Genomic DNA, 84,402 nt, shown 5'->3' on the forward strand with positions numbered 1-84,402 from the left:
CGCCGCCCAGCTGCTGTGCAGCCGCTTCCGCATCCGCCTTGATTTTTGCTTTACGCTCAGCGTAATCAGCCATTACCTTACCGCGCGCCAGCAGCTGCTGCGGATAGTGATCGGCGTGCTCCAGCGTAAACTCCGGCTCGCCCATAAAGCGGTGGCCGCGAATGGTGCGCGCTGACTGTACGCCCAGGATAGTGGCCGGGATCAGCTCCTCTCCCAGCAGCAGCGTCACGGTATGCACCGGGCGCACGAACTGGACATCGCTGGCGCCCCAGCGCATCAGTTTTGGAATCGGCAGCTTGCTCAGTGCGGTAGTGACCATTGCCGGCAGCAGCGCGCTGGCCTGCTCGCCCTTCACCGCGGCGCGATGCACCAGCCATTCGCCTTTATCGGTGCTCAGGCGCGCAGCCTGATCGACCGTGATGCCGTTGCCGCGTGCCCAGCCTTCAGCTGCTTTCGTCGGATTACCCGCTGCGTCAAACGCAGCCGCGACGGCGGGGCCGCGCTTCTCAATCTCGCGATCGGGCTGCGCCGCCGCCAGCGCTGCGACTTTCAGCGCCAGACGGCGCGGAGCAGCAAACCAGCTGACTTCGCCGTGCGTCAGGCCAGCGCTGTCCAGCTCGGCAGTAAAGTGTGCAGCAAAAGCTTCCGCCAGGCTGCGCAGGGCTTTCGGAGGCAACTCTTCGGTGCCAATTTCCACCAGGAAAGTTTTATCGGTCATGGCTGCCTCTTACTTATTACGGTTGCACATCGGGAAACCCAGCGCCTCGCGTGACGCATAGTAGGCTTCCGCCACGGCTTTCGTCAGGGTGCGAATACGCAGAATATAGCGCTGGCGTTCGGTAACGGAGATCGCCTTGCGCGCGTCGAGCAGGTTAAAGCTGTGGGCCGCTTTCAGAATGCGTTCATAGGCTGGCAGCGGCAGCGGCTTCTCCAGCGCCAGCAGCTGCTGCGCCTCTTTCTCATACTGCTCAAAACAGCTGAACAGGAAACCGACGTCGGCATATTCGAAGTTATAGGTCGACTGCTCTACTTCGTTCTGATGAAACACATCGCCGTAGGTGGTTTTGCCAAATGCACCGTCGCTCCAGGTCAGATCGTAGACGCTGTCCACGCCCTGGATATACATCGCCAGACGCTCCAGGCCATAGGTGATCTCACCCGTGACCGGCTTGCACTCAAGGCCGCCAACCTGCTGGAAGTAGGTGAACTGCGTCACTTCCATACCGTTGAGCCACACTTCCCAGCCAAGGCCCCAGGCGCCCAGCGTCGGGTTTTCCCAGTTATCTTCTACGAAACGAATATCGTGGATAGTGGGATCGATACCCAGCTCTTTCAGCGAGCCGAGGTAGAGCTCCTGAAGATTGTCCGGGTTAGGCTTGATCACCACCTGGAACTGATAGTAGTGCTGCAGACGATTGGGGTTTTCACCATAGCGTCCGTCGGTCGGACGACGTGAAGGCTGCACGTAGGCGCTGGCCATCGGCTCCGGGCCAATAGCGCGCAGGCAGGTCATCGGGTGTGAGGTGCCGGCGCCCACTTCCATGTCCAGCGGCTGGACAATGGTGCAGCCCTGGCGCGCCCAGTAATCCTGCAAGGTCAGGATCAGGCCCTGAAAGGTCTTGGTATCAAACTTTTGCATGTTGAATTCGCACGGGATACGGGTGAATTAAAAAGAGTTCGACAGTATACCCTTTGACCGGGCAATGTGCAGCCGGAAATCCTGAGGCTGTGCGGGTCGCGCGCGCTTTTGCCGCACAGAGGGCTCTGAATTACGGCGGCAGATGTTGTTGAGTGGCGGCACAGCGGCTACCCTTCCTCGCACCATCTGTACGCGAGGATCACATGCCGCAAAAAATTAGCTGGATCGACAACTTACGTGCGGTCGCCTGCCTGATGGTGATCGTGATCCATACCACGACCTGGTATATCACCGGACCGATGGCGGTCACCGGCATAACCTGGGATGTGGCCAACCTGATGAACGCCGCCTCCCGCGTCTGCGTGCCGCTGTTCTTTATGATCTCAGGCTACCTGTTTTTTGGCGAGCGCAGCGCGCAGGCGCGACATCTGATACGCATTGTGCTTTGCCTGCTGTTCTACAGCGCGGTCGCGCTGGCGTATATCACCTGGCTGACACCGATCAGCGAAGGTCGATCCATCATGAAGCTGCTGCAGAAGCCGGTGTTTTATCATCTGTGGTTCTTCTTTGCGATTATCGGTATCTACCTGCTTTCGCCGCTGATACAGGTCAAAACGGTACAAAAACGCTATGTGGTGCTGCTGGTGGTGGTGCTGGCGGTGGTGGCAAACCCGAATACGGTCAGCCAGTCAGTGGGATCCTTTCGCTGGCTGCCGGTCAATCTCTATGTCAGTGGCGACAGCATCTACTACCTGTTGTACGCCCTGCTCGGACGCGCTATCGGCTGTATGGAGACGGGCGGCCGCCGGATCGGCTGGCTGGCGGGAGGCGTTTTTATCGCCTGCGTGCTGGGTATTGCACTCGGTACAAAGCAGCTGCTGCAAATCAACGGCGCCTTCAACGACACCTGGTATCTCTACTGCGGACCGCTGGTCTTTATCGCGGCCATCAGCCTGCTGGTTCTGTTTAAAAACAGCCTGAACCAGCGGCCGCTGCCGCTGCTGGCGACCATTTCTCGCTATTCGCTGCCGGTATATGGTTTTCACGCGCTGTTTATTCACTATCTGCGTACTCACCACTATGACGATATGTCACGCCCCTGGCTCGATTTGCCGTGGGTGTTTGGCGTCACGCTGCTGGGCAGCCTGCTGCTGGCAAAGGTGCTGAAGCGCATCGATACGCGACAGCTGGTCAGCTGAAAGCGCTGACCGGCTCGCCAGAGTTCATCGCGCATTCTGGCTTTTACCGGTCAGTCAGCGTGCTCTGCCAGTCATGAAACAGCGTCAGCCAGTTTCTTACCGGCAGCTTTAGTTTTTGTCCGGTCCCGAAACCGTGCCCGCCCTGCTGGAACAGGTGCATTTCTGTTTTCACTTTATGCTCGCGCAGCGCGGCAAACATCAGCAGCGTATTCTGCGCTGAAGCCGTACCGTCATTCAGCGCGTGAACGAGAAACGTCGGCGGCGTACGATCGCTGACGCGCGCTTCCTGCGACTGCTGCAGAAGGGTCTGCGGGCTGATGTTTTTGCCGTACATGGCGGCGCGCGTGCCCGGATGTGTTACGCCATCCTTAAGCGACAGTACCGGATAGATAAGGGCAGTGAAGTCGGGACGGGCTGAGACGCTGTCCTGCGCATCCTGTGCCGGATAGTTATCAGCCTCCGGATCGTTACTGAGATTCGCGGCCAGATAAGCCCCTGCAGAAAAACCCATCACGCCAATACGATCGGCAGCAATATGGTATTGCGGGGCATTAGCCCGGATAAGCCGAAGTGCCCGCTGCGCATCCGCAAAGGCCGCCTGGCGATTCTGTGTGGTGCCGTCATGCGGCATACGATAAAGAAGAACGAAGGACGTATAACCCTGACGACTTAACAGCGTGGCGATATTAAGCCCCTCAAGATCTTTCATAATATAAGAAAATCCCCCACCCGGAATGATAAGCACGGCTGTGTGATTATTTTTTCCCGCAGGCGCTACATAAATCATTTCCGGCGAATTAACCTGCGTAACGGCACGATTATTATCAGCAGGATTTTTACTGAAATTAATAAATTTATTCTGTGTTATGTTTTCGCCCGGCCAGATAGGAATTTCCTTAGAGGCAAAGGCCAGCGGAAGATAAAACAGTAAAAACGCGCTTATCAGGCGAAAAAGGATCATTCTTCTGGCTCCATATTATTAATAAAAACAGTTACAAACGCACTTTAGCCTCGGCCTTTTCTTTACCTCTGTGGATCGGCAACTCTCTGAAAAGGAAAAATATCAGCAGCAGAATTTGAAAATAGCAGAAAGCGGATGAATAATAATCCCGGCAGTAATCTGATAAAATACCGGGCCAGGAAAAATTAGACTTTTCTCATGTTTACCAAAACATAGCCCTATGTTATAAGTGCATTTTAAACTATAAGAATCTGTGACCATGGGAATTTACTGGATCATAAGTCTTAGCATGACTTTTGTCGCAATTGTCGAAACCATGTTAAGTAAAAATGAAAACACAGCACATATCAGGACGTGGCTTTATTTTATTGCTGTTGTAGTACTTTTTACTTTTGGCGGCATCCGTGGCCTGGGAACCGGCCTTGATGACTTCCAGTATCGCGACTTCTATGCACAGTTTCTCGATAAAATTATTATCGAGGGCTTCTGGCGCGCCGTGGTCGAGTTTCGCTATGAGCCTGCTATTTATGCGATTGCCGGTGCAACGCGCATTTTTACGGCCAATGCTGACATCTTTATCTTTGTTATCGCCTTCATCGCGGTATGCGTTAACGCGCACTACTTCCGCAAGCTGACGCCGCTGCCGCTGGTCGCGCTGGCCGTCTACTCGGCGCACCTGTTTATCAACAAAGATATGAACCAGATCCGCTTTGGTCTCTGCTCGGCGTTTCTGCTCGGCTTTGTCTGGCATATGTCGCGTCGCAGTAAATCGGGTATGGTGACCACATTTCTGCTGTCGTTTTTCTGCCACGCAACGGCCGTTGTCGCGCTGCTTATTCCGATGGCGATGATTATCCGCAAAAACAAATATGTGCCGATTGCGATTGTCGTTATCAGCCTGCCGCTGGCTTTTATGGGAAGCTCGGCACTGATCTCCGCGCTCTCCAGCCATCTGGGTTCACTGGGCGACAGGGCCATGGGCTATGCCGATGCAGAGTCGCGCCAGGAGCAGGGTATTCTTACGCTCTCTAACCTGAAGAACATTGGCTTTGTCTTTATCTTCAGCTACATGCTGCTGAGTGATAAAATCAGAAACGCCGACCCGGCAAAATTTAACACTTACTATATTCTGGCGATTACGTTTGCCATCGGCAGTGGCCTGCGTATGGCGCTGCAGGACTACGCCTCTGGCGGCCGCCTGGCAAACTACCTGCTGCAGGTTGAACCAGTGCTGATTTCACTCTGTATCTGGGAAACCAAAAAGCTGAGAAAAGTCATCGCCGTAGCGATAACCGTGCTGATGGTGCTCTACTATCTCTACTATAACACCATGGCCAGTAAGCAATCGATCGTCGGCTACGAGGTGTCGCGCAGCTTCCAGCTGTTCCGTTAATCGTTAAAAACGCTAACCAACTGGTTAGCGTTTTTTATTTATAACCTCTTTTTTCCACCATACCAGGGAAATTCTGAATATTACGCCGCGCTTATACATCGCTTGATTTTTCTATCGTTTAAAACTCTAATAGTTTACATCTGCCGCGGCAGAGTTTAACGCTTTTAATCAGAACACCATCCGATACAGGCGCTTTAATTATTATTACAGCGCGTTGTTATCCCATTAAAAAGAATGCTGATATGAACGAAAAAAATAATTTTGATATTGTCAGGCTTTCGCTCGCCTTTATCGTTTTGCTGGTACACTCAGCTGAAGTCACCAGAAATGCCGATATTCGTTTCCTTGCACATTATCTGAATAGCGATTTTGCTGTGAAAGGATTTTTTGCAATAAGCGGATTTCTTATTGCAAAAAGTTACTTAAGAAGCCGCTCGCTGAACTCTTATTTTATTAAGCGCGCCCAGCGCATCCTGCCCGCTTATATATTTGTGATTTTGATGTGTTTTACCATTGGCCTGTGTCTGACGACATTGCCGCTAATGGATTTTCTGAAACATCGTGAAACTATTAAGTATCTGGTGGCAAACTTTACCTTTCTGAATTTTATTCAGGCTTCACTGCCGGGTGTGTTTACCGATAATCCAAACCAGCCGATGGATGGCTCACTCTGGACGATCAAAGCGGAACTGACGCTCTATGTGCTGTTACCGTTTATCGTTCCGCTGATGAAGCGTAATCCGCTGAAAGTCTGGGGCGCCATTTTCATCATCTCCTGCGCCTGGTTCTTCTATTTCACCTCTGTCTATAGCGGCCCCAAAGCCGATACGCTGGCGAAGCAGTTTGTCGCCCTCTCCTCGTACTTTTTCTTTGGCAGCCTGCTGGCGATACACAAGCCCGCTTTTGATCGGCTGAAGCTGATTACGCTGGTGTCGATGGCGGCATGGCTGCTGTGCAAACGCAGCGAGTATGCGTTTCTTATTGAGCCGGTCGCGTTCTCTTCAGTGGTGATTTTCTGCTGTACCAGCCTGTGTCGTGAGATAAAAATCAGCCAGTTTGGCGATCTTTCTTATGGCATGTACCTTTATCACTGGCCGATTATTCAGGTACTGCAGCACTTCGGCGTGTTCAGCGCCAACGCCTTTGCTGGCCTGCTGCTGACTATCGTCATCACTCTGGCGCTGGCGTGGACCTCATGGACCCTGCTGGAGAGCCGCTTCCTGAAACGGGCGCATCATACACCGCCTTCCATCGTACCACCGGCTGCTGCCCGCGACTGAATCAGCCAGCAGGCCACCTGCGGGTGGCCTGACCTGCGATGAGGTAAAAAGAAGGGTGCACGGCGTTAATAATCTGCCTGCTCATACTGCGCAATAACCGCCAGAGCCAGACCCTGGGCCGGCTCAAGGCGCTGCGCCAGAAAATGCAGCGTCGTATGCGCGTGGGTGAACGCCAGCGTACTGGCCTGCATCGTCTGCTGTACCGCCTCCCTGAAAACAGCTGAGCTGTTCCACGGCGCGTCAATAATGATACAGGCCGGGTTAACCAGCTGCATGACCTGACTCAGCGCAAAACCAAGATGCTCGCCCGCTTCGCTCATCAGCGGATTAAACAGTGAAGGTTCACTCTCACCCTGCTGCCAGCGCAGGCCCGGCTTGCGTTTGCTCAGCTGCTGCTGAATGGCGGGCTGACCGATCAGCGTCTCCAGGCACCCCCGGCGGCCGCAGCTGCAAAGCTGCCCCTCGCGCTGCATCCGCAGATGGCCGATTTCACCGGCGGTCCAGCTGCTGCCGGTAAACAGCGCGCCGCGATCGATCAGCGCGCCGCCCACGCCCTCCGCAATACGCAGATAAAAATGGCTCTGCGCCTTACTGAGCTGCAGCTGCTGTACAGAGAGCAGCGCGGCTGCCTTGACGTTGTTGAGCACCAGCAGCGGCAGGCTGACGCAGCGTTGCAGCGGTGCCAGCACCGCCACGTTCTCCCAGCCAAGCGGCGCAGAGAAGTGCACAAAGCCGCGCTGTGAATCGATAATGCCCGGCAGACCAATCGCAATCCCTGTCAGCTCCGGATGCGCGGCGCATAATGTCTGACACACTTCAGCCAGCTCCTTCAGCAGCCGCTCCGGGGCGGCCGTTTCGGTGCGCCACGTCTGTTCCGCAATAACCTGTGAGAAGTAGTCGCGTACCTGCCAGTGGATCGTCTGTCGCGCTACCATGATGCCAGCGCTTTTCAGTTTTTCCGGCCGCAGGGCGATCTCAATTTTGGGCCGTCCTGCCGCCGTCACGCTGACCGGCCCCAGCTCGCGCACCAGCCCCTGCGCCAGCAGGTCGTCGATAATCAGTGAAACCGTGTTTTTGCTCAGATCCAGCGCCCGGGCGATGTCCTGACGGGAGGTGATGCGGGCGGAGCGCAGCTGCGCCATGACCCGCTTCAGATTATTCAGTCGAAGTACCGCTGGTCCTTTACCGGCTGCTTTCATGGCGCCTTCACCTGAGGATGAGATACGGTTCAGTTTAGCAGCCCGGCATCACCCGGGCGCGCAGGCGGCCGCGCAGTTTACCCGTTTCAGCTATCAATATTCATCACCGCGCACGCGGCTGCGGTAGCTCTCCCAGTCGAAGCGTACCCACAGGCTGTTTCCCAGCCGCATCCGGTCCATTACGCGCTCGCCCAGCAGGCTGTTCATTCCTGCCGGGTCAAGATTAGAGAGCATGCCGGTAGGGCGTTTTGAAGAGGAGCGCCGATCGACAATCTGATTAATAATCACTTTTTCGTAGCGCGATTCACTCTGCATGCCGATCTCATCGATCACCAGCAGATCAACCTGCGTAAGATCCTGCAGCAGCCGCTCTTCCGTGATATCGCTGCCGCCGCTGAACGTACCCTTCATGCTGGACATCAAATCGGCCACCGTCACAATCAGGACGCTCCTGCCGCGAATGATCAGATCATTCCCGATCGCCGCCGCCAGATGATTCTTTCCGGTGCCGGGACGGCCGGTAAACACAAAGCTGGCAATACTGTTCTCAAATCCGGCCGCGTACTCGCGCGCCAGCGCCAGCGCTTTGCGCTGCCCGTCATTCTCTACGCGATAGTTGTCAAAAGAGCAGTTCATATGCAGTTCGCGAATACCGGAGCGGCCCATGATGCGCTGCATCTTCATGGCGCGGTTCTCACGCACTATCGCTTCTGAGCGCAGACGGCCCTGCTCCTGATTCCACGCCAGCAGCTCAGCGCCATTTTTGAATTTTGGCTGCACCTCTTTCGGCATGATTTTTTTCAGGCGATTGAAAAGATCGGTTGGCGTTTTCATTACTCACCTCGGAAACCATCGGGAATATCGTAATCAGTATTGTCGATACGCGTAATATCGCGCTTTGGCTGGCCCCCATTGCCGGCACGATGCATCTGCACGCTGCGCGCCAGCTTCTGCTGCCACTGCACATGATGAAACGGCCGCCCTTCTGCCTGCCAGTAAGCTACAAAGGTAGCCAGCTCAGCGGGCGTCACCGGCTCGCTGAGCGCCACGCCCCATATGGCGGCCTGACGCTGAAAGTCGCTGTCGGGCTGCCAGCCCTGATACATGGCAAACTTACCCGCCGGGATAGCCAGCGCGGCGCTATCCGGCTGAAAAAGAGTGTCATCCAGCGCGACATCGCTGGGCTGCCGGGCTGCCGCCTCCAGCGCCAGCAGCGCTGCCAGGCGCTGCGGCGTCAGCGCATAAAAAGCGGGCACGTTATCCTGCAGCACGGCCAGCGTACCGTTATCGGCCTGGTGCAGTGCGGCAAGCGGATCGCGGCAGAAGCTGTCCAGCCCGGCCAGCGTTGAAGATAAGATTTTTACGGACATGAAGAGACCTGACGTTGAGCATTTCGGGGCGCCAGATAACCCGGCGCCAGAGAGACAGTGTACCTGTTTTAGCACCGGGGATCGTCATAAAAGGCAGGAATCAGCGTGCAGCGTGGCTCAGCACAGGCGAGACGCTATCGCGGGGCAGAGACGCCTGCGCCGTATGCGTCTGCCACAGATAACGCAGCGATGCGATAAGGCAGAGAGTGTAACCAAAGAGTTCGCAGCCCTCTTCGGCCATATTCTTCACGACCCGGTTATACCCCTCCATCATCAGCTGCTGCCAGAGCTGATGCATACCGAATAGCCGGGAAAACACCAGTATGGCCAGTAAGCCTGCGGCCATCATCTGCCAGCTGCGGTGCTGCAGCAGCGCAGCGAGACCAGGCAGGATCTGCGCCGGGGTACGCAGCGCCAGCGCCAGTGACGCGGCGGTGGTCGCGAGCGCAAACCAGAGCCAGGCACCGTGCCGGATAAGATCAAACAGATAATCGAGTTCGCGTATCAGCATGCAACTGTAGAATCCACCCACCAGAATCAGCGCGCTGCGCTGCTCAGGTCGCTGCGACGCGGCGCGGAAGAACAGCGCAGCAAGCAGAGTCAGCATCACGGCCTGCGTGATTTCAGTAAACGACGTTTCGTGTAATGCGTTGTGCATCCAGGCGACGTCGATATATACCATCGCCATACAGAAAACCAGAAGCAATCCACTGATGAGAAAGGCCGCCATCTCGCGGCTAATAAGAGTAATATGTTCACGCATTATAATGTAACCAAATGATAAAATAATTAGCGTGCTTAGTATATTTCACCCGACTTATCGCGCTTCTCATTTGGTGCCGGTTTTCAGCCTTGCCGCTGAACGTTCGTAGCAGAAACAGGGAGCAGAGCATGCAGCGATGTGGCTGGGTAACCGCAGATCCTCTTTACGTGCGTTATCACGACCGTGAATGGGGGGTTGCGCAAAGAGAAAGGCGCGCCCTGTTTGAGATGCTCTGCCTTGAAGGGCAGCAGGCGGGTCTCTCCTGGATCACCGTGCTGAAAAAGCGCGAAAATTACCGCCGGGCGTTTCATGATTTCGATCCGGCCACCGTCGCGCGAATGGACGAAGCGGATATCAGCCGTCTGATGCAGGATAGCGGAGTGATCCGCCATCGCGGCAAGCTGGAAGCGATTGTGCAGAACGCACGCGCCCTGCTGGCGCTGGAAGCAGCAGGCGACGATTTTTCCCGCTTTATCTGGTCATTTGTGAACGATCGTCCCGTTTTGCACCATTATGCCGATTACCGGCAGGCACCGGTCACTTCTGAACCGGCTATGGCGCTCTCTAAGGCCCTGAAGCAGCGCGGCTTCAAATTTATCGGCCCGACAATATGCCACGCATTTATGCAGGCCTGCGGGCTGATTAACGATCATCAAACCACCTGTTTCCGCCATCCCGATAATCTTTAACGCAAAAATTTACATTTTCAGATTCGGCCTCACGAATTTCCCCATCTTTGAACGGCATAATAGTGGCCTTCCGGGAGTGTTACCCATAAGTATATTGAGGGACTGATGATGAAAAAGCGTGCTCTGACGCTGGCCTTGTTTGTAAGCGGCAGCCTTGCGCTGTCGGGTTGTACTACCAATCCTTATACCGGCGAATCGCAGGCGGGTAAGTCCGGAATTGGTGCAGGTCTGGGTGCCGTGGTCGGTGCCGGAGTAGGCGTGCTCTCCTCCTCTAAAAAAGATCGTAAAAAGGGCGCGCTGATTGGCGCGGCATCCGGTGCGGCGCTGGGCGGCGGCGTGGGGTATTACATGGATGTTCAGGAAGCGAAACTGCGCGACAAAATGCGCGGTACGGGCGTCAGCGTAACCCGTCAGGGCGACAACATTGTTCTGAATATGCCAAACAATGTCACCTTTGACTCCAGCAGCGCAACGCTGAAAACGGCCGGCGCCAACACCCTGAGCGGCGTGGCTATGGTGCTGAAAGAGTATCCAAAAACCGCCGTTAACGTTGTCGGCTTTACCGACAGCACCGGTTCACGCGCGCTGAATATGCGTCTGTCGCAGCAGCGTGCCGAAAGCGTGGCCAGCGCACTGGTGCTTCAGGGCGTAGCGCAGAATCGCCTGCGCACGCAGGGCATGGGACCGGACAACCCGGTTGCCAGCAACAGCACTGAAGAGGGCAAAGCGCAGAACCGTCGCGTTGAGATCACCCTCAGTCCGCTGAACTAAACAGCCTGCCGGCCTGCACCCGCAGGCCGGTTTTCTGACCCTTTCCGGAAATAACTGGAAACCATTCCAGAAAACAGTATATACTGCCCCCGCTCTCTGAAGACTACACTGGCTTATACCAGCGTGACAAAAACTCAACCGGTCGGATACGCCCATGTCACTCAAAGCGATCGCTGCCGCCCTTGGCCTCTCTGTTACCACCGTCAGTCGCGCGCTGAACGGCTACGACGACGTGGCGGAATCAACCCGGCAACGCATTCAGGATGAAGCACGCCGTCGCGGTTATCGGCCAAACATTGCGGCACGCCGTCTGAAAACCGGCCGGGCAAACGCCGTCGGGCTGGTATTACCCGTCAGTACCGCCTCGCTTAACGACAGCTACTACAGTGAAATGCTGCTGACGCTGGATCGGTGCCTGGCGCGTCAGGATATCGACCTGCTGTTGCTGCCGGATAAACCGCGCGATCAGCAGCGCAATTTATTGCGCATGCTGCGCAGCGGCGCACTCGATGCGCTGATCGTTACCCATACCACTCCGCACGACGCCCGCCTGGAGCGCCTGCAGCAGAAAGGCTTTCGCTTCCTTACCCTCGGCCGCAGCAAGCTGCCGCAGCCCTACGCCTGGTTTGACTACGATAACTACGCGGGGGCGCAGCTGGCGGCGCGGCACGCCCTGCAGCAGGGGTTGACGCGGCTTGCCTGGCTCGGTACCGATGAGCCGGGCACCTATATCCTCGATCGCCGCCGCGGCTTTCTCGATACGCTGCGGGATGCCGCACAGCCTGCAGAATTTGTTGCGGCACTGCCGCCTACCCGCCGTGCCGGACTGCAGCAGACGCTCGCCTGGCTGCGTCACCCTGCGCCGCCGCAGGCCATTATTACCGACTGCAGCACGCTCGGCGAGGGTGCAGCCATTGCGCTCCAGCAGCAGCAGCGGCTCTCCGGTGCGCGTGCGATCGCGCTCTACGTCTATGACGGTCTGCCCCATGACTCGATTATCGACCATCCGGTTAATGTGATCCTGCAGATCTCTCAGCAGCGCATCGGCGAATGTGTGGCGGAGATGGTGCTGCAGCTGCTGGCAGACAGGCCGGTCACCGAGCTGCAGACACTCTGGCAGCCGGTTTTGCGCCTGGCCGCTGACGCCTGATGATGGCGCGCCGCGCGTGCTGTGATAGTCTTCGCCTGATTTAACTTTTCAGGAATATGCAATGAAAACCAGGCCGCCACGCGCCACAATCAGCGATGTTGCCCGCACGGCAAATACCGGTAAAACCAGTGTTTCCCGCTATCTGAACGGGGAAGAACATCTCCTTTCGCCCGATCTGAAAACCCGTATTGAGCAGGCGATTGACGCGCTGAATTATCGTCCCAGCCAGATGGCCCGCGGCCTGAAGCGTGGCCGTACGCGATTAATTGGCCTGATCATTGCAGATATCACCAATCCCTATTCCGTGGATGTGCTGAGCGGCATTGAAGCAGCCTGCCGCGCCCGCGGATTTACGCTGCTGATGTGTAACACCAACAATGAGGTCGATCTGGAGCAGCACTATCTGCAGCTGCTGAGCAGCTATCAGGTTGAGGGCATCGTGGTTAACGCGGTCGGTATGCATGAAGTGGTACTCAACCGGCTGCAGCAGTCAATGCTGCCAATGGTATTGATCGACCGTAAAATTCCTGAGTTCGCCTGCGATGTTGTCGGGCTGAATAACCAGGAAGCAGCCTGCAACGCCACGCGTCATCTGCTGGATAATGGCTATAACGCCCTGCTGTTTCTCAGCGAGCCGCTGGGCAGCGTCAATACCCGCCGCGAACGCCTGCGCGCCTTTTTTGCCACCGCAGGTGCCGCGCCGGACGCCATCGCAGAGAATGCGGAAGTGCCGCTGCACCAGCCAGAACCTCTGGATCGGGCGCTGCTGGACTTTTATCAGCGGCATGCCGGCAGACGCGTTGCCGTGGTAGCTGCCAACGGTGCCCTGACGCTGCAGGTGGCACGGGCGCTCCAGCGCCTGGAGCTGGTCTGGGGTAAAGATATTGGCCTGCTGGGGTTTGATGAACTGGAATGGGCGGCGCTGGCCGGCGTCGGCATTACCACGCTGCGTCAGCCCACCTGGCAGATTGGCTATGCGGCGCTGGAGCAGGTGATCACCCGTATTGACGGCAGCGATGCACCGATACGGGATCAGGTGTTTTCCGGCGAGCTGATCGTGCGCGGGTCGAGCCAGCCGCTGCGCTGATACCGGAACCTGATGCTGACTTCGTGAGCAGGATCATAAATCCGCAGTCTGCGTCTTTCCTTTGGAACCGGTTCCATCTAACGTTTTCTCAACGATTGGGAGGCAGTTTGGTGCCCGGAGAGACGTGATGAGACCAGAAATTATTGTAGTGACCGCCGCCTACGGCGCGCATAAAATTGCCGAGCTTGGCGGGCAGAGCCGCCTGCTGCCGCTGATCAAAGCGGCCGGCGCTGACGGCGTTGAGATTCGCCGCGAGCTGTTCAGCGACATTGAGCTGCAGCAGTTGCCGGAGCTGGGCCAGACGGCGCGTGAGCAGTCGCTGCAGGTCAGCTACTCCGTTCCGGAATCGCTGTGGCTGGCAGATGGCGCACTCAATCCACGGCTGGCACAGTTTTTCCATGAAGCGGAGCAGCTCGGCGCGCAGCGGCTGAAACTCGCTATTGGCCACTTTGTTCAGCTGGCTGACCGGCAGCTGGTAGAGATTCTGGCGTCAACATCCGTGACGCTGGTGATTGAGAACGATCAGACCGCTGACAGTACGCTGGCGCCCATGCTGCGCTTTTTTCACCACGCCTGCGACGCCGCCCTGCCGCTGGATATGACGTTCGATATGGGGAACTGGCTCTGGACCGGCGAGGATGCGCTGCAGGCTGCTCATCAGCTCAGCCGCTACGTCAGCTATGTGCACGTTAAAGCGGCCGTTGCGCATCGCGACACGTTCCGGGCGATCGCCCTTGATGATGCGGATGAGAGCTGGCGCACGCTGCTGCACGCCCTGCCCGCAGATGCACCGCGCGGTATTGAGTTCCCGCTGGAAGGCGGCGATCTGCTGGCGGTAACCCGCCACTATGTTGACCTGCTGCGTGCCGCCTAAGGAGCCTGCCATGACACAACCTTCTCAACTTGATGTCGTCACCATTGGCGAAGCGATGGCGATGTTTATCGCGCAGCAAACCGGCGACCTTGCGGCGGCAGAGCGCTTTATCAAGCGTATTGCCGGCGCCGAACTGAACGTTGCCATCGGTCTGGCGCGTCTTGGCCTGCAGGTTGGCTGGGTCAGCCGCGTCGGGGATGACAGCTTCGGGCGCTTCACGCTGCAGCAGCTGGCAAAAGAGAGCGTTGATCACCGCTGTGTGACCACGGATGCCCGCTACCGTACCGGCTTTCAGCTGAAAGCGCGCGTCGACGACGGCTCCGATCCGGAAGTGGAATATTTCCGCAAAGGATCGGCGGCAAGCCACCTCTCGCCGGACGATTTTAATCCGGACTATTTTGGCAGCGCGCGCCATCTTCATCTGAGCGGCGTGGCCGCTGCGCTTTCTGATTCATCGCTGGCGCTGCTGCACTATGCGGCACAGACAATGCGGGCGCAGGGCAAAAGTATCTCTTTCGATCCCAATCTGCGTCCGGTGCTGTGGCGCAGCGAAGCAGAGATGCGCCAGCAGCTTAATGCGCTGGCAGAGTATGCCGACTGGGTGCTGCCGGGTGAAAAAGAGGGCTATATCCTGACCGGCTATCGCCAGCCGGAAGCGATTGCTGATTTCTACCTCGATAAGGGCGTCAAAGCGGTGGTGATTAAAACCGGCTGCGACGGTGCCTGGTATAAAACGGCACAGGGAGAAAAAGGCGTGGTCGCCCCGGTGCTGGTCGACAACGTGGTGGATACCGTGGGCGCAGGCGACGGCTTTGCCGTGGGCCTGATCAGCGCCCTGCTGGAAGATAAAACGCTGCCGCAGGCGATTCTGCGCGGCAATAAGATCGGATCGCTCGCTATTCAGGTAGCGGGAGACAGTGAAGGCTTACCCACCCGCGCGGCGCTGGGTGATTACTGAGTTACTGCGCCGGCACGATACTACTTACCCTACAACACTATTATTCTGAGGCGCATCCACGGAATGTGCCCGCCTCAACCAGAGGAGTCACGCATGAAATCGCAGACAATCGCGCCAAAACGCTGGTGGTATATCATGCCCATCGTGTTTATCACCTACAGTCTGGCGTATCTGGACCGGGCGAACTTCAGCTTCGCCTCTGCCGCAGGCATTAATGACGATCTCGGCATTACCAAAGGGATGTCATCGCTGCTGGGCGCGCTGTTTTTTCTCGGCTACTTCTTCTTTCAAATCCCCGGTGCTATCTATGCCGAGCGCCGCAGCGTAAAAAAACTGATTTTCTGGTGCCTGATCCTGTGGGGCGGCTGCGCTTCGCTGACCGGGATCGTCAGCAATATTCCGATGCTGGCAGCGATCCGCTTTATCCTCGGCGTGGTGGAAGCGGCCGTGATGCCCGCGATGCTGATCTACATCAGTAACTGGTTTACCAAGTCGGAGCGTTCGCGCGCCAATACCTTTCTGATCCTCGGCAACCCGGTCACCGTACTGTGGATGTCGGTGGTGTCCGGCTATCTGATTAACGCCTTTGGCTGGCGTGAGATGTTCATCATCGAAGGTTTTCCGGCGGTGATCTGGGCTATCGCCTGGTGGTTCCTGGTGCAGGATAAACCGGCGCAGGCAAAATGGATGAGCGATGAGGAAAAAGCCGCGCTGCAGGCGCAGCTGCAGAAAGAGCAGGAAAATATCAAAGCGGTGCGGAACTACAGCGAAGCGTTTCGCAATCGCAACGTCATCATCCTTTGCATGCAGTATTTTGCCTGGAGTATTGGCGTATACGGCTTTGTGCTGTGGCTGCCTTCCATTCTGCGTAACGGCACGCAGATGGGTATGGTGGAAGCGGGCTGGCTCTCAGCGGTGCCTTATCTGGTCGCTACTATCGCCATGGTGGTGGTGTCGTGGGCGTCTGATAAAACGCAGAACCGGAAACTGTTTGTCTGGCCGCTGCTGCTGATTGGCGCACTGGCGTTCCTTGGCTCTTATCTGGTAGGTCCGGGCAATTTCTGGCTCTCCTATGCGCTGCTGGTGATTGCCGGCGGAGCGATGTATGCCCCTTATGGTCCGTTCTTTGCCATCATTCCGGAAATGCTGCCGCGCAACGTTTCGGGTGGTGCCATGGCGCTGATTAACAGCATGGGTGCGCTGGGTTCCTTTATCGGTTCATGGATTGTCGGCTATCTTAATGGAGCAACCGGCAGCCCGGCCGCATCTTATATCTTCATGGGTTCAGCCCTGCTGGTTTCGGTCTGGCTGACGCTGATCGTCAAGCCTGCCGCAAACAAAACGCCGCCGATTCACGGGGCGAAGCACGCCTGAAAGCGTAAGAGATGACTTCTCCGGGCGGCACCTGTCGCCCGTCACCTATTTCTACAGGAAGCGATTCATGAAACCTGCTGTGATCCTCTACAAAAGCCTGCCTGACGATCTGCGCCGCCAGCTCGATACGCATTTTCACGTTACCGAAGTAAAAGATGTTTCACCGGAAACGGTGCGCCAGCATGCGGACGCGTTTGCGCAGGCAGAAGGTATTATCGGTTCCGGCGGCAAAGTCGATGACGCACTGCTGTCGCAGATGCCGGCGCTGCGCGCCTGCTCCACCGTCTCCGTCGGCTATGACAACTTTAACGTTGACGCGCTGAATCAGCGCAAGGTGCTGCTGATGCACACCCCGACGGTCCTGACCGAGACCGTAGCGGATACCATGATGGCGCTGGTACTGAGCACCGCACGCCGCGTGGCCGAGCTGGATAAATGGGTTAAAGAAGGCAACTGGAAAAAGAGCATCGGTCCGGATCTGTTTGGCACCGACGTTCACCACAAAACCATGGGGATTTTAGGCATGGGCCGTATTGGCCTGGCGCTGGCGCAGCGCGCCCATTTCGGTTTTGGTATGAATATTCTCTATAACGCCCGTCGTCAGCATGAAGAAGCGGAGAACCGCTTTCAGGCCCGCGCCTGCGATCTGGAGACGCTGCTGAAAGAGAGCGATTTTGTCTGCATCAGTCTGCCGCTCACCGAACAGACGCACCATATGATTGGTGCCGCGCAGCTGCAGCTGATGAAGCCCGGCGCAATTCTGATCAACGCGGGTCGCGGCCCGGTGGTGGATGAGCAGGCGCTGACGGCAGCGCTGAAAGCGGGCACCCTGCTGGCTGCCGGACTGGACGTTTTTGAGGTAGAACCCGTTCCCACTGAGGCAGAGATCCTTACCCTGCCAAACGTGGTGGCGCTGCCGCATATTGGTTCAGCCACGCACGAGACGCGCTACGGCATGGCCCGTGATGCGGTTGAAAATCTGATTGCCGCGCTGACCGGTACACCGGATAAAAACTGCGTTAACCCGCAGGTTCTGCGCTGACAGGACCGCTTTAGCCATTGCGCCCGCCGCAGGCGGGCGTTATGGTGGTTTTCTCCATTCGCTTTCACAAAATTTTTACTTCCTATGTCCTTTTCTCAGTTCGGCGACAAATTTACGCAACCCACCGGTATCTCCCGTCTGATGGAAGATATGGGAGAGGGACTGCGCACACCCGGCACCATCATGCTGGGCGGCGGTAACCCGGCACAGATCCCGGCAATGAACGATTATTTTGACCAGCTGCTGCTGCAGATGCATAAAGATGGCACGCTGAGCGAGGCGCTGTGCAACTATGACGGGCCACGCGGCAAGGCGCAGCTGCTGGCATCGCTTGCCACCCTGCTGCGCGAGCAGTTTGGCTGGCCTGTCACGGCGCAAAATATTGCGCTGACCAACGGCAGCCAGAGCGCGTTTTTCTATCTGTTTAATCTGTTTGCCGGACACCGCGCCGACGGCAGTAAAAAGCGCGTGCTGTTTCCGCTGGCGCCGGAATATCTCGGTTACGCTGACGCCGGCCTCGAAGAGGGGCTGTTTGTTTCAGCGAAGCCCACCATCGAGCTGCTGCCAGAAGGGCAGTTTAAATATCATGTCGATTTCGACCATCTGCCGCTGCATGAGGATATCGGGCTGATTTGCGTTTCGCGCCCGACCAATCCGACCGGCAATGTGGTCACTGACGATGAGCTGTTGCAGCTGGATGCGCTGGCACAGCAGCACGGCGTGCCGCTGTTGATCGACAACGCCTACGGCGTGCCCTTCCCCGGTATCATTTTCAGCGAAGCGCGCCCGCTGTGGAATCCCAACACCATTCTCTGCATGAGCCTCTCCAAGCTCGGCCTGCCTGGCGCACGCTGCGGCATCATTATTGCCGATGAAAGCACCATCAGCGCGCTGGGTAATATGAACGGTATTATCAGCCTGGCGCCCGGCAGCATTGGCCCGGCGCTGGCAAACGAAATGATTGTACGCGGCGATCTGCTGCGCCTCTCTGATGAGGTTATCCGGCCATTTTATCAGGCTAAAGTGGCGGAAACGCTGGCGATCCTGCGTCGCTACCTGCCGGAAGATCGCTGTCTGATCCACAAGCCGGAGGGGGCAATTTTCCTCTGGCTCTGGTTTCGCGATCTGCCCATCACCACTGAAGTGCTCTATCAGCGTCTCAAAGCGCGCGGCGTGCTGATGGTGCCGGGCCACTTCTTCTTCCCGGGGCTGGAGCAGGCGTGGCCGCATACGCATCAGTGCATGCGCATGAACTACGTACCGGAAGCGGCAAAAATTGAGCAAGCAGTCCGGATCCTGGCGGAGGAGCTGGAGCGCGCGCTCCGCGAGGCCGAAAGCGTCACCTGCCCCGCAGACGGGAACCAGATTTAACCGCCCGAAACCGGCTACAGCCTGAGAACAGGAAGCCCTTATGTCCGTGAAAGATATGCTGTTAGCGCTGTGCGTCGTTGTGGCGTGGGGCGTCAATTTTGTGGTGATCAAACTCGGGCTGCAGGGCATGCCGCCTTTTCTGCTGGCGGGACTGCGTTTTGCCCTGGTGGCGTTTCCGGCCCTGCTGTTTGTAAAGCGTCCGGCTATTCCGCTGCGCTGGCTGGTCATCTATGGCATGACGATCAGCTTCGGGCAGTTTGCCTTCCTGTTTTTAGCCATCAAGCTTGGCATGCCCGCCGGGGTAGCGTCGCTGGTGCTGCAGGCGCAGGCGTTCTTCACGCTGCTGCTGGGCGCGCTGCTGCTGGCTGAGAAGCTGCGCTGGAATCATATTACCGGCATCGTGATTGCGACCCTGGGGATGTATCTGCTCGCCAGCGCCGGTATGGCGGGCCAGACGGTAGGCGGCATTACCCTGACAACCATGCTGCTGACGCTGGCGGCGGCGGCCTCCTGGGGGCTGGGCAATATCACCAATAAAATCATTCTGCGCAATCACCGCGTACCGGTGATGTCGCTGGTGGTGTGGAGCGCGCTGGTGCCGGTTATTCCCTTTTTCATCTGCTCCTGGTGGTTTGAAGGCAGCGCGCTCATCGTGCACAGCCTGCAGGGCATTTCACTGCAGACTATTCTGGCGCTGATCTATCTGGCTTTCATCGCTACTATCATCGGTTATGGCATCTGGGGCCGGCTGCTGAGCCGCTATGAAACCTGGCGCGTCGCGCCGCTGACGCTGCTGGTGCCGGTGGTGGGGATTATCAGCGCGGCCGTTGTGCTGGATGAAGCACTGACCGCGCAGGAGCTGCTGGGCGCAGCGGTGATCGTTGCCGGTCTGCTGATCAATGTCTTTGGCGGCCTGCTGAGCCAGCGGCTGCTCTCCCGCGCCTGAATCTGATCAAAAAAAAAACGCCGCATTGCTGCGGCGCTTAAGGCTTATGTGATGGCCTTATTTCAGAATTTCAATCCGGCGCGGTTTCGCCTCTTCAGGAACGATGCGCTCCAGATCGATGCTCAGCAGACCGAGTTCGAGACGCGCATCGCGCACCACGATGTGATCGGCCAGCTGGAATTTACGCTCAAAATTGCGCTCGGCGATGCCCTGATAAAGATATTTGCGCTCCGGCTGCTCTTCAGGGTGCGCGCCGCGTACCACCAGCATATTGTCGTGGGCGGTGATATCCAGCTCATTCTGGGCAAAGCCTGCTACCGCAATCGTAATGCGGTAGTGGTTTTCATCCACCAGTTCGACATTGTAAGGAGGGTAGCCTCCGTTCGCCTGGTTCTGATTGGTTTCCAGCAGATTAAACAGACGATCGAAACCGATGGAAGAACGATAAAGTGGAGAGAGATCAAAGTTACGCATAATAAGACTCCTGATAATCAGCAAGTTTTGGCAACCTTCCACTATGGACAGGTTGTCCGGCCTGGCACTGTCCCATGCGGCAACAGTCATACGGCCGTAATGTGAAAATGGGTATGGTAGCGATCTTTTCAAGGGCCACCGGCGTGATTTTTTTGCAGCAAAACCGGTGAGATGACATACACTCAGGAAACCCTGCACCTGCACTGAAAACAGAGCCAGAGAGCGCTGATAACGTCAGGTGACATATTGCTGCCAGGGATGCAGCCATGACTGAAGGGATGATGACAATGAAGATGATAAAACGTTTTCCGCTGACCGGCCTGCTGGTGTGCTGTGTGATAACCACCTCCGGCTGCTCCAGCATGATGTCGCACTCCGGCGGCAGTCAGGGTTACTATCCTGGCACCCGCGCCAGTGCCAAAATGCTGACTGATGATGACACGGGCTGGGTGCTGAAGCCGCTGGCGCTGATCGATCTGCCCTTCTCTGCCGTGCTGGATACGCTGCTGCTGCCGTGGGACTACTTCCACGCCGGTGAGGACAAACGCAGCTCCTCACCGCGCGAACGCGTGCTGCAAAGTGAAAGAGAGGCCAATACCCAGGCGAGCCTCGCTACGGCTGCCGCGATGCCGGCGTCGCACTGACGCAGAACAGCTGGCGCCAGCCCTCCACTTCACGCATATAGGCGATCTGTTTTCCGTCCGGCGACCAGACCACTGCGTCGCCGCTCAGCGCGGCGGCAGTGACCGGCGTCAGTGGCGTACAGCGACCGTCTGCCATTTCGCAGCGCATTACGCGGTCGGCACAGATAAAGGCGACGGCATCACCCTGCGGATGCCAGCTGAACGCAGACTGGATACTGCTGCTGAGCCGGGTGATCTGCCGCGGCTCACCGCCGTTGGGCGACACGCTCCAGAACTGAATAATGTCCTGCTCATCGGCCAGCAGAAAGGCAATCGCGCTGCCGTCTGGCGCCGCGCGCAGCCAGTGACGCGGCTGCAGCGCCAGACCCCGGGTATGCGTCAGCCGCCGCTGCTGCACCCCTGCCGGCGGTGCCGGCATCCGGGTATCGCTGCCCTCCAGCGGCGAGCTGCCGGGACGGGCGTAATCAGCCAGCGCGTCCGGTAAATCCACGATAAACACCTCCGGCACCTTCTGCCCGCTGGCGCTGCGCGTGTCGCCGATAAAGGCGATAGCCCAGCGCTGCCAGCTGCCGTCAGCTTTCTGATAGCCGCGATCGCCAATCCAGCACTCTTCATAAGCGCGATCGATCGCATCGCTGCCGGGCTGCGGGTCGCGCTGCGTCTGGCTGATCAGCACGCAGTAGTGGCTGCCATCATACTCACGCGGATGTTTTTCAGCCGGACAGACCGGATGCAGCGGCACGGCCACGCCGACGTTGCGCAGGTCCTCGCGGCTGTCGCGCTCATGCATCACATGATCGTTGTAAGTAAAGCTGAGGCGGGTGCCGTCCGGGCTAAAGACATGCACATGCGATCCGCCGCGCAGCGCGCCCGGCGTATAGGGCGCGGTAATATCGCAGGCGTCCAGCGTCTCCGCATGGCCATTCTGCACGATCACGCCACGGCGATGGTGAAAATCGTAATGCCAGTGCGCATCAGGATGTTCCGGGCCATGAATAAAGACGTAGCGCGGCGGCAGGTCGGGGCTTACGGTCACCACCCCAACGTGAGCCCCGTCGCGCGCCTGATAGAGAAGCTCAACGGCGCCCGTAAAGACGTTAACCCGCTCAATGGTCAGGCCGGTAAAAGAGGCGCCGGAGGGGCGCACATCAAACGCCAGCCACTGGCTGTCGGCGGTCCAGACGTTGATATTGGTCAGCTGGTGATGACGCTGCGCAAAGGTAAGCTGTTTTTCTGACATGGGACGCTCTGACAAATAACCGATGCTGATACGGTACGCGATTCCCTGCCGGGGCGCAGCAGTTTTGCGGGGATGCGCGCTTCCATGCGCGTCTCGTCGGATCAGCCAACGCGTTTCACGTCGCCGACCAGCAGAATATAGGAGAGTGCGCCCACCAGCGCCACGGCGGAGATATACACCAGAGCCGGAGCAAAGCCATAATCCTGCGCCAGATAACCGACCACCAGCGGAACCGTAATACCGCCAAGTCCGCCGATAAAGTTGAACATGCCGCCGGTCAGACCAATCAGACGAACCGGTGCCAGCGATGATACCAGTGACCAGGTGATTGAGGCGAAACCGTTACCGAAGAACGCCAGCGCCATCAGCACCATAATCCACACGGGATCATTGGTGTAGTTAGCACCCATGATGCAGGTAGAGATCAGCAGACCGCAGATGATCGGCGTTTTGCGTGCGAAGCCGATTGAGCGTCCGCTGCGCACCAGCCTGTCGGCCACGATACCAGACAGGATCACGCCGAAAAAGGCGGCCAGAAACGGTACGGTTGTCATGAAACCGGCGGTTAATGCGGCAATATGCTTTTCCTGGGTCAGGTAGTTAGGGAACCATGTCAGGAAGAACCACAGCGTTGAGGTCACCGCAAACTGACCAAGGTACACGCCGCACAGTTTACGGTGGAACACCAGTTTCCAGTCGGCAGCTGTAAGCCGGGTGCGTGCTTTTTTCTCTGACGGCGCATCACCGTCAACCATTGCGCCACCTTCGCGAATATAGTCCAGCTCGGCCTGATTGATCCCTTTGCTGTGTCTGGGTGCCCGGTACACTTTGATCCACACCAGCGACCAGACGATGCCAATTCCGCCGGTAATGATAAACACCCAGTGCCAGCTGAGCAGCTCCTGGATCCAGATCAGCAGCGGCGTCAGGAATGCCAGTCCGACAAACTGTCCGGAGGTGTAGAAGCCAACGGCAGACGCACGCTCCTGCTCCGGAAACCAGCTGGTTACCAGGCGATTATTTGTCGGGAATGCCGGCGCCTCAAATACACCGGTAACCGCACGTAAGCTAATCAGCGATAATAAGCCCGTGGCAAATCCCTGAAATAATGTCGCCACCGACCAGCCGAGGATGGCAATAAAATAGGTCAGCCGCGAACCCACGCGATCGAGAAACCAGCCTCCGGGGATCTGGCAGAGCGTATATAGCCAGGCAAAGGCGGAAAAAACATAGCCCATTTCCGCTTTGGTAATGCCAAACTCCTCCTGAATATGAGCTGAGGCTACCGCTAAATTAGCGCGATCCACATAACAAATAACCACGGTAATAAAGATCATTAACAGCGTAATATAACGCCGCCGCGTTGGTCTGGCCTGAACAGCAGAGAGATCCATGGTGTTTCTCCGTCATGATGTTGTCCGCAGGGCGCAACAAGGCGCACCGCAAACAATGCAGGGTAAGATAGTCAGATGTAATCCGCCGTAGCGGTAAATATACCGTGCCGTCAGTAAGGCTGAGGGGTAGCCTGAGCCTTATTTACCCGGCACTTTTTTTAAAATATTTATAAATTTCCAACAGCCTGAATAATCCGGCCTGACGCAGGGTGATTATTTTAATCAGTCACCCGCAGAGCAGCGATCACCATTCAGCCACAGAGCCGTCCGGGAAGCGCCATAGCGGATTACGCCAGTCTGGCGCATTTTTACTGCGCTCAATCACCAGCTCTTCGTTAATTTCCACGCCAAGGCCTGGTTTATTCGACGGATAAAAGTGGCCATCATCCATTTTAAAATCGTCTTTATTAATAACGTAATCGAGCAGTTCGGCACCCTGATTGTAGTGAATACCCATGCTCTGCTCCTGGAATACCGCATTACGCGATACGAAGTCGACATGCAGACAGGCCGCGAGCGCAATCGGGCCCAGCGGACAGTGCGGCGCCAGCGCAACATCATACGACTCTGCCATGGCGGCAATTTTGTAGCATTCGGTGATGCCGCCAGCGTGCGACAGATCGGGCTGGAGAATGGCCAGCCCGCCCGCTTCCAGCACGCGTTTGAACTCAAACCGCGAGAACATCCGCTCACCGGCAGCGATCGGCAGGTGAGTCTGCGCAGCCAGGCGCGGATAGTATTCCGCCTGCTCGGCCAGCACCGGCTCTTCAATAAACAGCGGACGATAGGGCTCCAGCTCTTTAATCAGCACTTTTGCCATCGGCGCGCTGACGCGGCCGTGGAAATCGAGGCCAAACTCAATCTCGCTGCCGAACGCTTCGCGGATTTGCGCCACGGTATTGACCGCCGCGTCGACTTTGCGCGAGTTATCGATGATACCCATCTCTTCGCAGCCGTTGAGCTTGAAGGTATCAAACCCGATGGCGCGCAGTTTCTGAATGCCATCGATGACCTCCGCCGGCCGGTCGCCGCCTACCCAGCTATACGCTTTGATACTGTCGCGTACCAGACCGCCCAGCAGCTGATATACCGGTACGCCAAGCGCTTTGCCTTTGATATCCCACAGCGCCTGATCGATGCCGGCAATGGCACTCATCAGAATCGGACCACCGCGGTAAAAGCCGCCGCGGTACATCACCTGCCATAAGTCATTGATGCGCGCCGGATCCTGCCCGACCAGATACTCTGACAGCTCATGCACCGCTGCTTCGACGCTGCGGGCGCGTCCTTCAATTACCGGTTCACCCCAGCCGGTGATGCCCTCGTCGGTTTCGATTTTCAGGAACATCCAGCGCGGCGGCAGACGATACGTCGTGAGTCGGGTAATTTTCATTGTACAGCGTCCTTGTAAGCAGCAATAAATGCGCGGGCTTTCTCTGCCGTGCGTGACAGCGGCTGGCCGGCGCGATAGAGATCGCTGCCCAGACCGGCGCCGATGCAGCCTGCAGCCATAAATTCATGCAGATTTTCGGGTGTAACGCCGCCAACGGCAAACACCGGGACTTCCGGCGGCAGGACCGCTTTCAGCGCTTTGATATAGCCGGGGCCAAAGGCTGAAGAGGGGAAAATTTTCAGCGCCTGCGCCCCCGCCTTTAAAGCGGTAAAGGCTTCTGAAGCGGTAGCACAGCCGGCTGCAACAATCATGCCCTGCGCGACCGCCTGGCGAATCACGTCCGCATCCGTGTTGGGCGTGACCACCAGCCTGCTGTTCAGCGTGGCCAGCCTGTCGACCTGTGCCGTTTCCAGCACCGTTCCTGCGCCAATCAGCGCGCTATCGCCAAACGTTGCCACCATCGCCCCGATGCTTTGCGCCCAGTCGGGCGAATTCAGCGGAATTTCGATGGCATCAAAGCCAGCCTCAATGAGCGCACCGACGTGCGCTTCAGCTTCATCCGGTGTTATGCCGCGCAGAATAGCAATCAGCGGCAGTTTAGTGGGCCAGGACATTCGCAATACTCCTCATTCCATGCTGGAATGCAACATCGCCTTCCAGCGTAACTGAATCCCGGTTAATAAACGTCAGCGCCTGCTGATAACGCTGCGCCAGCGTGTGGCCGCCAATAATGGCGATCGGCTGTGGTGATGCAGCCATGCGCTGCGTCATCAGCGCCACTTCATGACCGATTAACAGGCCGGAAAGAAACTCACTGACATGACGGCGATCGCGGGCGCCCAGCACATGCGCCGCGCGCACTTCAAACAGGCGGGCAATAACAGACGCATCCTGACACCCTCTTTCCACCCCCTGCATAAATGCCGTCTGAGAAGTCTCCTGTTCGGGCAGACCGGCGCCAATCAGCGACTGCTGCAGCAGTAAATGGTGCAACTCACCGGTCATGACCGTACGGAAGTCCAGCACCCGATCCTGTTCCAGCTGAACCCATTTGGCATGCGTGCCGGGCATTACACACAGCGCTACCGGCTGCAGCGTTAACGCACCCAGCAGCTGCGTCTCTTCACCGCGCATCACGTTGTAGTTATCATCACGTTCAACGCTTAGTCCCGGCACAATCCATGCTTTTTGCTCCACACGCGTCAGGTGAGCGTGCAGCGCATTCAGGCTGGCCGGACAGGGCAGATAGGGGACCGACAGCCAGCCGGCATTGCTGCCGACCATGCCGGCCATGATCACCGGCACCTCATCTACAGGCCAGCCAGCGGTGACGCTGGCAAAGACCTGCGCTGGCGTCTGCCCGCCGAGGCGCGTGATGCCGGCGGGGGAGCGGCGTTCATCAACGCAGACGCCCTGCTGATAATGCCAGGCGCGTAAATTCGTTGAGCCCCAGTCAATAGCGATATAGCTGGTCACAAAATCTCTCTCAGTCGGGCCGTGGAGCTGGCAATCATCGCTTTTGCTGCACGTTCCGCGGCGTCACTATCCTGATGACGAATAGCGTCGTACAGCGCTTTATGTTCAGCTAATGTGCGCGGCATATTGCCGGCGTCCGCCATGTACGTCTGCGCAAACACCGCTTTCTGGAGCTGGCTTATCGCGACGTTAAGCTGCTGCAGCACCGGATTATGTACCGAGCCCATCACCGCTTCGTGATAGCGAATATCCGCGTCGTTAAACGCTTCGCGATCGAGATGGTTTGCCACCATATCGTTATAGGCCTGTTCGATAGCGGCCAGATCGGTTGAGGTCGCCCGCTCGGCTGACCAGCGCGCAATCTGCGGCTCAACCAGCACGCGCACTTCGTTCATGGCGGCAATCAGGCGCGGATCCTGATCGTGCGCCAGCGCCCACTGCAATACATCGCTATCGAGATAATTCCACTGATTGCGCGGGGTCACGAACGCACCGCGGTAACGCTTCATCTCCATCAGGCGCTTTGCGATCAGCGCACGATAAACCTCACGGATGATGTTGCGTGAGGTCCCGAATTGTTCGCACAGCTCTGCTTCTGCGGGCAGCGCCGCACCCGGCACATACTTACCGGCGACAATCTCTTCACCCAGCGTATGGATAATGCGCTCTGTTTTGCTCAGCTGTTGTTGTGTCATGGGAGTCCGGTATATGAAGGGCATCAGCCCGTCAGATTACTGCGTTCCTGGTTTGAAACCTAACGGCTGCCTGAGCCATTGCGGACGATTGTAGTACTACATATGTATCTCGTACTACAATTCAGATCACAAAACAGACAATCGATGCGGATTTTACCGATCGGCAGGCCCTGCCGGCTCGTCATGACGCGCACAGCGTCAGCGTTTAACCACGGCAATGAGGAAGCCTGAAGCGCGCGGCTGGTCTGAGAAGGAGGTGATGCCGGTGCGGCAGGCCATACGACCTTCCACAACCGGCACAGAGATACCGCGGTGAGGGGGATTATCTGCGGGGCTCCCGCAGCGTGCCGGGAATCATATAAACGTGCTGGGGTTACAGCACCAGCTCTTCGATAGCGTGCGCAACGCCATCTTCCATATTGGTTTTAGTCACGAACTGAGCGATCTTTTTCACTGAGTCGATGGCATTACCCATCGCCACGCCGATGCCGGCATACTCAATCATCGCCAGATCGTTCTCCTGATCGCCAATCGCCATCACTTCTGACTGCTGCAGGCCGAGTTTTTCCGCCAGCATCTTCACGCCATAGCCTTTGTTCACCAGCGGGTTGAGGATCTCCAGAAAATAAGGCGCGCTTTTCAGGACGGTGTAGCTCTCCTGCATGCGCGCTGGCAGCCTGGCAATCGCTTTATCCAGCAGCGCCGGCTTATCGATCATCATAATTTTCGGGAATCGCGTCGCCGGATCCATCTCTTCAACCGCACGATAGCGCACCGGAATACCGGTCAGGCTGGCTTCATGAATGGTGTATTCGCTGATGTCTTTATTGGGGGTATAGAGGGACGATTTGTCGAACGCCTGAAAATGCACGCCGAGTTCGCGCGCCAGCTGCTCAAGATAGAGGTAATCATCAAAGCTCAGCGTTTTCTCAGCCACCACGTCACCGCTATCGGCCTTGTGCGCCAGCGCACCGTTATTGCTGATGCAGTACTGACCCGGCTGGCGCAGATCCAGCTCCATCAGATAGCGCTCAACGCCGACAAACGGGCGGCCGGTCGCCAGCACAATCGACACGCCCTTGTCGCGCGCGCGCCCAATCGCTGTTTTTACCGCCGGAGTGATTTCGTGCTGCGGATTCAGCAGCGTGCCGTCCATATCGATCGCAATCAGTTTTATCGCCATAACGTCCTCGGTTAATTCAGGGTCTGACTTTCATGCTAGCGCGATTCAGCTCTCATTGACCAGTTTATCGGCGCGGCGGATCGCAGATGCGGTGGGCGGCAGGCTGAGCCTGGTGGTTGAGATGCCGGATGGTGCAGGAGAAAGGACTTTGCGGATATAAAAAACCCCTCCCGGGCGGGAGGGGTCAGAGCGTATCAGATATCGATGTTAGCGGCTTTCAGCGCGTTCTCTTCGATAAAGGCGCGACGCGGCTCCACCGCATCGCCCATCAGCGTGGTGAAGAGCTGATCGGCAGCAATCGCATCCCTGATGGTGACGCGCAGCATACGGCGGCTGTCCGGATCCATGGTGGTTTCCCACAGCTGCTCCGGGTTCATCTCGCCCAGCCCTTTATAGCGCTGAATGGAGAGACCGCGGCGTGACTCTTTCACCAGCCACTCAATCGCCTGCTCGAAGCTGGCAACCGGCTGACGACGTTCGCCACGCTCGATATAGGCGTCCTCTTCAATCAGGCCGCGCAGCTGCTCGCCCAGCGTACAGATTTTGCGATACTCCGGGCCACCGATAAACTCGCTATCCAGCGGGTAGTCGGTATCCACACCGTGGGTGCGCACACGCAGTACCGGCTCAGCCAGCTGCAGCTCACGGTTTTCGCGTACCTGTGCCACATAGGTGCTGCCGTGTGCTTCACGCTCGTTAAGATACGCCACCAGCGTCTCCAGCCAGCTGCTGACGGCGGCGGTATCATCCAGCCCTGCCAGCGTTGGATGGTAAACCAGCGCATTAAGCAGGGCTGCCGGGAAGCGACGCTCCATGCGTTTGATCATCTTCTGCGTACTGTTGTACTCCGCGACCAGGCTCTCCAGCGGCTCACCGCCCAGCGCCGGTGCGCTGGCGTTGGTGTGCAGCGTAGCGCCGTCCAGCGCGATGGCGATCTGATACTGATCCATCGCGTCGGTGTCTTTAATATACTGTTCCTGCTTGCCTTTTTTCACTTTAAACAGCGGCGGCTGCGCAATGTAAACGTGGCCGCGCTCAATGATTTCCGGCATCTGACGGTAGAAGAAGGTCAGCAGCAGCGTACGGATATGTGAGCCATCGACGTCCGCATCGGTCATGATAATGATGCTGTGATAGCGCAGCTTATCCGGGTTGTACTCATCGCGGCCGATACCGCAGCCCAGCGCGGTGATCAGCGTGGCGACTTCCTGCGAAGAGAGCATTTTATCGAAACGCGCTTTCTCTACGTTGAGGATTTTACCCTTCAGCGGCAGAATCGCCTGGTTTTTACGGTTACGCCCCTGCTTCGCCGATCCGCCTGCAGAGTCACCCTCCACCAGGTAGATTTCAGAGAGCGCCGGATCGCGCTCCTGACAGTCTGCCAGCTTGCCCGGCAGGCCGGCCAGATCCAGCGCGCCTTTGCGGCGGGTCATCTCACGCGCACGGCGTGCTGCTTCGCGCGCGCGCGCCGCATCGATGATTTTGCCTACCACAATTTTTGCATCCGCCGGGTTTTCCAGCAGGTATTCGCTCAGCAGCTCATTCATCTGCTGCTCTACCGCCGATTTTACTTCGGAGGAGACCAGCTTATCTTTGGTCTGCGAGGAGAACTTCGGATCCGGCACTTTCACGGAAACCACGGCAATCAGGCCTTCACGCGCATCGTCACCGGTGGCGCTGACTTTGGCTTTTTTGCTGTAGCCCTCTTTATCCATATAGGCATTGAGCGTGCGCGTCATCGCCGCACGGAAACCGGCGAGATGCGTCCCGCCGTCGCGCTGCGGAATGTTATTGGTAAAGCAGTAGATGTTTTCCTGGAAACCATCGTTCCACTGCAGCGCCACTTCCACACCGATGCCATCTTTCTCGGTAGAGAAATAGAATACGTTAGGGTGAATCGGGTTTTTGTTGCGGTTCAGATACTCCACAAACGCCCTGATGCCGCCTTCATAGTGGTAGTGATCGCTCTTGTCATCACGCTTATCCTGCAGGCGAATAGAGACGCCGGAGTTCAGGAACGACAGCTCACGCAGGCGTTTGGCAAGAATCTCATATTCAAAATCGGTGACGTTGGTAAAGGTCTCGTGGCTTGGCCAGAAGCGTACGCGCGTACCGGTCGTCTCGGTATCGCCGGTAACCGCCAGCGGCGCCTGCGGCACGCCGTGCACGTAGGTCTGCTGATGCACTTTGCCGTCGCGACGAATGGTCAGCTCCAGCTTCTGCGACAGGGCATTAACCACGGAAACGCCAACGCCGTGCAGGCCGCCCGACACTTTGTAAGAGTTGTCATCAAACTTACCGCCGGCGTGCAGAACGGTCATGATCACTTCCGCCGCCGAGACACCCTCTTCCGGGTGAATACCGGTTGGAATACCGCGCCCGTCATCCTGCACCGACACGGAGTTATCCGCGTGGATAGTGACCACGATGTCACTGCAGTGTCCGGCGAGCGCTTCGTCGATGGCGTTATCCACGACCTCGAATACCATGTGATGCAGACCGGTGCCGTCATCCGTATCGCCGATATACATACCCGGGCGTTTGCGTACCGCATCAAGCCCTTTCAGGACTTTGATACTTGAGGAGTCATAAGAATTCGACATCAACGTTTCTCGCTCATTTAATCTTCAGGTTGAACCGCTATTTTACCCTGTTCCACGCGGAACATCTTGCCCTTTTCGTCGCTCATATCGATTACATGCTCTGTGCCAATAGCGCTGACAAACACCTGAGCCTGCGTGGCTTTCAGCCGCTCAGCCAGCAGTCGCCGGCGCGTGTCATCCAGCTCGGATGCGAAGTCATCAATCAGGTATAAACAGCGACGTCCGCTGCTGCGCGTCAGGTACTCACCCTGCGCTAAACGCAGGGCGCACATCAGCAGCTTCAGCTGTCCGCGTGAGAGTAAATCTTCTACCGGCGTCCCTTCAGCACGAATGCGGAAATCCGCTTTGTGCGGGCCGCTGGCGGTGTAGGTAAGCGCGCGATCGCGCTCAAAATTGCGCTCCAGCAGATCGCCATAGTCGCTCTCTTTATCCCAGCCGCGCTGGAAAGAGAATGACAGGGCAAACTCAGGCAAAAACTGGCTGCAGGTCGCGGTGATCTCACTGGCGATGGCCGCGCTGTACTCCGCGCGCCAGGCGCTGATCTGCGCGGCCAGCGGCACCAGCTCCTGATCCCACGGACGAATCTGGCTGTAGCGTGAGGCCTGACGCAGCGCCGCGTTACGCTGCTTCAGCAGGCGACGCAGGTTGCTCCAGGCGATAAAAAAACCGGGATAAGCATGAAAACAGCCCCAGTCGATATAGGCTCTGCGGTATTTGGGGCCGCCGTTGAGCAATGTAAACCCCTCAGGCGTAATCAGCTGCATCGGCAGCAGCTGCGCCAGCTCGGCCACTTTATGCCCGTCGCTGCCGTCAATCCGCACCTTGCTGTCGCCGGCGCGGTTTTTGGTCAGCCCCACCGCCAGCGCGCGTTCACCGCCGTCATCAATACGCCCGTGCAGGACAAACGCCTCCTGCTCGTGACGGATCACCCGCCCCGCCTGCAGGCTGCGAAACGCCCGTCCGTGACCCAGCGTATAAATCGCCTCCAGCACGCTGGTTTTACCGCTGCCGTTGGCGCCGACAAGAAAGTTAAAGCCGGGTGCGAGGTCCAGGTCAGCCTGCTCAATATTACGAAAATCTTTAATCAGAAGGCGGGTTAAAGCCATGACGTGTTCCGGGGATCAACGTAGGGGAGCCATTAATGGCTCCCGAAGTGGTGCAAAAATCCGTCAGGTCGGCATAAATGCCGCCCCTACAATCTCATCGGCATGACGACGTATGCCGCAGCTGGACTGGCTACGTCTTCAATCTGTACGCTGGAAACAGAGTCGGTAAGCAGCAGACGGACGTTCTCGCACTTCAGCGCATTCAGCACATCCAGTACGTAGCTGACGTTAAAGCCAATCTCCAGCTCGGTGCCGCTATAAGAGACATCCAGCATCTCTTCCGCCTCTTCCTGCTCCGGGTTGTTTGCCGTGATTTTCAGCTGATTTTCAGTGATGTAGATGCGTACGCCGCGGAATTTCTCATTGGACAAAATAGCCGCACGGGCAAACGCCTGCTTGAGCAGATCGCAGCCCGCCTCCAGCGCCTTGTCCGGATTTTTGGGCAGAACGCGCCGGTAGTCAGGAAAACGACCATCCACCAGCTTAGAGGTGAAGATGAAATCGCCTACGTGCGCCCGAATGTTGCTGCTGCCAATCTGCACGCGCAGCGGGTTCTCACCGCCGTCCAGCAGGCGGACCAGCTCAATGACCCCTTTACGCGGTACGATCACAGAATGGTTTGGCAGCGCCTGACCAATCGGCATGGCGCAGACCGCCAGACGGTGACCGTCGGTTGCAACGGTACGCAGCTCTTCACCTTCGGTCTCAAACAGCATACCGTTAAGGTAGTAACGTACATCCTGATGCGCCATTGAAAACTGCGTGGCTTCAATCAGCCGCTTCAGCGTGGCCTGCGGCAGCGTAAATTCAACCTCGCTTTGCCAGTCATCCAGGTTAGGAAAATCGCTGGCAGGCAGCGTTGACAGTGAAAAACGACTGCGTCCGGAACGCACCAGCATGCGATCGCCTTCCAGCGTAACGCTGATTTCAGCGCCTTCCGGCAGGCCACGGCAGATATCAAGGAATTTGCGCGCCGGCACCGTGGTGGCGCCAGGCTCGTGGGCCTGATTCAGCGCCACGCGCGCTACCATTTCCATTTCCAGATCGGTTCCGGTCAGCAACAACGACCCTTCATTTACCTGCAGCAGCAAATTTCCGAGGATCGGCAGCGTCGGACGTCCGCCAAGCGGACCACTTACCTGTTGCAGGGGTTTCAGCAACTGCTCACGTTCAACAATAAATTTCATATGCGTCAGGAAGATAATGTTCGGATAAGGTTAGAGAAATCTTCTTTGATGTCGTGGCTCTCTTCACGCAGCTGCTCGATTTTTCGGCAGGCGTGCAGCACGGTGGTATGGTCCCGGCCACCAAACGCATCGCCAATTTCTGGCAGACTATGGTTGGTCAGCTCTTTTGCCATCGCCATCGCCATTTGACGCGGCCGCGCCACAGAGCGCGACCGGCGTTTCGACAGCAAATCCGCCACTTTGATTTTGTAATATTCCGCTACGGTTTTCTGAATGTTGTCGATGGTAACCAGCTTCTCCTGCAGCGCCAGCAAATCGCGCAGCGCTTCACGCACGAAATCGATGGTAATGGCGCGTCCGGTAAAGTTTGCATTCGCGATCACGCGGTTCAGCGCCCCTTCAAGCTCACGCACGTTGGAACGCAGACGTTTGGCAATGAAGAAAGCGACTTCACCCGGCAGGCGGATATCGTTCTCATCTGCTTTTTTCATCAGAATGGCCACGCGCGTTTCCAGTTCAGGCGGCTCAATGGCTACGGTCAGACCCCAGCCAAAGCGTGACTTGAGACGATCTTCCACGCCGTTAATCTCTTTAGGATAACGGTCAGAGGTGAGAATGATCTGCTGATTGCCTTCCAGCAGCGCGTTGAAGGTGTGAAAAAACTCCTCCTGCGAGCGCTCTTTATTGGCAAAGAACTGAATATCATCGATCAGCAGCGCGTCCACGGAACGGTAGTAGCGTTTGAACTCTTCAATCGCATTGTTCTGCAGCGCTTTTACCATGTCCTGCACAAACCGCTCTGAGTGCATGTAGACCACTTTGGCGTTGGGTTTACGGGCAATAATGCCATTACCGACCGCATGCAGCAGGTGCGTTTTACCCAGACCCGTGCCGCCATAAAGGAACAGCGGGTTGTAGGCACCACCAGGATTATCTGCCACCTGGCGTGCCGCCGCGCGCGCCAGCTGGTTTGATTTACCCTCAACAAAGTTGTCGAAGTTATGGCGGTTGTTCACGTTCGAGCGATAGGTCACGTCCGCAGGTGCCGGCACTGAATCCCAGCTCGGACGCAGCAGCTGTGCCGGTGCCGGACGGGTTTCCACCGGTGCCGGCGCGCTGACGGTGCTGGTCATAACCGGCTGTGCAGCAGCAACCTGCGCCACAGGACGCGTACCCACTTCAAATCGCAGCAACGGCACATTTGCGCCGCAGAATTCGTTCAGCAGCCCATTAATACTGTTGAGGTATTTATCCCGAACCCAGTCGAGTACAAACCGATTTGGTGCATATAAGGCCAGCGTATTGTCGTTTAATTCAGCCTGCAGTGGACGGATCCACATGCTGAATTCGGTGGCAGGTAATTCATCCTGCAAACGGGCAAGACACTGTTGCCAAAGCGTAAGTGACACGGCGGACTCCACTCGTACAAAATCGATAAGAATTTCAGGCGCTAATAATAGAAACTGTCTTTTTTGACACAGGCGGTCAGAAAGCGCCTGCGACCGCTGTCTGCGGTAGTCATCCCCGGCGATCGCAGTGAGGATCGTCAGCGGAAGGGCGGATCATAGCGCAAAGCGCACCAGAGATCTTCCCTTTCTACACAGTTTTGATCCAATTTATCCACAGGGTGTAAAACCTTTGAACAGTTTATCCGTTCTGGCAAAAAAGCAAGCGAAGATCGCGCAGCAGACGCGAATTTTTCAGCCGCCGTCGCGTTTTTTTTCCTGTGGATAGCGTGTGCGATCGCAAGAAGATCCTGGACGATCCTTGCGCTTTCCTTTACAGGCCGTATAATTCCCCACCCGGCATTGGCACGTGGTGCATTAATGCCCGGAATCGCGGTGTTTCCGGGTATTCAGGTCCCGCGACCAGCGAAGTAAATTGACTCCGGACTGTACAATTATTACAATCCCGCCTCTTTATTAAAGACACATTGAGGCGTCGGTCGCTTTACTGCCCCGAAAACGCGTCACCCAGTGAAATTTTTCAAGTTTAGGTAGAAATCGCCATGAAACGCACTTTTCAACCGTCCGTACTGAAGCGCAACCGTTCACACGGCTTCCGTGCTCGTATGGCAACCAAAAATGGTCGTCAGGTTCTGGCACGTCGTCGTGCTAAAGGCCGTTCTCGTCTGACCGTTTCTAAGTAATAAAAGCTAACCCTCGTGGTTCAGCTCGCATTTCCCAGGGAGTTACGTTTGTTAACTCCCGCTCATTTCACTTTCGTCTTCCAGCAACCTCTTCGGGCTGGCACGCCGCAAATCACCATCCTCGGCCGCCGCAATTCGCTGGGGCATCCCCGCATCGGTCTTACCGTCGCTAAAAAGCATGTAAAGCGCGCGCATGAACGTAACCGGATCAAGCGATTGACCCGGGAAAGTTTTCGTCTGCGTCAGCATGAACTGCCTGCGATGGATTTTGTTATTGTTGCGAAAAAGGGGATTGCTGACCTCGATAACCGGGCACTGATGGAAGCGTTGGAGAAACTATGGCGTCGTCACTGTCGCCTGGCTCGCGGCTCCTGATCGCACTGATACGCGTTTATCAACGCGCTATCAGCCCTCTGCTGGGACCTCATTGTCGGTTCCATCCCACCTGTTCGCAGTACGGGATTGAGGCCCTGCGCCGTTTCGGCGTGATAAAAGGCAGTTGGTTGACGATTAAACGCGTATTAAAATGCCACCCGCTAAACCCGGGTGGCGACGATCCTGTGCCGCCAAAAACCTTTGATACCAGAGAACATTAACGATGGATTCGCAACGCAATCTCTTTCTCATCGCTTTTCTGTTCGTGTCTTTTATGATCTGGCAAGCCTGGCAGACGGACCACGCTCCGCAGCCACAGCAGACCCAGACCACGCAGAACACAAGCAGCGCAGCGGGTGATGCCGCCACTTCCGGCGTGCCGGCCAGCGGTCAGGGCAAAACGATCACCGTTAAAACTGACGTCCTGTCACTCAATATCAACACGCGCGGTGGTGATATTGAACAGGCTCAGCTGCTGACCTACCCGGATAAACTCGGCTCCGACGCGCCATTCCAGCTGCTGGAAACCACGCCGGCATTTGTTTATCAGGCGCAGAGCGGCCTGACCGGTCGTAACGGCCCGGACAACCCGAACAATGGCGCGCGTCCGCTCTATACTGCCGCACAGGATAGCTTCGACATGGCCGATGGCCAGACTGAGCTGCGTGTGCCGCTGAGCTGGACTGGCGAAAACGGTGTGGTTTATACCAAAACCTTCATCTTCAAGCGTGGCGAGTTCGCGGTTAACGTTGACTACAACATCAATAACACCTCACAGCAGCCGCTGGAAGTGGCGATGTTTGGCCAGCTGAAGCAGACCATCGACCTGCCTAAGCATCGCGACACGGGCAGCAACAACTTTGCGCTGCACACCTTCCGCGGTGCCGCCTACTCCACCAGCGATGCGAAATATGAAAAATATAAGTTCGACACCATCGCTGATAACGAGAATCTGAGCACCACCACCAGCAACGGCTGGGTTGCGATGCTGCAGCAATATTTCGCCACGGCGTGGGTGCCACGTACGCAGGGCAATAATACCCTGTATACCAGCAACCTCGGCAACGGCGTAGCGGCGATCGGCTATAAGTCAGCGCCGGTTACCGTTGGTGCAGGTGCACAGCAGACGCTGGGCGCAACGCTGTGGGTCGGCCCGGAAATTCAGGATAAGATGGCTGCGATTGCGCCGCACCTTGACCTGACCGTGGATTACGGCTGGCTGTGGTTTATCTCTCAGCCACTGTTCAAGCTGCTGAAGTTCCTGCACAGCTTTATCGGTAACTGGGGCTTCTCCATTATCGTCATCACCTTCATCGTGCGCGGCATCATGTACCCGCTGACCAAAGCGCAGTACACCTCGATGGCTAAGATGCGCATGCTGCAGCCGAAGATTCAGGCGATGCGTGAGCGTCTGGGCGATGACAAGCAGAAGCAGAGCCAGGAAATGATGGCGCTCTACAAAGCGGAGAAAGTGAATCCGCTGGGTGGCTGTCTGCCGCTGGTGATTCAGATGCCTATCTTCCTGGCGCTCTACTATATGCTCTCTGGCTCGGTAGAACTGCGTCACGCACCGTTTGTACTGTGGATCCATGACCTCTCTGCACAGGACCCGTACTACATTCTGCCGGTGCTGATGGGTATCACCATGTTCTTCATTCAGAAGATGTCACCGACCACCGTGACCGATCCGATGCAGCAGAAGATCATGACCTACATGCCGGTGATCTTTACCGTCTTCTTCCTGTGGTTCCCGGCAGGTCTGGTGCTGTACTACATCGTCAGCAACCTGGTCACCATTCTCCAGCAGCAGCTGATTTACCGCGGCCTGGAAAAACGGGGCCTGCACAGCCGCGATAAGAAGAAAGCGTAACCTTCAGCCCGGCTGAGCAACAGGTATAATCAAGGGGCGGCATTTATGTCGCCCTGTTTTTTTTCTATTTTTCAGCCCGGCACAGCGCGGGCAAGAGGACGATCATGAGCCACAGCGATACTATCGTTGCGCAGGCAACCCCACCGGGCCGCGGCGGCGTCGGTATACTGCGTATCTCAGGCACCCGGGCAGCAGACGTTGCGCAGGCGCTGCTGGGTAAGCTGCCAAAGCCGCGCTATGCCGATTATCTGCCCTTTACCGATGCAGATGGCAGCGTGCTGGATCAGGGCATTGCGCTGTGGTTTCCGGGTCCGAACTCCTTTACCGGTGAAGATGTGCTGGAGCTGCAGGGGCATGGCGGACCGGTTATCCTGGACCTGCTGCTGAAACGTATTGTCGCCCTCCCCGGCCTGCGTATTGCGCAGCCAGGTGAGTTTTCGGAGCGCGCGTTTCTGAATGACAAGCTCGATCTGGCGCAGGCTGAGGCGATTGCCGATCTGATTGATGCCAGCTCGGAACAGGCGGCGCGCTCGGCAGTGAACTCGCTGCAGGGCGTGTTTTCACAGCGCGTAAATGCGCTGGTGGAGGCGCTGACCCACCTGCGCATCTATGTTGAGGCCGCTATCGATTTCCCGGATGAGGAGATCGACTTTCTTTCCGACGGTAAGATTGAAGCGCAGCTTAATGCGGTGATCGGCGACCTGAATGGCGTACGCGCTGAAGCGCGTCAGGGCAGCCTGCTGCGTGAGGGCATGAAGGTGGTGATTGCCGGACGCCCGAATGCAGGTAAGTCGAGCCTGCTGAATGCGCTGGCGGGACGCGAAGCGGCTATCGTTACCGACATTGCCGGCACCACGCGCGATGTCCTGCGCGAACATATCCATATTGATGGAATGCCGCTGCATATCATTGATACCGCCGGACTGCGCGAAGCCAGTGATGAAGTCGAGCGCATCGGCATCGAGCGCGCCTGGCAGGAGATTGAACAGGCCGATCGGGTGCTGTTTATGGTCGATGGCACCACAACGGACGCTACCGAAGCGGCGGCTATCTGGCCCGACTTTGTGGCACGCTTACCGGCGGTGCTGCCCATTACCGTGGTGCGTAACAAAGCGGATATGACCGGTGAGATCCTGGGGCTGAGTGAGATGAACGGCCATGCGCTAATCCGCCTTTCAGCCCGGACCGGCGACGGTGTGGAAACGCTGCGCGATCATCTGAAACAGAGCATGGGCTTTGCCGGCAATATAGAAGGCGGATTCCTTGCGCGCCGTCGCCATCTGCAGGCGCTGGAGAGTGCCGCCACGCATCTGCAGCAGGGGAAAGCGCAGCTGCTGGGCGCGTGGGCGGGTGAGCTGCTCGCGGAAGAGCTGCGGCTGGCACAGCAGGCGCTCAGCGAAATTACCGGCGAGTTTACCTCTGACGATCTGCTGGGCCGTATCTTCTCCAGCTTCTGTATCGGGAAATAATACGGCGAGAAATAGCTGAAAATAGAATAAACAATTGAATATAATAATATTATTTTGAATGTTCGTGCCTGATTCTGATACCTAACGGTATCTGCATCAGGCGTCTTTCTGGATATGCGACTGGTAACCCCCTCCCCTCAATCTTTTAAATTTCCATAAGGTCTGCTTTTTGAATATTTCCAGAAGCGATTCCTGACCAGGGTGTCCATAATCTGGCTACTGTTTATAACAGTCAGCAACTAATTACCCACCATAACATGCATGAATTTTCTTACACGCTATAGCGTGTAAGCTTTGATTTACCTGCTTAAGCGTGTAAATTAAAATCATCCGATTAACAGGATGCCACGATATGAAGATTATTAATGTCAGCCAGCTCAGCGCTCACCTGCGAGATGTTCGTCTGTCAAAAAAACTGTCTCAGGGAAAAGTGGCCAGCAAGGTAGGGATTCGCCAGGACACCGTATCCAGCTTTGAACTCCAGCCAGGCAACAGCAGGCTGGAAACTTTTTTCAGGATATTGTCAGCACTGGAGCTGGAGCTGGAGGTGAAACCCAAAGGCAGCGATACCCAAAGCTCTGAAGGCTGGAAAGAGGAGTGGTAATGGCTGAACTGGATGTCTACATGAATGGCTATAAGGTGGGTGTTTTTAGCCGTGCCGGGACCGGTGCTCATGCATTTCAATATGCTGAGGCCTGGCTTAATCAGACCGGCAGCCGTCCTGTATCACTTTCCATGCCCTTGCGGCGACAGCCTTATCAGGGCAATGAAGTTTAACTTCTTCGATAATCTATTGCCAGATAACCCGGAGATCAGAGGCCGAATCCTGGCCCGCTATAACGCAGACTCAATCCAGCCCTTCGACCTTTTGGCACGAATCGGTGCCGATACTGTTGGCGCGCTACAACTGCTACCTAAAGATGCCGCGCCCCTGGGCATGATTGAAGAAATTGACGACTTTCGCATATCGCTGGCAGGCGCACAGGAGAAAACTGCCTTGCTGTTCAGCAATGATTGCTGGTGCCAGCCCAGAGGAACCTCGCCTACAACCCATATTCTCAAATTGCCTATCGGCAAGATAGAGAGCCACTCATACAGTCTCGACTTGTCAGACAGCGTCGAAAACGAATTTCTCTGCACGCAACTGGCAAAAGAGTTCGGTTTACCGGTCCCTGATTGCTTTATATTGCATATCAATGATATCAAAGCATTGGCTGTGAAACGGTTTGACCGCCGGTATGCCTCGGATGGTAGCTGGATAATGCGGCTGCCCCAGGAAGATTTTTGTCAGGTGTTAAATGTTCCTTCAGCACGGAAATATGAAAATCAGGGCGGCCCTGGCATAGGCGATATAATGCAAACTCTGCTGGGTTCAGCCAACGCAGAGCAGGATCGTTATCACTTTATGAAGGCGCAAGTATTATTCTGGCTGCTGGCAGCCACCGATGGCCATGCAAAAAACTTCTCGGTCTTTATTGAACCGGAAGGGCGTTTTCGCCTGACTCCTTTTTACGACATCTTGTCTGTCTATCCAGTGTTTGGCGGCCGGGGCCTCAATCGAAGAGACGCCAGGCTCGCTATGGGCCTGACAAGCAGCAAGGGGAAAAATACGCCATTGAGCAGATATTCCCGCGCCATTTTTTCCAAACGGCGAAAGCTGTGGGGTTTGAGCGTTCTGTTATGGAAGAGATCCTGACAGAACTGGCTAACTCTGTTGATGTTGTTATTGAGCGTGTGACCCGGCAATTGCCGGCTGGCTTTCCCGATGCCAACAGCAGCGCCATTCTGGAAGGCCTGAAAGCCCGTTCAGCCAGACTGATAGCGGGCTGGGAATAAATTTCCGATAAGCCGGGATGCCTGTAGCTCAGCTGAACCCCTGATGCACGGGAAATAAGCGCGTACTGCTCTTTGCCAGTCGATCATACATCTTTGTTATTTGGCTCCCTTTCTCCTTTACAGTATAACGATAGAGGCTGCGTTAAGCGCAGCCTCTATTATTCATGCTAAAAATCGGGCCTGCATCGCAACCTGAACAGGAGAAAAACATGAGTACACCGCTCGACAGCGCGGCGCTTGATGCGCTGTTTACTGACGCCCGCACCCACAGCCACTGGCAGGATAAGCCGGTTTCACAGGCGCTGCTGCAGGAGCTTTATACCCTGACGGCTCTGGGCCCGACCTCCGCTAACTGTTCACCAGGCCGCTTTGTATTTGTGACCTCAGCGGAAGGCAAAGCCAGGCTGAAACCTGCCCTCTCCTCAGGCAACGTGGATAAAACCATGTCGGCGCCGGTAACGGTGATTGTCGCGTGGGATCCGGAGTTTTTTGAGCAGCTGCCAAAACTGTTTCCGTTTGGTGACGCGCGCAACTGGTTTACCAGCAGCCCGGAGCTGACAAAAGAGACCGCGTTTCGTAACAGCAGCCTGCAGGCAGGCTACCTTATCCTCGCCGCACGTTCGCTCGGTCTGGATGCCGGTCCGATGTCCGGCTTTGATCCCGCCAAAGTAAATGCCGCTTTCTTCAGCGAAAGCAAATGGCAGGTGAACATGCTGATCAATCTTGGCTACGGCGAGGCAGATAAACTGCATCCGCGCCTGACGCGACTCGGTTTTGATGAAGCCACCACCTTTGCCTGAAAGCTGGCAGCCCGTTTGCGCTCTGCCGGTCAGTCCGGCAGAGTCTCTTTCCCGCCTCGTCCCGCGCTGATTTTCAGTCTTATCTGAATTTATCGCTCTGCCGGGAAAGCCGGATGCAAACATCTAAGAAAATTCTTACAATGCCGCTGATGATTATTCGCCCATTTTCACGGAGCGACAGATGGCTGGTCATTTTGTGCGCTGGACAGGCACCACACCCCTGCCGGTAACGGTTTCACGCATCACTCCGGATGTGCTGGATAGCGCTGCCCGTTTGCCCGACCGGCGGCGCGCGCGTTTTCTTGCTGCCCGCGAGCTGCTGGCGCAGCTGATGCTGCGTATCTACGGAATCGATCGGCTGCCACCGCTGAGCGTCAGCAGCAGCGGACGCCCCTGCTTTGCCGATCCGAACCTGCCTGATTTCAGCATCTCCTATACAGGCAATATTACCGGCGTACTGCTGGCGGAAGAAGGCGGGCGTGCCGGACTGGATATGGAGATTGTCCGCGCGCACAGCCGGCAGACGCAGGAAGCGCTGATGCAGGAACTCTCTTCCGGTGAAAAGGCGTGGATCAATGCACAGCAGGATTTTATGGAAGCGGCCACGCAAATCTGGACGCTACGTCAGAGCGTGCTTAAGCTGACCGGTGAAGCAGATCGGGGCCTCTCTTCGCTGCGTCTGCATCCGGCATCAGGCCGGTTGCGCTCCACGCTATTTCCCGATATTCAGGCGGTCTGTGATGCCGAGCCGACGCTGGTCTGGTCATGCGCCCTTTCACCCGGAACCGGGCATCTGCGACTGTGGGAGATTGACGCGCAGCAGCAGTGGATTGCGCTGCGGGATATTGAAATGAATAAGCCGAACATGGATTCACATACGCTGCGCCTGACCAGTCTGCCCGGCGAACGCCTGGCCGGGCAGCAGGAGATGCGGCAGCACTGAATCGGGTGGCCGCACAGGCCACCTGAAGCGTCAGTGCGCGTCAATAAACGCGATTTTCAGTGCAAACAGCAGCGCAACTATCACCACGCAGGGGCTAATTTCACGCCAGCGTCCGGTGCCCAGCTTCATCACGCAGTAGGCGATAAAGCCCAGCGCGATCCCTTCCGTAATCGAGAAACTAAACGGCATCATCGCCGCGGTGACAAAGGCCGGTACCGCTTCGGTGAGATCGTCCCAGCGTACGCGCGACAGCGATGCCGTCATCAGTACACCGACATAGATCAGCGCGCCCGCCGCCGCATAGCCCGGCACCATCGCCGCCAGCGGCGACAGAAATATTGCCAGCAGGAACAGCAGCCCGGTGATGACCGCCATCAGCCCGGTACGGCCGCCAATGGCAACGCCGGACGAACTCTCAATATAGGCTGTCACCGATGACGTACCCGCCAGCGCACCCGTGACGGAGCTGATGCTGTCCACATACAGCGCCTGCTTCATACGGGGAAAGGTGCCCTTTTCATCGGTCAGACCCGCTTTATCCGTTACGCCAATCAGCGTACCGGAGGAGTCAAACAGATTGACCAGCATAAAGGAGAAGATCACGCCTGCCATACCGATATTGAATGCGCCTTTGATATCCACCGCACCCGCCACCGCAGAGATTGACGGCGGCGGCGCAAAGAAACCGGTGAACCTGACATCTCCCAGCGCAAGCCCGATGCTGGTCGTGATCACAATCGAGACCAGCACCGCCGCGTGAATATTACGCGATGCCAGAATAGCGATAATGAAGAAGCCCAGCGCGCCCAGCAGCACACTGTGCGACGTCAAATCGCCGACGGCCACCAGCGTCTCCGCGTTTGGCACAATAATGCCGGCATTTTTCAGCCCCATCATCGCGATGAACAGGCCGATACCGGCGGTGATCCCGGTGCGCAGGCAGAGCGGAATATTGGCTATCATCCAGTAGCGCACGCGCAGCAGCGTCAGGATCAGCAGCCCCAGCGCACCCCAGAAAATGGCGCCCATCCCTATCTGCCAGGAGTAGCCCATTGCACCCACCACCACAAATGCGAAAAAGGCGTTCAGGCCCATCGCGGGTGCCAGCGCAACCGGCAGGTTCGCTATCAGCCCCATCAGGATGCTGCCAAAGGCGGCAATCAGACAGGTAGTGACAAACACCGCCTGGGTATCCATACCGGCAGCGCCGAGGATCTGCGGGTTAACAAAGACGATATAAACCATCGTCAGAAAAGTGGTGAACCCGGCAATCACTTCGGTGCGTACCGTAGTCCCGTGTTCCTGCAGTTTAAACGTGCGCTGCAGCAGGCCCTGAGTCTTCATTTCGCTGTTCCGCTGAAAAATTTATCGCCGCGTATCCTATAGGCTTTATTGCGGTAAAACACGGAATTTTCGCAACCGGTTGCCTGCTGCTGCCTGTGGCAATCCAGGCTAGAGTAAAAGCTGAAGAGTTATCAGAAGGATAGTGGGCGATGACAGTGGAGTGTGTGTTCTTTGATTGTGACGGCACGCTGGTCGACAGCGAAATGCTCTGCACGCAGGGCTATGTGAATACGTTTGCGCGCTACGGCATCACGCTGTCGCTGCAGCAGATGTTTGAGCGGTACAAAGGCGTGAAGCTTTACGACATTATTCGCGACATCAGCGAAGAGTATCATCAGGCGCTGCCGGTAGCAGAGGTGGAGCACGCCTATCGTATTGAAGTCGCGCGCCTGTTTGAGCAGGAGCTGCAGCCGATCGGCGGTGCACCGGAGCTGGTGGCGCGGATCCGCGTTCCGGTATGCGTGGTTTCTAACGGACCGGTAAAGAAAATGCAGCATTCACTGGGTCTTACCGGCATGCTGCCGTGGTTTACCGAGCGCCTGTACAGCGGCTATGACATTCAGGCATGGAAACCCGATCCGCAGCTGATGTTCCACGCCGCAGAGCAGATGCAAGTGCCGATTGAACGCTGCATTCTGGTGGATGATTCCGAAGCGGGCGTTCGCGCCGGCATTGCTGCAGGTATTCCGGTGTTTTACTACTGCGCCGATGCGCATAATCCCGCAATTGATCATCCGCTGGTGACGCGGTTTGATGATATGGCGCAGCTGCCTGCGCTGTGGCAGGCGCGCGGCTGGGCGCTGTTATCAACCAGCGAGGTTCTGTAGGGGGCGCCCCTGATATGCGGCGGCATTGCCTGATATCAGGGCGGCATTAATGCCGCCCCTACGGCGCCCCTGCAATGTTTTGTAGGGGGCGCATTTATGCGCCCCTGGCATGAGACGCCGTACATCGCCTGATACCAGGGCGGCATAAATGCCGCCCCTGCGGATGCATCTAATGCTGTCCCTGCAATGCTCTGTAGGGGGCGCATTTATGCGCCCCTGGCATGCGCGCAGGCTATCAGCCTATCGCGCCCAGCGAATCCTCATTGCTTTGCTTCTTAGGCAGCAGAAACAGCGTGGCGAAAATATCCAGCAGATAAATCAGCGCCAGCAGCGTAATAGCGGCGGTGAAGGAAATTTGCGTAGCCAGCGCGCCAATCACCAGCGGACCAAAACCGCCGACGCCGCGCCCGAGGTTAAATAGCACATTTTGCGCGGTAGCACGCGCCTGCTGCGGGAACGTATCGGAGATCAGCGCGCCATAGCCGCCAATCATGCCGTTAACAAACATGCCCATGATGGCGCCGGTAAACAGCATTACCGTCGGATCGCGCAGCTGCGCATAGACCACCACCATCACCACGGCACCGAACTGGTACAACAGAAAAATTTTCCAGCGTGCGAAGCGATCGGCCAGCACGCCAAACAGCCAGATACCCAGGGTCATGCCCACCACCGTCACCGCGGTCCACAGCCCCGATTTTGTCAGGCTGAAACCAAAACTGGAGGAGAGATAGCTCGGCATCCAGATCATCAGACCGTAATAGCCAAAGTTCTGTACCGAACAGAGGATAAAAATACCCAGGCTCGCTTTACGGGTGGCGCGGTCAGCAAACAACAGCCTTATGCGGGCGGTAAATGAGAGTGCCGGTACGCTTTTTACCTGCCGTGTGAAACTCTCCGGCTCACCCATACTGCGCCGCAGCACGAATGAGAGCAGTGCCGGCAGCATACCCACCAGAAACATGCCGCGCCAGCCAATCACGCTGAGCAGCGGCGGCGTAATAAAGGCGGCCAGCAGCACACCGAGCTGCCAGCCGATGCCGACCCAGGCCGATGCCCGGTTGCGCTTCTCCTGCGGCCAGGCTTCGGCGATCAGCGCCATACCGATACCAAACTCGCCGCCCAGCCCCACCCCGGCCAGAGTCCGGTACGCCAGCAGATCCCAGTAGCCCTGCGCCACCGCGCACAGGCCGGTAAACAGTGAAAACATCAGTATCGTTACGGTCAGGATACGGATCCGGCCAAAGCGATCGCTGAGGTGGCCAAACAGAATACCGCCGATCACTGCGCCAATCAGCGTCCAGGTCACCAGCGATCCCGCCTGTGACGGGTCAAGCATCAGTGACACGCTGATGGCCGGCAGCATAAAACCGAGGATCAGCAGATCAAATCCATCCATCGCGTAGCCGCTGATTGCGGCCAGCATCGCTTTAGCCGGCGTAACGGCTGGTTTAGCAGATCGGGAAAGGGACATAAAAGAGCACCTGGCGAAAAAAAGTGCGCCAAGTATAAAGAGCGGGCGGCGGAGTGACCAATCAGAAATGGTAATGGCTGCCGCACAGGCAGCCGGAGGAGAGGGTCAGGTAGGGCGATTGCTGCCGTCGTCGCCGGAGAGCAGTTCATCCAGCCGGTCGCCGCCAACGTGACGAAAATCCTGCCCTTTAACAAAATAGAAGATAATTTCGCAGATGTTCTGACAGCGATCGCCGATACGCTCGATCGCGCGCGCGCAGAACAGGGCGGTCAGCACGCTGGGGATCGTGCGCGGATCTTCCATCATATAGGTCATCAGCTGGCGCACGATGCCTTCATACTCTTTATCCACTTTTTTATCTTCACGGTAGATGGTGATGGCAGCGCTGAGATCCATGCGCGCAAACGCATCCAGTACGTCATGCAGCATCTGCACCGTATGATGGCCCAGCGACTCCAGGCTGACCAAGAGCGGCAGATGCTGCTGGCCAAACTTCTCCAGCGCGGTGCGGCTGATTTTTTCCGCCACGTCACCAATACGCTCCAGCTCAGAGATCGCTTTGATAATGGCCATTACCAGCCGCAGGTCGCTGGCGGTAGGCTGACGCTTGGCGATAATACGCACGCACGCCTCATCAATCTCTACCTCCATCATATTGACCTTCTGGTCGCCTTCAATCACCCGGCGTGCCAGTTCCGCATCCTGATTATGCATGGCGGTAATCGCGTCGGTGAGCTGCTGCTCCACCATGCCGCCCATGATCATCACCTGCGTACGAATATGCTCCAGCTCGGCATTAAACTGACCGGAGATATGTTTATTAAGATTTAAATTATCCATGAGTCTCTCCTGAATCAGCCGTAACGACCGGTGATGTAATCTTCAGTCTGCTTCTGCGCGGGTTTGGTAAACAGCGTGTCGGTGTCGCTGAACTCAATCAGCTCGCCAAGATACATAAACGCCGTATGATCGGAGCAGCGGGCAGCCTGCTGCATATTGTGCGTCACAATCACCACGGTGTAATCCTGCTTGAGCTCGGTGATCAGCTCCTCAATGCGGCCGGTGGAGATCGGGTCCAGCGCCGAGCAGGGCTCATCCAGCAGCAGCACTTCCGGCCGGATAGCGATACCGCGCGCGATGCAGAGACGCTGCTGCTGCCCGCCGGAAAGACTGTAACCGCTCTGATGAAGCTTGTCTTTGGTTTCGTTCCACAGCGCGGCTTTGGTCAGCGCCCACTGCACGCGCTCATCCATATCCGCGCGCGACAGCTTCTCAAACAGGCGCACGCCGAAGGCGATGTTGTCGTAAATTGACATCGGAAACGGCGTTGGCTTCTGAAATACCATGCCGACGCGCGCGCGCAGCAGGGCGATATCCTGGTGCGACGCGAGAATATTGTCGCCATCCAGCAGGATCTCACCTTCTGCGCGCTGCTCCGGGTAGAGCGAATACATTTTATTAAACGTGCGCAGCAGCGTGGATTTACCGCAGCCCGACGGGCCGATAAACGCGGTGACCTGATTGCGGGCAATATCCAGGTTGATATCTTTCAGCGCGTGGAACTTACCATAATGAAAGTTCAGATTACGCACCTGGATTTTACCGGCAGAAGGGGTTGCCATACTCATTGCTCATCTCTCTTATACAGCGCCGCCAGAGCCGCGCCGGAAAATTAGTGTTTGCCTTTGGCGAAGATCATGCGGGCAACAATGTTCAGCAGCAGCACGCACAGCGTAATGATCAGCACGCCTGCCCACGCCAGGCTTTGCCATTCGGCAAACGGGCTCATGGCGAACTTGAAAATAGTGACCGGCAGGTTGGCCACCGGCTGCATCATGTCAGTGCTCCAGAACTGGTTGGAGAGCGCGGTAAACAGTAGCGGAGCGGTTTCACCTGCGATACGCGCAATCGCCAGCAGTACGCCGGTAATGATGCCGGAAACAGACGCTTTCAGCGTGATGGCTGAGATCATCTTCCACTTCGGTGTGCCCAGCGCGTATGCCGCTTCGCGCATGCTGTCCGGCACCAGCCGCAGCATATTCTCGGTGGTACGGATCACAATCGGGATCTGCAGCAGCGCCAGCGCCGCAACGCCTGCCCAGCCGGAGAAGTGCTGCATCTGTGATACCACAATGGTGTAGACAAACAGTCCGACCACGATAGAGGGCGCGGAGAGCAGAATGTCGTTGATAAAGCGGATCACCTCTGCCAGCCAGTTCTTACGGCCATACTCCGCCAGCCAGATCCCGGCCATAATGCCCAGCGGCGTACCGAAAAAGGTGGACCAGAAAATCAGCAGGCCGCTGCCCGCCAGCGCATTTGCCAGCCCGCCGCCGGCGGTGTTGGGCGGCGGCGTTGATTCGGTAAACAGCGACCAGCTCAGCCCGTCGATGCCTTTAGTCACCGTGGTGAACAGGATCCAGATCAGCCAGAAGAGGCCAAACGCCATGGTCAGCAGCGACAGCGTCAGGGCGATTTTATTTTTTGTACTGCGCCACGCCTGCATTTTGCGGCGCGAGGCTTCCAGCTCAGTACGGCTCTGCATTTCAATTGCGGTCATGAACGGGCCCCTTCACTTTTTGCCAGCCGCAGGATCATCAGCTTCGAGATCGCCAGGACGATAAAGGTGATCACAAACAGGATCAGACCCAGCTCCATCAGCGCAGCGACATGCACGCCCGATTCCGCTTCAGCGAACTCGTTAGCCAGCGCGGAGGTGATACTGTTGCCGGGCATAAACAGCGAAGCGCTGTCGAGCTGGTAGGTGTTACCGATAATAAAGGTCACCGCCATGGTCTCTCCCAGCGCCCGCCCCAGTCCCAGCATCACACCCCCGATGACGCCGTTTTTGGTAAACGGCAGCACGATTCGCCAGATCACTTCCCAGGTTGTGCAGCCGATGCCATACGCGGACTCTTTCATCATCACCGGCGTCTGTTCAAAGACGTCACGCATTACCGAGGCGATATAAGGAATAATCATAATCGCCAGGATGACGCCTGCGGCCAGGATACCGATACCAAACGCCGGGCCGGAGAACAGCGTGCCGACGATGGGAATGTTAGCGAGGACGTTGCCAACCGGCGTCTGAAAATATTCGGCAAACAGCGGCGCGAAGATAAACAGGCCCCACATGCCATAAACAATGCTCGGGATGGCCGCCAGCAGTTCAATGGCGGTGCCCAGCGGACGACGCAGCCAGCCGGGTGCCAGCTCGGTCAGAAACAGTGCGATCCCGAAGCTTACCGGTACCGCGATGATTAATGCGATCAGTGAGGTCACCAGCGTGCCGTAAATCGGCACCAGTACGCCAAACTCTTCGTTTGGTGCATCCCAGGTTTTGGTCCAGAGAAAGGCGAAGCCAAACTTCTGAATGCTGGGCCAGGAGGAGACGATCAGGGAGACAATAATGCCACCCAGCAGCAGCAGGACAATCAGCGCAGAGAGTTTAACCAGCGCGCCAAAAATCATGTCGCCTTGCTTACCCGGTGCTTTGAATGCCGGCTTGGTAGCAGCCATAAAATTCTCGGTTCTCAGAGGATATGCAGGGCGACCAGGCGGCCGCCCCCGGGATACTCAGCCAGTAGCCGAGCCTGACAATGGCTTACTGCCAGAGCGCTTTGCCGCTGCTGTCTTTGATATTCGCTTTCCATGCCGCACGGATCTGCGTCACTACGCTCTCCGGCAGCGCCGCGTAATCCAGCGCCGTGGCGGTTTTGCTGCCGCCTTTATAGGCCCAGTCAAAGAACTTCAGCACTTCTGCGCCCTTCTCCGCATTAGCCTGATCTTTGTAAATCAGGATAAAGGTGGTGGAGGCGATCGGCCACGCGTCGTCACCTTTCTGGAACGTCAGGTCCTGAGCAAACGAGCTGCTCCAGTCAGCGCCTTTGGCGGCGTTGGCAAAGCTGCTTTCACTCGGGGCCACCGGCTTGCCATCCGCATCCAGCAGTTTGGTGTAGGTCAGGTTGTTCTGTTTCGCGTAGGCGTATTCGACATAGCCAATTGAACCCGGCAGACGCTGCACGAAAGCGGCCACGCCATCGTTGCCTTTACCGCCAAGACCGGTTGGCCAGTTAACGGTGTTGCCTTTGCCTATTTTGCTTGCCCAGTCCGTGTTCACTTTGGTCAGATAGCTGGTAAACACAAAGGAGGTACCGGAGCCGTCGGCGCGGCGCACGACGTTGATATTGGTGTCAGGCAGTTTCAGGTTCGGGTTCAGCTTAGCGATCGCCGGATCGTTCCATTTTTTGATGGTGCCGAGGTAGATGTCACCTACGGTTTTGCCATCGAGCGTCAGCTCGCCCGACTTCACACCCGGAATGTTAACGGCCAGCACCACGCCACCGATAACGGTCGGGAACTGGAACAGGCCATTTTTCTGCAGATCTTCCTCTTTCATCGGCGCATCAGAAGCACCGAAATCCACGGTTTTTGCGATGATCTGCTTTACGCCACCCGAAGAGCCGATCCCCTGATAGTTGATTTTGCTACCGGTGGCCTGCTGATACTCTGCTGCCCACTTGGCATAAACCGGGGCCGGGAAGGTCCCGCCAGCGCCGGTCAGATCGGTGGCGGCAAACGCAGAAAATGCGCTGACGGCGAAAGTGGCGGCGAGGATTCGGGCTACGGTGCTACGCATCAGTGTCATGTTCCCTCCGGGGGAGTATAAATCAGGCTTAACGCCGTTTTAGTTGGAGTCAGTGATTGCTGCTGGAGGGAAAATAGGACAGTTTGATGACAGCGAAATGTACGAAATGTGACAGTTTTATGACGAGGATAAAAACCGGGCGGGCCCGTTGCAGGCCCGCCCGGCTTAGCGATTACTCAACGGTAACCGATTTTGCCAGGTTACGCGGCTGGTCCACGTCGGTGCCTTTGATCAGCGCCACATGATAAGAGAGCATCTGCAGCGGCACGGTGTAGAAGATAGGGGCAATCACTTCCTCAACATGCGGCAGTGAAATGATTTTCATCCCTTCACTGTCGCTGAAACCCGCATCGCCATCGGCGAAGACATAGAGCAGGCCGCCGCGCGCGCGCACCTCTTCAATGTTGGATTTCAGCTTTTCCAGCAGCTCATTGTTAGGTGCGACCACGATCACCGGCATATCGGCATCAATCAGCGCCAGCGGGCCGTGCTTCAGCTCACCGGCCGCGTAGGCTTCGGCATGAATATAGGAGATCTCTTTGAGCTTAAGCGCACCTTCCATGGCGATCGGGTATTGATCGCCGCGGCCAAGAAACAGCGCATGATGCTTGTCAGAGAAATCTTCTGCCAGGCTCTCGATGATCTTATCCTGCGCCAGCATCTGCTCAATACGGCTTGGCAGCGCCTGCAGCGCGTGCACAATCTCATGCTCCGTTTCCGGCTTCATGCCGTGCAGACGACCCAGTTTTGCCACCAGCATCAGCAGTACCGTCAGCTGCGTGGTAAAGGCTTTGGTGGAAGCCACGCCAATTTCCGTGCCCGCTTTGGTCATCAGCGCCAGATCGGATTCGCGCACCAGCGAAGAGCCGGCGACGTTACAGATAGCCAGTGAGCCAAGATAACCCAGCTCTTTGGAGAGGCGCAGCGCCGCCAGCGTATCGGCGGTTTCACCCGACTGCGACAGGGTGATCAGCAGGCTGTTTTTGCGAACTGCGGATTTGCGGTAGCGGAATTCAGAGGCGATCTCAACGTCACACGGGATATTCGCCAGTGATTCAAACCAGTAGCGCGATACCATACCGGAGTTGTAGGAGGTGCCGCAGGCGATGATCTGGATATGCTCTACTTTGCTCAGCAGCGACTCTGCATGCTCACCCAGTTCGCGCAGATCGACAATCCCGTCGTGGAAGCGGCCCGCCAGCGTATTTTTGATAGCGTTGGGCTGCTCGTAGATCTCTTTCTGCATATAGTGGCGATAGATACCTTTATCGCCCGCGTCATACTGCGCGTTTGATTCGATCTCCGCGCGCTGGACCTGATGGCCTTCGCGATCGATGATAGTGACTTCACGGCGGGTAACCTCGGCAATATCCCCCTCTTCCAGGTAAATAAAGCGGCGGGTAACCGGCAGCAGCGCCAGCTGATCGGATGCGATAAAGTTCTCGCCCACGCCACGGCCAATCACCAGCGGGCTGCCGGAGCGCGCGGCCACCAGCACCGACGGATCGCGGCTGTCCATGATGACCATGCCGTAAGCACCGCGCAGCTGAGGGATCACGCGCAGAATAACCTCACGCAGCGTGCCGCCCTGCTTCTGCTCCCAGTGCACCAGATGCGCCACCACTTCGGTGTCCGTCTCGGAGGCAAAATGGTAGCCACGTTCGATCATTTGCGCGCGCAGCGGCTCATGGTTTTCGATAATGCCGTTATGCACCACGATGATCTGCTCTGAGACGTGCGGATGCGCATTTGCCTCAGAAGGTTCACCGTGCGTGGCCCAGCGGGTGTGGGCAATACCGGTACCGCCAATCAGCGGCTGCTGATCTGCGGCCTCCGCCAGATTAGCCACTTTGCCAACGCGACGCAGACGCGTCACGTGCCCCTGACGATCGACCACCGCCAGACCGGCTGAGTCATAACCGCGATACTCCAGACGACGCAGACCTTCCAGCAGGATCTCTGCAATGTCACGCTGCGCTACTGCTCCAACAATTCCACACATATTCGTTTCCTGACTTCATGGCTTTCGGCCATTGCGTTGTCATCTGACCTGATTTCCGGCTGCGCCGGTTCCCCGAGCCTTGTAGAGAGTGGGGATATCGTTATGGCACTGCTAAACGGGCCGATCTTTGCCGGCCCTTAAAATTTATTTTTTCTTCACCGGGCGCTGCCAGCCCGCTTTCTGCTGCTGTTCTTTGCGGTTGTAGACCAGATCGGCGGCGGTAATATCTTTCATCACCGTAGTACCGGCAGCGATGGTGGCGCCTGCGGCAACGGTGACCGGTGCCACCAGCTGCGTATCCGATCCCACAAAGACGTTATCGCCAATGATGGTTTTAAACTTGTTAGCGCCATCATAGTTGCAGGTAATAGTGCCGGCGCCGATGTTAACGCCCGCCCCTATTTCCGCATCACCCAGGTAGGAAAGATGGCCCGCTTTGGAGCCTTTGCCGAGCGTGGCCTTTTTCATTTCCACAAAGTTGCCGACGTGCGCCTGTTCAGCCAGTTCGCTGCCAGGACGCAGCCGGGCAAACGGCCCGACCGTGCAGGCGGCGGCCAGCGTCGCATCTTCGATGACAGAATAAGGGCTGATCTCACAGTCATCGCCCAGAACGCTGTTTTTGATCACGCAGCCGGCGCCAATTTTTACCCGGTTGCCCAGCGTGACATCACCTTCAATGATGACGCCGATATCAATTTCCACGTCGCGCCCGTGCGCCAGCGTACCACGCAGGTCAAAACGCGCCGGATCGCGCAGCATCACGCCCGCCAGCAGCAGTTTTTCCGCCTGCTCCTGCTGAAAAGTGCGCTCCAGCGTAGCCAGTTGCAGACGATTATTTACACCTTCCGTTTCACTGATACGTGCCGGATGAACGGTATTAATTACGCGGCCTTCCTGATGCGCCATCGCGATAATATCGGTGATATAGAACTCACCCTGTGCGTTATTGTTGTCGAGCTGTGCCAGCCAGCGCCGGAGATCGCCGCCGCTGGCGATCAGGATACCGGTATTGATCTCCTGAATAGCCAGCTGCTCAGCAGATGCATCCTTCTGTTCAACAATGCCGGTCACGATCGTGTTTTCACGCACAATCCGGCCATAGCCGGTGGGGTTATCCAGCACCACGGTCAGCAGCCCGATGCCGCCTTCAGGTTTCGCCGCGCGCAGCTGCTGCAGCGTTGCCTGCGAGATAAGCGGGACGTCGCCATACAGCATCAGAATATCTTCGTCATCCGCAAAGAAGGGCGCTGCCTGCTGCATGGCGTGCCCGGTGCCGAGCTGTTCCGCCTGCAGTACCCAGTTCAGGGCGTTGTGCGCCAGCTTCTGCTGCAGCAGTTCCCCCCCGTGACCATAGACCAGGTGAACCTGCCGGGCACCAAGCCCGGTAGCGGCATCAATAACATGCTGCACCATGGGTTTACCTGCCAGCGTGTGCAGAACTTTAGGCAGATCGGAATACATACGGGTGCCTTTGCCAGCGGCCAGGATCACCACACTCATCGCGCTTACAGACATAATTTTCCAGACTCAATTTAACTTTCGAAAGTGTAAGGTTTACCCCTGAGATTACTACATTTTTCTCATGGCGAAATTAGACAACCGGAGGAAAGCGGAAAGGGGAGTCAGGGAGGGTGCATGACAACGGGTTTGCCGGGCGCCGGGCAAAAAAAATGCCAGCCCCGGAGGGCTGGCATTTCATGACGCATAAGCCTGATTACATCGCTTTTTTGGTCAGCTCGATAACACGCAGTTTCGCGATAGCTTTCGCCAGCTCTGCAGAGGCCTGAGCATAGTCCACGTCGCCGTGGCTGCTGTTCATGTGCTCTTCTGCTTTACGTTTCGCTTCCAGCGCGCGCGCTTCGTCAAGGTCTTCACCACGAATCGCGGTGTCGGCCAGAACGGTCGTGCTGCCCGGCTGTACTTCCAGCACGCCGCCGGAGAGGTAGATATACTCCTCGTCGCCGTGCTGCTTCACGATGCGAATCATGCCAGGCTTGATGGCGGTCAGCAGCGGGGCGTGGCCCGGGTGGATACCCAGCTCGCCTTCGCTACCTGACACCTGGATACGCTGTACCAGACCGGAGAACATCTGCTGCTCCGCGCTGACCACGTCCAGATGATAAGTCATAGCCATACCATTCCTCCCGGGAAACCGTTATTACAGTTTCTTCGCTTTTTCTACGGCTTCTTCGATAGCGCCGACCATGTAGAACGCCTGCTCTGGCAGGTGGTCGAATTCGCCTTCCATGATGCCTTTGAAACCACGAATGGTATCTTTCAGCGTCACGTATTTGCCCGGAGAACCGGTGAAGACTTCAGCAACGAAGAATGGCTGAGACAGGAAGCGCTGGATCTTACGCGCACGTGCCACCAGCAGTTTATCTTCTTCAGACAGCTCGTCCATACCGAGAATGGCGATGATGTCTTTCAGCTCCTGGTAACGCTGCAGCAGTGACTGTACGCCACGTGCGACGTCATAGTGCTCCTGACCCACGATCAGTGGATCCAGCTGACGGCTGGTAGAGTCCAGCGGGTCAACGGCCGGGTAGATACCCAGAGAGGCGATCTGACGGCTCAGCGTAACCGTTGAGTCTAAGTGAGCAAAGGTGGTTGCCGGAGACGGGTCAGTCAGGTCATCCGCAGGAACGTAAACGGCCTGTACGGAGGTGATTGAACCAGTCTTGGTGGAGGTAATACGCTCCTGCAGCACACCCATCTCTTCAGCCAGCGTTGGCTGATAACCTACCGCAGATGGCATACGACCCAGCAGTGCAGATACTTCAGTACCTGCCAGGGTATAACGGTAGATGTTGTCGATGAACAGCAGAACGTCACGACCTTCATCACGGAATTTTTCCGCCATGGTCAGACCGGTCAGTGCTACGCGCAGACGGTTACCCGGCGGCTCGTTCATCTGGCCATACACCAGCGCTACTTTATCGATAACGTTGGAGTCAGTCATTTCGTGGTAGAAGTCGTTACCCTCACGAGTACGCTCACCCACACCAGCAAAGACCGAATAACCTGAGTGCTCAGCCGCGATGTTACGGATCAGCTCCATCATGTTTACGGTTTTACCTACGCCCGCACCACCGAACAGACCGACTTTACCGCCCTTAGCGAACGGACACATCAGGTCGATAACCTTGATGCCGGTTTCCAGCAGTTCCTGCGAGTTTGACTGATCTTCATAGGAAGGCGCGGCGCGGTGAATAGAGGAGACCTCTACTGCGCTGCCATCTTCTTCTGTCAGGTCGCCTTTCATGTCGATAGGCTCGCCCAGCACGTTCATGATACGGCCAAGGGTCGCTTTACCAACCGGAACCTGAATAGGTTTTTTCAGATCGATTACTTCCAGACCGCGCTTCAGGCCGTCAGAAGAACCCATGGCGATAGTACGTACTACGCCACCACCCAGCTGCTGCTGAACTTCCAGCACCAGACGAGTATCACCATTCTTAACCTCGAGAGCGCTGTATACCTGTGGTACCGCGTCCTGAGGGAATTCGACGTCAACTACGGCGCCGATAATCTGGACAATCTTTCCAGCTGCCATCTTGAATCCTCTACCTAATACGAGAATATCCGGCCGCGCTCGGGCGACAGGATATATGCCTGGTTAAACCGCGGAGGCTCCCGAGACGATCTCGGTAAGTTCCTGGGTGATGCTGGCCTGACGAGCTTTGTTGTAGACCAACTGCAGCTCTTTGATCAGGTTTCCGCCGTTATCGGTTGCGGCTTTCATCGCTACCATACGCGCGGCCTGCTCACTGGCCAGGTTTTCCACCACACCCTGATAAACCTGCGATTCGACATAACGACGCAGCAGCGTATCGAGCAGCGCCTTCGGATCGGGTTCGTACAGGTAATCCCAGGTCTTCGCCTTCATCTCTTCTTCACCTTCCGCTGGCGGTAACGGCAGCAGTTGGGTAATGGTCGGAGTCTGAGACATGGTGTTGTTAAACTTGTTGCTGACGATATACAGCTTGTCGATACGGCCTTCATCGTAGGCCTGCAGCATAACTTTTACCGGGCCGATCAGATCGGACAGCGCAGGCTTATCGCCCATGCCGGTAACCTGAGCCACGACGTTACCACCGACAGAGCCGAAGAATGAAACGCCTTTAGAACCGACAATCGCCAGATCGCTCTGAACGCCTTTGTCTGCCCAGCCTTTCATTTCAGCCAGCAATTTTTTGAACAGGTTAATGTTCAAACCACCACAAAGCCCGCGGTCAGTCGAAACGACCAGGTAGCCGACGCGCTTAACGTCGCGCTCATCCAGGTAAGGGTGCTTGTATTCCAGATTACCCAGTGCAAGGTGACCAATCACTTTGCGCATGGTATCTGCATACGGACGGCTGGCCGCCATGCGTTCCTGCGTTTTACGCATTTTGGAGGCGGCGACCATTTCCATCGCTTTGGTGATCTTCTGCGTATTTTTTACGCTTCCGATCTTGGTACGTATTTCTTTTGCGCCGGCCATTAGCTTCTCCTCAAAGCCTTGCGGCCTGTCTTTTCAGACAAGCCGCCAGACATTACCAGGACTGGGTTGCTTTAAACGTTTCGAGCAGGCCTTTCAGCTTCGCTTCGATATCGTTGTTGTAGTTACCCGCCTGGTTGATTTCAGCCATCAGCTCAGCGTGTTCGCGATCGGCGTACGCCAGCAGAGCGGCTTCGAAGCTGCCGATTTTCGCCAGTTCAACGTCGTTCAGGAAGCCGCGCTCAGCAGCAAACAGCACCAGACCCTGCTGCGCAACGGACATTGGCGCATACTGTTTCTGTTTCAGCAGCTCGGTCACTTTCTGACCGTGGCTCAGCTGTTTACGCGTTGCATCATCCAGATCGGAAGCGAACTGAGAGAACGCTGCCAGTTCACGATACTGTGCCAGCGCGGTACGAATACCACCGGACAGTTTCTTGATGATCTTGGTCTGTGCAGCACCACCAACACGGGATACGGAGATACCCGGGTTAACGGCTGGACGGATACCGGAGTTGAACAGGTTCGACTCCAGGAAGATCTGACCATCAGTGATCGAGATAACGTTGGTCGGAACGAACGCAGAAACGTCACCAGCCTGGGTTTCAATGATTGGCAGCGCGGTCAGAGAACCGGTCTGGCCTTTCACAGCACCGTTGGTGAAACGCTCAACGTAGTCAGCGCTTACACGTGATGCACGCTCCAGCAGACGAGAGTGGAGATAGAACACGTCGCCCGGGAATGCTTCACGGCCTGGTGGGCGGCGCAGCAGCAGGGAGATCTGACGGTAAGCGATAGCCTGCTTAGAGAGGTCATCGTAAACGATCAGCGCATCTTCACCGCGGTCGCGGAAGTATTCGCCCATGGCACAACCAGCGTACGGAGACAGGTACTGCAGCGCAGCAGACTCCGATGCAGAAGCCACAACCACGATGGTGTTAGCCAGCGCGCCGTGCTCTTCCAGCTTGCGAACCACGTTAGAGATGGTTGACGCTTTCTGACCAATCGCAACGTAGACACACTTGATGCCTGAATCACGCTGGTTGATGATGGCGTCGATAGCCATTGCAGTCTTACCGGTCTGACGGTCACCGATGATCAGCTCACGCTGGCCACGGCCGATTGGAATCATCGCATCGACAGATTTGTAACCAGTCTGAACAGGCTGGTCAACAGACTGACGATCGATAACGCCTGGTGCAATCATTTCAACCGGCGAGAAGCCGTCGTTGTCGATTGCGCCTTTACCGTCGATAGGTGCACCCAGGGTGTTCACCACGCGACCCAGCAGGCCACGGCCAACCGGTACTTCCAGAATACGACCGGTGCACTTAACCTTCATGCCTTCGGCAAGGTCAGCGTACGGGCCCATAACGACCGCACCAACCGAGTCGCGCTCGAGGTTCAGTGCGATAGCGTAACGGTTGCCCGGCAGGGCAATCATTTCACCCTGCATAACATCGGCCAGGCCATGTACGCGGATGATACCGTCACTTACAGAAACAATAGTACCTTCGTTGTGAGCTTCACTCACGACATTGAACTGAGCAATGCGCTGCTTGATCAGTTCGCTGATTTCGGTGGAATTCAGTTGCATATGCTCCAGTCCCCTTAAGACTGCAAGACGTCTGCCAGACGGTCAAGACGGCCGCGCACGCTGCCATCAATCACCAGGTCACCCGCACGGATAACCACACCTGCCAATACAGACTTATCAATTTTGCAATTCAGCTTAACTTTGCGTGACAGACGTTTTTCCATCGCGGTGCTGATTTTGGTCAGCTGGCTGTCACTCAGCGCACTGGCGGAGATTACATCAACTTCGGCTGTCGCTTCATAAGCGTCACGCAGTTGAATAAATTGCTCCAGTACGTCTGGAAGCGCTGTCAAACGTCCGTTCTCCGCCATTACCTTGATCAGGTTCTGAGCGTGTTCATCAAGTTGATCACCACAGACTGCATTGAAAGAGGCAGATAACGCTTCAGGTGCTAAGGCACCAGAGAGTACTTCTGCCATCTGTTCGTTGCGAGCCACTTCTGCGGCAAACGCCAGCATGGTCTGCCAGCGTTCGATACTTTGATGCTCAACAGCAAAGTCAAAAGCTGCTTTGGCGTAGGGGCGAGCTACAGTAATCAGATCAGACATCAGCCCCTCCCTCCTTACAGTTCAGCGACCAGTTTATCAACGATGTCGCTGTTAGCAGCTTCATCCACGGAACGTTCGATGATTTTCTCGGCGCCAGCTAATGCCAGCAACGCGACCTGTTTACGCAGCTCTTCACGTGCACGTGAGCGCTCGGCTTCAATTTCTGCCTGCGCCTGAGTGACGATGCGGTTACGTTCAGTTTCAGCTTCAGTTTTGGCTTCGTCCAGAATCTGGGCACGGCGTTTGTTCGCCTGCTCGATAATGACCTGAGCTTCTTCCTTCGCTTTTTTCAGCTGGTCGGTCGCATTGGCCTGCGCGAGATCCAAATCTTTCTTCGCGCGTTCAGCAGAAGCAAGGCCTTCAGCAATTTCTTTCTGGCGCTTTTCGATGGCAGCCATGATCGGTGGCCATACGTACTTCATGCAGAACGCGACAAACAGGATGAACGCGATGGCCTGGCCGAGGATTGTTGCGTTAATGTTCACAGCACAATGCCTCTTATTAAGTTAACGTGCTCTGCCGCTATCATTGATAAACGGCAGAATCTGTTCCTCATCACACCAGGTGCCATGAGTGAACAATGGCTACAGGCTTTAGGCGACAGCAAACATCACGTAGAGACCCAGACCAACAGCGATCATCGGGATTGCATCCACCAGACCCATTACAACAAAGAACTGCGTACGCAGCAGAGGGATCAGATCCGGCTGACGCGCTGCGCCTTCCAGGAATTTACCTCCGAGGATGCCGATACCGATCGCAGCACCGATTGCCGCCAGACCCATCATCACAGCGGCAGCCATGTACAGCAGATCCATATTCAGGTTTTCCATGACAGTCTCCAGTTTGTTTCAGTTATGCTTAAGTTGTTGAGAAAAAAATCAATGTTCTTCAGATGCCATCGACAGATAGACAATCGTGAGGACCATGAAAATGAAAGCCTGCAGCGAAATAATCAGGATGTGGAAAATGGCCCATGGCACATTCAGCACCCACTGCGACCACCACGGCAGCAGACCGGCAATCAGGATAAAGATCAGCTCACCCGCATACATGTTGCCGAACAGTCGCAGACCGAGTGAAACCGGTTTTGACAGCAGGCTGACACCTTCAAGAATCAGGTTGATGGGGATGAAGATCGGGTGATTAAAAGGCTGCAGAGTCAGCTCTTTAGCAAAGCCGCCTACCCCTTTCATTTTGATGCTGTAGAACAGAATCAAAATAAATACGCCCAGCGCCATAGATAGCGTGATGTTCACGTCTGCTGACGGCACGACGCGCAGCGCCGGCAGGCCCAGATAGTGCTCACCGATAAACGGCAGCAAATCAATAGGCAGCAGATCCATGAAGTTCATCAGGAAGACCCAGACAAAAATTGTCAGAGCCAGCGGGGCGATAACTTTACTTTTACCGTGGTACATGTCGCGAACGTTGCTATCAACAAAGCCGACAACCAGCTCGATAGCCGCCTGCATTTTCCCTGGCACGCCGCTGGTGACGCTTTTCGCCACGCTGCGGAACAGCACAAGGAATAATACTCCCAGTGCAACAGAGAAAAACATGGAGTCCAGGTTTAACGTCCAGAATGTTGCTGGCGCGTCGTGTGCATTCACCAGCTCGAAAGTACGCAGGTCCATCTGAAGATGCGTCAGATGATGTCCTATGTATTCCTGCGGCGTTGAGATTTCTCCTGCGGCCATGATGCCTCTTACCCTTTGTTGTTAATTACAGCCGGTGCGACGATTTGCACCACCAGCACCGATAACCAGGTGATTGCGAGTGGCCAGAAGACCGCTCCGAACCCACCCAACGCCACAGCGAGAAAAATAACGGTGGCGAACACCTTAAGAACTTCACCCAGGGCGAAACTCCAGGCGACACGCCCTTTAGCCGGTGTTTGATCCTGCAGACGCCAGGCTAAAAACGTGAACAGTATGTTTGGCAGCCAGGCTGCCACACCACCCGCGATAGCAGAGGCGCCCCAGGTGACATCTTTCAGGGCAAACAGCGCACCGATTACGACAAACGTCACCAGCTGGACAACCAGAACGGCTCGGGCTAATTTCACACTGTAAAGAGACACTGACATGACGCTTAACTCTCCTGCCCCGAACGGGGTATGTCGCGTGTCGTATAAGACTGCCTTTGCCGTTTTGAGTCAAGCAGCAAAAGCCGTGCAAATTATACGGGCCGCACCTGCGATTTCAATCGCTAAGTAGCGAAAAGGTGAACAATTATTTAAATTTCTTTCTGAAGGGCTATTTTTCCAAAGATTCATAACCCGGAAAGCCATCAGCGACGTTGCCGTTTTCTGGCTAAAGCGTGATATAAAGCGTGCTGCAGATCACATAATAAACAACCAGACGCTGAAAAATTTACCAGAATGCATAATCCGCACTAATAATCAGGGCATGTTAACCATTTAAAATCATGGTGTTATAAATTTAAATCTGCTTCAGCTCACTCTTTTCCGATAAAAACATCCGGTTGACACTGCGGAAAGAATTAAAATCGAAATAATAATATTACGCCCGCCGATTTATTGCCGCGTCATATTTCCCTGCGTGATAATCGAAAGCAGAAAACAGCGGTTATCATGTGACATTAGTGGCAATAAAATGTGAATTAATCGTTAAATGTAACAACGCTTTTCGGATAATTACGGCGAAGGATGTTAACGCCTTTCCCCTCCCCTGCCGAATAAAAGCGTTTGTCACCGCGCGTTCAACCGCTGTTTTTTTATTCAGCCCTGACGATGGTTCCGCTGCCAGAAGCTGAATAAAACCCTGCTTTTTGCAGGCTTATTGCTGCGAAATCACCACAAGATGACGCTCGCCTTCCAGTTCAGGAACGCGCAAGGCTTCAATTTTTTCTACGCTAAAGCCTGCTGGCAGCGAAGCGATCTCCTCATCCGGACGCACGCCTTTCAGCGCATAAAAGCGTCCATGCGTTCCGGGCAATGCGCGGCACCAGGTCAGCATATCTTCCAGTGAGGCAAATGCCCGGCTGATGACACCATCAAACGGTGGATCTGCCGGGAACTCTTCAACCCGGCTCTGGACCGGAGTAATGTTAGTGAGTCCTAACTCATGCTGTACCTGACGCAGAAAACGAACCCGCTTACCCAGGCTGTCCAGCAGCGTAAAATGCGCCTGCGGACGGACAATGGCCAGAGGAATGCCCGGCAGTCCTGGTCCGGTCCCTACATCAATAAAGCGCTCCCCCTGCAGATGCGGCTCTACCACCACGCTGTCGAGGATATGGCGTACCAGCATTTGATGCGGATCGCGCACTGAGGTCAGGTTATACGCTTTGTTCCACTTATGCAGCAGCTCCACATAGCCAACCAGCTGCTGTTTTTGTTGATCGGAGAGCGAAATATTTGCTGCGTCAAGCAGCCGGGAGAGTTTGTTAATCACAGCGAGGTTTCCGTTAACAGGGGCAGTCGAAGCTGCCCCGGTGGTCAGTCAGGCGCTTTTACGCAGCAGACCCTGTTTTTTGAGATAGATCAGCAGAATTGAGATCGCAGCTGGCGTGATGCCGGAAATACGCGATGCCTGGCCAATAGAGGTCGGCTTATGGTCGTTGAGCTTGGCGATCACTTCGTTTGACAGGCCATTAACCTGACGGTAATCGAGATCGACAGGCAGCAGCGTATTCTCATTGCGCAGCTGGCGATCTATCTCCTCCTGCTGACGCGCAATGTAACCCTCATATTTAACCTGAATTTCAACCTGCTCGGCTGCCTGTTCATCAGACAGTGCCGGACCATAGTCCGCCAGCGTCATCAGTCGGGCATAGGTCATCTCCGGACGACGCAGCAGATCCTCTGCGCTGGCTTCTTTTGTCAGCGGTGCGCTGATGATGCTGTTTACGTCAGCCACATTCTCTGACTTCGGATGCACCCACAGGCTGCGCAGACGCTGGCGCTCCTGCTCAATCGCCTCCAGCTTCTGGTTATAGCGCGCCCAGCGCGCATCATCGACCAGTCCCAGCTCACGGCCCGTTTCAGTCAGACGCAGATCGGCATTATCTTCGCGCAGCATCAGACGATACTCAGCGCGGGAGGTAAACATGCGGTATGGCTCTTTGGTACCCAGCGTGCAGAGGTCGTCGACCAGCACGCCGAGATAAGCCTGATCGCGGCGCGGTGCCCAGCCCTCTTTGTCCGCAGACTGCCGTGCAGCGTTAAGGCCAGCCAGCAGTCCCTGGGCTGCCGCTTCTTCATAACCGGTGGTGCCGTTGATCTGGCCGGCAAAGAAGAGACCGTGGATAAACTTGCTCTCCAGCGTGGGTTTCAGATCGCGCGGATCGAAGAAATCGTACTCGATAGCATAGCCAGGGCGCACAATGGTGGCGTTCTCCAGCCCTTTCATTGAACGGACAATCTGCATCTGTACATCAAAAGGCAGACTGGTTGAAATTCCGTTCGGGTAAATTTCATTGCTGGTCAGCCCTTCCGGCTCCAGGAAGATCTGGTGGGCGTTGCGATCGGCAAAGCGCATCACTTTATCTTCGATAGATGGGCAGTAACGCGGACCAATCCCCTCAATGACGCCCGCATACATCGGGCTGCGATCGAGATTATTACGGATCACATCATGCGTCTGTTCGTTGGTATAGGTGATCCAGCAGGGAACCTGCTGCGGATGCTGTGCCACGCTGCCCATAAACGAGAACACCGGCATCGGCGTATCACCGTGCTGTGGCGTCAGTACAGAGAAATCGATCGAACGCGCGTCAATGCGCGGTGGCGTACCGGTCTTGAGACGGTTGACGCGCAGCGGCAGCGCCCGCAGCCGTTTTGCCAGCGGAACAGAAGGCGGATCGCCGGCGCGTCCACCGCTGTAATTATCAAGACCGATATGAATTTTGCCATCGAGGAAGGTGCCAACGGTCAGCACCACGGTTTTAGCCCGGAATTTTAGTCCCATCTGCGTGACGGCACCTACCACCCGATCGTTTTCGACGATCAGATCGTCAACCGCCTGCTGGAAGATCATCAGGTTGGGCTGGTTCTCCAGCGCGGTGCGTACCGCCTGGCGGTACAGTACACGGTCTGCCTGAGCACGCGTAGCGCGCACCGCCGGACCTTTGCTGGCGTTTAGTATCCTAAACTGGATACCTGCCTGATCGATTGCCGTGGCCATCAGGCCGCCGAGGGCGTCCACTTCCTTTACCAGGTGTCCTTTCCCGATACCACCGATTGCCGGATTGCAGGACATCTGTCCCAGCGTGTCGATGTTATGCGTGAGTAACAGCGTCTGCTGACCCATTCGGGCGGCCGCCATAGCGGCTTCGGTACCCGCATGACCACCACCGATTACGATGACGTCAAAAGGATCTGGATAAAACATGAAGTGGGTCCTCGTTAAAGTTCAGACAGGGATCGTTGCCCTGGGCGGTGGATTCTACTGAAATTATGGTTCAGGCGAAAGCGGCGGATCCTGCGTGTTTATAGAAAGGATCTTTACTCTTTTATATGATCTTCTTGTTAGATCTCTTATTAGGATCGCCGGTTTCTGTGGATAACGTGGCAAACCCGTTATTTTACATCAGCCTGGGAAGGATCGTTTGCTGTGAAAGATCGGTGATCCTGATCCAGATAAGCTGGGATCAACTTTGCTGGTTATCCACAGATGAAAAAAGCATCAGCGGTTATTCTTGGGATAACTACCGGTTATACGCATGATTCAGGCTGGTTTATCCACAGTAGATCGGAAGGATCCGGAAGAAATACAGTGTAATCGTCTGGGGATCGTCACTATTTCCCGATCCCCTGCCGGTTATGATCCGTCAGATCTGCTCAATCCAGCCAGCGACCCAGGCTTCAGCGGCATCTTCCGGTATTTCATGCTCAAGCATGTCGATTTCCAGCCGTTCCCCGATGCGCGTTGCGCCCAGCGCGATCAGCTGAGCCTCCAGGGTTTTTATTGCGCCACAGAAAAGATCGTATTCGCGGTTGCCGATGCCTGCTGCGCCAAAGCGCACGGCGGAAAGATCGGGCTTTTCAGTCTGCAGCGCCTCATAAAAGGGCAGCAGATTGTCCGGCAATTCACCGGCGCCGTGTGTGGACGTTACCACCAGCCAGATACCCGAATCAGGCACCTCATCAAGCGCCGGGCCGTGCAGTACGCTGGTTTTGAAGCCCGCATCCTGCAGCTTCTCTTCTAAATGTTCTGCGACATATTCGGCACTGCCAAGGGTACTGCCGGTGATTAAGGTAATATCAGCCATGATCGTCTCCCGCACTAAAGGCAGGCATTGTACGCTGTGATCAAGCCGTGATCCACCTGTGGAAAACAGGGTTAATAAAAGAAAGCATCCGCCGACAAACCGGATACCGCGCCGGATCGCTGCTGCATAACTTTATGCACAGGCTGGTGCGGTTCAGGGCTTGATGGTACGCATGATCGGGTTTTGCAGCGAGATCAGCGTCTCAGTGGACTGGATCTCATCAATAGTCTGGATCTTGTTGATCAGCACCTGCTGCAGCGCATCGATAGATCGGCACATGACCTTAATAAAGATGCTGTAGTGACCGGTGGTATACCAGGCTTCAACCACCTCATCCAGCGCTTCAAGCTTGCTGAGCGCTGCCGGATAGTCTCGTGCGCTCTTCAGAATGATGCCAATAAAGCAGCAAACATCGAATCCCAGCTGGCGTGGATCGATTTCCACGCGCGTACCGAGAATAATGCCGGCCTGACGCATTTTCTCAACGCGGACATGAATAGTGCCGGGGCTGACATTGAACTGCTTTGCCAGCTCTGCGTAAGCCGTGCGGGCGTTCTCCAGCAGCGCATTGAGTATGCCGCGGTCGAGATTATCCAGTTGCAGATGTTCTGCCATCATCCTTCCTCTTAAATTCGTCTTCGCTGAACAGAGGTGAATGTGCAGGAATTTAGCGGGGCAGGCAAGATGCAGACTGCGGGCATGCCGCAGTCTGCACGCTTTTAGCGCTTACGCCAGAGCGTAAGCTGCGCCTGAGTATGCTGAAACTTGCGTGCGGTTTCGCGGATCACAAAGGGAACATCCTGCGGCGGCGCGATTTCATCAAACTCGTCGCGCAGAAGGCGCTGCAGTGCCTGGCAGGTGGTCAGCGCTTCGCCGTTTTCGCGGATACCGCCCAGCCAGTTCTCTTTCGGCGTGAACTCCTCAAGCCAGGTGTAAGGTGAAGAGATCGCCAGCACGCCGCCCTGACGGATCATCGGTGCGATATCCTGCAGGAAACGCTTTGGCTGACGCAGACGATCAATCAGATTGGCGGCCAGCACCAGATCGTACCGATCCGGCTGCGGCTTCAGGTTGCAGGCGTCACCCTGAACGAATTGGATCCGCTCCGCCTGCTGCCGGTCCGTGCCGATCTCCTTCAGGCGCACCTGGCGATACGCCACCAGCTCGCCCTCCTCCGGTACCACGTAGCGGAAATCCTCACCGGAGGTGAGCTGCAGCGCCACGTCGATAAAGCGTGCGGAGTAGTCCATGCCGGTAACGGCAGCAAAGTGACGCGCCAGAGCAAAGCTGGCGCGACCGGTGGCACAGCCGATATCCAGCGCATGCTCGCGCTGATGGCAGTGCGGCAGCACCAGCTCAATCAGTTTTTCGGCATAATTTTCCACGCCGTAGTAGCCAGGCCCGTACTGGAAATCGAGATACTGCGACACCATGCCGTCGGTTTCATACGGGTTAAGCTGCATACTCTCCTGATGCGCTGACACCACGTAACGGAAGCCGGCATGCTGGAAAAAGTGGCGGCGAAACGCGTAGCGCGACGATTTTAACGCCTCATTACCGGTTGAGATCCAGCTGCCGCCTTTGATGATGGCATGCTTGCCGTCAAAGGTAGGCGTGGAAAAATCGTCATACAGCGGATGTACGCGAAATCCTTCAAAGCCATTGATGGGCGTGGTGGTCCACTGCCAGACGTTCCCCACCAGATCAAAGAACGCGCCCTGGGAAAAATGATCCACCGGACAGGAGGAGGCCCAGTACGCGAGATTGATATTACCGGGTGCCTGCTCCCAGTCTGGCTGATCGCCGCTGACCTGTTCGCGCAGCAGCATATATTCCGCCTCACATGGCAGCTGAATTGTCTTACCGCTTTTGTCTGCCAGCCAGCGGCAGAAGGCGGCCGCTTCCAGCTGATTAACTTCAGCCGGCCAGTCCCACGGCATCGGGACTTCCTGCGTCATCAGGCGCAGGCGCAGCGCGTCAGGTTGGGTGATATCACCGACCCAGAAAGCAGGCATCTGCGCCCCGGCAAATGTCCGCCAGCCCTCTCCCTCTTCATCCCACCAGCGCGCCGTCTGATAGCCACCGGCAGCGACAAACTGATAAAACTCCGCGTTGCTGACCAGCATTTTGCTGGCCTGGAAGGGGCCGAGCTCGGTTTTCTGATGGCCATACTCATTGTCCCAGCCATAAGTCTCATCCGTTTTTCCCTGCAGCACCGATCCACCCGCCAGCGCAATCAGACTGTTTTCCGGCACCGCGGCGCGATCGTGACGCGCCAGCGGGCAGGCAGGCCAGACGGGCTGCGGCTGCACCCACTCCAGCGGCAGCTGGCGGATCAGCACGCTGGAGGTTTCCAGATGGATGCGCTCATGCTCAATGCCCATCAGGATCACCCAGGCCGGACTCTCCCAGCCGATCGGCAGCTCAAGCGGCATCGTACGGATAAAATCAGTCACCAGCGCTTTCACTTTGCCGCGGTAGTCGCGCACTTCTGCCACACCGGGCCAGTCGTAGTGGGCGTCATTGAGATCGTCCCAGCTCATCTCATCCACACCAATCGCCATCATCGCCTCAATGCGCGCGTCAACACGGCGATCGAGATAGCGTCCAGCCATCAGCTTGTTGATATAGAAAGATGCGGTATGGCCAAAATAGAAAATCAGCGGATGGCGCAGCGAAATCGCTTTATTAAACCAGGCGCGCTCATCGCTCAGGCAGTCGAACAGGCTTTCATACAGCGTCCAGGTCTGAGTGAAATAGGCGAGCAGTTCGGCACGTTTCTCTTCAGCAGTGCCACCGGAAAGGCGCAGGGTGCGGGTCGGAGCAGGCAGCTGGCAGGGCAGATCGGCGATTGTCACAGTGAACTCCATAAAGCTGAATAAACACAGCGGGTCATTCACTATAGCAAACAGGCGTGTCTGTCAGATGAATCAGCGCGTCCAGCGACGCAGCAGGCGGCTTTTCAGCCCGGTATCGAAGCGCCAGATATGATCGAAGATGCGCAGAATGCCGGGTTTGCCATGCGCTGACATCGCCACGGCGTGAAACCGCTGCTGCTGCATCCGCTGTCGCTGCTTTATGGTCTTAATCAGCTCTTCCGGCAGGCGCTGGGCGATAAAGTCCGACACGATCACCGCGTCTGCCTCCTGCCACTGGCTGCCTTCCATGCGCTGCACCACGGCACTCAGGCAGGCCGTCAGATCGGTACCGCCGCGAAAACGCTGGCTGAGGAAACGAATCGCCTGTTCAATGCCGTTATCGGCGGTCAGCTCATAGCCGACCACCTCATGGGCAAACAGCATAATGTAGCAGCGACGCCGATCTGCCAGGGCGATTTTCAGCAGCGCAAGGCAAAAGGCCTTGGCGCAGCGTTCATTAAACCCGCCCATAGAGCCGGACGTATCCACGCAGACAATAAACGGACCGCGCGGCTCTGTTTCATGCTGCTGATGGCTCACCGGCCGCAGCGCGGTTTTTTCGTGCCAGGCATCACCCTGCAGGCGATAGGTCAGCAGGCGTTTTTCTACCAGACGCCGGTAAAATTCCAGCTCCAGTTCACTGATACTGAGCGCGGCCAGTTCCGGCGGCAGCAGGCGCAGCACATCATCGCTCTGATGAATGCCGCTGACCTCTTCCGGCACGTTATCTGGCTCATGCACCAGCTGATGAAACGCTTCCAGCGGCGCATCGCGTGACGGCACCGATTTGGCTTCGCGGCTGCGGCCTAACTGCTGCGCCAGCTGCATCAGCTCCGGCTGCTGCGCCAGAAACGCACCATATTGCACAATTAGTGTGTAGTCGCCTGGCTGCAGCGAGGCTTTGCTGAGATCCCACAGCCGGCCGGCGGCGGCCTCATCTTCATCGCTCAGCACCGGCGCCAGCTGGCCGCTCAGCGCCATACGCTGCTGCAGTTCCGCCAGCAGCCGTTCACGCTGCGCCTCCAGCAACGTTTCATTCAGCGTCAGCGTCTGCAGCGTCAGGCTCAGTCGCCAGCGCTGCAGGAACAGCCGGTGCTGCGCGTTGCTCAGTTCCGGGCCTTCATTACGCTGCAGCAGCATCCTGGCTTCGGTGAGAAAAGGGGATGGCAGCTTCTGCAGCTGCTCAAGGAGGTGCGGCAGCTGAGCGCTGAAATCACGGCTGCTGAGCAGCTGTAACCGCTCAAACAGCTGAAACTCCTGCGCCAGCACGGCGGGCACGGGCGTCGATCTCATCTGCCCGGCGATTTCAGCGCGCCAGCGCGGCAGATCGCGCAGCATCGCCTGCTTCATGCGGGGAAATTTTTCGAAAAACAGCGTCAGCTGCGGTGTGGCCAGCAGCGCCAGAATCAGCTCATCAATCAGCTCCGTTTCACCAATTGAGAGCAGTGTGCTGAGCGTCTCCAGCGAGATCATTTCCGCGCCTGTTTCAGCTGCTCGGCGACATCCTGCAGGCTGGTCTCAATGCGTGCCAGCCAGTCATCGCTGATAAACAGGCAGCGCTGATGCTGGCTGAACAGCGCCCGCTGCGCCCGCAGGCGGGCCTCAAGCGCATCATATTCATCAACGATTTCCGGCGGCAGCGCCTGCAGGCTCGCCGCTCCGGGCAGCGTCAGGCGCGCAGACTGCAGGCTGACATCGCGTAGCGTCAGGCAGTGATGGGTATCGACCACCAGATCGAGTGACTGTGCAAAGCCGATGCCGTTCAGCTTGCCGCGTATATCTCCGCCTTTCAGCAGCCACTGTACCAGGGCCTCACGGCTTACCACTATATGGCTGACCTGCATATCGTGCAGCGTCAGCGGCTGCTGCAGCATCAGGGTCAGCTGTTCGCCGGCAACCGACTCCGGCAGCTCATAATGTGGCTTACGGCTGAACATGCCGCTGTGTTTCTCCAGCGTCAGCGCCTGCGCCACGCTCTGCTGCTGCTGCAGTGCCAGACGCTGCGCATTGATCTGCTGCAGCCGGTGCAGCATCGCCTGCTGCTGCCAGGCGTGCTGCGTCATCAGCGCATCCATTTCCCGGTCCAGCAGCGTCATCGAAGCGATGTCGTGCCAGAGGCAATCTTTGAGCAGAACCAGATCGATAGGCGCAATCGCCGTGCGCCCGCTGTAAAAGGCGCTGGCCTGCAGCAGATGAATCGCTTTTTTCCAGCGACGGTCAGAGATGTAGGGCGCATCCGGCAGGTTTTCCAGCTGCTGACGCAGCTGATAGATAAGCTCAAACACATCGTCAGGCAGCTTTACCTGACTGATGCCCTTTTGCCACTGCAGATACTCTTCATCGCTGATGCAGAGCGACTCCGCGACCGGATTGACGTTCTCATCCTGCTGGTGGGTCAGCATGCTGCGAAAATTTTGCTTCTCATGTACGTTATCGAGCCACAGGCGGATAAGCATGCGGTCATAGAGCGCTTCAAGGCCGCTGTCAGCTTCCGGCAGCTCGTTTGAGGCGGTCACCAGCAGACGCATCGGGATCGCCTCTTCGCAGTCGCCGTTCCGGAAGCGGCGTTCGTTAATGGCGGTCAGCAGCGTGTTCAGAATGGCCGGACCCGCTTTCCAGATCTCATCCAGAAAGACGATCTCCGCATCCGGCAGATAGCCTCTGGTCAGACGCTGATAGCGGCCCTCATCTTTCAGTGCCTGAATCGACAGCGGGCCAAACACCTCTTCCGGCGTGGAGAAACGGGTCATCAGATATTCAAACGCACGGGCGTGCTGGAAAGCATATTTAAGGCGACGGGCAATTAGGCTTTTGGCAATGCCGGGCGGGCCGAGCAGAAAAACGCTTTCGCCGCTTAACGCTGCCAGCAGGCAGAGGCGAATGGCATGGTGCCGTTCATACAGCCCTTTTTCCAGCGCATTACTCAGTCGGGAAATTCTTTCTGCCAACAGATGGGGTTGAGCCATAATCACATCATTGTCCTTCTGAACCTGGTGCCGTTACGGTCTGGCGAGCGCAATACTCTACTGTTTATCATGCTTGAATGCGTTGATAGCCGTCAGCTTTTTTGTTTCAGAAGGTTGTGGCAGCACAACGTGCGGTTTTCAGCCCGTTTTCTGCAGGATTTTCGGCGAAAAAGCAGAGTACGCTGCGTATTATCATCAGCGCTGTCTGTTGGTTTCTGCCAATTATGTGCATACTGTGCGCTTTTTGATGGCCTGAGTCGCAACGGCTCCAACACAAGACACCCTATGAGCTCGGATAAGAAACAGTCTCTTAGCGCCGTCACGCTGGCTGCAATCGGCGTGGTCTATGGCGACATTGGCACCAGCCCGCTGTATACCTTACGTGAATGCCTTTCCGGCCAGTTCGGCTTTGGCGTTGAACGCGAAGCGGTATTCGGCTTTTTATCGCTGATCTTCTGGCTGCTGATTCTGGTGGTTTCGCTGAAATATATCAGTTACGTCATGCGCGCGGACAATGCGGGTGAAGGCGGAATTCTGACGCTGATGTCGCTCGCGGGTCGTCACACCGGCGCGCGTGCCACAGCCGTTCTGGTGATCATGGGGCTGATCGGCGGCAGCTTCTTTTATGGTGAGGTGGTGATCACCCCGGCCGTATCCGTGCTCTCAGCGATTGAGGGACTGGAGATTGCCGCGCCCGGTCTCGACACCTGGATCGTCCCGCTGGCGATCGCCGTGCTGACGCTGCTGTTTATAATCCAGAAACAGGGCACCGGTATCGTAGGCAAGCTGTTTGCGCCGGTTATGCTGGTATGGTTTCTGGTGCTGGCCGTGCTGGGCGCGCGCAGCATCCTGAATAATCCTGATGTACTGCACGCGATGAATCCTTACTGGGCGCTGCACTTCTTTGTTCAGTATAAGTCGGTCTCCTTTTTTGCGCTGGGTGCGGTGGTACTGGCGATCACCGGCGTCGAAGCGCTTTATGCGGACATGGGACACTTCGGCAAATTTCCGATCCGTCTGGCGTGGTTTGTGGTGGTGCTGCCTTCGCTGGTGCTGAACTATTTTGGCCAGGGTGCGCTGCTGCTGGCGCATCCGGAAGCGATAAAGAACCCGTTTTTCCTGCTGGCACCGGACTGGATGCTGATCCCGATGCTGCTGCTCGCTACGCTGGCGACGGTTATCGCCTCACAGGCGGTGATCTCCGGCGTCTTTTCCCTGACGCGTCAGGCGGTGCGGCTCGGTTATCTGCCGCCGATGCGCATTGTTCACACCTCTGAAGAGGAGTCAGGACAGATCTACATTCCGGTCATTAACTGGCTGCTCTACGCCGCGGTGGTGATTGTGATTGTTGGTTTTGAGCACTCCAGTAATCTGGCGGCGGCCTACGGCATTGCCGTGACCGGCACTATGGTGCTGACGGCGATCCTCTGCGCCACGGTGGCGATTCAGAACTGGCACTGGAATCGCTATCTGGTCATGCTGATGCTGGCCGCGATGCTCTGCATTGATGTGTCGCTGTTCTCCGCTAACCTGATCAAAGTATTCTCCGGCGGCTGGCTGCCGCTGACGCTGGCGCTGATGATGTTCATCATCATGACGACCTGGAAAAGTGAGCGCTTTCGTCTGCTGCGCCGCATGCATGAGCACGGCAATTCGCTCGATGCGATGATCGCTTCACTGGAGAAATCACCGCCGGTACGCGTATCGGGTACGGCGGTATATATGTCGCGTGCGCTGAACGTGATCCCTTTCGCGATGCTGCATAACCTCAAGCATAACAAAGTGCTGCATGAGCGCGTGGTGCTGCTGACGCTGCGTACGGAAGATTCACCCTATGTGCATAACGTACGCCGGGTCACCATTGAACAGCTGTCGCCTACGTTCTGGCGCGTGGTGGCGAGCTACGGCTGGCGCGAGACGCCAAACGTAGAGGAGATTTTTCACCGCTGCGGGCTGGAGGGGCTTAACTGCCGGATGATGGAGACCTCATTCTTTATGTCGCATGAATCGCTGATCATCGGTAAGCGGCCCTGGTATCTGCGCCTGCGCGGCAAACTGTTCCTGACGCTGCAGCGTAACGCGCTGCGCGCGCCGGATCAGTTTGAAATCCCGCCTAACCGTGTTATCGAGCTGGGTACGCAGGTCGAGATTTAGCGCCGCTGCGTTGCCGGATTAGCGTGATGCGCAGCCCCTGCGGCACGGCGTGACTGAAGTGCAGCTGCAGATCGTGCAGCTGCGCAATATTTTTCACAATCGACAGCCCCAGGCCGCTGCCGCTCTGTGCCTGGCCGGGCGGACGCCAGAAGCGTTCGCCGAGCCGCGCCAGCTGCTCGTCCGATACGCCCGCACCATTGTCTTCAACCACTATGCTGTCCGTCTCCAGCCGCAGCGCTATCCGGCTCTGTGCCGGCGCATAGCGCAGCGCATTATCCAGCAGATTACGTATCATCAGGCCCAGCAGCAGCGGATGACCGTTCATCACCGGCGCGGCATCGCTGGTCAGTGTTATCTCTGTCTGCTGCGCGGCGGCCTGCGGCAGATGTTCAGCGACCAGCGCCTGCAGCAGCGGGAGCAGCGCGACCGGCTGAAATTCACTGCGCAGATCGTCCGCTTCAACGCGCGACAGCGTCAGCAGCTGATCCACCAGCCGGGTTGCACGGATAATACCGCTATCGAGCTGCTGCAGCGCCCGCCGTCGCACCTGCTCATCATCTTCGGCCAGCTGGATCACCTCACTTTGCACGCGCAGGGCAGCCAGCGGGCTGCGCAGTTCATGGGCGGCATCGGAGGTGAAGCGACGCTCGCGCTGTACCAGCTGCGCCGTGCGTCCGAAGAGATCGTTGAGCGCCGCTACCAGCGGCTGTACCTCACGCGGCAGATGCGTAACCGGCAGCGTGGTCGCGTCATCCGGCGCACGCTGCTGCAGCCGGTGCGCCAGCTGCTTCAGCGGCCGCAGTTCATACCACACCAGCAAGAGCAGCAGCAGCAGCATAAACGGCATCGCGACAAGCCACGGCAGCAGGGCGGCGGACGCCAGATCGAGCGTCATATCATCCCGGTACTCCTGCTCCTGCCCCACTACCACGCGATACTGTTTATCGGGTGACGTCAGCCAGAGCAGACGCCAGCGCTCATCGTCGTCACGCAGCTGCCCGTCACGAAAGCCGTCGCGTCGCGTATCGAACGATAACCCGCGCCCGTTCTCGCCGTCGTTGAGCAGCGGCGTACCGTCGGTGCGGAACACCGCAAATGCCAGGGCGTCATCATCCTGATCGCCGCGGTGATGGCGTAAAAGGGTTTTGGTTTTCGGTAATGCCGCGTGATGCAGGCTGGTGGGGTCGAGCGCCAGCAGCCGTTTGGCAAACAGCATCTGCTGGGTATCAAACAGTTCATTAACCGTATCGCGCGTCTGCTGCCACGCGCTCCAGCCGGCGCTGGCACCGCACAGCAGGATCAGCAGCACAAAACCCGTTGCCAGGCGCACAAACAGGCTCATTCTGCCGCTCCCAGCGTATAGCCAATACCGTGCACGGTGCGGATAAACTGACTGCCCAGCTTTTTGCGCAGATGATGAATATGTACTTCTACCGCGTTGCTGGAGACATCGTCATCCCAGCTGTAAAGCTTCTCTTCAAGCTGGCTGCGCGTCAGCACCTGAGCCGGATGTCGCAGAAACAGCTCCAGCAGCGCCAGTTCGCGGCTTTTCAGTTCAAGCGGTTCGCCATTGAGCAGAACGCTGTGGCTGGCGGGCTGCATGACAACATTGCCGTGCCGCAGCTCAGGCTGCAGCTGGCCATGCCGGCGGCGGATCAGCGCCTGCAGTCGCGCAGCCACTTCAGTCAGTGCGAACGGTTTGCAGAGATAGTCATCGGCACCCAGCTGTAAACCCTGTACGCGCTGGTCCAGTGCGTCGCGCGCGGTGAGGATCAGCACCGGAATATCCGCGCCTGCAGCGCGCCACTGGCGCAGGATCTCCAGCCCGTCGCGTTCCGGCAGCGACAGATCCAGCACCACTGCATCCCAGGGCGCTGCGCTCAGCGCCTGACATCCGGCCTCACCGGATATAAACCAGTCGACGCTGAATCCCAGTTTTGTCAGGCCAACCTTCAGCCCGTCGCCAATCAGCGTGTCATCTTCAATCAACAGAATTCGCATTGTGCTCTCCCCCGGCTACAGGCGAGTTATACGAAGCCCGTCCGGGCTTGTACAGGCCAGCAGCGCGATTTTCAGCTATTTTTCACGCAACGGTAAAAAACAGCGCTCCTTAAGATCCTGTTAAGAACTCTCTGGTCTACTGCTGATATTCCACCTGTTCACAGAAATGAGGTAACTAATGAAAACACGTATCGCGTTACTGACCCTGATTGCCCTGGCCACCGCACCGGTACTTGCTGCGCCGCAGGGCGGCTTTATGGATCCCGCTGCGCCAGCCGCACAAAGTAATCAGGCGGGCGGTTTTAAAGCGGGCGAAGCCAGCGTCGTGACGGTAAAACAGGCTGAAGAGATGAAAGATGACAGCTGGATCACCGTGCGCGGGACGCTGGAAAAGCAGACTGGCGATGAAGATTATCTGTTCCGCGACAGCAGCGGCACCATGAAAGTGGAAATTGACCACAAGCGCTGGAACGGCGTGACCATTACGCCAAAAGATCGCGTCGAACTGACGGGCGAGCTGGATAAAGATTTCAATGCCACTGAGCTTGATGTGAAACAGGTTCGCAAACTGCCATAACTCTGTTGTGAAGCCACTGCCTGAGTGGCTTCATTCATTCTGATGGGCCCATATCATCCTGCTCCCTGCCTCTCTGTACTCCCTTACCCAAATTTTTCCGGCCGACAGCGAAACGTTTCGATGGCGATCACACTTCCGTGATGGTGTCATTGCGTTACTATGCTGCTTTTATACACTGCTCCACAGCGAAACGTTTCGCTGTGGAGTGGATGAAATGAAAAAAGGTCGCCTGTTACACGCTGAACTCTCTCATGTGATTGCCCGCCTCGGGCATACCAATACGCTGACTATTGCGGACGCGGGCCTGCCTGTTCCGCACGGCCCCCGGCGTATTGACCTGGCGTTAACGCCCGGTACGCCCGGATTTTTACAGGTTGTGGAGGTAGTCACACAGGAGATGCAGGTAGAAAGCGCCCTGATTGCGGAGGAGATAAAAGAACATAATCCGCAGCTTCACAGCCAGCTGCTCGCCGTGCTCGAAGCGTTGCAACAGCACCAGGGGAATAGCATCACCGTCCGTTACATCAGTCATGAACAGTTCAAACAACAGACGCAGTGCAGCCAGGCGGTCATTCGCAGCGGAGAGTGTTCTCCGTATGCGAATGTCATCCTGAGCGCCGGCGTCACCTTCTGAGGCCGCTATGCAACCCTTACTGCAACTTAAAGGAATCGAAAAGTCGTTTCCTGGCGTAAAGGCGCTGAATGGTGCCTCGCTGGCGGTCTACCCGGGGCGCGTTATGGCGCTGGTAGGCGAAAACGGGGCCGGTAAATCCACCATGATGAAGGTGCTGACCGGCATCTACACCATGGACGCCGGCTCGCTGCAGTGGCTGGGTGAAGCTGTCGCCTTCTCCGGCCCTAAAGCGTCGCAGGAGGCAGGCATCGGCATTATTCATCAGGAGCTTAATCTGATCCCGCAGCTGAGCGTGGCGGAAAATATTTTCCTCGGCCGGGAGTTTGTAAACCGGTTTGGCCGTATCGACTGGAAAAAGATGCATCGCGAGGCAGAGTCGCTGCTTAAGCGTCTTAACCTGCGTTTCAGCAGCCACAAACTGGTGGGCGATCTCTCAATTGGCGACCAGCAGATGGTAGAGATTGCCAAAGTACTGAGTTTTGAATCGCGCGTCATCATCATGGATGAGCCGACGGATGCGCTGACGGATACCGAAACGCTGTCGCTGTTTCACGTTATCAATGAACTGAAAGCGCAGGGGTGCGGCATTGTCTATATCTCGCACCGTATGAAAGAAATTTTTGAGATCTGCGATGACGTAACCGTATTTCGTGACGGGCAGTTTATTGCCGAACGCGCCGTCAGCGATCTGAGCGAAGAGCAGCTGATTGAGATGATGGTGGGACGCAAGCTGGAAGATCAGTATCCCCATCTCGATCAATCGCCCGGTGAAATCCGTCTGCAGGTTGAAAAGCTTTGTGGTTCAGGCGTGGAGGATGTCAGCTTTACCCTGCGCAAAGGTGAAATTCTGGGGATTTCAGGGCTGATGGGGGCCGGGCGCACTGAGCTGATGAAAGTGCTGTATGGCGCCCTGCCGCGCCGCAGCGGCAGCGTCACGCTGAATGGCCGTACCGTGACCGTACGTTCGCCGCAGGAGGGGCTCGCCAGCGGTATCGTGTATATCTCTGAAGATCGTAAGCGTGACGGACTGGTGCTCGGAATGTCGGTAAAAGAGAACATGTCGCTGACGGCGCTGCGCTATTTCAGCCACGCCGGCGGTAACCTGAAACATGCGGAAGAGCAGCTGGCGGTAGGCGATTTTATCCGCCTGTTCAATGTAAAGACGCCCTCAATGATGCAGCCAATTGGCCTGCTCTCCGGCGGTAATCAGCAAAAGGTGGCGATTGCCCGCGGCCTGATGACCCGTCCGGACGTGCTGATCCTGGATGAACCCACGCGCGGTGTCGATGTGGGTGCCAAAAAAGAGATTTATCAGTTAATTAATCAGTTCAAAGCGGAAGGGCTGAGCATCATTCTGGTGTCATCGGAAATGCCGGAAGTGCTGGGCATGAGCGATCGCATTCTGGTGATGCATGAAGGCCATATCAGTGGCGAATTTTCCCGCGAGCAGGCTACCCAGGAATCCCTGATGGCGGCGGCGGTCGGTAAGCAACACAGCGAGGATTTAGTCGTATGAGTACCCAAACCCTACCCGCCAGCCGCCGCTGGTTCAGCAAAAGCTGGCTGCTGGAGCAGAAGTCACTGATTGCGCTGATTGTGCTGATCGCCGTGGTCGCCAGCCAGAGCCCGAACTTCTTTACGCTGGCCAACATGTTCAACATTCTGCAGCAGACCTCGGTCAACGCCATTATGGCGGTGGGCATGACGCTGGTGATCCTGACGTCAGGCATCGACCTGTCAGTGGGATCGCTGCTGGCGCTTACCGGTGCGGTTGCCGCGTCTATTGTCGGCATGGAGGTCAATGCACTGGTTGCCGTTGCCGCTTCTCTGGCGCTGGGCGCGTTTATTGGCGGCATCACCGGCGTGATAGTTGCGCGCGGCAGGGTGCAGGCGTTTATCGCCACGCTGGTGATGATGCTGCTGCTGCGCGGCGTCACCATGGTTTACACCGACGGCAGTCCGGTGAATACCGGCTTCAGTGAAAACGCCGATCTGTTTGGCTGGTTCGGTATCGGTCGTCCGCTGGGGATCCCGACGCCGGTATGGCTGATGGCGCTGGTGTTTGCGCTGGCGTGGTACATGCTGCATCACACCCGCCTCGGTCGCTATATTTATGCGCTGGGCGGTAATGAAGCCGCTACCCGTCTGTCAGGTATCAGCGTTAACCGCGTCAAAATTACCGTCTATGCGCTGAGCGGACTGCTGGCAGCGCTGGCAGGCACGATTGAAGTGGCCCGTCTCTCCTCAGCACAGCCTACGGCTGGCACCGGTTATGAACTGGATGCGATTGCTGCAGTGGTACTGGGCGGCACCAGCCTGGCAGGCGGTAAAGGCCGTATTATGGGTACGCTGATTGGCGCGCTGATTCTGGGCTTCCTGAATAATGGCCTGAACCTGATGGGCGTATCTTCCTACTACCAGATGATTGTTAAAGCCGTCGTGATTTTACTGGCGGTGCTGGTAGATAACAAAAGCAGTAAATAACTCTGACCCTCACACAGGATCCTGTAAATGAAAAAATTAACTGCACTGGCCGTCATTCTTGGTGCCACCCTGAGTGCCGGCGCAATGGCCAAGGATACGATTGCGCTGGTGGTTTCTACCCTCAATAACCCCTTCTTTGTCTCGCTTAAAGATGGCGCTCAGAAAGAAGCGGACAAGCTTGGCTACAACCTGGTGGTGCTGGACTCCCAGAACAACCCGGCAAAAGAGCTGGCTAACGTGCAGGATCTGACCGTTCGCGGCACTAAGCTGCTGCTGATCAACCCGACAGATTCCGACGCTGTTGGCAACGCCGTAAAAATGGCTAACCAGGCAAATATCCCGGTGATCACGCTGGACCGTATGGCAGCACAGGGCAAGGTAGTGAGCCACGTCGCCTCTGACAACCGCTTTGGCGGTAAAATGGCGGGCGATTTTATTGCGAAAAAAGTGGGTGACGGCGCAAAAATCATTGAGCTGCAGGGCATCGCCGGCACATCAGCCGCACGCGAGCGCGGTGAAGGTTTCAAGCAGGCCGCTGATGCGCACAAATTTGCTATTCTTGCCAGTCAGCCGGCTGACTTCGATCGTACTAAAGGGCTGAACGTGATGCAGAACCTGCTGCAGGCGCATCCGGATGTGCAGGCGGTGTTTGCACAAAACGATGAGATGGCGCTGGGTGCGCTGCGTGCGCTGCAGACCGCCGGTAAAACCGATGTGCTGGTGGTTGGATTTGATGGTACGGCTGACGGCGTGAAAGCGGTAGAGTCCGGTAAACTGACCGCAACCGTGGCGCAGATGCCGGATAAGATTGGTATGATTGGCGTGGATACCGCAGACAAAGTGCTGAAAGGTGAAAAAGTGCAGGCGATCAACCCGGTTGACCTGAAACTCGTCACTAAATAAAACCAAAGAAAAGCGTGGCCTCGCGTCACCCTCAGGGTGGCGCAACTTCCTGGATCTCTCCCTATGAGTAAATGCGCAAAACTGGCGGTAATGGGCAGCATCAACGCCGATCATATCCTGAACCTGAGTCACTTCCCGCGCCCCGGTGAAACCGTTATCGGTAAGGCGTATCAGATTGCGTTTGGCGGTAAAGGCGCTAATCAGGCGGTGGCAGCCGGACGCGCGGGGGCTGATATCGCCTTTATCGCCTGTGTAGGTGGCGATGACACGGGCGAACGCATCTGTGAACAGCTGCAGCGCGACAATATTGATATCGCGCCGGTTGAAGCCATCCCGTCAGAGGCAACCGGCGTGGCGATGATCTTCGTCAACGGTGAAGGTGAAAACAACATCGGCATTTATGCCGGCGCGAACGCCGCGCTGACGCCAGACTATGTACGGCGTCATCAGCAGGTGATCGCTGACGCTGAGGCGCTGCTGATGCAGCTGGAATCCCCGCTGGAAAGCGTGCTGACGGCAGCGCAGCTTGCGCGACAGCACGGCACGCAGGTGATCCTCAATCCGGCCCCTGCGACCAGGCTGACGGATGAATTGCTGGCACAGATTGACATCATTACGCCTAACGAAACCGAAGCGGAGATCCTGACCGGGATTGCCGTTACCAGTGACGCTGAGGCCGCACAGGCAGCGCAGGTGCTGCATGCCAAAGGGATCCGCACCGTGCTGATTACGCTGGGGCGGCGCGGCGTATGGCTGAGCGAACAGGGTAACGGCGAGCGCATTCCTGGTTTTAACGTACAGGCCGTTGACACCATTGCCGCAGGTGACACCTTCAACGGTGCTTTTATTACCGCGCGGCTGGAAGGCATGACGATGCATGATGCGGTACGGTTTGCGCATGCGGCAGCGGCGATTGCCGTAACGCGGCCCGGCGCTCAGCCTGCTGTACCGTGGCGCCGCGAAATCGACGCTTTCCTGCAGCAACAGGAATAAGCGCTTGGCTACCATGAAAGATGTTGCCCGTCAGGCGGGCGTCTCCACCTCTACCGTTTCGCATGTGATCAATAACAATCGCTTTGTCAGCGAGCAGGTGCGCGAAAAGGTTGAACAGGCCATCCGTGAGCTGAACTATGCCCCTTCGGCGCTGGCGCGCAGCCTGAAGATCAGACAGACGCGTACTATCGGTATGTTACTGACGGCCAGCAGCAACCCTTTCTATGCTGAGGTCGTGCGCGGCGTGGAAAACAGCTGTTACGAACGCGGCTATAGCCTGATCCTGTGTAATACCGAAGGGGATGAAGAGCGCATGAATCGCAGCCTGGAAACGCTGATGCAAAAGCGCGTGGATGGCCTGCTGCTGATGTGCACGGAGACGCATCTGCCTTCGGCTGAGATCCTGAATCGTTATCCCTCGGTGCCGATGGTAATGATGGACTGGGCACCGTTTGAGGGACGGGGCGATATCATTCAGGATAATGCCTTACTGGGCGGCGAAATGGCGACCCGCCATCTGATTGAACGAGGCTACCGGCGTATTGCCTGTATTGCGGGACCGCAGGACAAAACGCCGGCGCGACTTCGTCTTGAAGGCTTTCATAAAGCGATGGCGGCGCACGGTTTAACGGTACCTGATGGGTATGTAGTTGACGGCGACTTTGAGTTCCAGGGCGGATTCAATGCCATGACGCAGCTGCTGGCGCTGGAGCCGGTACCGGAGGCGGTGTTTACCAGTAACGATGCGATGGCCGTTGGCGTCTATCACGCGTTGTATCAGGCGGGCCTGCAGGTACCGCAGGATATTGCGGTTATGGGATATGACAACATCGAACTGGCCCGCTATCTGACACCGCCGCTGACCACGGTACATCAGCCAAAAGATGAGCTGGGCGAGCTGGCTATCGATACATTGATTCACCGCATGGGCGCGCCCGACGCCAGTCAGCAAACGCTGGTGCTGACGCCGGAGCTGGTGGAACGCGGTTCTGTTTAAGCCGCTTTCTTTTTCTTTTCCCGGTTGGCGATCAGGTTACGGCCGTCGCCGGGCCGCAGTAACAGAAACGCGGCGGCAGACAGCACGGTAATGACGCCCATCGTCAGAAACGTAGCGTGGAACTGCTGCACGGTCGTACTTTCAAAATCCTGGTAAAAGCGCAGCACCGCCGCGCTGACCGCAACACCAAAGCTGATAGAAACCTGCTGCGTTACCGCCAGTACGCTATTGCCACCGCTGGCGTTGTCATCATTCAGATCGGCCAGCGTAATCGTGTTCATCGCGGTGAACTGCGTTGACATCGCCATGCCCAGCACAAACAGCGCTATCAGCAGCATAACTGCGCCCTCACCCGGTGACTGTAGCGAGAAGCTGGCGATCAGGATACCGATAATGATGGTGATGCCCACCAGGGTCCGGCGATAGCCAAAACGGCGCAGCACCTGCGTCACCGTCGATTTAGCCAGCAGCGAGCCAATGGCCGTAGGTCCCATCATGCAACCTGCAATAATAGCCGGATAGCCGAAGCCCACCTGGAGCATCAGCGGCATCAGAAAGGGAATACAGCCGGTGCCGAGGCGCGCCGCAATATTGCCGAGAATGCCGACAGAAAAGGTGCGGGTGCGGAACATCGGCAGGCCGATCAGCGGTGCGGAATGGCGTCGCGCATGCAGTATATAAAGAAGCAGCAGTGCAAAGCCGCCAAACAGCACCAGCAGCGCCTGCCATGACGCAACAATGCGCTCGCCGAACAGCTCAATGCCCACTGAGATCAGCACCAGCCCCAGACCGAAAAGAAGAAAGCCGGTAAAATCGAAGCGGCGTTTTGGCGTGGTGAAATCCGGCATATATTTACGCGCGTAAAAAATACCGGCAATACCAATGGGAATATTGATCAGGAAAATCCAGTGCCAGCTGGCGTAGGTAACCAGCAGGCCTCCCAGCATCGGTCCGAGGATAGGCCCGACCAGACCCGGCATGGTCACAAAGTTAAGCACCGGCAGCAGTTCACTGCGCGGATAGGCACGCAGCAGAGCCAGACGCGCCACCGGCATCATCATGGCACCGCCCACGCCCTGCACAATGCGTGACACCACCAGAATAGTCAGCGAGCCCGACAGGGCGCAGGCCAGCGATCCCAGCGTAAACAGTGAAACGGCAATAATAAAAATACGGCGCGTGCCAAACCGGTCGGCCAGCCAGCCGCTGACGGGTATCAGCATAGCGACAGTCAGGGTATAGCTGATAACGGCGGACTGCATAGCAAGGGGGGAGCGTTCAAGGCTGGTGGCAATGGCCGGCAGCGCTGTATTAAGAATGGTTGCGTCGAGTGCCTGCATAAAAAACGCCATTGCGGCTATCCACGGCAAGCCAGCCATACTGCGCGCAGAACGAATCATCGAAAATCCTTCTATTGGTGGTGCTGGCAAACAGCATTATCAGAAAAGAATAGCATTGCAGTTACAGGCGATGACGTTGATTTGTGCCTCTTACGAGGCCATTTTGGCCATTAATTGGTCATATAATGCCTGCTTTTAGCGCTTTCGCTCAAAAAAGAGACGCTCAGCTATTTTTTTGCAATAAACACTTGTCACCCGGCGAGAACTCCCTATAATGCGCCACCACTGAGACGGCAAAGCGGCAACGCAGACGGGCTCAGCAGGGCGTGAAGCGATTCACCCCGCCGGAGAAAACGCTGAAAAAAGTGGTTG

At 56.6% G+C, this 84,402-nt stretch carries 78 protein-coding genes and 1 pseudogene (1 of these 79 only partly in view); 32 read left to right on the top strand and 47 right to left on the bottom strand.

Annotated elements, in window-relative coordinates; genetic code table 11:
* Window positions 1-718: the 5' end (the start) of a glycine--tRNA ligase subunit beta gene (gene glyS / locus C1Y41_RS16330; RefSeq protein WP_104085872.1), read on the bottom strand. Its footprint begins 1,352 nt before the window's first position; 718 of the gene's 2,070 nt are visible here — the first part of the coding sequence; the start codon lies at window positions 716-718; the stop codon falls past the left edge of the window.
* Window positions 719-727: 9 nt separating this feature from the next.
* Window positions 728-1,639 carry a glycine--tRNA ligase subunit alpha gene (gene glyQ, locus C1Y41_RS16335; protein ID WP_039381606.1) on the bottom strand — a complete coding sequence of 304 codons (912 nt, stop codon included), beginning with the start codon at window positions 1,637-1,639 and terminating at the stop codon, window positions 728-730.
* 203 nt (window positions 1,640-1,842) lie between these two features.
* On the opposite strand from glyQ, the gene C1Y41_RS16340 reads away from it, so the two are divergent.
* Window positions 1,843-2,838: an acyltransferase gene (locus tag C1Y41_RS16340; protein WP_104085873.1), complete on the top strand. Its 996-nt coding sequence runs from the start codon at window positions 1,843-1,845 to the stop codon at window positions 2,836-2,838.
* A gap of 43 nt (window positions 2,839-2,881) precedes the next feature.
* Here C1Y41_RS16340 and C1Y41_RS16345 read toward each other — a convergent pair whose 3' ends face one another.
* Entirely contained in the window at window positions 2,882-3,799 is a 918-nt protein-coding gene (locus C1Y41_RS16345; protein ID WP_071668237.1) for an alpha/beta hydrolase, read from the bottom strand.
* A 289-nt stretch (window positions 3,800-4,088) separates the two neighbouring features.
* Between C1Y41_RS16345 and C1Y41_RS16350 the strand changes: the two genes are divergently transcribed.
* Window positions 4,089-5,192 carry an EpsG family protein gene (locus tag C1Y41_RS16350; protein ID WP_233207449.1) on the top strand — a complete coding sequence of 368 codons (1,104 nt, stop codon included), beginning with the start codon at window positions 4,089-4,091 and terminating at the stop codon, window positions 5,190-5,192.
* 242 nt (window positions 5,193-5,434) lie between these two features.
* On the top strand, window positions 5,435-6,472 hold the full coding sequence (locus tag C1Y41_RS16355; protein WP_039381595.1) for an acyltransferase: 1,038 nt from the start codon (window positions 5,435-5,437) through the stop codon (window positions 6,470-6,472).
* A gap of 65 nt (window positions 6,473-6,537) precedes the next feature.
* On the opposite strand, the gene C1Y41_RS16360 is transcribed toward C1Y41_RS16355, so the two are convergent.
* The 4 genes from C1Y41_RS16360 to C1Y41_RS16375 form a co-directional block, all read right to left on the bottom strand.
* Window positions 6,538-7,671, bottom strand: a complete 1,134-nt coding sequence (locus C1Y41_RS16360) for an ROK family protein (protein WP_104085875.1) — start codon at window positions 7,669-7,671, stop codon at window positions 6,538-6,540.
* 93 nt (window positions 7,672-7,764) lie between these two features.
* Complete coding sequence (dnaC, locus tag C1Y41_RS16365) at window positions 7,765-8,505, bottom strand: DNA replication protein DnaC (RefSeq protein ID WP_071668239.1); 741 nt, start codon at window positions 8,503-8,505, stop codon at window positions 7,765-7,767.
* Window positions 8,505-9,041, bottom strand: a complete 537-nt coding sequence (dnaT, locus tag C1Y41_RS16370; RefSeq protein WP_039381566.1) for a primosomal protein DnaT — start codon at window positions 9,039-9,041, stop codon at window positions 8,505-8,507. Before dnaT ends, dnaC begins: the two co-directional genes overlap by 1 nt.
* Before the next feature lie 100 nt (window positions 9,042-9,141).
* On the bottom strand, window positions 9,142-9,804 hold the full coding sequence (locus tag C1Y41_RS16375) for a hypothetical protein (RefSeq protein WP_104085876.1): 663 nt from the start codon (window positions 9,802-9,804) through the stop codon (window positions 9,142-9,144).
* A 128-nt stretch (window positions 9,805-9,932) separates the two neighbouring features.
* On the opposite strand from C1Y41_RS16375, the gene C1Y41_RS16380 reads away from it, so the two are divergent.
* The 10 genes from C1Y41_RS16380 (at window position 9,933) to C1Y41_RS16425 (ending at window position 20,066) form a co-directional block, all read left to right on the top strand.
* Window positions 9,933-10,493, top strand: a complete 561-nt coding sequence (locus tag C1Y41_RS16380; protein WP_104085877.1) for a DNA-3-methyladenine glycosylase I — start codon at window positions 9,933-9,935, stop codon at window positions 10,491-10,493.
* 108 nt (window positions 10,494-10,601) lie between these two features.
* The gene (locus tag C1Y41_RS16385; RefSeq protein ID WP_104085878.1) at window positions 10,602-11,264 is read left to right on the top strand and encodes an OmpA family lipoprotein; all 663 of its coding nucleotides are present in this window, start codon (window positions 10,602-10,604) and stop codon (window positions 11,262-11,264) included.
* Between the two features lie 154 nt (window positions 11,265-11,418).
* Window positions 11,419-12,414 (top strand): LacI family DNA-binding transcriptional regulator, encoded by a 996-nt coding sequence (locus C1Y41_RS16390; protein ID WP_104085879.1) that lies wholly within the window; start codon window positions 11,419-11,421, stop codon window positions 12,412-12,414.
* 61 nt (window positions 12,415-12,475) lie between these two features.
* On the top strand, window positions 12,476-13,501 hold the full coding sequence (locus tag C1Y41_RS16395; RefSeq protein WP_039381552.1) for a LacI family DNA-binding transcriptional regulator: 1,026 nt from the start codon (window positions 12,476-12,478) through the stop codon (window positions 13,499-13,501).
* A 127-nt stretch (window positions 13,502-13,628) separates the two neighbouring features.
* Window positions 13,629-14,375 (top strand): sugar phosphate isomerase/epimerase, encoded by a 747-nt coding sequence (locus tag C1Y41_RS16400; RefSeq protein ID WP_039381548.1) that lies wholly within the window; start codon window positions 13,629-13,631, stop codon window positions 14,373-14,375.
* A 10-nt stretch (window positions 14,376-14,385) separates the two neighbouring features.
* Window positions 14,386-15,333: a sugar kinase gene (locus tag C1Y41_RS16405; RefSeq protein WP_071668244.1), complete on the top strand. Its 948-nt coding sequence runs from the start codon at window positions 14,386-14,388 to the stop codon at window positions 15,331-15,333.
* Between the two features lie 93 nt (window positions 15,334-15,426).
* On the top strand, window positions 15,427-16,707 hold the full coding sequence (locus C1Y41_RS16410; RefSeq protein ID WP_071668245.1) for an MFS transporter: 1,281 nt from the start codon (window positions 15,427-15,429) through the stop codon (window positions 16,705-16,707).
* 67 nt (window positions 16,708-16,774) lie between these two features.
* On the top strand, window positions 16,775-17,749 hold the full coding sequence (gene ghrB, locus C1Y41_RS16415; protein WP_104085880.1) for a glyoxylate/hydroxypyruvate reductase GhrB: 975 nt from the start codon (window positions 16,775-16,777) through the stop codon (window positions 17,747-17,749).
* 84 nt (window positions 17,750-17,833) lie between these two features.
* Entirely contained in the window at window positions 17,834-19,120 is a 1,287-nt protein-coding gene (locus tag C1Y41_RS16420; RefSeq protein ID WP_039381536.1) for a valine--pyruvate transaminase, read from the top strand.
* Window positions 19,121-19,160: 40 nt separating this feature from the next.
* Window positions 19,161-20,066: an EamA family transporter gene (locus C1Y41_RS16425; RefSeq protein WP_104085881.1), complete on the top strand. Its 906-nt coding sequence runs from the start codon at window positions 19,161-19,163 to the stop codon at window positions 20,064-20,066.
* Window positions 20,067-20,123: 57 nt separating this feature from the next.
* On the opposite strand, the gene ibpA is transcribed toward C1Y41_RS16425, so the two are convergent.
* A complete protein-coding gene (gene ibpA / locus C1Y41_RS16430; protein WP_039381531.1) occupies window positions 20,124-20,540 on the bottom strand; it encodes a small heat shock chaperone IbpA in 417 nt (138 codons plus the stop codon).
* A 287-nt stretch (window positions 20,541-20,827) separates the two neighbouring features.
* Here ibpA and C1Y41_RS16435 point away from each other — a divergent pair, with 287 nt between their 5' ends.
* Window positions 20,828-21,184, top strand: a complete 357-nt coding sequence (locus C1Y41_RS16435) for a YceK/YidQ family lipoprotein (protein WP_223811800.1) — start codon at window positions 20,828-20,830, stop codon at window positions 21,182-21,184.
* Here C1Y41_RS16435 and C1Y41_RS16440 read toward each other — a convergent pair.
* The 11 genes from C1Y41_RS16440 to dnaA form a co-directional block, all read right to left on the bottom strand.
* Window positions 21,153-22,424 carry a DUF3748 domain-containing protein gene (locus C1Y41_RS16440; protein WP_104085882.1) on the bottom strand — a complete coding sequence of 424 codons (1,272 nt, stop codon included), beginning with the start codon at window positions 22,422-22,424 and terminating at the stop codon, window positions 21,153-21,155. The genes C1Y41_RS16435 and C1Y41_RS16440 overlap by 32 nt on opposite strands.
* A 101-nt stretch (window positions 22,425-22,525) precedes the next feature.
* Entirely contained in the window at window positions 22,526-23,818 is a 1,293-nt protein-coding gene (locus tag C1Y41_RS16445) for an MFS transporter (RefSeq protein WP_104085883.1), read from the bottom strand.
* Window positions 23,819-24,062: 244 nt separating this feature from the next.
* Complete coding sequence (gene dgoD, locus C1Y41_RS16450) at window positions 24,063-25,211, bottom strand: galactonate dehydratase (RefSeq protein WP_039381519.1); 1,149 nt, start codon at window positions 25,209-25,211, stop codon at window positions 24,063-24,065.
* On the bottom strand, window positions 25,208-25,825 hold the full coding sequence (locus tag C1Y41_RS16455) for a 2-dehydro-3-deoxy-6-phosphogalactonate aldolase (RefSeq protein ID WP_039381515.1): 618 nt from the start codon (window positions 25,823-25,825) through the stop codon (window positions 25,208-25,210). The genes dgoD and C1Y41_RS16455 overlap by 4 nt, the downstream gene beginning before the upstream one ends.
* A complete protein-coding gene (locus tag C1Y41_RS16460; RefSeq protein ID WP_094111681.1) occupies window positions 25,809-26,687 on the bottom strand; it encodes a 2-dehydro-3-deoxygalactonokinase in 879 nt (292 codons plus the stop codon). The genes C1Y41_RS16455 and C1Y41_RS16460 overlap by 17 nt, the downstream gene beginning before the upstream one ends.
* A complete protein-coding gene (locus tag C1Y41_RS16465) occupies window positions 26,684-27,382 on the bottom strand; it encodes a FadR/GntR family transcriptional regulator (RefSeq protein ID WP_039381509.1) in 699 nt (232 codons plus the stop codon). The genes C1Y41_RS16460 and C1Y41_RS16465 overlap by 4 nt, the downstream gene beginning before the upstream one ends.
* A gap of 373 nt (window positions 27,383-27,755) precedes the next feature.
* Window positions 27,756-28,565 (bottom strand): sugar-phosphatase, encoded by an 810-nt coding sequence (gene yidA, locus C1Y41_RS16470; protein ID WP_104085884.1) that lies wholly within the window; start codon window positions 28,563-28,565, stop codon window positions 27,756-27,758.
* A gap of 194 nt (window positions 28,566-28,759) precedes the next feature.
* On the bottom strand, window positions 28,760-31,168 hold the full coding sequence (gene gyrB, locus C1Y41_RS16475) for a DNA topoisomerase (ATP-hydrolyzing) subunit B (protein ID WP_104085885.1): 2,409 nt from the start codon (window positions 31,166-31,168) through the stop codon (window positions 28,760-28,762).
* Between the two features lie 17 nt (window positions 31,169-31,185).
* On the bottom strand, window positions 31,186-32,274 hold the full coding sequence (gene recF / locus C1Y41_RS16480; RefSeq protein WP_104085886.1) for a DNA replication/repair protein RecF: 1,089 nt from the start codon (window positions 32,272-32,274) through the stop codon (window positions 31,186-31,188).
* Between the two features lie 86 nt (window positions 32,275-32,360).
* Window positions 32,361-33,461 (bottom strand): DNA polymerase III subunit beta, encoded by a 1,101-nt coding sequence (gene dnaN / locus C1Y41_RS16485; RefSeq protein ID WP_039381494.1) that lies wholly within the window; start codon window positions 33,459-33,461, stop codon window positions 32,361-32,363.
* 5 nt (window positions 33,462-33,466) lie between these two features.
* Complete coding sequence (gene dnaA, locus C1Y41_RS16490; RefSeq protein WP_039381492.1) at window positions 33,467-34,870, bottom strand: chromosomal replication initiator protein DnaA; 1,404 nt, start codon at window positions 34,868-34,870, stop codon at window positions 33,467-33,469.
* A 599-nt stretch (window positions 34,871-35,469) separates the two neighbouring features.
* Here dnaA and rpmH point away from each other — a divergent pair.
* The 9 genes and pseudogenes from rpmH (at window position 35,470) to C1Y41_RS16535 (ending at window position 42,903) form a co-directional block, all read left to right on the top strand.
* Window positions 35,470-35,610 (top strand): 50S ribosomal protein L34, encoded by a 141-nt coding sequence (gene rpmH / locus C1Y41_RS16495; protein WP_003849659.1) that lies wholly within the window; start codon window positions 35,470-35,472, stop codon window positions 35,608-35,610.
* 15 nt (window positions 35,611-35,625) lie between these two features.
* Window positions 35,626-35,985, top strand: coding sequence for a ribonuclease P protein component (gene rnpA / locus C1Y41_RS16500; protein WP_071668251.1), 360 nt, complete (start codon window positions 35,626-35,628; stop codon window positions 35,983-35,985).
* Complete coding sequence (yidD, locus tag C1Y41_RS16505; RefSeq protein WP_071668252.1) at window positions 35,949-36,206, top strand: membrane protein insertion efficiency factor YidD; 258 nt, start codon at window positions 35,949-35,951, stop codon at window positions 36,204-36,206. The genes rnpA and yidD overlap by 37 nt, the downstream gene beginning before the upstream one ends.
* Before the next feature lie 2 nt (window positions 36,207-36,208).
* Window positions 36,209-37,855 (top strand): membrane protein insertase YidC, encoded by a 1,647-nt coding sequence (yidC, locus tag C1Y41_RS16510; RefSeq protein ID WP_065647883.1) that lies wholly within the window; start codon window positions 36,209-36,211, stop codon window positions 37,853-37,855.
* Window positions 37,856-37,959: 104 nt separating this feature from the next.
* Entirely contained in the window at window positions 37,960-39,324 is a 1,365-nt protein-coding gene (gene mnmE / locus C1Y41_RS16515; RefSeq protein WP_104085887.1) for a tRNA uridine-5-carboxymethylaminomethyl(34) synthesis GTPase MnmE, read from the top strand.
* Between the two features lie 352 nt (window positions 39,325-39,676).
* Window positions 39,677-39,928: a helix-turn-helix domain-containing protein gene (locus C1Y41_RS16520; RefSeq protein WP_104085888.1), complete on the top strand. Its 252-nt coding sequence runs from the start codon at window positions 39,677-39,679 to the stop codon at window positions 39,926-39,928.
* Window positions 39,928-41,160, top strand: a pseudogene (locus tag C1Y41_RS16525) (type II toxin-antitoxin system HipA family toxin). The gene C1Y41_RS16520 and the pseudogene C1Y41_RS16525 overlap by 1 nt, the downstream one beginning before the upstream one ends.
* A gap of 209 nt (window positions 41,161-41,369) precedes the next feature.
* Window positions 41,370-41,960 carry a malonic semialdehyde reductase gene (locus C1Y41_RS16530; protein WP_039381472.1) on the top strand — a complete coding sequence of 197 codons (591 nt, stop codon included), beginning with the start codon at window positions 41,370-41,372 and terminating at the stop codon, window positions 41,958-41,960.
* 181 nt (window positions 41,961-42,141) lie between these two features.
* Window positions 42,142-42,903: a 4'-phosphopantetheinyl transferase superfamily protein gene (locus C1Y41_RS16535; RefSeq protein WP_071668254.1), complete on the top strand. Its 762-nt coding sequence runs from the start codon at window positions 42,142-42,144 to the stop codon at window positions 42,901-42,903.
* Window positions 42,904-42,933: 30 nt separating this feature from the next.
* On the opposite strand, the gene C1Y41_RS16540 is transcribed toward C1Y41_RS16535, so the two are convergent.
* Window positions 42,934-44,247 carry an NCS2 family permease gene (locus tag C1Y41_RS16540; RefSeq protein ID WP_039381465.1) on the bottom strand — a complete coding sequence of 438 codons (1,314 nt, stop codon included), beginning with the start codon at window positions 44,245-44,247 and terminating at the stop codon, window positions 42,934-42,936.
* 149 nt (window positions 44,248-44,396) lie between these two features.
* Here C1Y41_RS16540 and yieH point away from each other — a divergent pair, with 149 nt between their 5' ends.
* Window positions 44,397-45,074 carry a 6-phosphogluconate phosphatase gene (gene yieH / locus C1Y41_RS16545; protein WP_094111672.1) on the top strand — a complete coding sequence of 226 codons (678 nt, stop codon included), beginning with the start codon at window positions 44,397-44,399 and terminating at the stop codon, window positions 45,072-45,074.
* A gap of 235 nt (window positions 45,075-45,309) precedes the next feature.
* Here yieH and C1Y41_RS16550 read toward each other — a convergent pair whose 3' ends face one another.
* The 24 genes from C1Y41_RS16550 to ravA form a co-directional block, all read right to left on the bottom strand.
* Entirely contained in the window at window positions 45,310-46,548 is a 1,239-nt protein-coding gene (locus tag C1Y41_RS16550; RefSeq protein ID WP_104085889.1) for an MFS transporter, read from the bottom strand.
* A 105-nt stretch (window positions 46,549-46,653) separates the two neighbouring features.
* Window positions 46,654-47,388, bottom strand: coding sequence for a phosphate signaling complex protein PhoU (phoU, locus tag C1Y41_RS16555; RefSeq protein WP_071668257.1), 735 nt, complete (start codon window positions 47,386-47,388; stop codon window positions 46,654-46,656).
* Between the two features lie 14 nt (window positions 47,389-47,402).
* Window positions 47,403-48,176: a phosphate ABC transporter ATP-binding protein PstB gene (gene pstB, locus C1Y41_RS16560; protein WP_039381453.1), complete on the bottom strand. Its 774-nt coding sequence runs from the start codon at window positions 48,174-48,176 to the stop codon at window positions 47,403-47,405.
* 44 nt (window positions 48,177-48,220) lie between these two features.
* On the bottom strand, window positions 48,221-49,108 hold the full coding sequence (gene pstA / locus C1Y41_RS16565) for a phosphate ABC transporter permease PstA (RefSeq protein ID WP_039381450.1): 888 nt from the start codon (window positions 49,106-49,108) through the stop codon (window positions 48,221-48,223).
* On the bottom strand, window positions 49,105-50,067 hold the full coding sequence (gene pstC, locus C1Y41_RS16570; protein WP_104085890.1) for a phosphate ABC transporter permease PstC: 963 nt from the start codon (window positions 50,065-50,067) through the stop codon (window positions 49,105-49,107). The genes pstA and pstC overlap by 4 nt, the downstream gene beginning before the upstream one ends.
* Window positions 50,068-50,152: 85 nt before the next feature.
* On the bottom strand, window positions 50,153-51,196 hold the full coding sequence (pstS, locus tag C1Y41_RS16575) for a phosphate ABC transporter substrate-binding protein PstS (protein WP_104085891.1): 1,044 nt from the start codon (window positions 51,194-51,196) through the stop codon (window positions 50,153-50,155).
* 172 nt (window positions 51,197-51,368) lie between these two features.
* Entirely contained in the window at window positions 51,369-53,198 is a 1,830-nt protein-coding gene (gene glmS, locus C1Y41_RS16580; protein ID WP_039381443.1) for a glutamine--fructose-6-phosphate transaminase (isomerizing), read from the bottom strand.
* 144 nt (window positions 53,199-53,342) lie between these two features.
* Complete coding sequence (glmU, locus tag C1Y41_RS16585) at window positions 53,343-54,713, bottom strand: bifunctional UDP-N-acetylglucosamine diphosphorylase/glucosamine-1-phosphate N-acetyltransferase GlmU (protein ID WP_104085892.1); 1,371 nt, start codon at window positions 54,711-54,713, stop codon at window positions 53,343-53,345.
* A gap of 199 nt (window positions 54,714-54,912) precedes the next feature.
* Complete coding sequence (locus tag C1Y41_RS16590) at window positions 54,913-55,332, bottom strand: F0F1 ATP synthase subunit epsilon (protein WP_039381436.1); 420 nt, start codon at window positions 55,330-55,332, stop codon at window positions 54,913-54,915.
* A 24-nt stretch (window positions 55,333-55,356) separates the two neighbouring features.
* Window positions 55,357-56,754 carry a F0F1 ATP synthase subunit beta gene (gene atpD, locus C1Y41_RS16595; RefSeq protein ID WP_065647895.1) on the bottom strand — a complete coding sequence of 466 codons (1,398 nt, stop codon included), beginning with the start codon at window positions 56,752-56,754 and terminating at the stop codon, window positions 55,357-55,359.
* Window positions 56,755-56,817: 63 nt separating this feature from the next.
* Window positions 56,818-57,684, bottom strand: coding sequence for a F0F1 ATP synthase subunit gamma (gene atpG / locus C1Y41_RS16600; protein WP_039381430.1), 867 nt, complete (start codon window positions 57,682-57,684; stop codon window positions 56,818-56,820).
* A 52-nt stretch (window positions 57,685-57,736) separates the two neighbouring features.
* Window positions 57,737-59,278 (bottom strand): F0F1 ATP synthase subunit alpha, encoded by a 1,542-nt coding sequence (gene atpA, locus C1Y41_RS16605; protein ID WP_039381427.1) that lies wholly within the window; start codon window positions 59,276-59,278, stop codon window positions 57,737-57,739.
* Window positions 59,279-59,292: 14 nt separating this feature from the next.
* Entirely contained in the window at window positions 59,293-59,826 is a 534-nt protein-coding gene (atpH, locus tag C1Y41_RS16610) for a F0F1 ATP synthase subunit delta (protein ID WP_039381423.1), read from the bottom strand.
* 14 nt (window positions 59,827-59,840) lie between these two features.
* Window positions 59,841-60,311: a F0F1 ATP synthase subunit B gene (gene atpF, locus C1Y41_RS16615; protein WP_039381418.1), complete on the bottom strand. Its 471-nt coding sequence runs from the start codon at window positions 60,309-60,311 to the stop codon at window positions 59,841-59,843.
* A gap of 108 nt (window positions 60,312-60,419) precedes the next feature.
* Window positions 60,420-60,659 carry a F0F1 ATP synthase subunit C gene (atpE, locus tag C1Y41_RS16620; RefSeq protein WP_003849523.1) on the bottom strand — a complete coding sequence of 80 codons (240 nt, stop codon included), beginning with the start codon at window positions 60,657-60,659 and terminating at the stop codon, window positions 60,420-60,422.
* A gap of 48 nt (window positions 60,660-60,707) precedes the next feature.
* Window positions 60,708-61,526: a F0F1 ATP synthase subunit A gene (gene atpB / locus C1Y41_RS16625; protein ID WP_039381416.1), complete on the bottom strand. Its 819-nt coding sequence runs from the start codon at window positions 61,524-61,526 to the stop codon at window positions 60,708-60,710.
* A gap of 8 nt (window positions 61,527-61,534) precedes the next feature.
* Window positions 61,535-61,915 carry a F0F1 ATP synthase subunit I gene (gene atpI / locus C1Y41_RS16630; RefSeq protein WP_039381414.1) on the bottom strand — a complete coding sequence of 127 codons (381 nt, stop codon included), beginning with the start codon at window positions 61,913-61,915 and terminating at the stop codon, window positions 61,535-61,537.
* A 712-nt stretch (window positions 61,916-62,627) separates the two neighbouring features.
* Window positions 62,628-63,245 carry a 16S rRNA (guanine(527)-N(7))-methyltransferase RsmG gene (rsmG, locus tag C1Y41_RS16635; protein WP_071668258.1) on the bottom strand — a complete coding sequence of 206 codons (618 nt, stop codon included), beginning with the start codon at window positions 63,243-63,245 and terminating at the stop codon, window positions 62,628-62,630.
* Between the two features lie 48 nt (window positions 63,246-63,293).
* The gene (mnmG, locus tag C1Y41_RS16640; RefSeq protein WP_104085893.1) at window positions 63,294-65,183 is read right to left on the bottom strand and encodes a tRNA uridine-5-carboxymethylaminomethyl(34) synthesis enzyme MnmG; all 1,890 of its coding nucleotides are present in this window, start codon (window positions 65,181-65,183) and stop codon (window positions 63,294-63,296) included.
* A 439-nt stretch (window positions 65,184-65,622) separates the two neighbouring features.
* Window positions 65,623-66,063 carry an FMN-binding protein MioC gene (gene mioC / locus C1Y41_RS16645; protein WP_039381406.1) on the bottom strand — a complete coding sequence of 147 codons (441 nt, stop codon included), beginning with the start codon at window positions 66,061-66,063 and terminating at the stop codon, window positions 65,623-65,625.
* A 153-nt stretch (window positions 66,064-66,216) separates the two neighbouring features.
* Window positions 66,217-66,678 (bottom strand): transcriptional regulator AsnC, encoded by a 462-nt coding sequence (gene asnC / locus C1Y41_RS16650; RefSeq protein ID WP_039381403.1) that lies wholly within the window; start codon window positions 66,676-66,678, stop codon window positions 66,217-66,219.
* Window positions 66,679-66,782: 104 nt separating this feature from the next.
* Window positions 66,783-68,921 carry a 5-histidylcysteine sulfoxide synthase gene (gene ovoA / locus C1Y41_RS16655; RefSeq protein WP_223811799.1) on the bottom strand — a complete coding sequence of 713 codons (2,139 nt, stop codon included), beginning with the start codon at window positions 68,919-68,921 and terminating at the stop codon, window positions 66,783-66,785.
* A gap of 72 nt (window positions 68,922-68,993) precedes the next feature.
* Complete coding sequence (viaA, locus tag C1Y41_RS16660; RefSeq protein ID WP_104085894.1) at window positions 68,994-70,454, bottom strand: ATPase RavA stimulator ViaA; 1,461 nt, start codon at window positions 70,452-70,454, stop codon at window positions 68,994-68,996.
* Window positions 70,451-71,947 carry an ATPase RavA gene (gene ravA, locus C1Y41_RS16665; RefSeq protein ID WP_039385671.1) on the bottom strand — a complete coding sequence of 499 codons (1,497 nt, stop codon included), beginning with the start codon at window positions 71,945-71,947 and terminating at the stop codon, window positions 70,451-70,453. Before ravA ends, viaA begins: the two co-directional genes overlap by 4 nt.
* Before the next feature lie 285 nt (window positions 71,948-72,232).
* Between ravA and kup the strand changes: the two genes are divergently transcribed.
* The gene (gene kup / locus C1Y41_RS16670; RefSeq protein WP_039381392.1) at window positions 72,233-74,101 is read left to right on the top strand and encodes a low affinity potassium transporter Kup; all 1,869 of its coding nucleotides are present in this window, start codon (window positions 72,233-72,235) and stop codon (window positions 74,099-74,101) included.
* Here the strand turns inward: kup and qseC are convergent.
* Together qseC and qseB are read right to left on the bottom strand one after the other, a co-directional pair.
* Entirely contained in the window at window positions 74,070-75,443 is a 1,374-nt protein-coding gene (qseC, locus tag C1Y41_RS16675) for a quorum sensing histidine kinase QseC (RefSeq protein WP_104085895.1), read from the bottom strand. The genes kup and qseC overlap by 32 nt on opposite strands.
* Window positions 75,440-76,102: a quorum sensing response regulator transcription factor QseB gene (gene qseB, locus C1Y41_RS16680; RefSeq protein ID WP_071668262.1), complete on the bottom strand. Its 663-nt coding sequence runs from the start codon at window positions 76,100-76,102 to the stop codon at window positions 75,440-75,442. Before qseB ends, qseC begins: the two co-directional genes overlap by 4 nt.
* Window positions 76,103-76,280: 178 nt before the next feature.
* Between qseB and C1Y41_RS16685 the strand changes: the two genes are divergently transcribed.
* From C1Y41_RS16685 to rbsR, 7 genes are all read left to right on the top strand, one after another.
* Window positions 76,281-76,679 carry a YgiW/YdeI family stress tolerance OB fold protein gene (locus C1Y41_RS16685; protein ID WP_094111666.1) on the top strand — a complete coding sequence of 133 codons (399 nt, stop codon included), beginning with the start codon at window positions 76,281-76,283 and terminating at the stop codon, window positions 76,677-76,679.
* A 214-nt stretch (window positions 76,680-76,893) separates the two neighbouring features.
* Entirely contained in the window at window positions 76,894-77,313 is a 420-nt protein-coding gene (gene rbsD, locus C1Y41_RS16690) for a D-ribose pyranase (protein ID WP_104085896.1), read from the top strand.
* Between the two features lie 7 nt (window positions 77,314-77,320).
* Complete coding sequence (gene rbsA / locus C1Y41_RS16695; RefSeq protein ID WP_104085897.1) at window positions 77,321-78,829, top strand: ribose ABC transporter ATP-binding protein RbsA; 1,509 nt, start codon at window positions 77,321-77,323, stop codon at window positions 78,827-78,829.
* The gene (gene rbsC / locus C1Y41_RS16700) at window positions 78,826-79,797 is read left to right on the top strand and encodes a ribose ABC transporter permease (RefSeq protein WP_039381378.1); all 972 of its coding nucleotides are present in this window, start codon (window positions 78,826-78,828) and stop codon (window positions 79,795-79,797) included. Before rbsA ends, rbsC begins: the two co-directional genes overlap by 4 nt.
* A 27-nt stretch (window positions 79,798-79,824) precedes the next feature.
* The gene (gene rbsB / locus C1Y41_RS16705; RefSeq protein ID WP_039381376.1) at window positions 79,825-80,700 is read left to right on the top strand and encodes a ribose ABC transporter substrate-binding protein RbsB; all 876 of its coding nucleotides are present in this window, start codon (window positions 79,825-79,827) and stop codon (window positions 80,698-80,700) included.
* Between the two features lie 63 nt (window positions 80,701-80,763).
* Window positions 80,764-81,693, top strand: a complete 930-nt coding sequence (rbsK, locus tag C1Y41_RS16710; protein WP_104085898.1) for a ribokinase — start codon at window positions 80,764-80,766, stop codon at window positions 81,691-81,693.
* 13 nt (window positions 81,694-81,706) lie between these two features.
* The gene (gene rbsR / locus C1Y41_RS16715) at window positions 81,707-82,690 is read left to right on the top strand and encodes a ribose operon transcriptional repressor RbsR (RefSeq protein ID WP_039381369.1); all 984 of its coding nucleotides are present in this window, start codon (window positions 81,707-81,709) and stop codon (window positions 82,688-82,690) included.
* Here rbsR and mdtD read toward each other — a convergent pair.
* A complete protein-coding gene (gene mdtD, locus C1Y41_RS16720; protein WP_104085899.1) occupies window positions 82,687-84,090 on the bottom strand; it encodes a multidrug transporter subunit MdtD in 1,404 nt (467 codons plus the stop codon). The two genes, rbsR and mdtD, sit on opposite strands and share 4 nt — an antisense overlap.
* Window positions 84,091-84,402 lie beyond the last annotated feature (312 nt).

It is taken from the genome of Pantoea sp. ICBG 1758, from assembly GCF_002928325.1.
In the GTDB taxonomy this organism is placed as follows: Bacteria; Pseudomonadota; Gammaproteobacteria; order Enterobacterales; family Enterobacteriaceae; genus Pantoea; species Pantoea eucrina.

Coding starts and splice junctions, on each gene's coding strand:
- glyQ (WP_039381606.1), bottom strand. CDS start 1,639: ATGCAAAAGTTTGATACCAAGACCTTTCAGGGCCTGATCCTGACCTTG.
- C1Y41_RS16340 (WP_104085873.1), top strand. CDS start 1,843: ATGCCGCAAAAAATTAGCTGGATCGACAACTTACGTGCGGTCGCCTGC.
- C1Y41_RS16345 (WP_071668237.1), bottom strand. CDS start 3,799: ATGATCCTTTTTCGCCTGATAAGCGCGTTTTTACTGTTTTATCTTCCG.
- C1Y41_RS16350 (WP_233207449.1), top strand. CDS start 4,089: ATGACTTTTGTCGCAATTGTCGAAACCATGTTAAGTAAAAATGAAAAC.
- C1Y41_RS16355 (WP_039381595.1), top strand. CDS start 5,435: ATGAACGAAAAAAATAATTTTGATATTGTCAGGCTTTCGCTCGCCTTT.
- C1Y41_RS16360 (WP_104085875.1), bottom strand. CDS start 7,671: ATGAAAGCAGCCGGTAAAGGACCAGCGGTACTTCGACTGAATAATCTG.
- dnaC (WP_071668239.1), bottom strand. CDS start 8,505: ATGAAAACGCCAACCGATCTTTTCAATCGCCTGAAAAAAATCATGCCG.
- dnaT (WP_039381566.1), bottom strand. CDS start 9,041: ATGTCCGTAAAAATCTTATCTTCAACGCTGGCCGGGCTGGACAGCTTC.
- C1Y41_RS16375 (WP_104085876.1), bottom strand. CDS start 9,804: ATGCGTGAACATATTACTCTTATTAGCCGCGAGATGGCGGCCTTTCTC.
- C1Y41_RS16380 (WP_104085877.1), top strand. CDS start 9,933: ATGCAGCGATGTGGCTGGGTAACCGCAGATCCTCTTTACGTGCGTTAT.
- C1Y41_RS16385 (WP_104085878.1), top strand. CDS start 10,602: ATGAAAAAGCGTGCTCTGACGCTGGCCTTGTTTGTAAGCGGCAGCCTT.
- C1Y41_RS16390 (WP_104085879.1), top strand. CDS start 11,419: ATGTCACTCAAAGCGATCGCTGCCGCCCTTGGCCTCTCTGTTACCACC.
- C1Y41_RS16395 (WP_039381552.1), top strand. CDS start 12,476: ATGAAAACCAGGCCGCCACGCGCCACAATCAGCGATGTTGCCCGCACG.
- C1Y41_RS16400 (WP_039381548.1), top strand. CDS start 13,629: ATGAGACCAGAAATTATTGTAGTGACCGCCGCCTACGGCGCGCATAAA.
- C1Y41_RS16405 (WP_071668244.1), top strand. CDS start 14,386: ATGACACAACCTTCTCAACTTGATGTCGTCACCATTGGCGAAGCGATG.
- C1Y41_RS16410 (WP_071668245.1), top strand. CDS start 15,427: ATGAAATCGCAGACAATCGCGCCAAAACGCTGGTGGTATATCATGCCC.
- ghrB (WP_104085880.1), top strand. CDS start 16,775: ATGAAACCTGCTGTGATCCTCTACAAAAGCCTGCCTGACGATCTGCGC.
- C1Y41_RS16420 (WP_039381536.1), top strand. CDS start 17,834: ATGTCCTTTTCTCAGTTCGGCGACAAATTTACGCAACCCACCGGTATC.
- C1Y41_RS16425 (WP_104085881.1), top strand. CDS start 19,161: ATGTCCGTGAAAGATATGCTGTTAGCGCTGTGCGTCGTTGTGGCGTGG.
- ibpA (WP_039381531.1), bottom strand. CDS start 20,540: ATGCGTAACTTTGATCTCTCTCCACTTTATCGTTCTTCCATCGGTTTC.
- C1Y41_RS16435 (WP_223811800.1), top strand. CDS start 20,828: ATGAAGATGATAAAACGTTTTCCGCTGACCGGCCTGCTGGTGTGCTGT.
- C1Y41_RS16440 (WP_104085882.1), bottom strand. CDS start 22,424: ATGTCAGAAAAACAGCTTACCTTTGCGCAGCGTCATCACCAGCTGACC.
- C1Y41_RS16445 (WP_104085883.1), bottom strand. CDS start 23,818: ATGGATCTCTCTGCTGTTCAGGCCAGACCAACGCGGCGGCGTTATATT.
- dgoD (WP_039381519.1), bottom strand. CDS start 25,211: ATGAAAATTACCCGACTCACGACGTATCGTCTGCCGCCGCGCTGGATG.
- C1Y41_RS16455 (WP_039381515.1), bottom strand. CDS start 25,825: ATGTCCTGGCCCACTAAACTGCCGCTGATTGCTATTCTGCGCGGCATA.
- C1Y41_RS16465 (WP_039381509.1), bottom strand. CDS start 27,382: ATGACACAACAACAGCTGAGCAAAACAGAGCGCATTATCCATACGCTG.
- yidA (WP_104085884.1), bottom strand. CDS start 28,565: ATGGCGATAAAACTGATTGCGATCGATATGGACGGCACGCTGCTGAAT.
- gyrB (WP_104085885.1), bottom strand. CDS start 31,168: ATGTCGAATTCTTATGACTCCTCAAGTATCAAAGTCCTGAAAGGGCTT.
- recF (WP_104085886.1), bottom strand. CDS start 32,274: ATGGCTTTAACCCGCCTTCTGATTAAAGATTTTCGTAATATTGAGCAG.
- dnaN (WP_039381494.1), bottom strand. CDS start 33,461: ATGAAATTTATTGTTGAACGTGAGCAGTTGCTGAAACCCCTGCAACAG.
- rpmH (WP_003849659.1), top strand. CDS start 35,470: ATGAAACGCACTTTTCAACCGTCCGTACTGAAGCGCAACCGTTCACAC.
- yidD (WP_071668252.1), top strand. CDS start 35,949: ATGGCGTCGTCACTGTCGCCTGGCTCGCGGCTCCTGATCGCACTGATA.
- yidC (WP_065647883.1), top strand. CDS start 36,209: ATGGATTCGCAACGCAATCTCTTTCTCATCGCTTTTCTGTTCGTGTCT.
- mnmE (WP_104085887.1), top strand. CDS start 37,960: ATGAGCCACAGCGATACTATCGTTGCGCAGGCAACCCCACCGGGCCGC.
- C1Y41_RS16520 (WP_104085888.1), top strand. CDS start 39,677: ATGAAGATTATTAATGTCAGCCAGCTCAGCGCTCACCTGCGAGATGTT.
- C1Y41_RS16530 (WP_039381472.1), top strand. CDS start 41,370: ATGAGTACACCGCTCGACAGCGCGGCGCTTGATGCGCTGTTTACTGAC.
- C1Y41_RS16535 (WP_071668254.1), top strand. CDS start 42,142: ATGGCTGGTCATTTTGTGCGCTGGACAGGCACCACACCCCTGCCGGTA.
- C1Y41_RS16540 (WP_039381465.1), bottom strand. CDS start 44,247: ATGAAGACTCAGGGCCTGCTGCAGCGCACGTTTAAACTGCAGGAACAC.
- yieH (WP_094111672.1), top strand. CDS start 44,397: ATGACAGTGGAGTGTGTGTTCTTTGATTGTGACGGCACGCTGGTCGAC.
- C1Y41_RS16550 (WP_104085889.1), bottom strand. CDS start 46,548: ATGTCCCTTTCCCGATCTGCTAAACCAGCCGTTACGCCGGCTAAAGCG.
- phoU (WP_071668257.1), bottom strand. CDS start 47,388: ATGGATAATTTAAATCTTAATAAACATATCTCCGGTCAGTTTAATGCC.
- pstB (WP_039381453.1), bottom strand. CDS start 48,176: ATGAGTATGGCAACCCCTTCTGCCGGTAAAATCCAGGTGCGTAATCTG.
- pstA (WP_039381450.1), bottom strand. CDS start 49,108: ATGACCGCAATTGAAATGCAGAGCCGTACTGAGCTGGAAGCCTCGCGC.
- pstC (WP_104085890.1), bottom strand. CDS start 50,067: ATGGCTGCTACCAAGCCGGCATTCAAAGCACCGGGTAAGCAAGGCGAC.
- pstS (WP_104085891.1), bottom strand. CDS start 51,196: ATGACACTGATGCGTAGCACCGTAGCCCGAATCCTCGCCGCCACTTTC.
- glmS (WP_039381443.1), bottom strand. CDS start 53,198: ATGTGTGGAATTGTTGGAGCAGTAGCGCAGCGTGACATTGCAGAGATC.
- glmU (WP_104085892.1), bottom strand. CDS start 54,713: ATGTCTGTAAGCGCGATGAGTGTGGTGATCCTGGCCGCTGGCAAAGGC.
- C1Y41_RS16590 (WP_039381436.1), bottom strand. CDS start 55,332: ATGGCTATGACTTATCATCTGGACGTGGTCAGCGCGGAGCAGCAGATG.
- atpD (WP_065647895.1), bottom strand. CDS start 56,754: ATGGCAGCTGGAAAGATTGTCCAGATTATCGGCGCCGTAGTTGACGTC.
- atpG (WP_039381430.1), bottom strand. CDS start 57,684: ATGGCCGGCGCAAAAGAAATACGTACCAAGATCGGAAGCGTAAAAAAT.
- atpA (WP_039381427.1), bottom strand. CDS start 59,278: ATGCAACTGAATTCCACCGAAATCAGCGAACTGATCAAGCAGCGCATT.
- atpH (WP_039381423.1), bottom strand. CDS start 59,826: ATGTCTGATCTGATTACTGTAGCTCGCCCCTACGCCAAAGCAGCTTTT.
- atpE (WP_003849523.1), bottom strand. CDS start 60,659: ATGGAAAACCTGAATATGGATCTGCTGTACATGGCTGCCGCTGTGATG.
- atpB (WP_039381416.1), bottom strand. CDS start 61,526: ATGGCCGCAGGAGAAATCTCAACGCCGCAGGAATACATAGGACATCAT.
- atpI (WP_039381414.1), bottom strand. CDS start 61,915: ATGTCAGTGTCTCTTTACAGTGTGAAATTAGCCCGAGCCGTTCTGGTT.
- mnmG (WP_104085893.1), bottom strand. CDS start 65,183: ATGTTTTATCCAGATCCTTTTGACGTCATCGTAATCGGTGGTGGTCAT.
- mioC (WP_039381406.1), bottom strand. CDS start 66,063: ATGGCTGATATTACCTTAATCACCGGCAGTACCCTTGGCAGTGCCGAA.
- asnC (WP_039381403.1), bottom strand. CDS start 66,678: ATGGCAGAACATCTGCAACTGGATAATCTCGACCGCGGCATACTCAAT.
- viaA (WP_104085894.1), bottom strand. CDS start 70,454: ATGATCTCGCTGGAGACGCTCAGCACACTGCTCTCAATTGGTGAAACG.
- ravA (WP_039385671.1), bottom strand. CDS start 71,947: ATGGCTCAACCCCATCTGTTGGCAGAAAGAATTTCCCGACTGAGTAAT.
- kup (WP_039381392.1), top strand. CDS start 72,233: ATGAGCTCGGATAAGAAACAGTCTCTTAGCGCCGTCACGCTGGCTGCA.
- qseC (WP_104085895.1), bottom strand. CDS start 75,443: ATGAGCCTGTTTGTGCGCCTGGCAACGGGTTTTGTGCTGCTGATCCTG.
- qseB (WP_071668262.1), bottom strand. CDS start 76,102: ATGCGAATTCTGTTGATTGAAGATGACACGCTGATTGGCGACGGGCTG.
- C1Y41_RS16685 (WP_094111666.1), top strand. CDS start 76,281: ATGAAAACACGTATCGCGTTACTGACCCTGATTGCCCTGGCCACCGCA.
- rbsD (WP_104085896.1), top strand. CDS start 76,894: ATGAAAAAAGGTCGCCTGTTACACGCTGAACTCTCTCATGTGATTGCC.
- rbsA (WP_104085897.1), top strand. CDS start 77,321: ATGCAACCCTTACTGCAACTTAAAGGAATCGAAAAGTCGTTTCCTGGC.
- rbsC (WP_039381378.1), top strand. CDS start 78,826: ATGAGTACCCAAACCCTACCCGCCAGCCGCCGCTGGTTCAGCAAAAGC.
- rbsB (WP_039381376.1), top strand. CDS start 79,825: ATGAAAAAATTAACTGCACTGGCCGTCATTCTTGGTGCCACCCTGAGT.
- rbsK (WP_104085898.1), top strand. CDS start 80,764: ATGAGTAAATGCGCAAAACTGGCGGTAATGGGCAGCATCAACGCCGAT.
- rbsR (WP_039381369.1), top strand. CDS start 81,707: ATGAAAGATGTTGCCCGTCAGGCGGGCGTCTCCACCTCTACCGTTTCG.
- mdtD (WP_104085899.1), bottom strand. CDS start 84,090: ATGATTCGTTCTGCGCGCAGTATGGCTGGCTTGCCGTGGATAGCCGCA.